This is a genomic window from Pseudoalteromonas ardens, assembly GCF_030125445.1.
In the GTDB taxonomy this organism is placed as follows: domain Bacteria; phylum Pseudomonadota; class Gammaproteobacteria; order Enterobacterales; family Alteromonadaceae; genus Pseudoalteromonas; species Pseudoalteromonas ardens.
Map to the genome: position 1 here is coordinate 115,344 of NZ_JASJUV010000005.1, position 115,343 is coordinate 230,686.

111 protein-coding genes, 1 tRNA gene and 1 other RNA gene (1 of these 113 only partly in view) are annotated in these 115,343 nt (G+C 47.2%); 70 read left to right on the forward strand and 43 right to left on the reverse strand.

The window, feature by feature from the left end; all coding sequences use genetic code 11:
- The first annotated feature begins 60 nt into the window (after window positions 1-60).
- The 3 genes from QNM19_RS16000 (at window position 61) to QNM19_RS16010 (ending at window position 1,981) form a co-directional block, all read left to right on the forward strand.
- A complete protein-coding gene (locus tag QNM19_RS16000) occupies window positions 61-489 on the forward strand; it encodes a hypothetical protein (RefSeq protein ID WP_284026920.1) in 429 nt (142 codons plus the stop codon).
- An 87-nt stretch (window positions 490-576) separates the two neighbouring features.
- Entirely contained in the window at window positions 577-1,143 is a 567-nt protein-coding gene (locus QNM19_RS16005) for a hypothetical protein (RefSeq protein ID WP_284026921.1), read from the forward strand.
- 100 nt (window positions 1,144-1,243) lie between these two features.
- Window positions 1,244-1,981 (forward strand): hypothetical protein, encoded by a 738-nt coding sequence (locus tag QNM19_RS16010; protein WP_284026922.1) that lies wholly within the window; start codon window positions 1,244-1,246, stop codon window positions 1,979-1,981.
- Between the two features lie 236 nt (window positions 1,982-2,217).
- On the opposite strand, the gene QNM19_RS16015 is transcribed toward QNM19_RS16010, so the two are convergent.
- The 5 genes from QNM19_RS16015 to QNM19_RS16035 form a co-directional block, all read right to left on the reverse strand.
- Window positions 2,218-3,540, reverse strand: coding sequence for a sensor histidine kinase (locus QNM19_RS16015; protein WP_049864442.1), 1,323 nt, complete (start codon window positions 3,538-3,540; stop codon window positions 2,218-2,220).
- A 5-nt stretch (window positions 3,541-3,545) separates the two neighbouring features.
- Window positions 3,546-4,928 (reverse strand): sigma-54-dependent transcriptional regulator, encoded by a 1,383-nt coding sequence (locus QNM19_RS16020; protein ID WP_284026923.1) that lies wholly within the window; start codon window positions 4,926-4,928, stop codon window positions 3,546-3,548.
- Between the two features lie 88 nt (window positions 4,929-5,016).
- On the reverse strand, window positions 5,017-7,452 hold the full coding sequence (locus QNM19_RS16025; RefSeq protein WP_049864441.1) for an ADOP family duplicated permease: 2,436 nt from the start codon (window positions 7,450-7,452) through the stop codon (window positions 5,017-5,019).
- A 10-nt stretch (window positions 7,453-7,462) separates the two neighbouring features.
- Window positions 7,463-8,191 (reverse strand): ABC transporter ATP-binding protein, encoded by a 729-nt coding sequence (locus QNM19_RS16030; RefSeq protein ID WP_284026924.1) that lies wholly within the window; start codon window positions 8,189-8,191, stop codon window positions 7,463-7,465.
- 9 nt (window positions 8,192-8,200) lie between these two features.
- Window positions 8,201-9,451: an efflux RND transporter periplasmic adaptor subunit gene (locus tag QNM19_RS16035; protein ID WP_049865574.1), complete on the reverse strand. Its 1,251-nt coding sequence runs from the start codon at window positions 9,449-9,451 to the stop codon at window positions 8,201-8,203.
- Between the two features lie 1,323 nt (window positions 9,452-10,774).
- On the opposite strand from QNM19_RS16035, the gene QNM19_RS16040 reads away from it, so the two are divergent.
- From QNM19_RS16040 to QNM19_RS16100, 12 genes are all read left to right on the forward strand, one after another.
- Window positions 10,775-11,578: a toll/interleukin-1 receptor domain-containing protein gene (locus QNM19_RS16040; protein WP_049865572.1), complete on the forward strand. Its 804-nt coding sequence runs from the start codon at window positions 10,775-10,777 to the stop codon at window positions 11,576-11,578.
- A gap of 1,484 nt (window positions 11,579-13,062) precedes the next feature.
- Window positions 13,063-13,275 (forward strand): hypothetical protein, encoded by a 213-nt coding sequence (locus QNM19_RS16050; RefSeq protein ID WP_049865571.1) that lies wholly within the window; start codon window positions 13,063-13,065, stop codon window positions 13,273-13,275.
- A 483-nt stretch (window positions 13,276-13,758) separates the two neighbouring features.
- Window positions 13,759-14,457, forward strand: coding sequence for a hypothetical protein (locus QNM19_RS16055; protein ID WP_049865570.1), 699 nt, complete (start codon window positions 13,759-13,761; stop codon window positions 14,455-14,457).
- 74 nt (window positions 14,458-14,531) lie between these two features.
- Entirely contained in the window at window positions 14,532-14,900 is a 369-nt protein-coding gene (locus QNM19_RS16060) for a DUF2489 domain-containing protein (protein WP_284026925.1), read from the forward strand.
- Between the two features lie 28 nt (window positions 14,901-14,928).
- Window positions 14,929-15,120: a hypothetical protein gene (locus QNM19_RS16065; protein ID WP_049865568.1), complete on the forward strand. Its 192-nt coding sequence runs from the start codon at window positions 14,929-14,931 to the stop codon at window positions 15,118-15,120.
- Window positions 15,121-15,514: 394 nt separating this feature from the next.
- Window positions 15,515-15,850: a hypothetical protein gene (locus QNM19_RS16070; protein ID WP_156202382.1), complete on the forward strand. Its 336-nt coding sequence runs from the start codon at window positions 15,515-15,517 to the stop codon at window positions 15,848-15,850.
- 95 nt (window positions 15,851-15,945) lie between these two features.
- The gene (locus QNM19_RS16075) at window positions 15,946-16,893 is read left to right on the forward strand and encodes a hypothetical protein (protein ID WP_049865567.1); all 948 of its coding nucleotides are present in this window, start codon (window positions 15,946-15,948) and stop codon (window positions 16,891-16,893) included.
- 138 nt (window positions 16,894-17,031) lie between these two features.
- Complete coding sequence (locus QNM19_RS16080) at window positions 17,032-17,667, forward strand: HAD family hydrolase (RefSeq protein WP_049865566.1); 636 nt, start codon at window positions 17,032-17,034, stop codon at window positions 17,665-17,667.
- Between the two features lie 251 nt (window positions 17,668-17,918).
- Complete coding sequence (locus QNM19_RS16085) at window positions 17,919-18,857, forward strand: hypothetical protein (protein ID WP_049865565.1); 939 nt, start codon at window positions 17,919-17,921, stop codon at window positions 18,855-18,857.
- Window positions 18,858-19,612: 755 nt separating this feature from the next.
- Window positions 19,613-20,302, forward strand: coding sequence for a hypothetical protein (locus QNM19_RS16090; RefSeq protein ID WP_049865563.1), 690 nt, complete (start codon window positions 19,613-19,615; stop codon window positions 20,300-20,302).
- A 118-nt stretch (window positions 20,303-20,420) separates the two neighbouring features.
- Window positions 20,421-20,768 (forward strand): hypothetical protein, encoded by a 348-nt coding sequence (locus QNM19_RS16095; protein WP_049865562.1) that lies wholly within the window; start codon window positions 20,421-20,423, stop codon window positions 20,766-20,768.
- A 154-nt stretch (window positions 20,769-20,922) separates the two neighbouring features.
- Window positions 20,923-21,558 carry an HAD family hydrolase gene (locus QNM19_RS16100; RefSeq protein ID WP_049865561.1) on the forward strand — a complete coding sequence of 212 codons (636 nt, stop codon included), beginning with the start codon at window positions 20,923-20,925 and terminating at the stop codon, window positions 21,556-21,558.
- Window positions 21,559-21,725: 167 nt separating this feature from the next.
- Here the strand turns inward: QNM19_RS16100 and QNM19_RS16105 are convergent, their stop codons facing one another.
- From QNM19_RS16105 to QNM19_RS16135, 7 genes are all read right to left on the reverse strand, one after another.
- Window positions 21,726-22,814, reverse strand: coding sequence for an alkene reductase (locus QNM19_RS16105; RefSeq protein ID WP_049865560.1), 1,089 nt, complete (start codon window positions 22,812-22,814; stop codon window positions 21,726-21,728).
- Window positions 22,815-22,845: 31 nt separating this feature from the next.
- Entirely contained in the window at window positions 22,846-23,754 is a 909-nt protein-coding gene (locus QNM19_RS16110; protein WP_049865559.1) for an EamA family transporter, read from the reverse strand.
- Window positions 23,751-24,449, reverse strand: coding sequence for a uracil phosphoribosyltransferase (gene upp, locus QNM19_RS16115; protein ID WP_125562046.1), 699 nt, complete (start codon window positions 24,447-24,449; stop codon window positions 23,751-23,753). The genes QNM19_RS16110 and upp overlap by 4 nt, the downstream gene beginning before the upstream one ends.
- 63 nt (window positions 24,450-24,512) lie before the next feature.
- Complete coding sequence (locus tag QNM19_RS16120; protein ID WP_010385288.1) at window positions 24,513-25,199, reverse strand: phosphoribosylanthranilate isomerase; 687 nt, start codon at window positions 25,197-25,199, stop codon at window positions 24,513-24,515.
- Between the two features lie 472 nt (window positions 25,200-25,671).
- Window positions 25,672-26,421, reverse strand: coding sequence for a substrate-binding periplasmic protein (locus QNM19_RS16125; protein WP_284026926.1), 750 nt, complete (start codon window positions 26,419-26,421; stop codon window positions 25,672-25,674).
- A gap of 174 nt (window positions 26,422-26,595) precedes the next feature.
- Window positions 26,596-27,741, reverse strand: a complete 1,146-nt coding sequence (locus QNM19_RS16130) for an acyltransferase family protein (protein WP_049865961.1) — start codon at window positions 27,739-27,741, stop codon at window positions 26,596-26,598.
- 249 nt (window positions 27,742-27,990) lie between these two features.
- Window positions 27,991-28,569: a nucleotidyltransferase family protein gene (locus QNM19_RS16135; protein ID WP_049865962.1), complete on the reverse strand. Its 579-nt coding sequence runs from the start codon at window positions 28,567-28,569 to the stop codon at window positions 27,991-27,993.
- A gap of 221 nt (window positions 28,570-28,790) precedes the next feature.
- Between QNM19_RS16135 and QNM19_RS16140 the strand changes: the two genes are divergently transcribed.
- On the forward strand, window positions 28,791-29,093 hold the full coding sequence (locus tag QNM19_RS16140; protein WP_010385282.1) for a hypothetical protein: 303 nt from the start codon (window positions 28,791-28,793) through the stop codon (window positions 29,091-29,093).
- Between the two features lie 115 nt (window positions 29,094-29,208).
- Here the strand turns inward: QNM19_RS16140 and QNM19_RS16145 are convergent, their stop codons facing one another.
- From QNM19_RS16145 to QNM19_RS16165, 5 genes are all read right to left on the reverse strand, one after another.
- Window positions 29,209-30,504 (reverse strand): sensor histidine kinase, encoded by a 1,296-nt coding sequence (locus QNM19_RS16145; protein WP_082225566.1) that lies wholly within the window; start codon window positions 30,502-30,504, stop codon window positions 29,209-29,211.
- A complete protein-coding gene (locus QNM19_RS16150) occupies window positions 30,504-31,184 on the reverse strand; it encodes a response regulator transcription factor (RefSeq protein WP_284026927.1) in 681 nt (226 codons plus the stop codon). Before QNM19_RS16150 ends, QNM19_RS16145 begins: the two co-directional genes overlap by 1 nt.
- Window positions 31,162-34,305 (reverse strand): efflux RND transporter permease subunit, encoded by a 3,144-nt coding sequence (locus tag QNM19_RS16155; RefSeq protein ID WP_284026928.1) that lies wholly within the window; start codon window positions 34,303-34,305, stop codon window positions 31,162-31,164. Before QNM19_RS16155 ends, QNM19_RS16150 begins: the two co-directional genes overlap by 23 nt.
- Window positions 34,298-35,491: an efflux RND transporter periplasmic adaptor subunit gene (locus tag QNM19_RS16160; RefSeq protein ID WP_284026929.1), complete on the reverse strand. Its 1,194-nt coding sequence runs from the start codon at window positions 35,489-35,491 to the stop codon at window positions 34,298-34,300. Before QNM19_RS16160 ends, QNM19_RS16155 begins: the two co-directional genes overlap by 8 nt.
- Window positions 35,492-35,704: 213 nt before the next feature.
- Complete coding sequence (locus tag QNM19_RS16165; RefSeq protein ID WP_049865800.1) at window positions 35,705-38,002, reverse strand: cytochrome c peroxidase; 2,298 nt, start codon at window positions 38,000-38,002, stop codon at window positions 35,705-35,707.
- 307 nt (window positions 38,003-38,309) lie between these two features.
- Here QNM19_RS16165 and QNM19_RS16170 point away from each other — a divergent pair, with 307 nt between their 5' ends.
- A complete protein-coding gene (locus tag QNM19_RS16170; RefSeq protein WP_155946265.1) occupies window positions 38,310-38,468 on the forward strand; it encodes a hypothetical protein in 159 nt (52 codons plus the stop codon).
- Between the two features lie 623 nt (window positions 38,469-39,091).
- Here QNM19_RS16170 and rapA read toward each other — a convergent pair.
- A complete protein-coding gene (gene rapA, locus QNM19_RS16175) occupies window positions 39,092-41,986 on the reverse strand; it encodes an RNA polymerase-associated protein RapA (protein ID WP_049865801.1) in 2,895 nt (964 codons plus the stop codon).
- A gap of 386 nt (window positions 41,987-42,372) precedes the next feature.
- On the opposite strand from rapA, the gene QNM19_RS16180 reads away from it, so the two are divergent.
- From QNM19_RS16180 to QNM19_RS16190, 3 genes are all read left to right on the forward strand, one after another.
- Window positions 42,373-43,773 (forward strand): PhoH family protein, encoded by a 1,401-nt coding sequence (locus tag QNM19_RS16180; RefSeq protein WP_058797530.1) that lies wholly within the window; start codon window positions 42,373-42,375, stop codon window positions 43,771-43,773.
- A gap of 116 nt (window positions 43,774-43,889) precedes the next feature.
- Window positions 43,890-47,594, forward strand: a complete 3,705-nt coding sequence (locus tag QNM19_RS16185; RefSeq protein ID WP_284026930.1) for a PAS domain-containing hybrid sensor histidine kinase/response regulator — start codon at window positions 43,890-43,892, stop codon at window positions 47,592-47,594.
- Between the two features lie 4 nt (window positions 47,595-47,598).
- The gene (locus QNM19_RS16190; RefSeq protein WP_049866344.1) at window positions 47,599-48,501 is read left to right on the forward strand and encodes a GGDEF domain-containing response regulator; all 903 of its coding nucleotides are present in this window, start codon (window positions 47,599-47,601) and stop codon (window positions 48,499-48,501) included.
- 43 nt (window positions 48,502-48,544) lie between these two features.
- Here QNM19_RS16190 and QNM19_RS16195 read toward each other — a convergent pair whose 3' ends face one another.
- Both QNM19_RS16195 and QNM19_RS16200 read right to left on the reverse strand, forming a co-directional pair.
- Complete coding sequence (locus QNM19_RS16195; protein WP_049866343.1) at window positions 48,545-48,910, reverse strand: DUF3192 domain-containing protein; 366 nt, start codon at window positions 48,908-48,910, stop codon at window positions 48,545-48,547.
- Between the two features lie 443 nt (window positions 48,911-49,353).
- Window positions 49,354-50,301, reverse strand: a complete 948-nt coding sequence (locus QNM19_RS16200) for a D-2-hydroxyacid dehydrogenase (protein ID WP_284026931.1) — start codon at window positions 50,299-50,301, stop codon at window positions 49,354-49,356.
- A gap of 134 nt (window positions 50,302-50,435) precedes the next feature.
- Here QNM19_RS16200 and zntR point away from each other — a divergent pair, with 134 nt between their 5' ends.
- The 3 genes from zntR (at window position 50,436) to QNM19_RS16215 (ending at window position 53,288) form a co-directional block, all read left to right on the forward strand.
- Complete coding sequence (gene zntR / locus QNM19_RS16205; protein WP_284026932.1) at window positions 50,436-50,849, forward strand: Zn(2+)-responsive transcriptional regulator; 414 nt, start codon at window positions 50,436-50,438, stop codon at window positions 50,847-50,849.
- The gene (locus QNM19_RS16210; protein ID WP_049866342.1) at window positions 50,836-52,056 is read left to right on the forward strand and encodes an SO_0444 family Cu/Zn efflux transporter; all 1,221 of its coding nucleotides are present in this window, start codon (window positions 50,836-50,838) and stop codon (window positions 52,054-52,056) included. Before zntR ends, QNM19_RS16210 begins: the two co-directional genes overlap by 14 nt.
- A 134-nt stretch (window positions 52,057-52,190) precedes the next feature.
- Entirely contained in the window at window positions 52,191-53,288 is a 1,098-nt protein-coding gene (locus QNM19_RS16215; protein WP_049866341.1) for a lysophospholipid acyltransferase family protein, read from the forward strand.
- 196 nt (window positions 53,289-53,484) lie between these two features.
- On the opposite strand, the gene ssrS is transcribed toward QNM19_RS16215, so the two are convergent.
- A non-coding RNA gene (gene ssrS / locus QNM19_RS16220) (6S RNA) lies at window positions 53,485-53,667 on the reverse strand.
- 220 nt (window positions 53,668-53,887) lie between these two features.
- Here ssrS and QNM19_RS16225 point away from each other — a divergent pair.
- Genes QNM19_RS16225 through QNM19_RS16240 form a run of 4 tightly spaced genes read left to right on the forward strand, consistent with a single transcriptional unit; the run spans window position 53,888 to window position 58,135 of the window.
- Window positions 53,888-54,445, forward strand: coding sequence for a UPF0149 family protein (locus QNM19_RS16225; RefSeq protein WP_010385254.1), 558 nt, complete (start codon window positions 53,888-53,890; stop codon window positions 54,443-54,445).
- Between the two features lie 5 nt (window positions 54,446-54,450).
- On the forward strand, window positions 54,451-55,767 hold the full coding sequence (gene pepP, locus QNM19_RS16230; protein ID WP_284026993.1) for a Xaa-Pro aminopeptidase: 1,317 nt from the start codon (window positions 54,451-54,453) through the stop codon (window positions 55,765-55,767).
- A 19-nt stretch (window positions 55,768-55,786) separates the two neighbouring features.
- Window positions 55,787-56,959 carry a 2-octaprenyl-6-methoxyphenyl hydroxylase gene (gene ubiH / locus QNM19_RS16235; protein WP_284026933.1) on the forward strand — a complete coding sequence of 391 codons (1,173 nt, stop codon included), beginning with the start codon at window positions 55,787-55,789 and terminating at the stop codon, window positions 56,957-56,959.
- Window positions 56,960-56,968: 9 nt separating this feature from the next.
- On the forward strand, window positions 56,969-58,135 hold the full coding sequence (locus tag QNM19_RS16240) for an FAD-dependent oxidoreductase (protein ID WP_284026934.1): 1,167 nt from the start codon (window positions 56,969-56,971) through the stop codon (window positions 58,133-58,135).
- A 255-nt stretch (window positions 58,136-58,390) separates the two neighbouring features.
- On the opposite strand, the gene QNM19_RS16245 is transcribed toward QNM19_RS16240, so the two are convergent.
- Window positions 58,391-59,236, reverse strand: coding sequence for a LysR family transcriptional regulator (locus QNM19_RS16245; RefSeq protein ID WP_049864229.1), 846 nt, complete (start codon window positions 59,234-59,236; stop codon window positions 58,391-58,393).
- Window positions 59,237-59,365: 129 nt separating this feature from the next.
- On the opposite strand from QNM19_RS16245, the gene QNM19_RS16250 reads away from it, so the two are divergent.
- The 3 genes from QNM19_RS16250 (at window position 59,366) to gcvH (ending at window position 61,570) form a co-directional block, all read left to right on the forward strand.
- On the forward strand, window positions 59,366-59,956 hold the full coding sequence (locus QNM19_RS16250) for a hypothetical protein (RefSeq protein ID WP_049864228.1): 591 nt from the start codon (window positions 59,366-59,368) through the stop codon (window positions 59,954-59,956).
- 79 nt (window positions 59,957-60,035) lie between these two features.
- Entirely contained in the window at window positions 60,036-61,118 is a 1,083-nt protein-coding gene (gene gcvT, locus QNM19_RS16255; RefSeq protein WP_049864227.1) for a glycine cleavage system aminomethyltransferase GcvT, read from the forward strand.
- A 62-nt stretch (window positions 61,119-61,180) separates the two neighbouring features.
- The gene (gcvH, locus tag QNM19_RS16260) at window positions 61,181-61,570 is read left to right on the forward strand and encodes a glycine cleavage system protein GcvH (protein ID WP_049864226.1); all 390 of its coding nucleotides are present in this window, start codon (window positions 61,181-61,183) and stop codon (window positions 61,568-61,570) included.
- Between the two features lie 201 nt (window positions 61,571-61,771).
- On the opposite strand, the gene QNM19_RS16265 is transcribed toward gcvH, so the two are convergent.
- Window positions 61,772-61,906 carry a hypothetical protein gene (locus QNM19_RS16265; protein WP_275446734.1) on the reverse strand — a complete coding sequence of 45 codons (135 nt, stop codon included), beginning with the start codon at window positions 61,904-61,906 and terminating at the stop codon, window positions 61,772-61,774.
- Between the two features lie 14 nt (window positions 61,907-61,920).
- Between QNM19_RS16265 and gcvP the strand changes: the two genes are divergently transcribed.
- The 6 genes from gcvP to QNM19_RS16295 all read left to right on the forward strand — a co-directional run bounded on the left by gcvP (window position 61,921) and on the right by QNM19_RS16295 (window position 68,375).
- Window positions 61,921-64,818: an aminomethyl-transferring glycine dehydrogenase gene (gcvP, locus tag QNM19_RS16270; RefSeq protein WP_049864225.1), complete on the forward strand. Its 2,898-nt coding sequence runs from the start codon at window positions 61,921-61,923 to the stop codon at window positions 64,816-64,818.
- Between the two features lie 477 nt (window positions 64,819-65,295).
- Window positions 65,296-65,418, forward strand: coding sequence for a hypothetical protein (locus QNM19_RS16275; RefSeq protein WP_284026935.1), 123 nt, complete (start codon window positions 65,296-65,298; stop codon window positions 65,416-65,418).
- Between the two features lie 635 nt (window positions 65,419-66,053).
- Complete coding sequence (locus QNM19_RS16280) at window positions 66,054-66,854, forward strand: helix-turn-helix domain-containing protein (RefSeq protein ID WP_049864224.1); 801 nt, start codon at window positions 66,054-66,056, stop codon at window positions 66,852-66,854.
- 47 nt (window positions 66,855-66,901) lie between these two features.
- Window positions 66,902-67,402: a bifunctional 3-hydroxydecanoyl-ACP dehydratase/trans-2-decenoyl-ACP isomerase gene (gene fabA / locus QNM19_RS16285; RefSeq protein WP_049864223.1), complete on the forward strand. Its 501-nt coding sequence runs from the start codon at window positions 66,902-66,904 to the stop codon at window positions 67,400-67,402.
- Window positions 67,403-67,722: 320 nt separating this feature from the next.
- A complete protein-coding gene (locus tag QNM19_RS16290) occupies window positions 67,723-67,899 on the forward strand; it encodes a hypothetical protein (protein ID WP_156202248.1) in 177 nt (58 codons plus the stop codon).
- A 143-nt stretch (window positions 67,900-68,042) separates the two neighbouring features.
- Window positions 68,043-68,375 (forward strand): hypothetical protein, encoded by a 333-nt coding sequence (locus QNM19_RS16295; protein WP_156202247.1) that lies wholly within the window; start codon window positions 68,043-68,045, stop codon window positions 68,373-68,375.
- A 109-nt stretch (window positions 68,376-68,484) separates the two neighbouring features.
- Here QNM19_RS16295 and QNM19_RS16300 read toward each other — a convergent pair whose 3' ends face one another.
- Together QNM19_RS16300 and QNM19_RS16305 are read right to left on the reverse strand one after the other, a co-directional pair.
- Entirely contained in the window at window positions 68,485-69,027 is a 543-nt protein-coding gene (locus tag QNM19_RS16300) for a cytochrome b (RefSeq protein WP_049864221.1), read from the reverse strand.
- Between the two features lie 47 nt (window positions 69,028-69,074).
- A complete protein-coding gene (locus QNM19_RS16305; protein WP_082225413.1) occupies window positions 69,075-69,782 on the reverse strand; it encodes a helix-turn-helix domain-containing protein in 708 nt (235 codons plus the stop codon).
- A 605-nt stretch (window positions 69,783-70,387) separates the two neighbouring features.
- Here QNM19_RS16305 and QNM19_RS16310 point away from each other — a divergent pair.
- From QNM19_RS16310 to QNM19_RS16335, 6 genes are all read left to right on the forward strand, one after another.
- Window positions 70,388-72,028 carry a methyl-accepting chemotaxis protein gene (locus QNM19_RS16310; RefSeq protein ID WP_082225412.1) on the forward strand — a complete coding sequence of 547 codons (1,641 nt, stop codon included), beginning with the start codon at window positions 70,388-70,390 and terminating at the stop codon, window positions 72,026-72,028.
- 170 nt (window positions 72,029-72,198) lie between these two features.
- Window positions 72,199-72,522, forward strand: coding sequence for a hypothetical protein (locus QNM19_RS16315; RefSeq protein ID WP_156202246.1), 324 nt, complete (start codon window positions 72,199-72,201; stop codon window positions 72,520-72,522).
- Window positions 72,523-73,084: 562 nt separating this feature from the next.
- Window positions 73,085-73,444 (forward strand): hypothetical protein, encoded by a 360-nt coding sequence (locus QNM19_RS16320; protein WP_010385216.1) that lies wholly within the window; start codon window positions 73,085-73,087, stop codon window positions 73,442-73,444.
- 205 nt (window positions 73,445-73,649) lie between these two features.
- Window positions 73,650-74,084 (forward strand): acyl-CoA thioesterase, encoded by a 435-nt coding sequence (locus QNM19_RS16325; protein WP_284026936.1) that lies wholly within the window; start codon window positions 73,650-73,652, stop codon window positions 74,082-74,084.
- A gap of 370 nt (window positions 74,085-74,454) precedes the next feature.
- Complete coding sequence (locus QNM19_RS16330; protein ID WP_049864216.1) at window positions 74,455-75,780, forward strand: hypothetical protein; 1,326 nt, start codon at window positions 74,455-74,457, stop codon at window positions 75,778-75,780.
- 10 nt (window positions 75,781-75,790) lie between these two features.
- Window positions 75,791-75,866: transfer RNA gene (locus QNM19_RS16335), tRNA-OTHER, on the forward strand.
- A gap of 395 nt (window positions 75,867-76,261) precedes the next feature.
- Here QNM19_RS16335 and QNM19_RS16340 read toward each other — a convergent pair.
- From QNM19_RS16340 to QNM19_RS16350, 3 genes are all read right to left on the reverse strand, one after another.
- Window positions 76,262-76,576 carry a hypothetical protein gene (locus QNM19_RS16340; protein WP_049864232.1) on the reverse strand — a complete coding sequence of 105 codons (315 nt, stop codon included), beginning with the start codon at window positions 76,574-76,576 and terminating at the stop codon, window positions 76,262-76,264.
- Between the two features lie 346 nt (window positions 76,577-76,922).
- The gene (locus tag QNM19_RS16345) at window positions 76,923-77,666 is read right to left on the reverse strand and encodes a helix-turn-helix domain-containing protein (protein ID WP_284026937.1); all 744 of its coding nucleotides are present in this window, start codon (window positions 77,664-77,666) and stop codon (window positions 76,923-76,925) included.
- 225 nt (window positions 77,667-77,891) lie between these two features.
- Window positions 77,892-78,227 carry a DUF3703 domain-containing protein gene (locus QNM19_RS16350; protein WP_049864214.1) on the reverse strand — a complete coding sequence of 112 codons (336 nt, stop codon included), beginning with the start codon at window positions 78,225-78,227 and terminating at the stop codon, window positions 77,892-77,894.
- A 210-nt stretch (window positions 78,228-78,437) separates the two neighbouring features.
- On the opposite strand from QNM19_RS16350, the gene QNM19_RS16355 reads away from it, so the two are divergent.
- Together QNM19_RS16355 and QNM19_RS16360 are read left to right on the forward strand one after the other, a co-directional pair.
- Window positions 78,438-78,644 (forward strand): hypothetical protein, encoded by a 207-nt coding sequence (locus QNM19_RS16355; protein ID WP_049864213.1) that lies wholly within the window; start codon window positions 78,438-78,440, stop codon window positions 78,642-78,644.
- Between the two features lie 724 nt (window positions 78,645-79,368).
- Window positions 79,369-79,683 (forward strand): hypothetical protein, encoded by a 315-nt coding sequence (locus tag QNM19_RS16360; protein WP_049864212.1) that lies wholly within the window; start codon window positions 79,369-79,371, stop codon window positions 79,681-79,683.
- Window positions 79,684-79,880: 197 nt separating this feature from the next.
- On the opposite strand, the gene QNM19_RS16365 is transcribed toward QNM19_RS16360, so the two are convergent.
- From QNM19_RS16365 to QNM19_RS16375, 3 genes are all read right to left on the reverse strand, one after another.
- Complete coding sequence (locus tag QNM19_RS16365) at window positions 79,881-80,195, reverse strand: DUF6172 family protein (RefSeq protein WP_049864211.1); 315 nt, start codon at window positions 80,193-80,195, stop codon at window positions 79,881-79,883.
- Between the two features lie 275 nt (window positions 80,196-80,470).
- Window positions 80,471-80,974 (reverse strand): RNA methyltransferase, encoded by a 504-nt coding sequence (locus QNM19_RS16370; protein ID WP_049864210.1) that lies wholly within the window; start codon window positions 80,972-80,974, stop codon window positions 80,471-80,473.
- A gap of 209 nt (window positions 80,975-81,183) precedes the next feature.
- Window positions 81,184-81,945 (reverse strand): substrate-binding periplasmic protein, encoded by a 762-nt coding sequence (locus QNM19_RS16375; protein WP_049864209.1) that lies wholly within the window; start codon window positions 81,943-81,945, stop codon window positions 81,184-81,186.
- 124 nt (window positions 81,946-82,069) lie between these two features.
- Here QNM19_RS16375 and QNM19_RS16380 point away from each other — a divergent pair, with 124 nt between their 5' ends.
- Window positions 82,070-82,276, forward strand: a complete 207-nt coding sequence (locus QNM19_RS16380) for a hypothetical protein (protein WP_010385202.1) — start codon at window positions 82,070-82,072, stop codon at window positions 82,274-82,276.
- 157 nt (window positions 82,277-82,433) lie between these two features.
- On the opposite strand, the gene QNM19_RS16385 is transcribed toward QNM19_RS16380, so the two are convergent.
- Together QNM19_RS16385 and QNM19_RS16390 are read right to left on the reverse strand one after the other, a co-directional pair.
- Window positions 82,434-82,742: a hypothetical protein gene (locus tag QNM19_RS16385; RefSeq protein ID WP_010385201.1), complete on the reverse strand. Its 309-nt coding sequence runs from the start codon at window positions 82,740-82,742 to the stop codon at window positions 82,434-82,436.
- 219 nt (window positions 82,743-82,961) lie between these two features.
- Entirely contained in the window at window positions 82,962-84,329 is a 1,368-nt protein-coding gene (locus QNM19_RS16390; RefSeq protein ID WP_156202245.1) for an alginate export family protein, read from the reverse strand.
- Between the two features lie 246 nt (window positions 84,330-84,575).
- Between QNM19_RS16390 and QNM19_RS16395 the strand changes: the two genes are divergently transcribed.
- Window positions 84,576-85,859 (forward strand): serine hydrolase domain-containing protein, encoded by a 1,284-nt coding sequence (locus QNM19_RS16395; RefSeq protein WP_284026938.1) that lies wholly within the window; start codon window positions 84,576-84,578, stop codon window positions 85,857-85,859.
- 55 nt (window positions 85,860-85,914) lie between these two features.
- Here the strand turns inward: QNM19_RS16395 and QNM19_RS16400 are convergent, their stop codons facing one another.
- Complete coding sequence (locus tag QNM19_RS16400) at window positions 85,915-86,838, reverse strand: hypothetical protein (RefSeq protein WP_284026939.1); 924 nt, start codon at window positions 86,836-86,838, stop codon at window positions 85,915-85,917.
- A 225-nt stretch (window positions 86,839-87,063) separates the two neighbouring features.
- Complete coding sequence (locus QNM19_RS16405; protein WP_049865732.1) at window positions 87,064-87,864, reverse strand: ion transporter; 801 nt, start codon at window positions 87,862-87,864, stop codon at window positions 87,064-87,066.
- A gap of 365 nt (window positions 87,865-88,229) precedes the next feature.
- Between QNM19_RS16405 and QNM19_RS16410 the strand changes: the two genes are divergently transcribed.
- Together QNM19_RS16410 and QNM19_RS16415 are read left to right on the forward strand one after the other, a co-directional pair.
- Complete coding sequence (locus QNM19_RS16410) at window positions 88,230-89,894, forward strand: hypothetical protein (protein WP_049865731.1); 1,665 nt, start codon at window positions 88,230-88,232, stop codon at window positions 89,892-89,894.
- A 246-nt stretch (window positions 89,895-90,140) separates the two neighbouring features.
- On the forward strand, window positions 90,141-90,980 hold the full coding sequence (locus tag QNM19_RS16415) for an alpha/beta hydrolase (protein WP_284026940.1): 840 nt from the start codon (window positions 90,141-90,143) through the stop codon (window positions 90,978-90,980).
- A 312-nt stretch (window positions 90,981-91,292) separates the two neighbouring features.
- On the opposite strand, the gene QNM19_RS16420 is transcribed toward QNM19_RS16415, so the two are convergent.
- Window positions 91,293-92,906: a hypothetical protein gene (locus QNM19_RS16420; protein WP_049865729.1), complete on the reverse strand. Its 1,614-nt coding sequence runs from the start codon at window positions 92,904-92,906 to the stop codon at window positions 91,293-91,295.
- Between the two features lie 549 nt (window positions 92,907-93,455).
- On the opposite strand from QNM19_RS16420, the gene QNM19_RS16425 reads away from it, so the two are divergent.
- Window positions 93,456-93,977, forward strand: coding sequence for a hypothetical protein (locus tag QNM19_RS16425; protein WP_049865728.1), 522 nt, complete (start codon window positions 93,456-93,458; stop codon window positions 93,975-93,977).
- 158 nt (window positions 93,978-94,135) lie between these two features.
- On the opposite strand, the gene QNM19_RS16430 is transcribed toward QNM19_RS16425, so the two are convergent.
- From QNM19_RS16430 to QNM19_RS16450, 5 genes are all read right to left on the reverse strand, one after another.
- Window positions 94,136-95,602 (reverse strand): sensor histidine kinase, encoded by a 1,467-nt coding sequence (locus QNM19_RS16430; RefSeq protein WP_049865727.1) that lies wholly within the window; start codon window positions 95,600-95,602, stop codon window positions 94,136-94,138.
- Entirely contained in the window at window positions 95,599-96,327 is a 729-nt protein-coding gene (locus QNM19_RS16435; protein ID WP_049865726.1) for a response regulator transcription factor, read from the reverse strand. Before QNM19_RS16435 ends, QNM19_RS16430 begins: the two co-directional genes overlap by 4 nt.
- Window positions 96,328-96,403: 76 nt before the next feature.
- Window positions 96,404-97,210 carry a spondin domain-containing protein gene (locus QNM19_RS16440; RefSeq protein WP_049865725.1) on the reverse strand — a complete coding sequence of 269 codons (807 nt, stop codon included), beginning with the start codon at window positions 97,208-97,210 and terminating at the stop codon, window positions 96,404-96,406.
- A 10-nt stretch (window positions 97,211-97,220) separates the two neighbouring features.
- Window positions 97,221-97,922 (reverse strand): spondin domain-containing protein, encoded by a 702-nt coding sequence (locus QNM19_RS16445; RefSeq protein ID WP_049865724.1) that lies wholly within the window; start codon window positions 97,920-97,922, stop codon window positions 97,221-97,223.
- Window positions 97,923-98,268: 346 nt separating this feature from the next.
- Entirely contained in the window at window positions 98,269-98,430 is a 162-nt protein-coding gene (locus tag QNM19_RS16450; RefSeq protein WP_155946259.1) for a hypothetical protein, read from the reverse strand.
- Window positions 98,431-98,562: 132 nt separating this feature from the next.
- On the opposite strand from QNM19_RS16450, the gene QNM19_RS16455 reads away from it, so the two are divergent.
- Window positions 98,563-98,754, forward strand: a complete 192-nt coding sequence (locus tag QNM19_RS16455; protein ID WP_049865723.1) for a hypothetical protein — start codon at window positions 98,563-98,565, stop codon at window positions 98,752-98,754.
- A 412-nt stretch (window positions 98,755-99,166) separates the two neighbouring features.
- Here the strand turns inward: QNM19_RS16455 and QNM19_RS16460 are convergent, their stop codons facing one another.
- Both QNM19_RS16460 and ettA read right to left on the reverse strand, forming a co-directional pair.
- Window positions 99,167-99,529, reverse strand: coding sequence for a PilZ domain-containing protein (locus tag QNM19_RS16460; protein ID WP_125562254.1), 363 nt, complete (start codon window positions 99,527-99,529; stop codon window positions 99,167-99,169).
- Window positions 99,530-99,817: 288 nt separating this feature from the next.
- Complete coding sequence (gene ettA / locus QNM19_RS16465; protein WP_010385184.1) at window positions 99,818-101,482, reverse strand: energy-dependent translational throttle protein EttA; 1,665 nt, start codon at window positions 101,480-101,482, stop codon at window positions 99,818-99,820.
- 546 nt (window positions 101,483-102,028) lie between these two features.
- Here ettA and QNM19_RS16470 point away from each other — a divergent pair.
- From QNM19_RS16470 to QNM19_RS16565, 20 genes are all read left to right on the forward strand, one after another.
- A complete protein-coding gene (locus QNM19_RS16470; protein WP_010385183.1) occupies window positions 102,029-102,304 on the forward strand; it encodes a helix-turn-helix domain-containing protein in 276 nt (91 codons plus the stop codon).
- On the forward strand, window positions 102,279-102,641 hold the full coding sequence (locus QNM19_RS16475; protein ID WP_049866414.1) for a hypothetical protein: 363 nt from the start codon (window positions 102,279-102,281) through the stop codon (window positions 102,639-102,641). The genes QNM19_RS16470 and QNM19_RS16475 overlap by 26 nt, the downstream gene beginning before the upstream one ends.
- A gap of 11 nt (window positions 102,642-102,652) precedes the next feature.
- The gene (locus QNM19_RS16480) at window positions 102,653-103,072 is read left to right on the forward strand and encodes a glycoside hydrolase family protein (protein WP_049866413.1); all 420 of its coding nucleotides are present in this window, start codon (window positions 102,653-102,655) and stop codon (window positions 103,070-103,072) included.
- A gap of 36 nt (window positions 103,073-103,108) precedes the next feature.
- Complete coding sequence (locus QNM19_RS16485) at window positions 103,109-103,354, forward strand: hypothetical protein (protein ID WP_049866412.1); 246 nt, start codon at window positions 103,109-103,111, stop codon at window positions 103,352-103,354.
- Window positions 103,355-103,484: 130 nt separating this feature from the next.
- Window positions 103,485-104,306, forward strand: coding sequence for a baseplate assembly protein (locus tag QNM19_RS16490; RefSeq protein ID WP_049866411.1), 822 nt, complete (start codon window positions 103,485-103,487; stop codon window positions 104,304-104,306).
- A 9-nt stretch (window positions 104,307-104,315) separates the two neighbouring features.
- Complete coding sequence (locus tag QNM19_RS16495) at window positions 104,316-105,230, forward strand: phage tail protein I (RefSeq protein WP_049866410.1); 915 nt, start codon at window positions 104,316-104,318, stop codon at window positions 105,228-105,230.
- A 14-nt stretch (window positions 105,231-105,244) separates the two neighbouring features.
- The gene (locus tag QNM19_RS16500; protein ID WP_284026941.1) at window positions 105,245-105,802 is read left to right on the forward strand and encodes a phage tail-collar fiber domain-containing protein; all 558 of its coding nucleotides are present in this window, start codon (window positions 105,245-105,247) and stop codon (window positions 105,800-105,802) included.
- 33 nt (window positions 105,803-105,835) lie between these two features.
- The gene (locus tag QNM19_RS16505; protein ID WP_284026942.1) at window positions 105,836-106,108 is read left to right on the forward strand and encodes a hypothetical protein; all 273 of its coding nucleotides are present in this window, start codon (window positions 105,836-105,838) and stop codon (window positions 106,106-106,108) included.
- 34 nt (window positions 106,109-106,142) lie between these two features.
- Window positions 106,143-106,751 (forward strand): hypothetical protein, encoded by a 609-nt coding sequence (locus tag QNM19_RS16510; RefSeq protein WP_284026943.1) that lies wholly within the window; start codon window positions 106,143-106,145, stop codon window positions 106,749-106,751.
- A 9-nt stretch (window positions 106,752-106,760) separates the two neighbouring features.
- Window positions 106,761-107,126, forward strand: a complete 366-nt coding sequence (locus QNM19_RS16515; RefSeq protein ID WP_284026944.1) for a hypothetical protein — start codon at window positions 106,761-106,763, stop codon at window positions 107,124-107,126.
- A 72-nt stretch (window positions 107,127-107,198) separates the two neighbouring features.
- Window positions 107,199-108,188 (forward strand): baseplate assembly protein, encoded by a 990-nt coding sequence (locus QNM19_RS16520; RefSeq protein ID WP_284026945.1) that lies wholly within the window; start codon window positions 107,199-107,201, stop codon window positions 108,186-108,188.
- A complete protein-coding gene (locus QNM19_RS16525; protein WP_284026946.1) occupies window positions 108,181-108,903 on the forward strand; it encodes a phage tail protein I in 723 nt (240 codons plus the stop codon). Before QNM19_RS16520 ends, QNM19_RS16525 begins: the two co-directional genes overlap by 8 nt.
- A gap of 7 nt (window positions 108,904-108,910) precedes the next feature.
- The gene (locus QNM19_RS16530; protein ID WP_284026947.1) at window positions 108,911-109,468 is read left to right on the forward strand and encodes a phage tail-collar fiber domain-containing protein; all 558 of its coding nucleotides are present in this window, start codon (window positions 108,911-108,913) and stop codon (window positions 109,466-109,468) included.
- The gene (locus tag QNM19_RS16535) at window positions 109,465-110,262 is read left to right on the forward strand and encodes a hypothetical protein (RefSeq protein ID WP_284026948.1); all 798 of its coding nucleotides are present in this window, start codon (window positions 109,465-109,467) and stop codon (window positions 110,260-110,262) included. Before QNM19_RS16530 ends, QNM19_RS16535 begins: the two co-directional genes overlap by 4 nt.
- Window positions 110,263-110,264: 2 nt before the next feature.
- Window positions 110,265-110,708 carry a hypothetical protein gene (locus tag QNM19_RS16540; RefSeq protein WP_284026949.1) on the forward strand — a complete coding sequence of 148 codons (444 nt, stop codon included), beginning with the start codon at window positions 110,265-110,267 and terminating at the stop codon, window positions 110,706-110,708.
- An 80-nt stretch (window positions 110,709-110,788) separates the two neighbouring features.
- A complete protein-coding gene (locus QNM19_RS16545; protein WP_049864664.1) occupies window positions 110,789-111,625 on the forward strand; it encodes a baseplate assembly protein in 837 nt (278 codons plus the stop codon).
- A complete protein-coding gene (locus QNM19_RS16550) occupies window positions 111,610-112,461 on the forward strand; it encodes a phage tail protein (protein WP_049864663.1) in 852 nt (283 codons plus the stop codon). The genes QNM19_RS16545 and QNM19_RS16550 overlap by 16 nt, the downstream gene beginning before the upstream one ends.
- 20 nt (window positions 112,462-112,481) lie before the next feature.
- On the forward strand, window positions 112,482-112,961 hold the full coding sequence (locus tag QNM19_RS16555; RefSeq protein WP_049864662.1) for a hypothetical protein: 480 nt from the start codon (window positions 112,482-112,484) through the stop codon (window positions 112,959-112,961).
- A gap of 8 nt (window positions 112,962-112,969) precedes the next feature.
- Window positions 112,970-114,946, forward strand: coding sequence for a DUF4815 domain-containing protein (locus QNM19_RS16560; RefSeq protein ID WP_049864661.1), 1,977 nt, complete (start codon window positions 112,970-112,972; stop codon window positions 114,944-114,946).
- A protein-coding gene (locus QNM19_RS16565) for a hypothetical protein (RefSeq protein ID WP_049864660.1) crosses the window boundary here: on the forward strand, window positions 114,946-115,343 show its 5' portion. 790 nt of this gene lie beyond the right edge of the window; only the first 398 of its 1,188 coding nucleotides appear in the window; its start codon is at window positions 114,946-114,948; its stop codon lies beyond the right edge, outside the window. The genes QNM19_RS16560 and QNM19_RS16565 overlap by 1 nt, the downstream gene beginning before the upstream one ends.

Consider the following 115,343-nt stretch of genomic DNA (forward strand, 5'->3'; position numbering starts at 1 on the left):
CTTGGAAACAGGCTTAAACCGGCATTCTCACTAATACATTGTTAGCAGTCTTGGGGAAGTATGAACATAGTCGAAATATTGGAGGATAAGCTGCTAGGGAATTTCTATTCTCGTGTAAGCCTTGGTGATACATTTGATTTGTATTTTGATCAGTTTTGGCTTATTTCCCAACGCATTGTTGCGCCCCAAGAAGAATATTTAAATGAACAGCTTTCTAGCTTTAAACCAGCGGTCGAAGCAATAGACAAAGAAGATGTGGCAAAGAGCATAATGCTCACATCCACGCTTCGCAAAAAAGTAACTTCTGTATCATTAAAAACTGATTCAAGCCTAGAGCTAAGCTTCGAGAATGGCGTGAATTTGCTCTTCACAACTGACAATGAAATCGTAGACTGGCAATGGGCTATAAACGAAGATGGTCAAGATCCATATAACAGTTTTATTGTCGGTGTGCTTGAATCTGGTGAGGTTCAGCTTGGCAACTGCTAACAAGGCGCTGTTGTCGGACTGTTTTTCTCGCTTCGGTCAAAAATCAGCCGCAAAGCGCGGCGTTTTGCGTCAGGAGTTTTAGATACCGTGAAGTTCTTAAAACTTATTTTCATTTTCTTAGTTGTGATCATTTTAGGTTGTGATTCTGGAACGAAAAAAATACTTCCTCTGACAGACGCAAAACTTAATCTTATTGCTTTGGGTTATGAGCATAATAGCTGGTCAATTAAGTTAACAAAAAGCTCTAAAAGCACCCCTGTTCACAATCTGTTACTTTCAGTTGTGTTTTTAGAGCAATATTTTGGTTTTAATAAATCTGAACTGATCGAAAAACCACTGAATGAACTCAATAAAACTTCTTTAGACTTAGAGTTTTTTGAGGATGATAAAGGCTTAATATTTGTTCATTTAACTTATTATGAATTTGGTAATGAAAATAAGAAAATAGTTCGCATAACAGAGGTAGGTACAGAAGCGCTTTTTCAGCTTGATGTTTTTTATATAGAGAATGCGCAAGGTTACAGTTTTAAAATTTTTATAAATCAAGACAGCTTTGCTGAAATAGATACAAATATTCGAGATGTTGAAGGAATATATAAAAGGTCTTATGCAGGACTTGACACAACAACGTACTCTTTAAAAGACGCACAATAATTTAATTAAACAATGGGCGTAATTAGTAGGCTTGCGCTCATTTTTCGCGTAGTTTAGCCTGCTATTTTGCGCCGGTTAAGCGAGGCGATAAGTGCTACATATGAATCATAAATTTTGGTTGTTATCAATCTTTGTCATTTTATTTTCTAATGACGTTGTGGCTCTTTCTTGTACCTCCACACAAGATAGGGTTTTTGCTGAGTGCAACAAAGGAGATTGTAAAAATTTTTTATATGTAGTTGAAGTCAGTGCACATTCTCATTGCTCAAGGCGACCGACCATTGAGCAACCTCCAGTTTTGGTTAAAGAGATTTTTGAATTCGAAATTCGCAATAGCGAGTTTAGAGGTGAAAATGGGGTTTACGAAATGGTATTACGTAGTAGGCTGTTGTCAAATTCGTATATGTTCTCAAATATAGAGGAGTATCGCCTCTATTCTGAAAAAACTAAGCAGAATGAATATCCTCGCGGAGTATTAAATCGCATCGCAGACCAATCTATTGAAAAGCTAGAGACCGAATGGAAGTTAAAAGAAAAGAAGGGATATCAAAAAATGTTATTTTTTAAAGTCTTGGATTGGATTTTATTGATAGTAGCTTCGATACTTCTTGTTTATTCGATTATTTGGTTCTTTAAATGGCAAAGGTTGTTGATTAGTGTGAAATGGGTCATTTTTGCTATAACTATTCAGGTGGCAATATTTACAATTGCATTCGAGAGCATGTCTAGTTGGTCAATGTCACTAATCACGTTATTAGGCATATTTATTCCTGGTATTTGGTTGTATCAAATTACTTCGTTTATTAACTTGTGGTGGTCAAATAGGGCCCGTACTTAACAAGCGCTTCCAGTCTGACGCCGAAGTTTCGGCGTTATTGTATTACTCGCTATGCTCAAATATTAACACAAAAATACTCCGCCTCCGGCGCAGCTGAAGCTGGTATTACCAATAAAGAGCATCGATTTTAGTAAAACACCCATTCAAAATTGATATGCAGAGGATGACAGTGTCAAGTTGGTTGCCCTCGCAATGTAGCACGCAACTTCACTCCTCACCTAAATAACACTAATCCACTATGAATATTCCAGCGCCAGTACTGCGCAGCACCCGGGTTGCGTCTGGCGATTGTGCAAAGACAAACGTCCCTGATGGGCCTCAATGATCTGCTGGCAAAGTACCAGGCCAATACCTGAGCCTTGTTGCTTGGTGCTGTAAAAGGGCACGAATAAGTTGTCGGTGTTTTTAATGCCAATGCCATTGTCGCAAATGGTAATGCGTACTTGCTGATTGATAAGCTGCCAGTCAATCTCTATCTGGCAGTTGACATTGGCCTGCTCTGCGGCATCGCAGGCGTTCTTAAACAGGTTGATAAACAGTTGCTCGAACTGCACCGGATCGACACCGAGCGACAGGTCATGTGCATTGAGCAGATTGAATTCACACTGTGGAAAGAGCTTCTGGCAATTAGCGATAAGCGCATGTAGTGAGCAGGTTTTGCGCTCTGGCTCTGGCAGTCGGGCCAGTTGATTATAGCTTTCGATGAATTTACTGAGCTCGCCGGCGCGATGCTGAATAAAGTTTAAGTTCTCGGTGAGCGGCGCCTGAATGGCTGGCTCGCAGCGTTTGTTGACGATTTTCGCTAAGGTTTGCGAAATAGACGTGATCGGAGAGAGTGAGTTGTTTATCTCATGGCTCATCACTCTGATCAGCCTTTGCCAGGCGTGTCGCTCTTCGCTGCGTAGTAATGAGTGCACATCGGTAATAAACAGCAGTTTATAAGCTTTACCTTCACTTAGGTATTGTTCTGCATGCACATTGTAGCGCTTGGTTTGTAGTGCCACGGGCAGCTCAATTACCTGGCTTTGCCCCGACGCCAGTTGGCTGACTGCGGCCAGTGCCTTAGGCAGGGCCTGTTTTGTGCGAGTGTCATCCAGTGCGAACAGGGTTTGTGCAGCAGGGTTAGACAGCGCAATGGTCTGCTGGTCGTCTATGGCTAAAATCGCCACATCGATATGTTCAAGTACGGTTTGCACCAGCTGCTGAGATTCCGCTGATTGCCAGCGCTGTGCACTCAAACGCTCGGCAAGTCGATTGATGGCATTAAACAGAGGCGTTAATTCATTTTCATGGGCGCCTGTGTGTGCTCTGAGTGTGTAGTCACCTTGTGCGAGGGCCTCTACCAAATTGGTTTGGGTTCGCAGCTGGTACACTACTTTTTGTTTGATATACAAGGTACTCCAGGTCAGCACTATCACGCCCAGCAATGCGCACAGCGCCACCAGCCACACCGATATGTCGGTGAGCAACATAGTGATAATGAGCAAAAAGAGCAATGGCACTGCACTGGCAAGGTACAAATAGCAAAGTTGAGATTCGTATGACGCTGACTTAGGCATAAGTATTATTTACCTGTTTTATTTAAACGCCGGTAAAAGGTACTGCGGCTCAGCCCTAAGGAGTGCGCAGCGGCAACGGCATCCCCCTGAAAGTGCGACATACGGCGTTCCAGGGCTTTTTGCTCCAGCTCAGCCAGGGTCATCAGTGGTTCCTGCTCTGTGCCTTCAGTGAATGCGGCGCTCTGGCGCGGCTGCTGTGAAGGTAAATTGAGGTGCGTGACATCAATTTGCTCGGTGGGTGCCAGAATGTGTGCCCGCTCCATCAGGTGAGCCAGCTCTCTGACATTACCAGGCCAGTGGTATGCTTGCAGGGCATTTTGTGCTTGCGGCGTTAAAACACGCCCCTGTGCCGCGTATTTGTCAATTGAGCGCCGCAAAAAGTGCTGCGCCAGCGGCAGAATATCGGCCTGGCGTTCTCGCAAGGGTGGAATATGTACCTGTACGGTATTAATGCGATAGAGCAGATCTTTTCGAAAACTACCTTCGTGCACGGCATCATCCAGGTTGGCATTGGTGGCGGTAATTAAACGAATATTGACTGACTGTGTTTTACTGGCACCGACTTTTTCAAATTGCCTTTCTTCGAGTACGCGCAGAAGCTTGGCTTGTTGAGAGTAAGGGGTATTGGCAATTTCATCCAAAAACAGCGAGCCTTCATCGGCCAGCTCAAAGCGGCCAATGCGGTGCGACTTGGCATCGGTGAAAGCACCTTTCACATGGCCAAACATCTCGCTTTCGAATAAGTTTTCGCTGACTGCGCCCATATTTACGCTGATCAGCTGCTCGTCTTTTCGGGGCGATAAATCATGTAAATACCGCGCAAACAGGCTTTTTCCTGTGCCATTTTCTCCCGTTAGCAGCACACTGACATCGCTTTTGGCCACCTGAGACAAAGTCGACAGAACCTGTTTAATGGGCTCGGAATGGGCAATCAGGCCTGATAAAACACCCAGCTCATTTTGTAGCAGCTGATTGTGAACGGCTAACTTTTGGGTGCGTTTATGGGCTTTTGCAAGCTGTAGCTGGGTGCGAATGATCGTCAGTAACCGCTCGTTTTCCCATGGCTTTTGAACAAAGTCATTGGCACCCAGTTGCATCGCTTTAACTGCAATCTCAATACTCCCCCAACCGGTAATGGCAATGATTGGCAAATGTTCATCGTCAGCTCTAATTTGCTCTATCAATGCCAGCCCTTCCTGGGCGGAGGTGGTATCCTGAGTAAAGTTTAAATCCGAGATCAGTAGGCTAACGGTATGCTGTTTGAGCAGTTGTGTAGCCTGATCTGGCGAACTGGCCTGTAAACTGGCGTAGCCTTCTTCCAGCAACAGCAGGCTCAATGCATGTCTGATGCCTTCATCGTCATCAAGAATTAAAATTGGGTCGTTCATAAATGTTTGTTATCAACCGCTTAAGTGAACTCAGTGTACAACAAAAGCGCAGCGAATATATAAAAAGCTGCGCTTAGTTGCGGGTGTATTAGTGGTTATGAAGCGCGTGCGCTGGCTCATTGCTGAGTGCGCGTTGCGTAGGCAGGTAGGTTGCCAGCAATACCACCAGGCTAAGTACGCCAGTGAGCACGACCGCAGTTACTGCTACATCGAAGAACTCAACGCCAATGGGCACCGACATGGCGTATCCCAGTGCTAAGCCGATTGCCAGTCCGGGCACGGCGCCGAGCAGCAACTGTGTGGTACCAGAGAGCAAAAACTCAACGGTGATACGATTTTCGCTGGCACCGAGCGCGCGTTTTACGCCTATTTCCTGTGTGCGCTGCGAAATGGTGTTGGCCATTACCCCGTAAATGCCGCTGGCAGCCAGTAACAGCGAAGCTAAACCAAACAGCACAAATACGCCCCCGACAAATCTCAGTGGTGCAACACGTTGCGTGAGGCGATCATCCAAAGTGGCGATATTGAACACAGGCAGCTGCGGATCAATCTGATTTACCACCCGGGTTAGTGCGGTTTTAGCACTCTGTGTGTCGCTTTGCAGTTGCACACTGATGAAAACAGAGGCGCGCGGCGATTGCGCAAAAGGCAGATAGACGGACGGAGTCCTCACTGCTTTGTCTCTGTTAGGCATGGTTTGTACGACATGTTTAACAACACCAACAATCGTAAACCACGGGCCTTTGCTGCCATCTTCATTAATAAACTGCACGCGTTGCCCAACCGGTTGCTCCGAATTCATGTACTGCTGTACAAAACTGTCTGTGACAATCACGGTACGTTTATCCTCGGCGTTGTCTGAGTCGCTAAAAAGACGGCCTTCGAGTAACTTTGCCTCTAAGTGTTGCAATGCACCCGGGACTACGGCTATCTGGTTGGCTCTTGGGTAGCTGGATAAACCTTGCTGACCATATTCCTGACCGGCTACGGCAACAGCGGGGCGTTTATCCCCAAAACCCGGTAACGCCGATGTAAGCATGTTGCTGCTAAACCCACTTTGGGCATCTAACTGGGCTTGAAGCGTTTGTACAAACTGGCGTCTTTGCTCATCCGTCTGATATTGTTCAGCAGGCAGGGTAATTTGCCCAACCAGTTTATTTTGGGTATTAACACCATAATCTGCATAAGTGGCCTTATAGCTTGCTGAGATCATCACAGCAGCAACAATCAAAATGGTGATGGATAAAAATACCTCGCCAATCACCAGCGCTTTGTTGAGTTTACCAGCGCCTTTGCCCAGCGCACCGCGCGTGCCATCGCGCAGAACCGCATTAAAGTCGCCGTTAATGTTGCGCCATGCGGGCAAAAAGCCGGTGACAAAAATGGTACCCACCAGGAAACCAAAAAAGACTTTCAGGGTGTATGCGTCTATGCCAAAGTCCCACCAAAACGGCGGTCTGTCGGTAAAGAACTGATTGGTGACCGTTTGCGTTATTTCTAATCCCCAGCCAACGAGCAATAGTCCAATCAAACCACCCAAACCACAGATCAACAAGCTTTCCCATAACAGCTGACTCAGTAACCTTCCAGTTGGTGCGCCCAGTGCAACGCGAATGGCTGTTTCCTGAGAGCGCTCTACGGCGCGTGACAATAACAAGTTACCCACATTGACAGACGCCAGCACTAAGATAAGGATCGCTGCGGTATGCATAACATAAACCACCGACATGCCGCCATCCGCGGTTGACTGGTGCATGGTGAGTGCATACGCGCTCAGGCCTGAGTTGGTTTTTGGGTAACGTTGCTCCAGGCGCTGCATGATCAGCGTTAGCTCGTTGTCGAGTTGTTCAATTGATACGCCTGGTTTTCTCAGTGCTAATCCTGTTACCTGCGCGTTTTGATCCCGCGAGACTTGCTGCGGATTATCGCGCAGAGGCCGCCAAAGCTGAGCCCGGCGTGGATAGTAATAGCCCTCTGGCATCACGCCAATGATACGATAAGGCTGGCCGTTAATATCCACACTGCGTGACAGGATCTCCTGATCTGCACCAAAATGGTTTTGCCAGATATCGTAACCCAGTACCACCACATTCTGCGCGCCAACCTTGTCTTCTTCGGCTGTAAATGTTCTGCCTAACAACGGGGCGGTGCGGGTGAGTTCAAACAAATTGGCACGCGCATCTGCACTTTGGTATCTGCGTGCACCGTCACGCCCGGCAATATTAACAATAGCGCTACGATAGGCGCTAAACTCACTGGCTCCGGACAACTGCGCTTCGACCTCGGCAAAATCATGAATATTAAAGTCACCAAAATTACGCTGGCCATTGGTTGAGGTGGTGAGCTCAATTAAGTGCTCACCGTCTTCAAAGGGCAATGGCTTAAATAGCATCGTATTCATAAATGAGAACAGGTAAACACTCAAGCCAAGACCTGTTGCCATGACAAACACGGTGAGTGCGCTAAAGCTGGGCTTTTTTGCCAGCAGGCGCAAGGCATATTTGATATCGCTGCGAATACTCATCATCTTCCCCTTAACTGTGCACGACGTCTGCAAGCTCAGGCTGTGCAGCTTGCGTCTTGTGATCGGCAATGATCCGGCCATCAAGCACTTCAATTTTGCGTTGTGCCCGCTCGGCGGAGCGCGGGTCGTGCGTTACCATACAAATGGTGGCCCCTTCCTGATGAAGTGTATCAAGCAGCGCCAGCACATCGTGGGCATTTTTAGAGTCCAGGTTTCCGGTAGGTTCATCCGCCAGAATTAAGCTGGGCGATCCGGCGATGGCGCGGGCTATGGCAACACGTTGCTGCTGACCACCTGATAGCTGCGACGGGTAATGATTAGTACGGTGGCTCATATTGACCTTGGCTAACGCGTCAGCAGCCATTTGCTTAACCTGTGACTTACTCAAATCTTTACGGTAGGTCAGGGGGAGCTCGACGTTTTCCATCACATCTAAATCACTGATCAAGTTAAAAGACTGAAAGATAAATCCAATTTGATTGTTGCGTATCTGTGCGCGCTCTGTTTTGCTGATATTGCCCACTTCATGCCCTGCAAGCTGATAACTCCCCGAGGTTGGCGTATCCAGCAGACCTAACAGGGATAACAGGGTCGACTTGCCGGAACCAGATGGCCCGGAAATGGCAATATACTCTTGCTGGTGTACTTGCAGTGAGACATCGTTCAGTGCATGGGTTTCCAGGTCGTCAGAGAAAAAGACTTTACTGAGATTTTTTAATGCTAATACAGGCTGAGTCATGGCGGTTTCCTAGTTGATTCTAAATTGGTTATAACTTTCGAAGCGGCTTGGATCAGAAGTGACTATCTGATCACCCTCTTCAAGTCCTTGAATAATTTGTACATAGTTGACAGAGCCCAACCCGAGTTGCACGGCTGTACGCGTGGCCATTAAACCATCTGAGCTGAGTTTGTAAATACTGGATTGGGTCTGACTTTGGGTAAATAAGGGTCGTGATACGTACAGTGTGTTATCAAGCTCTGCGATGGTGATTTCACCATCGACGCTAAGCGCAGGGCGCGCATCGCTCGGTAATGGCTCGCTAAAGGCAACATCGACCTGCACATTGCCTTGCACAACTTCAGGGTCGATACGCGTGATCTGGCCCAAGACCTGATTATTTTGGGTATCAATGGTGACCTTCTGGCCCACCTTAATTTGCTGAATTTGTAGCTCAGGGACTTGCAGCTCAGCGATGAGCGCTCCCTGGTCGGCCAGTTTGGCAATATTGCTGCCCATGCTGACATGCTGACCAACTTCAACGGGAAGCGCTAAAATAATGCTATCAATGGAGGCGCGGACACTCAGCTCATCCACTTGCGTTTGAATGCGCGACACCCGGTTTTTTAGCTGGTTGAGTCTGGCAAAGCGAGCGTGTTGCTGCGCTTTTAAGCTTTTCGCCGATTCAGCCATTTGCTCTGTTCTGGATGCCAGTGTCTGGCGTGCCTGTTCAAGGGCAATTTTGGCGCGCTGAAAGTCCAGTTTTGAGACCGCGCCGGTTTCAATTAACTCAAGGTGCGCCTGGTATTCGTGTTCAGCACCATCAACTGCCATCCGGGCATTGAGCATATCGGCGCGTTGTTGTGCAATCGCGGCTTGCTCAGCCAAATCACTGGCCTGGTGCTCGGCTTCCAGCGCAGAGAACTCCCACTTGGCCTCAGCCAACTGTTGTTCTAAACGCGGATTCGTTAAGCGCACAATCTCGTCGCCCTGGCGTACCTCTTGTCCTGGCTTGTACCGCAGCGCCTCTACTTTAGCATCGCCACTGGCCGACAGCCATTGCACATTTTCAGGAACCAGCACGCCATTACCACGCACGGTTACCGTGAAACTGCCTCTTTTAACCTGATTAATGATTAAAGAGTTGGCTTTGAGCGTAAGCTCCGCACGAGAGTACTGCCACACTTGGTATGCGCCCAAGGCCAGCGCCACTAGCGCGATAAGCACTATGACTGTAGTACGTAAAGACCTGGTCTTTTTTGTTGTTACTGCAATGTCCATTTTCACTCCTGGTCGAATAAGAACAATTTGAGAGTAACATAGCAGGCATTGTGCCAGTTTTTAACTTGTTGATATTTAATGATTTTGAGTTTTTTGAAATTTCTCAGTCCCATATTTGGGATTTAATTTGGGACTAGGCTCAAAGATGAGACTGGCGGGGGAGGGGGAGTGCAAAGCACTAGTTTAGAATTGATATGCGCACAAAGCCTGCCATGTACCACGCCGTTGTGGCTCATTACGGGCAAAACTAACAATCAGCCCCGTCATCCCGGAAGTTTGCGAGCCGGGAGCTGCCTACACACCATACGGAAGCAGACCTAAGAGAGGATGAGATAGCGCTATGGTTGGTGTCCGTACAAAGTCCTTCGCATACCGAGCCGCATAGTCTCGCTAAGAGCAAAGCTGACAAACAACTCCGTCATCCCGGACATTTGCGAGCCGGGATCTGCTTACACTCCACACGAAAGCAAACCCAAGAGAAGATGTCACAACAAGTGGTGTGTCTGCCAAATAAATGAGTACAGCAGTGATGACCACACAGCCAATACAACAAGCAGGTAGAGAAAACCAGGAAGTGCCACCACCTTGCCAAATAGGAAAAAAGTGGGTCTAATGTTACTCATAAATACGTTGTTCAGGCAGGGATTGAGTCACGAAGTAACGGTTTAAACCAGATATGGTTTAGAACAAAAGTCACTCATCAAAAGCAAATCCCCATAGCATCAACCAAGACATTTTTCGAGTACACCCACCCAAAATTCGTGTGCATATGAAACGTCGTTTATCTTCAGCCTACACTCAATGGGTTTGAGCATGGCTGATTATGCCTACCGCAGGAAAAGGTTGGGCTATTTTATAAGAGCAGCCTAGAGGCCGGCCACTGGTTTTGGTGCGCGTACATAAAGCCCTTTTGAGAATTCATATGTTCTGTTTATTTATACTGGTATAAGTAATGGAGCTCATTTTATCAGTCGTATTTCTCGCTTTCTCCGAATTCTCAAGCCTCGTTTATGCCACACCTATTTTTAAGTACATGAAATTCATAGAACTAGTAGCTTTACATAACGAGACCGTAAGTCTCGTTAATACCAAGTCTCGTTTTCTACAGACGGCCATAGACTTGAAGACAAGGGGTCATGGTGGTAGGTTATTGTTATTAAAATGAATAAATTAATTTGGCAGTGAGTTGGTTGAGCTTTGGGGGACGGGGTTTAACCGGCATTCACGCTAATACACTGTTATGCGCTAGAGCACTTCGCTTGTTCAGGTTTTCAGGTAAAATGTTGACCGTAAAAGATAAATCACGTTTAGAAGGATACCGTAGTGGGACATAAAATTTTCCTTAGTCACAATCATAATGACAAGCCCTTGGTAGAAGCAGTTGCTCTAAAACTTGCTAGTATCTTTGGTCAAAATGAAGTGTTCTATGATTCTTGGTCAATTCAGCCTGGTGAAGGGATCATTGATAAAATGAATCAAGGGCTTGAAGCACCAGAGTTTGTTTTTTTCTTTGTATCTAAAAACAGCCTTGCTAGTGGCATGGTGAAATTAGAATGGCAAAATGCCTTGTACTCAGCATCTAAAGGAAAAACTAGAGTTATACCGGTAAGAATTGATGGTTCTGATATGCCATCACTACTTAAGCAAACCCTCTTTATTGATATGCACACTGTGGGTCTTGAAGCCGCTATTGCACAGATTGTAAGTGTTACGCAGGGTAATGCTTCTTTTACTCCACAACACCAAGGCTTCTCAAACCTATCATTTACACAAACTAAAGTAGATGACACACAAATTGAAGTTGCTGTTAAGGCATCGCACCTTATGGAACCTAATGCTAGCTTTGTATTTGTTACATCCAACGCAGAACAGGACATTAAATGGGAAATGGCGAATGGGCAACCATTCGTTGGAGGCTTCAACAAAGACGCATTCACTTCCCCAAATGGTAGTGCTCATGGCATTTTGATTCGTCCTATGACATCCACTTTAACTCCGACTCATCCGCTAAGGGTTAAGTTTTCGAAAAAAGGAACCGTTGATATCAATATTGTCACTGTTTTCCATGAAAAAAGTGAGAATGAGTGGGTAGAGATTCCAAGGGCTGCACCTACCTATGCGTACTAAGTAAGCGCATAACAAACTGTTTAAGAGTGATTCGCAACGAGTGGCATTTTCACTATGCGTTGCGTTTAGTGTTTAAAGTGGTAAGCGGCAGCTTCGGTATTGCGTTGCTCACACCTTAACAGGGCGTTAAAGGTCCCTATGTTTAAGTGCCCGCACTGTCAGAATAAAGGAATAAGTATCTGGGCCAAGTTTTGGTGCGGCTCTGATATGCCGGCAAATTGTAGTAGTTGCGGCAAGCTGAGTTACGTTCACTCAAAGTATCGATTTGGTTTTCAATCAGCCTGGCCGTTTTTAGTTTCCTGGCTGGCAATAGCGCTGACAATTTATGTATGCTTTCTCAGCAATAATATTTATGTTTTAGTGGTTATACCTTTCATTTGGCTGGCAGGTCGCTTCTGTGAGTTAGCGTTACTTCCAATGCAGCCTATCAGCGCCGAAGCATCTAATGCCAGTCGTAAGTTCGGAAACTGGTTCATGCTAGGTTTGGCACTATTAATCATGGTGGGCATCTTAGCAGGCAACTTTTAGCAAGTTGCTCAAGTGCTCGTCGGGACTTCGGCCCTCCACTGGGTGTTTAAACCATTCAATTGGTCGCCCCAAAGCAAGGTGTTAGAGGCAATACGAGGTCGTGTGTTCGAAATTACTCTACAAATTTTTTTACGAATAATTGTAGGCTTTCTAATCAATACAGTTTGCTATTGCGCAGGTTGGTTTATTTGTAAGATCGTAACATTAGGAAGGTATCCATATAATTACCCGCATGAAGATGGGTTAGTGATGGATTATATATGCATGAGTATTGAGACCCTAATTTGTTCTCTCGTAGTTTTTGGGATTTTCCTATTTGTCTTAATAAATTACTTATAAAAAGTGCTTTAACCAAAGAACGCCGGGTGGAGAAAATGATTCTATGCAAGTATTATTTTGAGCACCCCAAAAAATTTTGTGCTACGCATTTTAGCCAAACATTACCAGCCCCTTAACAGGGGAGCTTACACTTCATCGAACTATTGTAATGCTAAAACCTGGATCTCGATTTAACCGAAACAGATAAAGAAAGTAAAATTGATGAGACAATTATTCATACAAACGCATTAAGTTCAGGTACTGCCTAACAGCTTACTCGGTTTCGCTTCACTATACCGTTTAGTACTTTTCACAGATTCCCTCCTCAAAACTTGTATGCGGTTAAGCTCACTGGACGTAAGGGCGAGTAAAGGCGGATTAGCATATCGGGTATTTTTAGGTGGTGTACTCGCCGCACTTGCCACAATAATCTGTGATTCGGTAGAGCGTGATTTTTTCATTGTCGTCTTCTGTATCAATTATTGCAGAAAACTATAATATTTTCTTTCTAATTTTATGAGGAGTAGGCAATAGAATAAAATGCATTTTTATTAAAGGTTTGACTAGTCTATTTTGTTTTGCTAGGTTGATTTTGCGGTCGGTTTGGTCGTAAAAATAGATTGAAAAAGGAAAATAAAGTGAATTTTAATTTAAATAAAAAGAAACTTAAGCATTTATCAAAAGACCTTGGTGTATTGCCATCAGCTATGACAATTAATGTTGCCGGTGGCAGATATAGAGATGATGATGACGATAACGATGACTTGTATACTATTGAAGTATCAGGCTGTGGCCCATGCATTACAGATGGTACATGTAACACAGGTGCTTGTGATAGATATACAAACTAGTATTTTATCGTTATAAAATTGGTGTGCTTAATTAGTATTATTCACGCCAATTTGTAGCCAAAGTTGGCCTTGTTGATCAAATCCTGGTAGCTTGGCTAACACTGTGGTTCAGCTTTTCCTCTGATAATCAGACATACCTGGCATAGCCATTCTATTAAACACTTTCACTTTGAACATCGCTTCAGTATGCTACTGCTTGAATCGACCATCGTTTTCGAGGGCTTTCACTCAAAACTCGTGTATTTGAAGATATACGCCTTTTCGACTTTTTTGTATATTTATACAGTTCTAAGTGCTGGAGCTTATTTTACAAGCCGTAAGCCTCGTTAATACCAAGTCTCTTTTTCTATGGACAGCTATAGACTTGAAGGAAGCTGTTATTGTTATTAACATGAATAAATGAATTGAGCGGTGGGTTATGCGAGCCTTAGGGGCAGGGCTTAACCGGCATTCACTTCAATAAGCTGTTAAGCACAGGTGAGTATGAATATTGTTCCTCCTAAAGAAATTGAGAAAGAATGGGCTAATTACGAAAAGCTCAAAGATAGCGGCCTTAGGAAGCAAGCCAATAAGGCGCTATTGACTGTAATTGAAGAAATTCAAAATGGTAACAAACACCGAATGAAAGAATTTCTTTTATCTCTTTTTGATGATGCTCTAACTAAATTCAGTGAAACAAGAATTCAGCAACCACTTTTTGTGAAGTGTATTTTGCCAATTTTAGTTCAAGGTTTAAAAGCAGGCTTAGCTCGAGAGATTACATATATTGTTCGAGCTAATGAATGTGGCTTTGGCGATGAAATATTTAAAGAGTTAGGAGAACTAAGCAATGAAGAATTGCTTAAATCGGCGTTAGCTTCTGAACCTGGGAATATTGAGGCTATAAACCTTCTAGCAAATGAATATGTTTCAATCCTTGATTTTGGTGCGCATCACTTACCCAGTGGACTTGTCATCGAGCTAGATTATGCCAAACGAGTTATATCAGAAAGTGCGGCGTTTATTCTCAAGCATAGGGATAATATTCATGAAAATATCATCAAAGAACATCAATACTATTCATCTTTGTATACCGATTATCAAAAGTGGAAAGCAGAAGAAAAGAACTTAGACTTTGCAGGTTGGTGCTCAAAAAACAAACTAGAATACAGTTGGGTTACAGCTGTGTACTATGAAAAATAGAGAAGCGCTTAACAAGCAGCAACAACAGGCTGCTAAACCTGTCACTCAAATTGCTGCGCAATTATGTGCCAGCTTTGCCATCCGCTGTGCTGGACGTTAAGCACCCTATGAAAATGCGTCATAAAGAATACATTGAGAAACAGCGCAAGCGTGCCGCCAATGTGGCGATCGGAATGCTTGATGGCTCTATTCACTATTTAGAGGGAGCAATTGAGCTATCCTCGCTTAGGTTTGAGGTTGGTCTACCAGAAGATGACAAAGACTTTCTGGCGTTCACAGGGGTCGCTTCGGAAGTCGACCATTTGCCAATCGGCGCTCCAAGACAATATTGGTCGCAAGAAGCGCTTTATCGGCATGAGCCAGAAATTCAGCAGTCCATTAGGTGGGCAAAGAAGATCTCTTTGTCCGAGTGTAAATCTATCGTAGCTAGGTTCAATGCCTAATAAACGCTTCAGAAAAGGAGGCACAATCATGGAAGAAAAGTACATAACCCTATCTTATTGGGTTCTATTTATCATCATTCCAGCACTTATTGTCGGAGTAGCCGTTTATATATACTCTCTGTCCATGTGGGTTTTAGCTGGGGTAACTTTCTGCCTTTTCATTGCTGGAGAGCATGGGCTCAGGGCTTGGGCAAAATACTGGACTGAGAGCAAGAAATAACATTCACGGCCACTTAAAATTGCCCTTCGAAGGCATCTAAATCAAAATTCTTGCACAGATGATACGCCGTTGAGCCTAAGTTCACACTCAATGCACCTGATGGGGCAAATTAAGTCTACACAACGAGGGTTCTGCTTTGCTTACAGGAAGTCTGCTGGAGCATGTGCCCGCAACAACCTCATGATGGATGTTTTATCCATATTTCCAGTAAGGCCCGTTTTCTATTGTGAGCAGGAGGCTTGAAGGCGAGGTCTCCTAGTGGTATTTTGTCGCTCCCATTTTGGGTAAGCACCTTCTGTGGACGGTGCAAAGGCTTAGCAACAGATCTAAACCGGCACTCTTACAAATACATCATCATAAATCAAACATTAAACATGAAATAGAGGGGTTAATTTTGAAAAAATTGGTCATCGGATGTTTTCTTTTCTTATTATGTAGCGTATCCCATGCTCAGGTTTATCAATCAGGACCAATTAAAGTTCAGAGCTTACGTGTAGCTAACAATGTCACTTATGTTCGTTTCTCTCCGGCGTTAAATGCATGTGAGGGTGGTTATCATTATCGTATGCATGCCAAAGTCAATAATGATAACACAGCGCTAATTTCATCTTTGCTTACGGCATATACAGCGCAAAAAACGCTAGGTTATGTTTTTGTAAGTGGAGAGGGAAAGGCGTGTTCACCAAGCCATATCTTAACTCTTGATATGATAGAGTTTAGTCAGCAGTAGTGTGACGTTATATAACAAGATTCTGTAGCATTAATAGCTAAGCTTCTGTTTTTTCTCCGTCGACAGGGACATAGTTTACCGAAAAGGACTGGGTTTTGGGTTTAATAGAAAAGCACTGGATAAAGATACCTGCCATACTATATGTTGTTGGGTTTATTGTTCATAACGCATATTTATCAAATTTTGGAAGTTATGAATTTCAATTGGTTCAAGCTAAATACATACTCTCTGGGTTTGGAGCAGTAGGTTTTTCAGTTATCTGTATTGTATACACCGGAATTAAGGTTAACGTATCCAATGTAAGTGAAAGTCTCACCCTTGATAAGGTTTTGCCCTGGTCTCTGAGAGTTATTTCTCTACCTTATGTTATTTATGAAATCTTGTACGGAAAAGAGCTGTTTGAGATTGGTGGAAATGCAAAGGACTCACTTATTCTAATGGGAGGTGTAGCCTCACTAATAGCTCATTCTGTCGTTGCTTGTACGATATTAGATATTACGTTAATGGCAGGCGAAAATGAATATCGCCTCAAAAAGGCGCTTTCTTTTCTCTCAAGATTATTATCAATCCCTATGCTTATCTTTACGCTTGTGATTGCTTGGAATATTCCGGAGTTTTCGGGGGTTATGAAAGCAACTACATACTTCTTTTTTGGTTATGTGGCGATTGCCTTGAGCCAGAATGATAAGGGGGAAATTGAATTACGCTATACTAACCCTGACATAAAAGAAAGATATGATAAATTATATCAAGCGGCATTCAGTATAGTTGGCGTGTTCTTTATTTTATGGACTATTGCAAGCTATTACACAAAGTATATTTACCCTAAAATACCCGTTGCTTTAGGGGGCGCAAAGCTTGAATTTGTATCTATCAATACCAAAGAAAAAGTGTATGACTCCTACTTAATACAAGAAACTAAAGATTGGGTAATGTACATAGATAAATCAAGCGGCCAAGTCGAAAAAATCAAAACAAGCCTTATAGAAAAAATTGTTTTTAAAGAGGAAGTGCCAAACCAGCCATTGAGGCAGAAGGAATGACTGTTGTCCTTTGCTTATTTTAGCTAACAAGCCCGTGATGTGCAGAACCAAAATGCCTGGTTTGATTCGCTGCCTCCCCCATTTTATCCAAGCATTTTGCTCCACGTATATGGGCATTACACAGAAGGAACTGACACAATGAATCACGTCATGTTTGATATTGATGGCACGCTTATCGAATCCTATGATTTTGATTCTGAGTGTTTTGCTGAAGCCGTTAAGGCAGTGACAGGATATGAGATTGATACAAACTGGTCTCGCTACACACATGTAACGGACACTGGGATCCTCAATCAGTTTTTTCAAGAAAATAACATTGAAAATACTCAAAGTGCGCATGAGCAAATCAAGCATGTTTTCTTATCAAAAATACGCACTCGAATTGCAAAAACGCCAGTCAGTGAAATAGTGGGGGCTGCTGCATTTATTGCCCGTTTAAAGGAGCTCGACAATGTTTCAATTTCGCTTGCAACGGGTGGATGGTATGAAAGCGCTCTCTTAAAGCTGGCGTCTGCTGGCATGGATATTTCAAACATTCCCATTGCTTCTGCAAATGATCATTACTCAAGAATCGAGATAATGAAAATTGCTGAAAAAAGAGTCGTTAAGGAGACGCGTTTATCATTTACCTATTTCGGTGATGGAAGCTGGGATTTGAACGCGTGCAAAAAACTTGGTGTTAATTTTGTTTTAGTTGGTGATAAAGTTATACATAATCAGTCGATTATGAATTTTGAAAAACAAGACGAAGTATTGGCCTATATTGGCTTGTAGCAAGGGCTCCGGGAGAGCAAAAGCGTATTTTTCGATGACTCCCAACTCCAAAATCGCGTGCGGATGATATGCCATATACCTTCTAAACACGCTTGGTAATTACTGCCGACGACAAGCATGAGATAGACTAGCTTATCGAAAATTTATAGCTCGTCCTGACAGCACCCATCAGGTAGGTCGTGCTGGCGGCGGCTCAGTTCAACAAGTGGTTATGCGTACTGCGTATGCATGAATATTAAAACGATAGCATCATGAATATTGAACTAGATATTTCTACGCTCCTAACCTCAATAGGCATATCTTTGGCTACTGCGGCATGGCTGGGGCGAGTATTAGTGAATCAGCTTTTTAATAAAGAGCTGGAAAAGACCAAGAGTGAATTTGCACAAAAACTTGTCGCTTTCAAAGCCTGTCATGAGGCCGAAATTCGTAAAGAAGTTGAGGTATTTCTCAAACAGAATGAGGCTTCTATTCACTATGAATCAGAGGCAAAAGCGAGACTATATAGTGCTATCGGTCCGTTGAAATTTCAGCTTCTTCTGGCGGCAAGAGATTTCACGGTAAGAGTTCGCGGCTTATCAAGACAGCCACACGAAATGAATGTTAAAGGGCACTATGGAAAGAGTACCATATATCGCATAGCACGCCTTTTTTGTTTAACAGAGTTAATTGAGAGGCAAGTGACTTATGCGGATTTCTCTGTTGATTCATCTGCAGTACGCCTTTTACAGTTCAAAAAAGCGCTTTTTCTCTTATTTTCCGGATCAAAAATTACCTATCATCATCCGAAGTCAGTCTGGGAGAGTCAGGAAGAACATCTTTTCTTTGATGTGATTTCTAGCATTGGAAATGCATTAGTTGTTGAGTCAGGCATGCCATCTGCCCGGTGCATGTCGTTCTCTGAGTTTTCCGATGAATTATCCAACCCGGCCTTTGCAACAAATATAGAGCCATTGGTACATATTTTAGAAGGGTTTGAAATCAACAAGTCGCCGATCTTATGGCTAAGAATGGTGTGCGTCGCGGTTCTTTGCAGCAACATAATTGAGGAACTCGGCGCTCCCATAGGCTTCGACAAAAAGCCTTTAGATTTTATGTCACTTCTAAGAAAAACAGATGATGAGTACATAAACAATAAGATTCAAAAGTACGCGGTTCATTTACAAGAGACGCTTGATGAAGGCCTATGAAGGTGCAGAGTTGACCTGTGGACTTTTAACGGATTTTTAAAAGACACCCTACATCAAATTTGATGTGCGAAGGGCAGTTTCCAATTGGATGTCCTCGCAACTTCGTCCTCGCAACTTCAAATCAGCCTGGCCGTTTTTAGTTTCCTGGCTGGCAATAGCGCTGACAATTTATGTATGCTTTCTCAGCAACAATATTTATGTTTTAGTGGTATACCTTTCATTTGGCTGGCAGGTCGCTTCTGTGAGGTAGCGATACTTCCAATGCAGCCGATCAGCGCCGAAGCATCTAATGCCAGTCGCAAGTTCGGAAACTGGTTCATGCTAGGTTTGGCACTATTAATCATGGCGGGCATCTTAGCAGGCTAACTTTTAGCAAGTTGCTCAAGTGCTCGTCGGGATTTCGGCACTCCGTTGGGCGTTTAAACCACTCAATTGGTCGCTCCATAGCAAGTCGTTATAGGTAAGAGGAAGTCGTGTGTTCGAAATCACTCTACAAATTTTTTTACGAATAATTGTAGGCTTTCTAATCAATACAGTTTGCTATTACGCAGGTTGGTTTATTTGTAAGATCGTAACATTAGGAAGGTATCCATATAACTACCCGCATGAAGATGGGTTAGTGATGGGTTATATATGCATGAGTATTGAAACTCTAATTGGTTATCTCGTAGTTTTTGGGACTTTCCTATTTGTCTTGATAAATTATTTATAAAAAGCGCTGTAACCAAAGAGCGCCAGGTGGAGATTAAGATCGTATGCATATTCTAAAAATTGCGCTTATATCAATTGTACTTTTCTCACAGTTGGGCTTTGCTTCTGGTTTTGGAGAACTTGAGCCATATGTTCCAAAGAGCAGAATGGTCATTGCTGATGTAATGATCTTGTCTACATCTAAAGAGGTAGAAGAAATCGGATTTCGTTTGCAAAACTCATTTAAAGAACATCCTGATTGGTTTCGGGTATACGTATCAACAGCTGAAAAAGGTAAGCCATTAGCGTTTCATAAGAACTTTGGCATTACAAAAAAAGAATACGAGTATTTCCTCACCGAATCACAAAAGATGCAATTAGTTAAAACAGCAGAGACAAGGTTGAAATTTGCTTTATCATCGAGTGGCAATGTCGAGATCATGGGGCTACCAGCATCGCCTCCCCACAATAGGCTCGAATTTAACGTAAAATCAAATCAAATTGAGATAGCTAAGACGACCCTTAATACCTACAAAGAAATTAATCAAAATAAGGCCAGTTCGGCAACAGGTCGGTGGAAAGGAAAACAATGGTCATATAAGCAAATGCAATCTGAGTCTGACTTTAAATCAATTAAATTTGCTATAGGTACCAAGCTTGATGAACAAAAGCACATAATTTATTACGATGTAAACATTGTTGTTGATGGGCAGCCACAAATGCTTACCTATATTCTTCTTTATAGTTCGGTGTAGGTCGTTATTTAGAAAGTTACTCAAAAGGACACAAAGTGCTTGGCTTGTGCTCCTTGGTCATAATTTTAGCCAAGCATTTATGTGCGCATTAGTGAGGCGTTAGCATGCAGAGAATTGTATGAGAGCATTTCTAGTTTTGTTGTCTTTATTTCTAGTTGGCTGCTCGCCAGTTTGGGAAGAGCCACCGTATGAAATTTACTACATTGATGGTGCTAAAACGCTAGGATACAGGCTTGGTGAAGGCGGGTATATTGGGCGCGTTGATGAGCCTAAACTTGTTAAAACTAATGAAAAATACATTTCAGTTTATGCTTGTCCACATAAAACTTGCGCTTTTTACTACATTGATAAGGCTAAAGATCACAAGTTTGCTGAGGCCGATGAGTTTGTTTTTGGGCCATATACAAAAGTGCAGTTTACAGCACTGGTTAAAAAGTTAGGATTACCGAATGTCAGAACGGAGTAAGCAGCAATGCTAACAACCGCTCCAATCAAGGAAACAAAACGGCAGGCTTGCGCTCGTTCTTTGCTTATCTGCAGTTCTCAGTTTGATGTCCTCGCTAAAACCTCCAAGCATTTTGCTCCACGTATATGGGCATTACACAGAAGGAACTGACACAATGAATCACGTCATGTTTGATATTGATGGCACGCTTATCGAATCCTATGATTTTGATTCTGAGTGTTTTGCTGAAGCCGTTAAGGCAGTGACAGGATATGAGATTGATACAAACTGGTCTCGCTACACACATGTAACGGACACTGGGATCCTCAATCAGTTTTTTCAAGAAAAGAACATTGAAAATACTCAAAGTGCGCATGAGCATATTAAGCGTGTTTTCTTATCGAAAATACATACCCGAATTGCAAAAACGCCAGTTAGTGAAATAGTGGGGGCTGCTGCATTTATTGCCCGTTTAAAGGAGCTCGACAATGTTTCAATTTCCCTTGCAACGGGTGGATGGTATGAAAGTGCTCTCTTAAAGTTGGTGTCTGCTGGCATGGATATTTCAGACATTCCCATTGCTTCTGCAAATGATCATTACTCAAGAATCGAGATAATGAAAATTGCTGAAAAAAGAGCCGTTAAGGAGGCGCGTTTATCATTTACCTATTTCGGTGATGGAAGCTGGGATTTGAACGCGTGTAATGCACTTGGTGTTAACTTTGTTTTAGTCGGTGATAGAGTCAAGCATAGTCAGTCGATTATGAATTTTGAAAAACAAGACGAAGTATTGGCCTATATTGGCTTGTAATTAAGACCCCTGAAGGCCAAAAACACTGACTTAATTCTTAGTGTTTTCAAACTTTGCTTGTTCAGATAAGTACTTCGCAGAGGTTGCGTATTATAAAGTGGCAAAACAAAAAAGGGTGATAAATCACCCTTGCGGTCAGTAAAGGAGAGTCAGACCATAAAATAGACTCAGGCGGTCAATTCTGCCTCCTCAAGTGTGGGGTAGTCGGTATAGCCTTCGGCTCCGCCACCATAAAACTTACTGTCATCTACTTCGTTATATTCAGCACCCACTTTGGCTCTTTCTACCAGGTCCGGGTTAGCCACAAACAGGGCTCCAATGCCTACGCCATCACACAGATCTTGTTCCAGTACCTGAGTGGCAATGGCAGGCGTTGCCGGGCCGTCATCCCATGATTGATGTGGGTTAAGGATCAAGGGACCTTGCCACAATGCACGGATCTTTTGACTGGTCTCACGACACGCCGCTTCCATGATATGCAGGTATGCCAGATCCGTCGGTAATGCTTTAATCAGTGCCTGATATAAAGGCAGGGTATCGGTTTCATTGATGTCATTGAACTGGTTATGTGGTGAGATACGAAGGCCCACTTTATCCGCACCGATGGCATTGGCAACGGCGGCAATCACTTCAAGGGTAAAGCGGATGCGATTCTCAATGCTGCCGCCGTATTCATCGTCGCGCAGATTGGTGTTGTTGGCTAAAAACTGATGCGGTAAAAAGCCATTGCCTGCGTGGATCTCAACGCCGTCAAATCCGCCGAGTATGGCGTACTTAGCAGCCTGTGCATAGTCAGCAATAGTCGCCTGGATCTCTTCATAGTTCAGCGCTCTTGGTGGTGCAAAATCTTGCATGCCATCTGGCGTAAATGTCTGGCCATTTGCCGTGACCGCGGAGGGCGCAACAGACTGGTGTGCACTGGGATACAGGCTGGGGTGGCCAATGCGACCGCAGTGCATAAACTGGGCAACGATTTTACCTCCTTTTTCGTGCACGGCGTCGGTGACTTGTAACCAGCTTTGTGCCTGTTCATAGGTGTGCAGACCCGGTGAATTCATGTAGCCCTGACCAACCTGGTTGGGTTGTATCCCTTCAGTGACAATGAGTCCGGCGGTTGCCCGCTGGCTGTAGTAGGTCGCCATCAAAGGGGTTGCCAGGCCAAGCTCTGTGGCACGGTTACGGCTCATTGGTGCCATAACGAAACGGTTGTTTGCTTTGATGCTGCCGTATTGAGTTGCGTCAAATAAAGTGTTCATTGCAATATCCTTAATTATTTAAAAGTCTGAGTTACGCCTTAGAAAGCGACTTATCCGTTGATGGACTCGCAAGTGTTCGGTTAAACAGCTGTTGCTGCGACACGGCTATCGCCACTACGATGACACCGGCCCCCAGTATCTGACTGAATGTCAGTACTTCGCCGAGTATGAAGTAACCCAGTAAAGTTGCTGATAGTGGGCTGGCGAATGAGATGAAAGACACAGTGACCACAGGTAGCTTTTCAATCGCCTTGAACCACAATACATAAGCAACCAATGCGCCTATCAGGCTCAGATAGGTGTAGCCGATTACATTATTAACTGTTAACTCGGTCGGGAAGCCTTCCTGGACTAGCCCTATTGGTAGCAAAAACAGGCCGCCGACAACCAGCTGCCAGCCGGTGAATGTGTATAAAGACACACCTTCGGGTTTACCCCATTTTTTGGTCAGTACAATGCCTGTTGCCATGGACATGGCCCCTGCAAGTCCTGCTAATACGCCAGCGGTTGGCAATTCCATATTGGGCTCAAGTACCAGTAAAGACACACCCAGTGCGCCTATCAGACAGGCGACGAATTGACGTGCTTTTAACTTGTTCTTTAGCAGCAATGCGCCAAGTAACATTACAATGATTGGCTGACATGACATGACTAACGCTGCGACACCACCTGGTAGTAAGTAAGCGGCGACAAATAAGCAGTAAAAGAAGCCACCGATGTTGAGCAAACCGAGAATGATGGAGCGCATCCACCACACACCTTGTGGTAGCTTACGGCCCAGCAACACCAGTAGGATGCCTGCTGGTAGCGCCCGTAAAACAGACGCAATCAATGGCTTATCTGCTGGTAAAAGTTCAGTGGTAACAATGTAGGTGCTACCCCAGATGGTGGGTGCGATCATCGCAACCACCATCCAAAAAATTAGCTGTTTGTTGCTCATACAGCCCCCAGGTCTGTAGTGCCAAAGTAGCGGTCGCCGAAGTCTCCGATACCGGGGATCATGAAGGCGTGTTCGTTCAGTCGCTGCTCGATAGACGAAGTCACTATGGTGACGTCCGGGAATTGAGCGGTGACTTTTTGCAATCCTTCTGGTGAGCACAGTAGGTTTACGAAGGTGATGTTTTCTGGTTTAACACCGGCCTTGGTCATCACGTCCAGAGCACAAATGGCCGAGCCACCCGTTGCCAGCATAGGTTCGAAAAGAAGCACATGGAACTTTTCGACGTTGTCCGGCAGTTTGGAATAATAGAGTTTTGGTAATTTGGTTGTTGGGTCACGTTGGATGAGAATTTTCCCAATTGGAATATTGAGATCCAAGCGACGTAATTCGTTTTCCATACTTTCGCCTGCACGTACCACAGATACACCGCACAGAGGCTTCGCAAATTGTTTGCCCTCATAAGTTTCGCCAACCGGCGTAGTGACATTCAGCCCTTCAAAGTTCAGTCTTTCCAGGCTTTTTTCCAATAGCAGACGAATGATCTGATCGGCGTAAAAGGTAAACTGACGTTTGTTGGCTGTTTTATCGCGCACCTTAGTATGCAAATAGTGCAGTCGATCCGTTTGCTCCAGTTCAATAACGTTTGCAGTGTTATAGTCGGGTCTGGATAGTGACCTTAGGTTAGTTGCAAGCATGGTATCTCTCCTTAGTGATGAGAGTCAGGTGCGCTTGTAGGGCACCTGACTCAGATATGATGATTAAGCATTGATTTCTGCGAAGGCTTTTTGTGCTTCACTGATAAACTTCTGGACTTTAGCGCGGTCTTTACGACCGTTTGCGCCTTCCAGGCCTGTGTGCGCGTCAATGGCAGCTGGTTTAACTTTGCGGATTGCATCTGCCACGTTGTCTGGGTTCAGGCCACCAGCCATCATCAGAGGCTTAGGCGAACGGCGAACCAGCTCAGCACTCACGTCCCAGTTATGCGTCAGGCCCGTTGCACCTTTGGCACCAGTTTTAGGGTCAAACGTATCTGTGATGAACATGTCTACGTATTCGGCCACTTCATCAACCAGCGTCAGTAGCTCATCAGCATTGTCTTCCTTAACAACCAGGCTTTTCAGGATGTAGAGATCAGGGCGAAGTGCGCGTAGCTTTTTCATTTCAGCAACGCTGATGTCGCCATGTAGCTGTACAGCTTTTACACCCAGCTCTGAACAAAAACCGCTTACTTCGTCTGCGTCTATCATGTAGCTGATTAGAACGCCTGCCTGAGGTTCGCTGAGATCTTTGATGATACTGATTGCGTCACCTTCAGTGATGTCGTCTTTACCAGATGGCAGACGTAGTGGAAAACCCAACCATTCAATGCCTTCTGCCAGACACAGTTCTGCTTCTTCACGGTCAATGATGCCAGCTACTTGGATGATGTTAGTGATGTTATTCATGGTATATCTCCTAATTGTTTAAAGTTAAGTTTGTTTAAAGAATCTTGAGTTAAAGATATAGGTTATTTCTGATACCGTCAAGTATCTTTGTATAAAGATATCTGTTTTTTTCTCGCTTTTTTGCGTGAAAATTACTTTTTAATTTAAATTCATATGGTTATGTGATTAAAAAATTTTGGATTGATGAAGCTTCTCGTTGCAAGTGCTGGTTCCGGCCCCTCAGGGCAAAGAAATAACCTGTTTTTTTGGGGTGGCGTATGGAGTCCGGGAGAGGGATGCCAGGATTGTAATCGCGTTAGTGTGGCACTTTTGAGGTGCCTTTTCTGTGTAGCAATCTGAGCTAAGGACTTTGGGCGGAGAATGTGATTTGCAATTCAGTTGTTGGCATGACTGGTAGTTGAGAACGAGGGGAGTTGTCGGTGCCCGGGCATTTTATCGGGCTCGTGCTCACCCAGTTTGGTTAATATCCATGCTAGCGGTATTTCTCTAAAACACTTTGCTCACCCCCTTGCTGACGAAACTGGGTGATCTTTTTTGAAAACGCCTCCAGTACGTCAAGATGGGGTGATTGATTAGAAATACACAGTGAGAAAGAGACGATGTCCAGGGTGGTGGGTATTTCAATGATTGCATCCTGTAACTGGTGCTTTGCGACAAAATACTGCGCAACCACTTTGTCGGTTACCACTACATCGCCTCTTCTCTTTGCCAGCATCTGAAGTGCATTCGAGATATTGGGTGTGAGACTGCGTGTGTATTGATTTTGCGGCAGATTGGCTTCTCCCCAGCCATTACCTATATAGTCGAGGATCTGAAAATCGCGCAGGCCTTCAGTGTCCGATACTCGCATCAGAACGTCCAGTTCAGGGTGATGACGATAGGTGAACAGGTTTATGGGCCCGATAAATACCGGCGTATCAGAGATACTGACGTGTTGAAGTCGTGCATCGGTGGGCACAGAGATAAAAGCATCGGCCTGTCCGTTAAACACCATTCTTTGGGCTCTGCCCCAGGGGTAGCCTTCATGCACTACAGTCAGGCCCATTTGTCTTTCAATGACTTCAGTGACAATGTCGACCAGAATCCCTGTCATCTGACCGGCCTCGTTTTTGTAAGAATAAGGTGGGAAGCTGTCATAATAAACCACTCTAAAACTGGTTTTTCCCATCACCAAAGGGGTAAAGAGCACAAGCAAGAGCGTGATTAAGAGACGATAAATCATGTTATTCCGGGCAGAGTTCGACGAAGGTGAACACTTCTAGTGTAGTTGGCCCTTCATAAATAGGCGAGCAAGGGGCTATCAGAATAAAAGAGGTGATAGCCCAGAGTAGGTTCGTTAGGAGTGCCGTAATGTAAGTTCAGGTATGCATCTGTCACACACCTGTGCACGTTAAAGTTACTTTTCCTCAGACAATCTCGCGCCTTCAGGGACCTTTGATTGCGTAGTTTTCAGGCCAAACAGGTAACGCGTGAGGTTAAAAGGCCTGATGAAAAAACAACAAATCGCACCGCAAATGATGAGCGACGAGAACAACAGGCTCAATGATTTGACGGCAATACCTGCGTCCCACTGCACAATGTAAAATGCGAGCGCCACAATTACGGTTTGATGCACAATATAAAAGGGATAAATCATTTCATTGGTCAGGCGCAGCCAGTTGGGTGTTTTTTTGCACCAAGCACTGGCATAACCGATGAGGGTTAATAAGCCTGACCAGGAAACGAGTGCACTGATCAGCCACCAGAGTTGCCAGCGCATTTCTACCGACGCATATTCGCTAATGTCAGGTCTGTAGTACCAGGCATAGAATGTGACCGAGCTAAAGAGCAACCACTTAAAATTAGTGGCGCGGTTATATTCCAGAGCGAACCAAATTTTAGGGCTTTTTATAAAGCACATACCAGCCATAAAAAACAGCAAGAAGAACAGTGAGACTGACAGGTTGAATAAGCTTGGGTCTTGTGAGGGCATAACGGTTTTAAGGCACAGCCGCACCCCAATGACACCTAATCCCAGCAAGAACAGGCCATGTTTATGTTCCGCGATGCGTTCCAGTGCGCTTAGTAGCGCGCGGCCAGATGATGCTCCGAGCGCCAAATTAACCGGCACAGCAAGCAACATAAAGATAAACAGAAACTCGATAAACCACAGGTGGTTGGCATTAAAAGCAAACATCAGGCTACGATAAGCGTCTGCTAAATTGTGATATTCAGTGATGTTTTCGAAGTAAGCCTGGGGTGGTACGACAACCATCATTGCGAAGATCAGCGGGATAAGTAAGCGATGCAGTTTGGTGGTCAGGAAGGCGCCTGTTGATACTTTATTAAGCAGCAATACCGAACCTGCCCCCGCGATGAAGAATAAGGTGTGCAGTCTGACTTGCTCAAAATACACCATGATATCATCGAGAACCTTACTTGATTCATGGTTCATAACGTGCCAGCCATCTCCGTTAAATGGCATAAACACATGATGCAAAAAAACCGCAAAAATTAATAAGACTCTCAGCCAGTCTAATTCCGAGTAACGAGATTTGTCCATGTTGATTAATCCTTTATGACGTGAATTTCCCAGCTATCGACTGCCCATTTTAGTACTTATTATCATGCTCTGAAGCTGCGTCGGGCTGGTGCGGATTTTAGCATATTATGAATACCTAAAAGGGTCAAAGCAGAGAGTGTAATAGGGCTGGCATTGCTCGCGGGCAGTGTGGGGGAAGTCATGTAACTCTAATAACTTGGCGTTTTATCGTGTGGCGTTATCTCGATTCTGCAGTGAAATGCAACTGTGCTAGTTTGATGCCGTTAGTTTTAGCGCTGGCCATTTGTTTAGCCATTGTTTTGAATGTACGCGACTGTCAAAAATTGCCCTCGACCTTTTTGGATTGTGCGTAATAAAGAGGCTGTACAAAGAGTCAAATCCAAAAGCTGAGATACATTCGTATGTGTTCGGTGCGACCTGTCTGACTGCCACAGCTGTTTCTTTTTCTGGCCAGTGATGCATCGCATCCAGGGTGCTGTGATAAGCGGGATCCCCATTATACTCATGCATTTTCGCCTGATTACGTACCTGCCAGTTAAGCTGGGGCATGCACTTGGTGAGTTGTGCTTCGTACTTCTTATACGCATTGGGGTCAGACTCAGCAGGGTCGAAGTAGATTACGTCTACATCATGCAATGGCGTGGAATGCTTAAACTTGTGCAATGCGTCCCAGACTAAGTTGCGAACAAAACCGGCTGCGATATAGCATTGCGGTAATTCTAATTGCGCCACCAAATTGAGCGCTTCGACTCTGAGTTTATCTTGTCGAATAAGCAAGGTGATCTTACTCTCTGGTGTCTCATGTGAGCGCTGTTTGTAGCGGTCCATCAGCTCTCCATTTGTTCTATAAAAATATAAATTACATGCACATAGCTCAATGGCGTCAGGCATCTGTCTTATGGGTTTAGACAGTCTAGCGGGTTTGCTTGGGTGATGTATACCTGCAAGCGAAAAGACGCTATGAAGCGTGAGGTGCTATCAGCCTTAAGATCCAAAGTGCTGTGCCTCTCGTAGTAAAGAGTGAACTAATATCAGACTGTGAGGTAGATATGAAACAGTTCGCACTCAAAGTATATGACGCCTACACCTATATCTTTGACTCCACCAGAAACCCGCTTCGGCATATCCCGGACCCTGTGAGCCGCTTTCACATTATGACTGTTTTAGCCTGTATGTGGAGCTTCACCTTTGCAACCTACATCGGCAGTATGATTGTCTTTGGCATCAGCCTGGCTGCCCACATTATTCTGTTTTTGATGTTCTTTTTTACCATCTCTGTGTTCTATGATGCAGAGAAGAATAAATCCTCCTGGCTGCTAAAATTACGCAGGGACAAACTGAAACAAAGTTAAAGCACGCGGCTTGGCAGGTAAAGCGCGCCGGAACGCCCGGGCAATCTTGTGCAATTGTGTGCCGTTCCTTGTGATGTGCGGCACACTTCTTTGCTGATAACTTTTCTCAGGCAGATTAGTAGCGCGGCGACAGAACTAAAGTCACACAAAAGCGCCTGGCGTCATGGTTAATGTTGAGTTGCCATTGCAGCTCGTCGCACAGTCTGCGTGCTAAGTCCAGGCCCAGTCCATAGCCCGACCCATTGTTGAGTTCATCATCCTGATCCGGGCCTTGTCCGGTTTTAGTGTGCTCATCGTTGTGTTCACGGTTTTCAATCTCGATAATATGCTGTGTTTGTGTGATTGAAATGGTGCCATGATGGGTGTGTTGTAAGGCATTTCTGAGCAGATTACCAATGACGATGGTTGCGCCGGATTGCGACAATTCACACTGGTAGTCATCACTGTGTATAGCCACATCAATGTGTTTTCCCTGCCTAAGGTAAGCCAGATCTTCCAGTTGAGTGTTTATCAGGTCAGCCAACCTGATTGCTTTTAAATCTCTCAGAGGTTGTCCTTTTCGGCTTAGCCACAGCAGAGTCTCTGTGAGTGCCACCATCGCCTGGCTGGCGTGATCGATGCGCATCAGTGCTTTTTTACCTTTGTCATCAGGCGTGTCGCCAAGGCGATGCAGCAGTTCCACACTGCTGCGGATCACCGCAATAGGGGTACGTAGCTCGTGACTGGCATAGCTGACAAACTCCTGCTCCCGATCAAGGCTGTGTTTGACCTGTTGCAGGCTTTGCTGGATCAGTTCGGCCAGCGTGGTCAGCTCGTGGTAGCGAAATACCGGAGGGGGCTCGTCCAGCGTATGATGATCCAGCCCGGCAGCCCAGTCATGTAGCTTTGCCACAGGTCGGGTGACGGTACGCATTAATATCACCAGCACGGCGGCAAACAACGCGAGGGTACCCAGCGCAAATAACACCCCTAATATTTCCGGTCCCTGAAACCTGGTTTTAGGTGGCATCTTGGGCGCGGTAAAATGGTGGGCAACAAAGCCGGACTGACCATCCGGCTTTTTAAAATACAGTACGAAGCGGGCTTCACTGGGTCGGGTGAGCATATTATCCCGGGTTACCTGTTTATATAACGCATTGGTTTTAAGCTCCTGGCGCGAAAAGGTGGCACGAATGGTCTGGGGTAAATCCTGCCACTGACTGGCCACCACAAAGTTGTGCGCCTTTACTGGTTGACCGGGTTGCGGGTGGTGCGCCTGGGCGACATTCAGCATAGTGCCTTTCATCATGTCATCGAGCCCGGTAAAAAAGCTGTTGGTCCACAGTACGGACAATAAACTGATCACCAAGGTGGCCAGCACCAGCAGGGCAGCAACAATATAGCGGCGCAGGCTCATATGTATAGGGGCCATTAAACGCGCTCCTTATGGCAATGGAGTTTAAACCCTTGTCTCGGGATGACGTCGAGGGTGAGCATCGGGTCGCATACTGAGAGTGCTTTGCGAAGGTGATGAATATGTACCTTAAGCGCATTACTGTCGGGTTGTTCATCACCCCAAACGGCCTGCAATAGCATCTGTCTCGTCACCATATTTGGATATGCACGCAGCAGGGTTTCGAGGATGATCATGCCTGTCGGGCTGAGTTTGAGCGGAGTGCCCTGATAAGTGGCTTCCCGGTTATCCAGATCCAGGTGTAATTCAGCCAGTTCCAGCCGTTTAACCTCACCACTTTTACGCTTGGCTAAGGTTCTGACCCGCACCACCAGCTCGGCCATGGCAAAGGGCTTGACCAGGTAGTCATCACAGCCAGTGGCAAAACCTGCCAGTTTGTCTTCGAGTTGATCCCGCGCTGTAAGCATAATCACTGAGGTATCATTGCCCTCGTTGCGCAGTGCCTGGCAGATCTGTAAGCCATCCATGCGCGGCAGGTTCAAGTCCAGAATGATAACCTGATACGGATTGTTGCGGATCAGATTGAGCGCGGCAATGCCGTTGGCTGCGTGGTCGCAGATGATGTTTTCCAGCTCAAAGTAATCAATGATGTTCCCGGCCAGCGCCAGGTCATCCTCAACTAAAATGACGTTGATCATGAGGTACATACTCCTTACGGGTGGGTCGGAACCGGCTCAGCAGGGTTGAGATATCGTGGCTGATCAGCAGTAATATCGGGATTAAAAACAACGTAATGGCCGTGGCAAACAAAATTCCGTAACCGAGGGATGCCGCTGCGGGTATCAAAAATTGCGCCTGCTGAGAGGATTCTCCCAAAATCGGGTATAGCCCGGCAAAGGTAGTCAGTGATGTCAGTAATATTGCACGCAGTCGGCCGGTGCAGGCTTCAAGTAATGCATTGTGCATGGTTTTCCCCTCACGGCGATGGCGATTAAACTGGCTGACCAGCAGTAGGCTGTCGTTGATCACCACGCCGCTGAGCGCCAGTATGCCATTTAAGGATAGAATACTAAGCGTTAAACCTAAGCCCCAGTGACCTAAAATCGCGCCTACAAAGCCAAACGGAATAACCGACATGATGATCAGTGGCTGCCAATATGATTTCAGTGGGATAGCCAGCAGTGCATAGATAGCCAGCAGCGCCAGCAGATAGGCGGAGCTCATGGAGTCGGTGGCTTCTTTTTGGTGCTCGGCTTCCCCGGCAAAATGTATGTTCAGATCCGGGTATTGAGCACGCAATCTAGGTACCATGCTGTGTTCTAGCCTGGCCACCAGCTCGGTGGGCGTCAGCAGGGCTTTATTCACCGCAGCGGAGACAGTTACTGCTCTGACGCCGTTGATCCGGGTAATGGACTGCACTTCGCTGGTATAGGTAACGTTTGCGACGTTGCCAAGCGGCACGGTCCGTCCGTCCGGGGCACGCACTCTGGCTGTAAGCACATCAGCCTGCTCGCTGCGCTCAGCCAGTGGATAACGTACCCGCACTTTCACTTCGTCTTTGTCCCGCATATAACGTTGTACGACCTCACCACCAAATGCTTGCAGTAGCTGGCGTGCCAGCAATTGCGTGGTAAATCCGCGCATTTCGCCTTCTTCGGTGACTTCAAAGTGCATGGTGGCTTCGCCGGGTGCCAGAGAGCTGTCGATACTGTGTACACCACTGATCTCACGTAGTGCCTGCTGTAAGTTAGCTTCTGCAGCCTCTAACGTGTCGTCGCTGCCACTTTTTAACTCCACCTTAAAGTTGGAGACGCGTGCAAGTTGCGCCTGAATATGCAAGGTTTTGCTGGCTTCCGGGGTGCCCGCCAGAGTCCTCCAGCGTTTCGCCAGTTCGCTCAGGGTATAGGGCTGGGTGCCAGCCAGCTCCACATTGAGTGTGCCGCTTTGATCGCCAGTAGCGCTGACCGACACGCTGGCGATGTGGCTGAGGTTTTGCTCGTCCAGCAATTGCTGCTCGGCCTGATATAGCCGTGCCTCAAGCTGATCCAGGTTGCGGGCGGTCTGGCCAAAGCTGGCGTCGTTGTAAAGAGTCATGGTGGCAGTGATGGTATCGGCGGGCAGTCCTGGGAAAAAGCCGACCCTGACAACCCCCTGAGTGATCAGGCTGGCGGTCAGAAAAAACAGTGCAAGAAACCCCATCAATGCGGCGTAACGAAAGTGCATTATGCGTTCCAAAGCAGGTCGGTACAGGTGCTGATTAAAGTCAGTAAGCAGCGCATCTGCACCTTGTTGAACACGATGCCAGAGTACCGTGACGCGGTTTGGTCGATGATTTTGTTGGGTGTTAATGTGGGCCAGGTGTGCTGGTAAGATCAATTTAGACTCCACCACCGACAGCAACAGACATAGGGTGACCACAGTACCAAACTGGGCATACAGCACACCTAGTCCGCCGGAGATATTGGCCAGTGCGGCAAAGGCTGCCACAGTGGTTAATACGCCAAACAAGGTGGGGACGGCGACTAGTTGCGTGCCTTTGATGGTGTTGCTGAGTGTGTCGCCAAAGCGTTGTCGGGTTGAATAGATGCTCTCACCCACCACTACGGCATCATCCACGACGATGCCCAGCGCCATAATAAAGCCAAAGGTAGTCATTTCATTGAGCGTCATGCCGGTGTAAGGTTCGGTCATAAAATAGAGGCTGCCGAAGAATACAAAGGGCAGGCCTGCGGCGACCCAGAAGGCGACTTTCAGATTTAGAAACAGTGCCAGTACCATAAACACCAGGGCAATGCCGCTCAGCGCGTTCAGGCTCAGCAAACTCAGGCGCTCCGTGATCAGTGTCGAATTGTCATGCCAGGTGATCAGTGAGGCCCCTTCGGGTAATTTGCTTTGCCATCTGGCTACGACGGCTTTGGCTTGCGCCACACTGTTGCTCATGTCGCCGTATTCGTCCATGACGATAGTGATGCCGTAGGTGGGATGGCCATTAAACCGGGCCAGGTGAAAACTGTCATCCGCAAAAGTATCTTGCAGTGTGGCCACATCGCTGAGTCGAATGCTTTTACCTGTTTGTGAGGTTGCTACAACTATCGACGCAAAGTCGGCGGCATAAAGCGCCTGCTCGGCGGCTTTCAGGCGCAGCACTTTATCGGGGTTACGCAGGCTGGTGGTCAGTGCCGTGCCGGAATACTGATTGATGGCTTCGGCCACTTCACTGAAACTAAGCTGATAGGCTTGCAGGCGGGCCTCGTCTATTTCAATGGCCACCAATGGGTCGCGGTGATCGGGCTGACTGAGTGTGGCGATATTGGGCTGAGCCAGTAAGTCATCCGCAAGCTGGCTCCCTATGGTTTGTAGTGTCTGGGCAGACAGGGCGCCAAATAACTGCACCCGGATCACCTCTTGCTCCCGCTGTGCGGTGGTGATCACGGGCTGCTCAGCATCCTGCGGCAGATTGTAGATGGCATCCACCTGGTTTTTTACGTCTCTTTGTAAGGTATCCAGATCATGTTGCGCGGTTTTTTCTACCAGTACCTGCACGCTGCTGGCACTGGCCGTGGTGGTGATGCGTTTTATCCCTTTCACAGACTCCAGCACATTTTCAATTGCAACGGCAATACCTTGCTCGGCCTGGGCAGCACTGCCACTGGGGTAAGCGACACTGATCTGTATGGTATCCGGCTCCTGTTGCGGGAAGCCCTCCTTGCGCAAACTACCGGCACTGCTCAGTCCGAGTAAGATCACCGCCAGCATGAGCAGGTTGGCTGCCACCGGGTTTTTAGCAAACCAGGCTATCAGGGAAGAACGCTCAGTCATGGCTGTGCTCCGGTTGAATAGGGGTAACTTTCATGCCGTCGAGATAGGCACTTAAAGGACGTACGACGATATTGGCCTGGTGTAAGTCTGTGGGGGCATTAATATACAGGTCACCGTGCTGACGAAATTGGATCTGCGGGGTAAAGTGCGCCAGGCGATTTTCCTTGTCGACATACCAGATGAGGTTTTGTTGTGACAAGGCTGAGGCGGGAATGCGCCACAAATCATCTTGCTTAATCCCCTGTATCTGAGCCTGCACATAACTGCCAAAATACAATGGTTGTGTTTGATCCAGTGGCTTATCGACGGTGACAATTGCCAGACGCTGGCGCGATTGCGGATCAATATACTGGCTCAGGCGTGATACCCGGCCGTGCCATTGAGTTTGCCCACCGACATGGGTTGTATCACTGAGGGTGACATGCCAGCCACCTTCTGGCATCGACTCTGTGGGCAAGTGCTGCCATTGCTCGGCGCTGAGTTCAATCGTGATTTCGGCCTGTGAGGTACTGTAGAGTGTGGCAATGGCGCTGCCTGGTTGCACATAACTGCCAGGCTGAACTGAACGCTTTACTACGGTGGCATCAAAGGGCAGGGTGAACTGACTGGCTGTCAGGTTATATCGTGCGCTATTCAACTGTGCTTCGGCCAGGTTCAGCTGAGCCGCGACAACTTGCTGTTGTGGTGCTCGTAGCGGCTGCAATACATCTTGACTGTCTGTGCTGGCCAGCTGTCGCCACTGCATCTTATTTGGGTCGCCCTGAAGTTTTTCTGCTTCCGCATCCAGTATGGCCTGTGCCAGCGAGACTTCGGCGTTCGCCAGCGTTTGCTGAAGCTGTGTGTCATCCAGCCGTGCCAGTATGGTGCCTGCCGACAGCCGTTCTCCCTGTTTAAAGTCAGGGTGGAGCCGGGTCACCCGGCCGCCAACTTCGCTACTGAGTGTCAGCGTATGCGTGGCGCTTACGGTACCGTGACCAGTAATGATGTGGGTGTAGCTGGCCGCTTTTACTGACGTAATTGTGACCTGAGGCAGTGTAACGAGTGCACTTGCTCCCTGAGTGGGCTCTGCGGCCGGCGAGTCTTTCGTGTCAGCGCCCCCCAGAGACGGGATCGCAAAGACAATGGCAGCACACAGGCCACAAAAGGCCAGCTGTGTGATGAGTAAACGATTATTGAGTAACGTCATGGTGAACTCTCTGAATAATATACCCACTGATGTTCAGTGCGGGCGAAAAGTAACCGCCAGTGTAGCGAGTGAATGGTTAAAGGCGGGTTAAGTACACCGGGTGATGTGGGTAATAACCAGGCTTCACAAAAAAGCCGCAGGTAGGACTGCGGCTTGGGAGGCGATATCACAGCGAATACCAGCTCACCGATGTAAGCCGACTGGTATTGGATATCAGTTGGGCAAAGTTGCGTTGTTTGCCCGGTTTGGCTTGCGGTTTCTTTTTGTGCGCGATGCGCCATCAGCCTCGATGACATCGACCTGAATGCTGACGCCCTCATTCTGGCCATCCCCTGAGACCAGTATGTAGTACCAGCCAGGCGCAGGGCTATCTATTTTGAGAAATTCACTGTTGTCTGCGCGACGTGACGCAAAGGTATACATGTCCCGGCTGGGCCAGAATGAGCCTGCAAACAGATCGCTGTTACCGACGCCGTGTCGGGTGCGGACTTCCAGTGTACTGCCCGGCTCTTTCACTTTAATAAAAAAGTAACTGTCACCGGGTGCGGCGCACTGGGCTTTGCCTGATAAAAGCTCGGTATAACCACTTGGCAGCCCCTCAATGCAGGCATTGACTATGTCCCGTGGCAGCTCACCGGGTTCTCGTAAGGCACTGTCGACGCCTGCTGCAACAGACAGCCCCTGGTAGCCATTTGGATCTAACACTGAAACGAAATGACGACCCCGGTTCACCGTGACTTTGAGTACCTGCTCAGTGCCGGTGCCGTGGGACGTAGCTTGTGCATTTTGCGGATCTGCCCATTGGTAGGCATTGTAAAATAAACGTGGTTGCCCTTTGCCACTGCGGCTGCTGAAATACAAAGTGGTATTGTCTTGTGCCACATCGACATAAAAGTAATGGGCTTTACCTGAGATACATTCTCCCTGGTCCAGCATCAAGCGGCTGCCTGTGACCGCAGTATCACCCTGAGCGCAATCCGCGGGTAAGTACAATGGCACGCCCTGATAATTTTTGGCGTACAGTTGCAAGCCGTCAGGGTCACCTTCATGGGGTTGTGGCAACCAGGCGGCGAGGCAATCTGCCTGTTTGACACAGGGATCGGTCAGCGCTTTCATAAAGTTGACTAAATCGGCTTTTTCCTGGGTACTGAGTTCTAATTTACGCAGTACCGGTGCACCATCGGCGATTTCATCATCGATGATTTTAGCGGCGGCATCGGTATGCTGGCGGGTATCAGGGAATAAATCGACACAGTTTTTGATGTCTTTAAACTGAGGTTGTTTGCACCAGCCCTGGTTGTCTATGTAGTCGTCTAATATGGCATGGTAGTCATCGTAATGCTCAATCACTTCTTCTAGCGTATCGTAATTGCCTGCATGACCGTAAGGGCCGGTGACTTCGACGTTCAGCAAAGTGGTAGAGCGAAAGCTGTAGATGTCAGCCAGGTTTTGATTGCGCAGGGTGCGGCCACGATCATTGCTTTCATCACCGGCTTCACCAATGCCGGGACCTATTTGTGGAAAGGCTAACCTGTGATAATTAGTGCCTTTGGTCTGGCTAAAGCTGTCGGTGTTGTGGCAGCCAATGCACTGGGTTGGCAAAAAATCGGGCTCACTACCGCCATCAGATGGGGGCGGCGGCATGTAAAGATATAAAAAGGCACCGCGCTTTTGTGACGTTGTCAGTGCGGTTTTATCTCCCTGCACGTATCTGTTCCAGGGATTATCCGTCATATTCATTGATTGCTGGTAGGCTGCCAGCGCACGGGTGATATTATCAAAAGTGACAATCTCTTCAGCGCTTTTATCACCATATACTGCTGCGAAATAATCCCGCCACTGATTGCGAAATAACTCGCCCTGGGCATTGCCATAGTTGCCTATTCGCGCAGCCAGATGGGCTCTGACGGCATCATTAGGCGCACCTTTCATAAACTCAAAGCCTTGCATTTCTGAGGGGGTGATCACCGGAAAGCGTGCTTGCGCTGCTAACAGCGAGTCGCCTGCGTTTGGATCGGCTTCACCATAAGGGACATCCGGTGTACTGATCCCCTGCTCAGGGTTTAGCCAGTCCAGAAACTCCACCCGGGCATCACGAAACAGGCTGCGTTTATGCACCCAGGCATTGAAGATACTGGGCGAGTTGCGTGGTACGTAGAATTGTCCTGTGGTGGTTTTACGGCCCGGCCCGAGTATATCCGGATCTTGTGCCAGGGTACCTACGGGCAGGGAGAGGCCATCGCCGCCGCCCAGGTAGGGGTGATGACAGCTGGCGCAGGCCACTTGCTTGTCACCACTGAGTGCTTTGGTGAAAAACAGCAGTTTGCCCAGTTTAACCTCAGGGTCATCGACACCGGGTAAGTCAAACCCGTTAGCCGGCTTGCCAGTCAGGCCATGCTGAATAATTAACTCTGTGAGTGCCTGGTCTAAATCATCGGGTATGGGCAGCGCGCAGGTGCTAAACGCACTGCCCATCAGCAGTGCAAATGCACTCGTTTTAACCTTTATCATGTTGATCTTCCTTTCGCTACAGTTGCTTTTGGGGCGGACGAAGCCGATTCAAAGGTCAAATTAACGTGTACAGGGTTAAGTAAAGGTTAAAGTGTGAATGGGAATAAAAATTCCCAAATTGGTAATAATGCGTATGAAAAAATGGTCTGATCAAAACATGAGCTATTTTTATAAATGTTTTTTAACGAAAGATTATTTATTAATCTCCATTTGATTTAAATAAATATTTCTTTAATTAAGGCTTTTTAGGGATATTAAAACCTGATACTGTTACCGCGACTTATGTAACTAACCAAAGGAAATTAAGATGTTACTTAAACTAAGCAAAAAGACCGTTAAAAACCTTAACACCTCTTCTGCTAAGCTCAATCCACAGCAAACCCCACAGGTTGCAGGTGGTACTAACCTGGACACGCTGATGTGTCTGAAAACCATGCAGTGCCCACAAACCTGGCAGTGCGCTTAATCGCTAATTTATGATCGACTCGGGGTGACCTGAGCGGTTATATCTTTAGTTTCTTGCTAGACAATGTTGTTGATCGTAGGCCAGTTTACTGGCCTGCTTTGTGTCTCTGCGGGCATCGTAGCGATTTATCTAATTGTGAAGTGATTTTCCCTCTCTCATCTACTGGTGTAAATTTGATAACACTCGCGTTTGTCATGATCCGGGTGATTGTTATTACAGTGCACAGAAGTACCTATCAATGAGTGTTGTACTCATGAATTTCAGATAACGCTTATATTGAGTAAATTTCTGCACATCGGTTTCTCTGTTGGCCGATTAATGTGGAAGAGGTGACCTGCCAGCTGTTTGTTTAAGCCAATGGCATGTGGGTCTGACGCAGGAAGTTTACGTAAAACTGATGAGCATCTCTCGCAAAATACGCTCAGATATAGAAAACTCTGTGGCAGCTATAAAACGTAAGTGTTGAACAAAATCTTTAAGCCATCTGGCTTGAAGATAAGACGTGATTTCCACGCTCCGAACCATACTAATGGCTTTGTTAGAGGGGACAGAAGCCTCTTACTTAGTAAATCAAAATGTATGGGACACACCAAATAGTGTGCCCCTGTTTCTTGCTATGGTGTTTAATGCGCCACTACAATCAGGCGAATGGCGTCCAGTTTGACCTGAGCCTTGCCGATGTGCTCGTTGAGCGCGCTGCGTTGTTTATCGAATACCTGAATTTCTTCGTCACGGATATTCGGGTTAACCGCTTTCAGTGCCTGCAAGCGGGCCTGCTCGTCGCTCAGGCGGGTTTCCATCTGTGCTTGTGCAGTCTGTTGCAGGTCAGCCATCTGTGCTTTAGCCTGCTCTTCGGCTTTGCTGATCAGCGGGTGGATACCCGATTGCAGTGCATTGGCCAGTTTACTGGCGGTCTGACGACCAACGGCTGAGAGCTGGTTGTTAAAGGCATCAAATGCCACGTTTTGTGCCAGATCGTTACCGCTTTTATCCATCAGCACCCGGATCGGTGTGGGTGGCAGGAAACGGCCAATTTGCAGTGATTTCGGAGCCGACGTTTCGGCCACAAAGATCAGCTCAACAAAGAAAGTACCTACCGGCAGTTTGTTGTTCTTCAACAGAGCAACGGAAGCACAACCAAAGTCGTCGTCACAGATCATGTCCATCACACCCTCAACCATAGGGTGATCCCAGCTGATAAACTGGGCATCTTCTTGTGACAGCGACGTAGCACGGTCAAACGTCACGGTGATGCCGTCGTCTTTCAGGCTTGGGAAAGACGGGTTGAGCATGTGCTCAGTTGGCTTCAGGATAATGGTGTTTTCACCTTTGTCTTCCTGGTTTACTCCAAAGATGTCGAACACATTGATCATGTAAGTGGGTAAGACAACGTCGTCGTCCAGTGCCTCAATTTCTTCAACAATGCCATCGGCTTTGCCCATACCGCTTGAATGCAGTTCCAGCAGACGGTCGCGACCTTGCTCCATTTTGGCGCGTAGCACAGTGTTCTGTTTGGCAACCTGCTCAAGTAACGGGTCTAGTTCTTCTTCGTCACAGTTGTGTGCGGCAACCAGCTCGAGTAAATCTTCAGAGAATTCTTTGTAAAGCAACTGGCCGGTGGTGCTGGTGGTTTCGAACGCATCCAGTGCTTCGTCATACCAGCGCAGCAGTACTTCCTGGGCAGTATTAGCAAAGTAAGGCACATGAATATTCACATCCTGCTGCTGACCAATACGATCCAGACGACCAATACGTTGTTCCAGCAGATCCGGGTTCAGCGGCAAATCGAACAGTACCAGGTGGTGGGCAAACTGGAAGTTACGACCTTCTGAGCCAATTTCTGAACACAGCAGCACCTGGGCAGAATCATATTCATCGGCAAAGTACGCCGCAGCGCGGTCACGCTCTAAGATAGACATCCCTTCATGGAATACGGCTGACTTAATGCCTTCGCGTTCACGCAGGGTTTGCTCCAGGCTGATGGCGGTTTGTGCTTCAGCACAGATCAGTAGCACCTTTTGCTGTTTAAGCTCTTTGAGCTTATCGATCAGCCAGGCAACACGCGGGTCGAACTGGGTCCAGCTGGCGCTTTCGCCTTCAAACTCCTGGAAGATTTTTTCCGGGAACAGGGCACGCAGAGCACTTTTATCTGCACTTTGAATGCCGCCCAGATTACCCATGACAGAGATAGCGGTTTTGTATTGCTTTGGCATCTCAACAGGACAGGCGTGCAGTATACGGCTTGGGTAGCCGTCAATACCACTGCGGCTGTTGCGGAATAAAATACGGCCGGTGCCATGGCGATCCAGCAGGTTGTTTAGCAGCGTTTGCTTGGCCGACTCCTCGCCCTGTTCAACCTGGCTCAGCAGATCGGTGATGTCGGTTTCTTTTAACAGCTCAGTCAGGGTTGCTTTGGCTTTGTCGTCCAGCGCGGCGTCTTGTAGCAGTTTGTTGGCGGCATCGGCGACTTCTTTATAATGGCTTTCTTCTTCCACAAAGGCGTCGTAATCGTAGAACCTGTCTGGGTCAAGCAGTTGCAGACGAGCGAAGTGGCTGCGGTGGCCAAGTTGATCTGGCGTGGCGGTCAGCAGGATCAAACCAGCGATGTCCTGGCTCAGTTCCGCAATGCGCTGGTACTCGGTGCTTGGTTTGTCTTTTTCTACCGTCAGGTGGTGCGCTTCATCAACAACCAACAGATCCCAGTCTGCTAATGTTGCCTGCTCAAACCAGCGGCGTTTCTTGGTGATAAATTCCAGGCTCACCAACACCAATTGCTCGGTTTCAAATACGTTTGGAGAGTCCGCAAAGGCTTCGTCACAGCGGTCTTCATCAAAAATAGAGAAGTGCAAGTTGAAGCGGCGCAGCATTTCAACCAGCCACTGATGTTGCAGGCTTTCAGGTACGACGATAAGTACACGACTGGCACGACCCGTCAGGATTTGTTGATGCAGGATCATACCCGCTTCAATGGTTTTACCTAAGCCTACCTCGTCCGACAGCAAAACTCTGGGTGCGAAACGTTTGCCTACTTCATCGGCTATATAAAGCTGGTGGGGGATCAGGCTGGCACGCTGACCAATGAGGCCTTTTAAATGAGACTGCTGGCGATTGAACTGATGTTGCCAGGTTTGATAGCGCAGCGTGTAACGGTCAAATCGATCAACCTGGCCTGCAAATAAACGGTCCTGAGGCTTATTAAACTTAATGAAGTGATCCAAAAAGGTTTCTTTCAGTGTGACCGGTTCTTCGTTATCGATACGTTCGCCGTGATAACACAGCAAGTCGCCTTGTTCTTCCACTTTTTCAACACGCATTTCCCATTCGTCAACACAGCGGATCACATCGCCGGGATTAAAAATCACGCGGGTAACCGGGGCTTCCTGCACGGAATACACGCGGTTTTCACCACTGGCAGGGAACAATATGGTCACCTGACGACCTTCCAATGCCACTATGGTGCCCAATCCTAAATCTGACTCAGTATCACTGATCCAGCGCTGACCTAAGGAAAAATTCATGCTTGTCTCGTCTCGCGGAAAAAAGGCGGCCATGGTACCGAGAAGCACCGCCTTGTTCAAGGTTGTGAGACAACGATAAACGTACATAAACTGTGATTTTTTTCACATTATGCTATTGACCTCAGCGAACACAGGAGCCTGGGCTACTTGTTGTCCTGTTTGGCGTTATTTCCGGCCACAGTGTTTACGTCCTCACGACGAAAAATAAGCATAGCTCAAGTGTTCAAAATTGACGTAGCGATGACGCATTGTCTTGCCGGGTGGTTAACGCGGCTGTCATAAAAACGACTTTTGTGACAAATAGACTAAACTTAGGGTAAGAGCATTGGCTTGCTTGGCGACCAAGTCTTTGTTCAGTAGTAGTTTTCACTAAATAGGAACGCACTATGGGAAATGATGACCTCGACCGTAAAATGTATGTGTTAGATACCAACGTACTCCTTCACGAACCCCTCGCTTTCTTTTCATTTCAGGAACACGACGTAGTAATCCCCATGACAGTTCTGGAAGAGCTGGACCACATAAAAGACAGAAAACGCGACGTCAGCAGCGATGCCAGGGTGGCCATTCGCAGCCTTGATGACGTGTTGCGTAACGCCTCACCAGAGCAAATGCTGGAGGGGGTGTCCTTGCCCAAAGTGCAGCGCGATACGCATAAACCCGCGAGCAGCGGCAAGCTCATCGTGATCAATGATCACTTGTATCCGGATAGCATCTCTGGTTTACCGGGTAACGAAAATGACCACCGAATTATTAACTGCGCCATTCAATTACAGAAACAATACTCAGATAAAAAAGTGGTGCTGGTCACCAAAGACATTAACATGCGCCTTAAGGCCAAAGGGGCCGGCCTCAAATTTGTAGAGGATTACCGTACTGACCAGCTCATTGATGACATTAACCTGCTGACCTCGGGGTATAATAAGTTTACCGGGGACTTCTGGGCCAATGTGGGTGAGTGCCAGACGGAGCAGCAGGGCCGTTACACCTTGCATCAGGTGCCCGCGAAACTGATGCCGGAAGTCTTTGTCAATGAATACCTGATAGATGATGGGGAGCACTTTGCTGCCCGGGTGGTGGGCTATGATACAGAGCACGTGACATTAAAAGACATTAGCGTTGAGCGCCTGATGCACCAACAGGCCTGGGGCGTTGCGCCTAAAAATGTCTATCAGGGCATGGCGCTGGATGCCTTGCTGGATCCAAATATCGAGTTGGTGATCCTGACAGGCCCGGCCGGTTGCGGGAAAACCTTACTGGCGCTGGCCAGTGCGCTGGAAATGATCATAGAGAAAGGCGTCTACGATAAGGTGATTGTAACTCGTAACACCCCGGAAATTGCAGAAAGCATAGGCTTTTTACCTGGCACGGAAGAAGAAAAAATGGCCCCTTGGCTGGCGGCAATCACGGATACGCTGGAGGTATTACACAAACACGACGAGAGCCCCATTTCGAGCCGTAACTATATTATGGAAAAGGCCAACATTCAGTTTAAGTCGGTCAACTTTATGCGTGGACGCAGTATCCAAAATGCGGTGGTGATTCTGGATGAGAGCCAGAACCTGACGGCCTCCCAGTTAAAAACCATTATCACACGCTGTGGCGAGGGCACTAAACTTATCTGCACCGGTAACCTGGCGCAGATAGACAGCAATTATCTGACCCCTGTGACTTCAGGGCTTACTTATATTGTTGAGCGCTTCAAAGATTTTGAAGGCTCTGCCACCATTAATCTTAATGGCGTGGTGAGAAGCCGCCTCGCTTCATTTGCTGAGCAAAACTTGTAACACCAGGCGGACCCTTGCGGTCCGCTTATTTCTCATCCTGGCTTTCTAACTCACTTGAAAGATTGGCATGTGCTCGTTACTCTTGCTAAAACAAGGAACTAACGTCGAGCCATTGCGTGCCGGAATTTCTCCCTCTTAAGAACTATCGTAAGGCGATCAGTATTGCCGTGCTGGTACCTATGTTGTTGGCTGTGGTGCTGTGCTTTCATTTGTATCAGATTAAGCTAGAGCGCCAGTATCAAGTGTATCAGGCCCAATTTTTCGTGCTTGCCGGACAAGTTGAGCAAGAGACACTGGCTGCGCAAACGGCCATTACCAGTGTTCGCAATAGCCTGGCTGAACCTATCCGCTATCAGCTCGATGCACAGTGGCAGCAGAATATTCGTCAGCAGGCAGGTTATTTTTATCGCCAGCTGCCAGACAATGGGGGAGAGGTTGTGGGGCTGGGTCGCTTTGTGCCAACGCCGCAACTGATAGCTCAATGGCAGCAAATTATGGCTTTGGGCCCCAGTTTCAATACCGCGCTTGCCCTAATTGATGAGCTCGAAGCGGTGGTTTTTATTCAGGAAAACGGCTTTGCCTTTGTCAAACGGCGTGATACCAGTCAGAGCAACCTGCTAACGGCCATTGTTGAATCGCGTTTTACACCACAATTTAGTCAGGGGATCACGGCCACCAGCATGCCTACCCGGGTATTTGGTAAGCACTACTTTGCCCTGGGGCAGCGCCTGACCAGTGGATCACAATCGCAGATCCTGCTGATTTATGATGTTGATAAACTTGCCAGCAGACTGCAGCAGATGACTTTTGGTGGAGGAACGTTGGCACTGAAAGGCACGCAGCCGGGTGTCATATTGGCTTCCAGCAAAGGCTATCAGGATCTGGACGACAGCTTGGTACGCAATGCTAAGCTGCCCTGGGAGGGCGGCATTCGCTTTAACTATCGTCCGAGCGGGCAGCCTTTTACCTTAAGGTTTGTCCAGGATGAAGCCCGTTTTTCGGCACCGGCGCGATATGAGGTGTTACTGGAGCTGGGGTTTTTGATCATATTTATTGTCTTTACTTTTGCCGCTTACGTTTGGCTTAACGCGCAAGTATTTATCCGGCCTCTCAAGCATTTTGTCAGATACCTGACTTATCAGGAGCACACCCCAGAAGCGACGATGAATTATGCTGTTCCGAGAGACTGGCAGCCATGGTTCAGAGAAATAAAACAGGTCGTCACACAGAAGCGGCATGCACTGCAACAGTTGCAGGAAAACAATACCAAACTGGATGAGCAAGTTCAGCGACAGAAGAAAGCCCTGTCGCGTAGTTTAGAGGCCAAGGAACGCCAGGCGGCATTGCTTAAAACGGTCCTGAACTCGGTGCCTGATCTGGTTTACTACAAAAATATTGATGGTTCATTTATTGGCTGTAATGAGGCGTTTGAGCGATTTATAGGAGTCGCTCAGGTCGATCTGGTAGCGCGTGAGCATCAGGAAGTAACAGAGCGTCACCTGGCTTTGCTGGATCTTGAGCAAACTATGAACTTTCAGGGACAAAGCCTTACCGATACTCTGATGCTGGAGGGAAGTAGTTATCTGATCACCGTTTCGCCTTTGTACAACGATCTGCGTAAACGTATCGGGACTTTGGGGGTAGCACGGGATATCAGTGAGCAGCAGCAGGCTTTGACTGCGTTACGGGCGTCCGAGCAGAACTTTAAAGCAGCCATTGAGTATGCGCCCAATGGGGTGATTTTACTGTCTATTGACCGACTTGTGCTGGAACTTAACCGGACGGCGCGTAAGTTATTTGTGCGTGTTGATATTGGCAGTAGTTTGTACAGCGTGTTTGAAGATGCCGATGTTGAGGCACTGAATGATGTGCTGGACCATTGCTTACAGGAACGACAGGGGGCCAGTGAACTGAGTCTGGCTCAGCAAGATCCCAAACGCTGGCTGCACCTGAGTGTCTCTCTGGTCTGGGACAAACAAAAGAATCCCAAGTATTTTGTTATCCACGTACAAAATGTGACCGCACTGGTGCGCGCCCGATTGGATGCTGAGCGGGCTAATCATGCCAAAAGCCGCTTTATTGCCAATATCAGTCATGAGATCCGCACGCCTATTAATGCCATTTTGGGGATGGTGAGCATTCTCAAGCCCGAATTGGATAGCCAGAAAGAACAACAAAAGCTTGAGCAAATCGAAAGTGCTGCGCAGCAGTTGCTGACCATGCTGAATGACATTCTCAATTTTGCCCGGTTGGAGAGCGGGCAGGGTAAACCCAACAACCAGCCATTTTGTCTGGTTGATCTGATCTCCAGTCTGAGTGGCCTGATCACACCACTGAGCAGTGCCAGGCAACTTGAGTTCGAGATAGAGGTAGACCCTTTTATCTGGCCGAGATTGATCGGTGATGAAGCACGTATCAAGCTGGTATTAATGAATCTATTGGGCAATGCGGTCAAGTTCACAGAGCATGGCAGAGTAGGCCTGAGCCTGTCTTTGCAACCAGGCATACAGGCACCTGAGCAGACTATCCAGTTCTGTGTCTGGGATACCGGCCCTGGGATCAGTGAACAGGATCAGGCACGTTTATTCGATGCTTTTACTCAGGGAAATGAAAGCAGCTCTCGCCCTCATGAAGGTATTGGGCTTGGTCTGGCCATCGTGAAGCAGGTGATTGAGTTACTGGGCGGCGAAGTGACGTTAACAAGTAAGCCCGACGTCGGCAGTCGATTTGAGTTTACCCTGCGATTAGAGCGTGCGGCGTTATCTGATGAGCAAAGCCGCAAATCGCTATTTTTGATTTTGGGTGGACAGGCACCTTTGCCTTATCTGGCCCACCAGGGGATTCACCAGGGCAGCCTGGCTGATTTGAGTGCGCTCAGTCAGTCGACTCCGGTTCATTACCTGGCGTCTAATGACCCTGCCCACGTCCGCGCATTGAGTCAATCGGAGCCAGGGCTGGACGCACAGTGGTTGGTGCCTGACACAGGCGCATTTTCACAGTTGTTGCCCGCTGACTCTGAGGCGATCAGGCTCGCTCAGCCGGTGTTTTACCAGAGCCTGAGTACCTGCACATTGGAAGTGCCAAAAGCCGCGTTACCGAATACCTGCATCTTATCGCCTTTGTTGTGTATTGTGGTGGATGATAATCCAGTTAATCTGGATATCAGCAGGACGGTACTGGAACAGCGCGGCGCCACCGTGGTCGCACTGAGTAGTGCTGAAAATATCGTTGCGATTTGTCAGAAGCTGCGCCCGGAAGTGGTGTTGATGGATTTGTACATGCCTAACATTGATGGCTATGAAGCCAGCCGACAATTGCGCAGTCAGTTTGATCAACAAAGTTTGCCTATTGTTGCCTTAACCGCCAATGCCCATGAGCAGGAAAAGCAGCAGGCTATGGCAACAGGATTAAACGGCTTTTTAGTTAAGCCTGTGGCACCGGTCGATCTGTGTGCGGCGCTTCAGGACTATGTGCCAGATAACGATACGGTATTTGATTATCCGTTTGCTTTGTCACAAATGATGGGCAATGAAGCGCTGGTACGTACCATGCTGGAAAAGTTTGCTAAGCTTGGTGAGGAGTACATCGCATCTTTACACAAAGCGCTGAGCGCAGCTGAGCTATTTAGTCTGGCTCACACCATCAAAGGGTCAGCAGCAGGGTTAGGATTACACCGATTAGCGGCTCAGGCGCGCATATGTGAAGCCGCTGCGAAGCAAGCGAATGAAGATGCACCTGATCAATTACCATGTGATCAAAAGCAGTTGCTGGCGGCAGCAGAACAAACTTTGTGTTTTATTTCGTTTTGGCTAAAAGGATAAGAAAATGCACAAATCGGCCCATATTCTGGTTCTGGATCCGGATCCACTTAACCGAGTGGTGCTACAAAATACCCTCGAAGAAACCTATCTGGTGACACTGAGTTCGTCACCTGAGCAGGCGCAGGAAGAGCTGAACAGCACCTGCGTAGACCTGATCATTATGGACAATCAGCAGCTCGGTGATGCGGCAGAGGTGTTTTTGCAAACGTTAAAGGCGAACCCCGAAACAGCGCAATTGCCTGTGATAGTGATCTCCGCAAGCGCCAGTTTTTTGGATGAAGCACAAAGCCTGCAACAGGGCGCGGTCGACTATATTACCAAGCCGTTTAACCCCAATATTGTTAAAGCGCGGGTAAAAATTCATCTGGCTATAAAGCAGCGTAATGATCAGCTTTGTGAGCAGGCTTTAGTAGATGGCATGACATCATTACCCAACCGGCGGGCACTGGATAAAACTTTGGCAATGTTCTGGCGGCAATGTGCTTCGGGGGTTCGGCCACTGGCAGTGTTTGTATTGGGTGTTGATCATTTTGAGCGTTACAACAAGTTATTCGGTCATGCCCGAGGCGATGAATGCCTATATAAAATTGCCCAGGTAGTGGCGGGTATCATCAATAATATGGATGGATTTACGGCGCGCTATGATGGCGGACGTTTTGTGGCGTTGCTGCGTGATATCAGTGAAGTTGAAGCTCAGGAAGTGGCCGAGGCCATTCATATGGCGGTTGCAGCCTTAGCGATTCGGCATCCTGAATCGCCGACTTGTGCCCATGTGACAGTGAGTGCAGGCATTTGCTATACCAAAGCTGATTTTGCCCGAGCACATCGGGATCCGCTGGACTTGGCTGCCTCGGCGCTGAACGATGCACGTGAACGGCAACAAAAGGCGGTGTTGAGTGTGGTGTGAAGGTTCAGTGCTAAGTCGCACTGAACCGTGTCAGTAGCGCTGGTTACAGCAGTTGTGCCAGGGCCGTATCGCCAAATCCAACCAGCTTGCTGTTTTTAAACAGTAAAGGGGTGCATTCATCTTTTGTGACAACGCCATCTGAATGTTTACTGTTGGTTGCGAAATACAGAACCTGATAGACAGTATCTCCTTTAGACACCATATCTGTGAAGTCAGGTGTACCAAGCTTGTTCAGTACACTTTGATATTCAGTGCCCATTTTAAGTTGGCTGATTTTCTCGCGATTCTGTTTTTGCTCTTTTTTCCAGCCATAGTGGCTGCCGTTAATTTCACCATCCGTGACCGCGACCACACAGCCTGTCAGTACGGTTGAACTTAATAGCGCAGTGGCAAGTAGTAGTTTTTTCATCTTTTATATCCCAGGCTTAGCCGTCTTTGTTTTCTTTGAAGTGTATTTTGCAAAGAGTTTGCCAGTTTTTAAACTATTAAAAATCAAAGGGTTATGAGGGTTGATGAAATCACTGGTTTTTTATAACGCTAAGTTTTGTATGAATTCACTAATAGTTAGTCAAAATAACAATTTGCAATGTCACGTTAGGCGCCATTTCTATTCGATGCCGGATATAGCTCAATGACTAGTTGCAGGACAGGTACTCATGCGTTGTATGAGAATAGTTCCCGGCCCGAAAGCCGGGATCACGTTACTGAACGGGAGCGTCAAGCGGTCAATGGTGTTCAGGCAACTTTTTGTTGAGCGTAAACACCCGTGGTACAACTTCACTTCGTGTCATTTCGCACAGTTGGAGACAGCCAATTCATAAAGCATGTTACTGAGCACCAGAAACGACACGCTTATACCAGACGATTACGCTCACTTCCTTGTAAAAAACTGGTGATATTCTCGGCAATACCGTCAATCAGACGGGTGATAGATTCCTGGCTGGCCCAGGCGTTGTGTGGCGTCAGTAACAAGTTGTCGCCTTTGTATTGCACCAGCGGGTTTGTCGCTGTCGCTGGCTCAACACTAAGTACATCAACGCCTGCACCGCCAAGCTGTCTCTGGGCTAATGCATCTGCCAGTGCCTGTTCATTAACAATACCGCCTCGCGCGGTATTCAATAAAATGGCGTGAGTCGGGAGCAAGGCCAGCGTACTGGCGTCAAATAGGTCTCGGGTGGTGTCTGTTAAAGGGCAATGGACCGAGACAATATCCGCGTCTCGCAGTGCTTCTTTAAAGGCAACGCGTGACTCACGTATTACCTCTTGCCCCGGGCGCTCTGCGATAATAACCTCGGCACCAAAGGCGGCGGCAACCTTCGCAACAGCCTGACCAAGATTACCATATCCGACTATCACAAAACGTTTGCCTGACAAATCGTGTATAGGGTAGTCCAGACGACAAAATATGTTGCTCTGTTGCCAGGCATCATTTGCACAGTCTTGTGCATAGCGGTGAATATTGCTCATTAAGTTGCCGAGCAGCGTAAAGGTGTGAAGGACCACTGAGGGGGTGGAATAACCCGCGACATTGGTCACGGCGATATTGTGGCTGCGTGCGGCTTCCAGGTCGATGTTATTGGTGCCGGTTGCGGCGACACAGATCAATTTGAGATCAGACAACTGACTCAGCGTGTCGGCATTGAGCACGACTTTGTTCGTCACAACCACATCTGCACCGTGAAGGCGCGATAGCAGCTGGTCGGGTGATGTGGTTTGATATTCGGTAACGGCGCCATGCTTGCGCAGAGGGTCGAGGCTGACACCCGCCAATGTGGCGGCATCTAAAACAACAATATTCATGTGGGCAAATCTTCCTTACTAACAGATGGCGGGAGTGTATCATTTTTATGGTTAGTTTATCTTTGCACTTGACCTTGAACTCAACTCCAAGGTTTATACTCTAAGTAGATTCATAAAGGACGGCAAAACTGACGATGTATAAGATTGGCCATATTGCAAAACAATTGAATGTGTCTACCGACACACTGCGTTATTATGAACGCCAGGGTCTGCTGCAAGCGCGAGCACGCAGCTCGGCGGGCTATCGGTTGTATGATGACAGCGCGCTTGAACAGATGCGCTTTATCGTAAGAGCCAAAACCGTGGGTTTCAGTCTCAAAGATATTCAGGAGTTGCTGGCCATTAAAATTGATAAACATAATCACAGCTGTGAAGAGGTTAAGTCACTCACAGTGCAAAAACTGGCACAAACCCGGCAAAGGATTGAAGAACTGCTGAAGTTTGAGCGCTCTTTGAGTGTGCTGGCCGAGCGGTGTTGTGGCGGTGAGGAAAGCGCTGATGATTGCTCTATTTTGACTGCGTTGGAGGATATAGATGGCTCTGCTTAGTAATTTTTGGCAACTCTTTTTGGTTTCAGCACCCTGGCTGATGTTGGGCCTGTTACTCGCCGGGTTGCTTAATGTATTTATTCCCAAAGACTTTTTACAAAAACACTTAGGCAAAGAAGGGCTCTGGACCACCATAAAAGCCGCTTTGATTGGGGCACCCATGCCGCTGTGTTCTTGCGGTGTTATTCCTGCTGCGATCGGGCTCAGGCGTGCAGGCGGGTCAAAGAGTGCCACCACGGCCTTTTTAGTGTCGACACCTGAGACCGGGGTGGATTCTATCTCTGTGTCCTATGCACTACTTGGTCCATTTATGGCTGTGATACGGCCCATTGCGGCCGTCGCCAGTGCCATTACGGCCGGTGTATTGGTTGGTAAAGATGAGGGAAAAAAACCGCAAAACACGGCAAGTGGCTCAGGGGGGGGCTGTTGTGGTAGCTCGGTAAAAAAAGCCCAGCCTGAAAAAAGCAGTTGCTGTGCCAGCGAGCACACACCGGCAGCAACACAGTCTGCAAGTTGTTGCGCTAGTAAAACTAAGACAGAGCCAGAGTCTGAAAAAGGCTGTTGCGACAGTAAGTCTTCACACAAAACGGCTGAACCAGCAGCTTCCTGTTGTGCGCCAGCTGCGCCTAAGCCAGGGCTGTGGCAAAAATTGGCTTCTGCTGTGCAATTTAGTTGTAACAAATTACTTGCAGATACTATGCAATGGCTACTGATTGGTCTATTCTTTGCGGCTTTAGTGCAAACCTATGTTCCCGAAGCCTTTTTGGCTCAGTGGGGCAATGGGATCCTGGCCATGATGGTGGTTATTCTGGTCAGTATTCCGATGTACATTTGTGCCACAGCATCTACGCCGATTGCTGCCGGGTTGCTCCTGGCGGGCGTATCTCCGGGTGCGGTACTGGTATTTATGCTGGCCGGGCCGGCCACCAATGTTGCCACCATAGGGGTGGTCGCTAAAGAGCTGGGGCGTCGTGCTGTATTTGCTTATCTGGGGGCAGTCATTGGGGTCGCGATTGTATTCGGATTCTTAACTGACTGGCTGGTTGCCCAGTTTGGCTTTACCGTTGCACCTATGATGGGACATGATCATGAAGTTTTACCAGGTTGGCTGACGTTGGTCAGTGGTGTGGTATTGGCTTTATTAATGGTCAGGTTGATGCTGATGGGAATTAAGCAACGCTTTGCGCCAACACAGGTTTCGGCATAGCAAGCTTGCGCTTGAGTCAGGCTATGCATCGTGTGGGTGCTTCTGGTCAGACTTGATATTCTTAGCTTCCGATCCGGGCACACGATAGAATAAGACGTTTTGATGACAACCACCAATAATAAAAGAGTAGTTTAGTGGATAAATACGCAGATATCAGACCTTACAATGACGATGAAGTCCCCGCAGCTTTGCAGCGCTTGCTGGACGATGATCAGTTTATTGATGTGATTGCGGAGCATAACTTGCCCAATTGGTTGGCAGGTTGGGCGCTGATATCCCGGCCACTGGTACGTAGCCGGCTGAAGAAAAAGTGGCAGTCTGTCAACAATGTCGAGGCCGTTCAGGATGAGGTAGCCGGGTACCTGGCGATGCTGATTGAGCGCACCACCAGCAAAGTGACCTATTCAGGGCTAGAGCAGCTTGATGGCCAGGGGGCCTATCTGTTCATCTCTAATCACAGAGACATTGTCCTGGATCCGGCACTGGTTAACTGGGGCTTGCATCAGCAAAAAATGAAAACGATGCGTATCGCCATAGGCGATAACCTACTCCAGGTTCCTTACATCACTGAGTTAATGCGCTTAAACAAGAGCTTTATCGTTAAGCGCTCTGCCAAAGCCCCAAAAGAAATGCTGCGCGCGTTGTCTCAGCTGTCGGCTTATATTTATGACTCACTGAGTGAGGGCAATTCAATTTGGATTGCACAAAAAGAAGGTCGCGCCAAAGATGGGGTCGACTTTACCGATCCGGCATTGCTGAAGATGTTGCAGCTTCAAGGTCGCAAGCTAAAACTGCCGTTTGCGGATTATGTGCGTCAGCTCAAGATTGTACCAGTATCGATTTCTTATCAGTATGAACCGTGTGCGGTTTCAAAAGCGCGTGAGCTTTATCATAAACAGCAATTTGGGGAATATGTGAAAGCGGAAGGTGAAGACATCAACAGCATCATTGAAGGATTTAGCAGTGACAAAGGCCATGTGCATGTGGCATTTGGCACGCCCATAGATGATGAGTTTGAAACGCCGGAGCAGCTGGCTGAAATCATCGATCAGCAGATTGTCAGCAATTACTATCTGCATTCCAGTAACTATCTGGCTGCGGGTGACGAAAGTCAAAGTAGTGAGCAGGACAAAAACCGTTTTATGGATGCGCTGGAGCAGGTACCGGAAGAGTTGCGCCAACTGGTGCTGTCTATTTACGCACAGCCTGCCAAACGCAAATTGTCACAGTAACTCGACGATTTAACGATTCAGTTAAAAGCGCCTCTCGGGGCGTTTTTTTGTACCTGATTGAAAAGCATTTCCCAAAATTAATACCTCAGCTGATTATGGAAACCAGGTCGTCATCATACTGGGTGGCTAGTACTGAGTAAGCGAGAGAAGAATTATTCGGAGTTTTTGGAGCTGATTAGGCGATAAAGATGGGAAAGGTGTCCCCGGCAACGCGGATGCAGATGTCAGTCCTTGAACCCTAAGGTTCAAGGCGGAAAGCAACAGCCTACCGTAGGCTTCTCGGTACCTGCCGAGCTTGCGCAATAGTAAGCAAACTGCGTTCCTAAGAAAAAGTTATCGGCTCAGGGACATCATCCACTGTCCGACGTGCTAGGGAACGATTTCAGTATATAAGACCCAGCCGCATCTAGAAACCTTTATCCGTAAATATCTGCAAAAAGTCGTTCGAGTGGCTGCGATTTATGCACTTTTTGTTTGCCATCTGAGCAGGGCAAAAAAGTGCGCAGATTATTTGTACACAAACAGACAAGTCGTTGCTGTTGCTATACTTCGGGTGGTAGCATTAACTAAGCAGACGAAAGCAAACGAGAACAATATCCATGAGTGAATTTAGAGATTATCAGCAAGCGCAGCTACTGTTGGAACAACACGATATCTACATTGCCCCGGCTGAAGTGCACGGAACCATCAGCGGATTACTTGCATGTGGTCTGAATATCGAAGAGCAGGAATACCTTGGGCTGCTGAGCGATGTCTTTAACGATGGTCAGAAGTTTGCCGCGCCATTGAAAGAATTTTTTGCCGAGCTGTATAAGCTGGTGGTTGCGCATTTTAATGATCCTGAGCACCACTTTGAGCTGTATTTACCACTGGAAGAAAGCTTGAGCGATCAGGCCAATGCACTCGTGGCCTGGGTGTCCGGGTTCTTGCTCGGCTTTGGCCTTAAGCAAAAAGACTACGGTAAGTTTTCGGCTGACGTAAAGGAAGTGATTGGTGATTTTAGCGAGATCACTAAATTAGATACTCATTTCGATGAAAGTGAGGAAGACAAACAAGCGCTGCATGAAGTGATTGAATACATTCGTGTATCGGCACTGCTATGTTTTGCTGAGCTTGGTAAAGACGCCGCTTCATCGACCTCTAAAACAGTGCATTAATTATGATGATAGCCAACCTGGAATTTGTAAAGCGCCGCACTCAGTTGCTGGCGCAGATGGATAATAACGCCGTGGCGGTGATCCCCGCCGCCGTTGAGTTGACTCGCAGCCGCGATACTGAATATCCGTTTCGTCAGGACAGCGACTTTTTCTACCTGACCGGGTTTAAAGAACCAGACGCGGTCCTGGTACTGAGTAAAGACAAAGACGGCACAGCACAACAAACCCTGTTTTGCCGCAACAAAGACAAGCTGGCTGAGATTTGGCATGGTCGCCGTATGGGCCACGAAAAAGCCAAAACAGCGCTTGAGCTGGACCAGACTTTTCCATTGAGCGAATTGGACGATGAACTGCTGAGGTTGGTTAATGGTCGTAAGGCACTTTATTACGGTCAGGGCACATACACAGCGTTTGACGATAAAATCTGGACCCTGCTTGGCACATTGCGCAGTGCACCGAAAAAAGGCTATCGGGCACCTGAGATCATCAAAGATGTGCGCCCATTGCTGCATGAAATGCGACTGTTTAAATCAGACGCTGAAATTGCCGTGATGCGCAAAGCGGGTGAGATCAGTGCACAAGCACACAAGCGTGCCATGCGATTTGCTAAACCCGGTGCCACTGAGTTCCAGCTGGAAGCAGAAATCCACCATCATTATGCCATGAATGGGGCACGGCACCCGGCCTATGGCACCATTGTGGGATCGGGTAATAATGCCAATATTTTGCACTATACCGACAACTGCGATGAATTAACCGATGGAGATTTGATCCTGATCGACTCCGGCTGTGAGCTTGAAGGATATGCTGCTGACATTACCCGTACCTTCCCGGTGAATGGCTGCTTTAGTGCACCACAAAAAGCGGTGTACGAATTGGTATTGGCCTCACAACAGGCCGCGTTTGAGCAGGTTAAACCGGGTGGCACTTTGGTTAAAGCCAATGAAGCGGCCATGCGAGTGATGACTCAAGGGCTGATAGAATTAGGCATTCTGGCCGGTGAAGTGGACGAGTTACTGGAAAAGCAGGCTTGTAAGGCGTTCTACATGCATGGTCTTGGCCACTGGCTGGGACTGGACGTGCACGATGTTGGCGAATACAAATTGGATGAAGCCGACCGGCCATTTGAACCTGGCATGGTGCTGACCATAGAGCCGGGCCTGTATTTTGACGAAGATGCCGAAGTACCGGAGCAGTTCAAAGGAATTGGGGTGCGAATTGAAGATGATTTACTGGTCACCCCGGATGGTTTTGAAAATCTCACTGCAGGGGTGCCTAAAACCATTGCTGAGATAGAAGCTTTAATGCGTTCAGGCGAATAACGATAAGCAGGAGCAAGACTTGCAACACTTTGATGTGTTAATCGTGGGGGGCGGCATGGCAGGTGCCACGGCTGCCGTCACGATAAAAAAACAGCAACCCGATAGCCGGATAGCGGTTATTGAAGCCTTTGAACCTAAAACTGCACATCACCCCAGCTTTGACGACCGCAGCCTGGCATTGGCCGAGCAGTCAGTGTCGTATTTGCGTGCTTTAGGCTTGTTTGATCCAAACTGGGATTTTGCTGAGTCTATCACTCAGGTACATGTGTCAGATCGGGGTCATTTTGGCAAAGCCACAATTACCCATGATGAGTTTGCCGTTGATGCACTGGGCTATGTGGTCGAGGTCAACCCTTATGGCGCTTATCTGCATCAACAGCTCAGTAAGCTGGATATTGCACTGTATTGTCCTGCTAAGATAGCCAAACTGACGCAGCAACAGGCGCAGGTCGAGGTGTTGTTAGATAGTGGCGAAAGCCTGTCGGGTAAGTTATTGGTTGTGGCCGATGGTGCGCAATCGCCGACTCGCAGCAAGCTGAATATTGGCTTTGACAGTGTCGCATACACACAAGGTGCCCTGATTGCTAACGTGCAGATCAGCGACAAGCATCAGGGTCAGGCGTTTGAGCGTTTCACAGAGCATGGCCCGATGGCACTGTTGCCCATGAGCAACAACCGTTACTCTCTGGTGTGGTGTATGCCTGAGCAGGCACTGGCGTCTTTACGTGAGTGCGAAGAATCTGAGTTTCTGGCCCGTTTGCAAGCGGCCTTTGGCTATCGTGCCGGGATGTTTGAACGGGTTGGCAGACGAACCAGCTACCCGCTGGTACTGGGCCGGGTAGAGCAGCTGGTGCATCATCGCTGCGTACTGATTGGGAACGCCGCACATGCCATTCACCCGATTGCCGGACAAGGCTTTAATCTGGGGCTGCGTGACATTCAGGCGCTGGCTGAGCAACTGCAACAGACTGACCGACAGCAGTGGGGCAGTCATGGCTTTACGCAAGGCTATAAAATCGCACGCGAGTCAGATATTCAACGTGTTATGACGCTGACCGATGCACTGGTCAGGCTGTTCTCTAATGATTCTCGTATGCTGGCATTGGGACGCAGTTGCGGCCTGTTGTCGATGAGCCTGTTCTCACAATTGAAAGCGCCACTGGCGCGACAACTCATGGGACGAACCCTGTAAGGAATAATCATGCAACAAGTACAAGTGTGCATAGTCGGTGGTGGGTGTGTTGGTCTGGCGCTGGCGCTGGGCCTGGCAAAGCACAATGTCTCGGTGATGGTGCTGGATGCTGGTCCAGAGCCGCAGCCACTCAATGAGGCGTATGCCGCGCGGGTCAGTGCCATCAGTTTAGCCAGTCAGAGTTTGTTTGAATCGTTGGGTGTGTGGGACGCAATTAAAGCGCAGCGTGCTACGGCTTATCGTAAAATGTCGGTGTGCGATGCCGATAGCTTTGGCCGTATTCAGTTTAATGCACAGCAGCTGGCTTTACCGGAACTGGGCCATATCATTGAGAATGATGCCATTCGCTATGCTTTATACCAGGCGTTGCAGCAGCACAGTCAGGCAAGTCTGATGTTTGGCAGCCGTTACCAGTCTATTCACCAGACCGACAGCGACGTGCTGATCACGCTGGAACAGGGGATGCCGGTAATGGCTAAACTGCTGGTTGCGGCAGACGGCGCAAACTCCGGTGTGCGTAGTCAGTTTAAGTTGCCGATCAGCTTCTGGGACTACGATCATCATGCCATTGTTGCAACCATCAAAACCGAGCAACCTCACGATGCCACAGCACGACAAGTGTTCCTGCCGGACGGTCCGCTGGCACTGCTGCCTTTATCTGATCCGCATACACAGTCAATCGTCTGGTCTACCGCTCCTGAACATGCCCGTGAGTTAATGGCGATGGACGAGCATAGCTTTAATAAAGCACTGAGCGCGGCCAGCGACCTCCAGTGTGGTTTGTGTCGTGTTCAGGGCGAGCGCGCAGTATTTCCACTAACAATGCGTTACGCACAGCAATGGTTGACGGGTAAAGTGGTGTTAATGGGTGATGCTGCACATACCATCCACCCGCTTGCCGGATTGGGCATGAATCTGGGCCTTAAAGATGCCGCACATCTGATCAAAGCACTCAGCGAAGACAGTGAGGAGTTTGCCTCTCACCGCACACTACGGGAGTATGAGCGCAGCCGCAAACTCGATGCACAAAAGCACATTGCGATGATGCAGGGATTAAAGGAGCTGTTTAGCGGCAGTCACCCACTGAAAAAGTTAGTTCGTGGTGTGGGTCTGAATGTGGTAGATAACCTCGGCCCCATTAAAGACTTATTTGTACAACAGGCCATCGGCGAATAGCAGGTGCTTAAGGGCTACTGTTTGCAAAACAGTGGCCCTTTCAAATCTGACAGATTCATCACCCGGTTATCAAGCTCAACACGCGTTATCTCGTTTTCATTCTCAGTTATCCAGCACCCGCCCAGTCATTCCACACCCACTCTCAGTCATCCAGCACTTGATGCGGGATCTACCAACTGGCGACTCAGGAGTGACACTAACTACACCTATTCCCTCATACGCCACCCGTCATCCCGTAGGTCTCAAAAGCAACGTCTACCCCAAGCGCAGTGCAATAAACTCGGCCAGCTTATTCACCGCGTGCGCAGACTCTTGGGTGTTTTTAACCAGGCTGATACCAATCTGACCCAGCTCGGGCAAAAAGGGCGTTTGCGCCTGGTAACTGAGCGTAGCCGGCACGGTGCTTTTGGCCAGCACGGTGATGCCCAGGCCTTCTTTAAGTGCAGCCGTCAGGCCGGTTAAATCCGCATTACTATATACAATGCGGTATTGCAGCCCGGCCTGTTGCAATGCCTCGATGGCGCGGCGACGATAAATACAGCCTTCCGGCGCCGTCACCAAAGTGACAATTTGTTGTTGCGCTAAAGACAGGTCGCCCACCCAAACCAGCTGGTCCTGCATAAACACCGGATAGTTAGATGAAGCAAGGTCCTCGTTCAGCGCCAGGACTAAATCGAACTGATCCTGTCGTGACACAGAAAGTAAGTGTTTACTGAGTCGGGATTTCACTTCCAGCGCCACATCCGGATATAAAGACACGAAATCGCCGATAATGGCAGGCAGTATACGCGCGGCAAATTCACTGGGGATCCCCAGGCGCACCCGGCCCGTGACGCTCTCTGAGGTAAATTGCTGAATGATCCCATCGTTGAATTGCAGCATTTGCTTGGCCTGAGGCAGCAGTAGTTCACCATACTGATTGAGTACCTGACGTTGGCCCTGTTTTTTAAATAGTTTACAGCCCAGTTGCTCTTCAAGGCGTTTGATCTGCAAACTTACAGCAGGCTGAGAGAGGCCCAGCAGCTCACCGGCTTTGGCAAAACCGCCCACTTCTACCACAGTCACCAGGGTGCGCAGGCCATCAATCGATAAGTTTTTCATATTAATAAAATCAATTTATAAAACCTAAATACATTAATATTATTTATCAAACGATAAATAAATACAATTTGTTGTTGCGCAGGCGGATCCCTATACTTTTCTCCATCTTAATTTCATCAGGATAGTCGCATGATGAGCACGCCAATCATCTTCGCTAAACACCGTCAGGGCACGGTGGCGGCGGAAAATCGTCTTTTCTCGCCACAGGATCTGGTTGTACTGGATTTCAGCGGATTTGAAACCACGCCTTTTCTGAATCAGGAGCTGGGGCTGAACCTCAATAAACTGATGGCGCCCGGACTTGGCGTACAAGGTCTGTTGGTTGGCGGTCATTCTTTTGCTGTGTATTACTTCAGCGAAACAGCCTACCGTTTTGTGCTGAGTGAAAGCGCCGCTCGGGCCCTTTCTGCGCTGGTAAGCAAACATGACAGTGACTACGATATTGAACTGGTCCGTCGCAGCGATCTGGCGATTGCTCAACTGAGCGGTCAGGCGGCGCTTGAGACGGTGCTGAACAGTTTTTCACTGACGCCGGGTTTGCAAATTTCAGATGAACTGGCCTGCTATGGTAAACAAAGTGGCGATGTGTTTGTGACCACTTTAGTACAACAGGGCCAGCAGCACTATCAGCTGATTGCAAATCAGGAATCTTTGAGCCTGTGGCAGGCTCGACTGGCTGAGCAGGGTTTTGCTCATTCAGGCGAACACGCCCCAAATTAACCCCAATCGCCAGTGTTGCGCTGGTGAACACAATCCGGATGTTGCCGGATTGTGTGATGACAATAAGTGAAGAAAGAGTATGACTTCTAAAACAGTACTGCATGCCAAGCACCTAGAAGCTGGCGCGAAAATGGTCGATTTCCACGGCTGGGAAATGCCAATCAACTATGGCTCGCAAATCGAAGAGCACAACGCTGTGCGTGAAGACGCAGGCATGTTTGACGTATCTCACATGACTATCGTTGATGTGAAAGGCACAGATGCACAGGCGTTCCTGCGTAAGCTGGTTGCTAACGATGTGGCAAAGCTCAAAGTAGCGGGTAAAGCACTTTACACCGGCATGCTGAACGAACAAGGCGGCGTGATCGATGACCTGATCATCTACTTCTTCACTGAAACTGAATACCGCTTGGTTGTAAACTCTGCAACACGCGAAAAAGACTTAGCGCACATGAACGGCGTTGCAGCTGACTTTGATGTGGCGATCACTGAGCGTCCAGAGTACGCGATGATTGCGGTACAGGGCCCAAATGCCAAAGCAAAAACAGCGACCATTCTGAGCGATGCGCAAAATGCAGCAGTAGAAGGCATGAAGCCTTTCTTTGGCGTGCAAGCCGAAGAGCTGTTCATTGCCACCACTGGCTACACAGGTGAAGACGGCTACGAAATCGTTGTACACAACGATGATGCAGCGCAACTGTGGCAAAAATTATTAGACGCGGGCGTCCGTCCGGCTGGCCTAGGTGCACGTGATACGCTACGTTTAGAAGCAGGCATGAACCTTTACGGCTCAGATATGGATGAAAGCGTTTCTCCACTGGCTGCTAACATGGCGTGGACCATTGCCTGGGAGCCGGCAGAGCGTGACTTTATCGGTCGTAAGGTGATCGAGCAGCAACGTGCAGACAAGAGCACAGATAAGCTGGTTGGCCTGGTACTTGAGAGCAAAGGCGTTCTGCGCGGCGGCTCTAAAGTTATCGTAGAAGGTGGCGAAGGTGTTATCACTTCTGGTACATTCTCGCCGACGTTAGGCTTTAGCGTAGCTTTGGCCCGTGTACCTCGCTCTACGGGTGACACAGCTCAGGTTGAAATGCGCAAAAAGCTGGTAGACGTTAAAGTGGTTAAACCTTGCTTTGTACGCAATGGTAAGTCGGTTCTGTAACGAACAGAGCATTAAAGAATAACGGGCGATGGCCCACATAAATCGACCAAAGGAACAAAAAAATGAGCAACATTCCTAGCGAGTTAAAGTACGCAACGTCACACGAGTGGGTTCGCGCTGAAGGCGACGGCACTTACACTGTAGGTATCACTGAGCATGCACAGGAACTTTTGGGTGACATGGTATTCGTAGACCTGCCTGATGTAGGTGACGAAGTTGATGCTGGTGAAGACTGCGCGGTTGCTGAGTCTGTTAAAGCTGCATCTGACATCTACGCGCCAATCGGCGGTGAGATTGTTGCTGTTAACGAAGAGCTGGAAGACTCTCCTGAATCAGTAAACAACGACCCTTACGGTGACGGCTGGTTGTTCCGTGTTAAAGCGTCTGACGAAAGCGAGATTGAAAACCTGCTTGACGCAGAAGGCTACGAAGCCAACATCGACGAAGACTAATTCGTTGTAGATACCATAAAAGCCCCCTGTGTGGGGCTTTTATAGTTGCGCCCAGTATAATACCAATTTCACTTAATACCTGTTCAATTTGACGGAGCAAATATGACGCTAACTGTGTTAAAAATTTCTCATTTAGAACAACTAAATAGCAAAATTTTTGCCTGGTTATCGAACATATTTTCTCGCCTCAAAATAGAACACTTAATTAAGCAAATTGGTATAAGGCGTGGCAACACCGTTAAACTCTGTGACTGTTACCAAGGTATTTTCGTCGCACTGTGCATCAAGGTGCAGGTCGTCGAACAACAGTGACACCCCCATTTTTACTTGGATCATAGGAATCTGGACACATGTCAAACGCCAAATCTCTTGAACAACTAGAGCAAAAGCAAGACTTTATTCGTCGCCACATTGGCCCGAGCCCGGCTCAGGTGAGTGACATGCTTGCTGCGCTTGGAGTATCGAGTGTTGAAGAGCTGATCGGTCAGACAGTACCTAGCTCAATTTTGTTAGAGCAAGGCCTGCAAATTGGTGAAAGCCGTACCGAAGTAGAAACGCTGAGCTACTTGAAATCTGTAGCAAGCAAAAACAAGGTCTTCAAATCTTACATCGGTCAGGGTTACCACCCGACACACGTGCCAAACGTTATCTTGCGTAACGTACTGGAAAACCCAGGTTGGTATACTGCGTATACGCCATATCAGCCAGAGATTGCACAAGGCCGTCTTGAGTCTTTGCTTAACTTCCAGACTATGACCATGGACATCACCGGCCTTGACCTGGCCAGTGCGTCATTGCTTGACGAATCAACCGCAGCAGCCGAAGCCATGGCGCTGGCTAAGCGTGTTTCTAAAGCGAAAAAAGCGAACCTGTTCTTCATTGCAGAAGACGTACACACACAAACCATCGACGTCGTCACAACCCGTGCCGAGCAGTTTGGTTTTGAAGTGATCGTTGGCCCTGCAAGCGAGGCGGCAAATCACGAGATCTTCGGTGCCCTGTTCCAGTATCCAACTACGTCAGGTGAAGTGGTTGACATCACGGACATCATCGCACAAGTACAAAGCAAAAAAGCGATTGCCTGTGTGGCCGCTGACATCATGAGCTTAATGCTGCTGAAAGCACCAGGTAAACTGGGCGCAGACGTGGTACTGGGTTCTGCACAGCGTTTTGGTGTACCTATGGGTTACGGTGGTCCACACGCTGCGTTCTTCGCAACACGCGATGCATACAAGCGTTCACTGCCAGGCCGTATCATTGGTGTTTCAAAAGACCGTTTAGGTAACGATGCACTGCGTATGGCAATGCAAACACGCGAGCAGCACATCCGCCGCGAAAAAGCCAACTCAAATATTTGTACAGCGCAGGTACTGCTGGCCAACATGGCTGCATTCTATGCGGTGTACCACGGTCCACAGGGCCTGAAAACCATTGCCGAGCGCATTAACCGTTTTGCCAGCATTCTGGCAATTGGCTTGAAAGCCAAAGGCGTGGCACTGAAGCACGACACCTGGTTTGACACCATCACAGTGGTTGCTAACGACGCAGACAAAGACGCAGTAGTCGCGCGCGCCGTTGCAAACGAAGTGAACTTTGCCATCAACCACGCTGGCGAGTATTCAATTGCACTGAACGAAACCACCACCCGCGGTGACATCGCTGAACTGTTCGACATCATCCTGGGCGAAGGCCATGGCTTAGACGTGGCAGCACTGGACAGTGAAGTGTCAGCAAATGGCATCACGGGTATTCCGGCGAGCCTGGTGCGTGATGACGAAGTACTGACACACGACAACTTCAACAGCTACCACAGCGAAACTGAGATGCTGCGTTACATCAAGCGTCTTGAGAACAAAGATTTGGCACTGAACCACTCTATGATCTCTCTGGGTTCTTGTACCATGAAGCTGAACGCGACCGCTGAGATGATCCCGGTCACCTGGCCTGAGTTCGCTGAACTACACCCATTCTGCCCGCTAGAGCAGGCACAGGGTTATCAGGTAATGATGACTGAGCTGCACGACTGGCTGGTTAACATCACAGGCTACGACGCAGTATCACTGCAACCTAACTCAGGTGCGCAGGGTGAATACGCGGGTCTTATCGCGATTCGTAAATACCACGAGTCACGTGGCGAAGGTCACCGTAACGTCTGTCTGATCCCAAGCTCTGCACACGGTACTAACCCGGCGTCGGCGCAAATGGCCAGCATGAAAGTGGTTGTGGTTGGCTGTGACAGCGACGGTAACATTGATCTGGATGACTTGCGTGCGAAAGCCCAAGACGTATCAGAGAACCTGTCTTGTATCATGGTTACTTACCCGTCTACCCACGGTGTATACGAAGAGGCTATCCGCGAAGTATGTGAGATCGTTCACCAGCACGGTGGCCAGGTTTATATGGACGGCGCGAACATGAACGCACAGGTTGGCGTAACCAGCCCGGGCTCAATCGGATCTGACGTATCGCACCTGAACCTGCACAAAACATTCTGTATCCCGCACGGTGGTGGTGGTCCGGGTGTTGGTCCTATCGGTGTTAAATCACACCTGGCACCATTCATGCCTAACCACAGCGTGATTAAAGTAGCGGGCACCAACGAAGGTAACGGCGCAGTATCTGCGGCACCTTACGGCTCAGCAGCCATCCTGCCAATCTCATGGGCGTACATTGCCATGATGGGCAGCGAAGGCCTGAAGCAAGCCACTGAAATGGCCATCGTGAACGCCAACTACCTGACAGAGAAGCTAAGCAAGCACTATCCGGTACTTTACCGTGGCCGCAACGACCGCGTTGCCCACGAGTGTATTATCGACCTGCGTCCGCTTAAAGAAAGCTCAGGCATCACAGAAATGGATGTAGCTAAGCGTCTGATGGACTACGGTTTCCACGCACCGACTATGTCATTCCCGGTTGCTGGTACCTTAATGATCGAGCCAACAGAATCTGAGTCTAAGGTAGAAATCGACCGCTTCATCGAAGCCATGATCTCTATCCGCGCTGAAATCGCCAAAGTAGAAAACGGCGAATGGTCTATAGAAAACAACCCACTGGTGTTTGCACCGCACACCCAGGCAGACGTACTGGGCAACGAGTGGGATCGCGCCTACGACCGCTTCTACGCAGCGTTCCCGGTTGCATCAGTTGCAAAAGACAAGTTCTGGCCAACGGTAACCCGTATCGACGACGTATACGGCGACCGTAACCTGATCTGCTCTTGCCCGGCTGTAGAGACTTATGCTGAGTAACATTGGTTTGTAAGCCTTGTAATTGCAGGGCTGGCAAATGATGAAAACCGCTCGTTTTAGGACGAGCGGTTTTTTTGTGTTTGTTATCAGGCGATAAGTTAAAGAGCAGGCAGAACTTCGTGTTGTGGCATATCCAATACCCTTGTGGGGTAAATATAATATTATTGCCAATTCATAAATAAATAAGTCTGTGTTTTGAACAGGGGAATGTGAGAATACTTACAGCTATGTACCGTGTATTCAGCAAGTCATTAGGTTTGTATTTTTTAATTTTTCAATTGGTTAGCTTGTTCTGTAAGCTGTGTGGCTGAACCGTTTTTGACCTCTTTACATTATACGGTTGCAATGTAATCTCGCATTGTTAATATGAAATCTACCCTATAAGAAATAACTTATATAGCTCGATGCGATCGCTCGTGCATATTGCGGAGGGGATATTAGTTCTGATAATCGCAAATCGACTTAGAAAGGAAAGATATGAAACATCTGACGGAGCAGCAGCAAAGAGCTGTTAGTGGACATGGTGGTGGCACAGGTTCTCCTATTCCTGATCGCCGCAGTTATCAGAAACCATTAAAGTCTGAGGAAAACGGTGGATAAGCATTAACAATCAGTCTTGTACTTGAGTGTTAACCAGGTTTATTGATTGGCATTTATGCTTAACGTCTGGTGGAATTGGCGAGTTTTACCCTTAGGTTTGTTCACTAGGTGTCGCGGATTGTTAAAGCGGGTAAATACTGCCTTCCACTTTAAGTACGCTTCAATGGTGTGTTTGCTATAACGTCGTAGATACATTTGCTCTTGAAGCATGGGTAGAAAAGGTGGTTTCATGAGCATTCTATTTAACAGAAGAGATACTGGACTATAGACAGTGCCTGGGCTGTTATCCAATAACATTATTACACCCAAATTTGTCCAAATTTCACATAGCTGTGACTTTAAAAGTTGCAATATTTTGTTTACTTTGTGCTTGTTCTACAGGACCAAGAAGTTATGTAATGCAGGCCATAATGTCGGTTTATGTTCCGACATGTTGGGATAGAATGAATTGTTAGGCGTAAAGGAGAAATATGCCAGAATTAGAGTATCTTATTGCGCCTAAGCAGGTTCCAATTCTTTTCGATAATGTAATCAGTTGCTCCTGATACCGGCTCTAGGCTTGTGGAGTCTGGTTAGTTTATTGTGGCGCACTTTATGTCAGGCGTTAGGCTTAACGAGATCTCGGGTTCTTACATATGAATAATATATACAGCCCATTTCAACCAACACTTACTAAGGAAGGTCTTAGGAAATTTGGACTGAAACTGGAATATCTTGAGCCATGTAATGCCTTAAAAGGAATTGTGCATGCGTACTTACAGATAAAATGCAAATGCCCGACCCCGTATTCGGTTATACCCGATGGAACGCAAGCCATATATATGTCATCGCGAGGGTCATTGATAAGTGGCACACAAACAGAATCCAAAGATATTCAGTTGTTCCTGCCGGGAGAATACTTCGGTATTTGGTTTTACCCTGCGGGGTTGAGGCATTTTTTTAAAGTAAATTTGTCTGAGATTTCGGAGCAAATCGTAGATATTAAATATCTTGAGTCAAGGTACTTCGCCTACCTCCATGAACAAATCTATAGTCGTAAGTATTTTTCAGAGAGGGCTAAGATGTGCGACACTTGGTTGTTGAAAAATCACTCTAAGCATCTAAACCTTAGATTTGATAATGCCCTGTCTTTAATATACCAATCTTCGGGTAACGATAGAGTAGAAAGCATTGCTGAGCGTGTCGGTTGGAGTAGCAGAAGCTTAAATCGTCACTTCTTACAGCATACAGGTCTTAATACCAAGACTTTCTCTAGCATTGTCCGGGCACAAAATGTATGTAAACAGTTGTATCGGCAAGCAATAGATGAACAAAAAGGTTCATTAGAGTTTGGGTATTACGATCAAGCGCATTTTATTAAATCATTCAAAAAGCACTTTAAATATCCACCTTCAAAATTTATGGGCCGATTTATGTCCGATTTTTACAATAACTAGGTTGGGAACTCAGTGAAACTGTATCTTTTAACCGTTAGGAGAGATGAATGCAGTTTTCAAATCAACAAGTTGTAGAAATGTCGAAGGGAAAGTTTTTTGGTAAAGGAAATGCCCAACTCCCAAGTTCTTTGATGCTCATGATTGATCAGATCAGTCATATTTCAAACGAAGGGGGAAAATACAATCGAGGGGAGCTAGAGGCGGACCTGAACATACTTCCAGAACATTGGTTTTTTGCGTGCCACTTCGAGGGAGACCCCGTAATGCCTGGGTGTTTGGGGTTGGATGCCTTGTGGCAGCTATTGGGTGTATTTCTAGGATGGTCTGGCCTAGAGGGAAGAGGTAGGGCACTTGGGGTAGGCAAGGTAAAGTTTACTGGACAAATATATCCTGATGCAGGTTCAATTCAATATAAGCTAAACATAAAGCGGATATTTACTCGGCCAATGCCATTGGGTGTCGCTGACGGTTTTGTCATACACGACGGTCGAGTAATATATGAAGCAAATGATCTTAGAGTTGGGCTAATAGGCAAGAATGAAACCTAAAATGACCTAATAAGTGTAAACAGGGCAAGCCAACTACGCGCCTTAGATCGTGGCGCGTATTTAGGGCGACACCCACCCTAAACTGGTACACTGAACCTGTTGCCCAGAATTCAATACATAAAAGACATCGCATTCCTGGAAGTAAATTCGAACAGCTTCGCATTGGCAGTTCAGATTCACTGCCTGCCAAGACAAAGATATTTTTTAGCAGGGGAATAAAGCATTTGAAAATTGTTCTCTCATTAGCAACTGAAGAACGGTGTAATGTGGGGTGGAATAATAAAAATCATTAAATATTAAGGCTTTAAGTGGTTTTTTCAATGTTAGCTATGTTTGTTATTGTTGTACTTGCAATGTTATTTACTTCGCATACGCTTGAATCTCAACTTGTTGAGCTCAAAGGTAAAAATATACATGCGGCCAATCAAGGGCGCTTGGCGTTGTCGCTGTTTAAAAATCAGGTTCAGGAGTGGAAAAATGTGCTGATACGTTCTTAATCAGTTGCAGAGCGAAACTGAGTGCGTAGATGGTGTTTTGGTTAATTTATGATAGCATTATTACGCCCTGTTTTGTCGGTTTACATTCCAACATTTTGGGCGAGACTAAATTATTAACTTTACATTTGTCAGGCGAGGTTTCAGTGAAAAAATTAATTCTTATTATTTTAGCATGGTATCCCTTTAGCACTCTTGCATTAGAGGAAAGCTCGCTTTCTTACATTAATCTAATGCAAGTATATCCAGACTATGGAGGTGGAGATTTTATTTTTACAATTGATACGCCAGCTCCGAAGTGCAAAGGCTATTGGATTAGCAAAAACAGTCCTGCGTACGATGTTGCATCAAGTATGGCTTTGGCAGCATATCATGCAAACACAAAGGTAATCGTATTTGGGCATGAAGAACCTTCTGCAAAATGGGTTGGTTCAACGACTCATTTTTGTAAAATCTACACAATTGTTTATAAAAAATAAGCTAATATAAATTGTAACAAGTTTTGGGAGACACCCACCGATATCTGTCCCCTTTTGTGGAGGAAAGTGGCAACTTTGGATGGGTGTCTTTGACTTTCTATTTGATTTTCTAGGTCATTCTTCGAAGGATGCGGTCTTTCAACCAGAATTGGTGATATAAAACCGCCGTAAAATGCAATGCGAAGAGAAAAATCAGTGCATAGCTTGAGTAGATGTGGACGGATGTCATCACGGCGGCAAGGTCTTGGTGCGTACCAAAAACAGGTGGAATAGTTACGATAGAAAAATAGCTGAATGCCACCCCATCTAAAGCTGAACCAAGCCACCCGCTGATAGGTGTGATAAGCGCCAGTGCATACAAAGAGAAATGCGCTGCAAAAGCAACTTTTTTGAGGTGCGCTGTATTTTCAGAGCTTGCTGTGGCACTATTTAATGCTCGCCAAACAAGTCGTGGAAGCATTAATATTATGACTGTTAGGCCAAAGTTGGCGTGCCACCCAATGAGTTGCTCGAACTGTTCCCATCCAGAGTCGGTATCAAGATCAACCCATATCCACCAGATGCCAATAGCCATTGCTGGAATAATAAAAAAAGCACTTGCCCAGTGAAACACTTTCGCTAGTTGCCCATACCCCTGGTTATCAATTTTCAATGTTGTTCTCCTTGTTAATTAGGTTGATAACCAGTCGGCGGCCACATTTAATCTTGTCGACTAAGTAACCACGTTATTCTGTTTATCAACGGTCGTATTAAAAATTCTGCGAGCATCACCGCATACAGCAAGCTTTGCATCGAGAACAATATGTCATTCAGCGACATTGAATTGTTGGAAGTTTGGCTTCCGTAAAAGCCAGCCTCGACTACTTCGGTCAATGTCCAAATCACACCGGCGGTATAGCAATAAACCAGTACACGTCGTAGTACTGGCAAATGCGCCTGAGCCAGCAGTTGATCTTGTGGCTGTTTGAATATCCAAACAACCGTGCCAAGTGCATTCACTGTTGCTTGAAAGCCACTGCTCATCATAGATAAACCAAAAACCGTCAAACCGATGAATAATGCATTCATCGGATTGATGAAAATCTCAGGGTTCTTCCATTCCCATGCGACAAGTAAACTGAACAACCCCAAAATACTTAACAACCCAACTATCCCACCGTAGTTAAGTGTGCCATCACCCACTTTCTCAGGATAATCATGTAATAATTCGGATGGCGTCATGTTTAGGGCGGCCGCGATAGCTAGCTTTGACTCAACTGAACATTTACCTTCTTTTTCAATGCGTTGAATGGTCCTCAGACTCAAACCTGTTATGGACGCTAGTTTTTCCTGAGACCAACCATTTTCAACACGCATTGATTTGAGCTTGGTTGGAGACACCATCGATTTAACCGCTTCTTGCATCATAAATACCTCACAGACCTAATTTTTATAGCTAACAAGAGTATGACAGCGCTACGACAAACGTGTGTCATTAGCCGCCAAATAGAATGAAGTATTGAAAATTTGTCCCCTTTTGTGGAGAGTGGGTTCAACTTTGGATGGGGGCCTTTGATTTTATTGGTTATATTTTGGGAGACACCCACCGATATCTCCCACCGATATTTGTCCCCTTTTGTAGAGGAAAGTCGCAACTTTGGATGGGTGATTTAGATGGACGCTCCTAAATCGGCGTCAATGCGCCAAACTGAAAGTGATATTTACAGTTAAAAGGAGCATCCATCAGTAAAGTTAGCGCACTATCCATTAATCTTGTTTGCTTTAGTGCTGCTTTAGTGCTGCTTTAGGGCTGCTTTAGGGCGACACCCATCCTAAACTGGCGCACGGAATCTGCTGCCCAGAATTCAATACATGAAAGACATCGCAATCCTGGAAGTAATTTCGAAGAGTTTCGCATTGGCATTTCAGATTCACAGCCCGCCAAGACAAGGCTATTTTTTGGCAGCGAAATAAAGAGTTTGAAAATTGTTCTATCCTTAGTAACTGAAGATCGGTGTAGTGTGGGGTAGGCTATGAAAAGCTCCTTAAAGGTGAAGCTGTTAGGTCCAATGTCCGCAATGTTAGCTATGTTTGCTATTGTGGTGCTTGCAATGTTATTTACTTTGCATACGCTTGAATCTCAATTTGTTGAGCTCAAAGATAAAAATATACATGCGGCCAATCAAGGGCGCTTGGCGTTGTCGCTGTTTAAAACTCAGGTTCAGGAGTGGAAAAATGTGCTGATACGTTCTAAATCAGTTGCAGAGCGAAATAAATATTGGCAGCGTTTTTTAAACTCAGAAAATGAAGTAAAAGGTGTGCTCGAAAGCATCGCACAATCAGAACAGCATTCGACAACGCTTAAAACACTGATCGCCAAAATATTAAAAGACTATGGTGATGCCACACAAAAATACAAAGCAGGCTATGATATTTTTCTGTCTTCCGGCTTAAACATAGAAACGGCTGATCAACATGTTAAAGGTATAGACAGATCCCTCAGTGAATCACTGGTGGATCTTGTTCAAAAGATAGATGAGGGTGTGGATGCAGACTTTGCAAATTTGCAGACGTTTTCATCTCGTACTAGCTATACAGTGAGTTTGATCAGTATGTTGACTGCGGTTGTTGGGGTTGCTTTTGTTTTATTATACATTCAAAAAGTAATTGTCAGGCCAATTGGCGATCTCAACGAAGTATTAAAAGCGATTGCGGAAGGGGATTACACAAAAAATATTTCGCATAAATCAAATGATGAGATAGGAGAGCTGGTCAAGAGTGCGCGATACATGCAGGAAAAGCTATCTGACAGTGTCGGGCTTATTAATTTAGTTAACCATGAAGTGAGTACCGCATTTGCTCAACTATCGGAAATCTCCGACGAAATTGGTAACAGCTCAGTTTCGCAAAGCAAAATCGTCGATAGTTTAAATCAAGCCACAGCACGTTTATCTACTATTGCCGAGCAAAATAAAATGGACTCAAAACAGGCGTTTGATTCCTTCAAATCAACCAGCGAAGCGACAGCGCAATGCGCCGCTTCTCTGGACTTAGCAGACAAAGGGATGGGTGAGCTGGTTGGAGAGATGCAAGCAATTGCGGGTAATATTGAGCAGTTAGAGAGCCGCTCTTCTGAAATTGTTAACGTGTTGCAAGTTATTCAAAATATAGCAGAGCAGACCAACTTACTGGCACTGAATGCGGCAATAGAAGCCGCCAGAGCGGGTGAACAAGGGCGAGGTTTCGCGGTGGTAGCCGACGAGGTCAGAAGCCTTGCTACACGCACTCAAAATTCAACACTCGAAATAAAAGATATTATCGACGGCACTTTGCAAAGCTCTCAACAAGCGGTGAGCGCGATACAATCCGGCCTGTCCAAAACAACGCAAACCGCACAATCGGTTGCTCAAGTGAGCAGTGTACTGAGCCAAACCTCAACGTCATTTGATAGCCTGATCACGGTGACCCATTCTGTGGATGACAATGCCGTGCGCCAACAAGACATTTCACAAAGTATTGTTGAAGACGTCGCGCAAATGCTGGTGATTTCTGAAACGCTGGAGAAAATGGCACAAAGCGATGAGGTCTCTGTTGCAGTAAACAAAGCATCGGTTGATTTGCAATCTTTGGTTGAGCGACTGTCAACCAATAAAGGTGAGGTGAGCTTGTTTTGACTATGCACCCTGAGGGGCGCTCAAAGGTTTGAGGGCCCTTACTGGCGTTGGGTAGTTCTTACTTCAAATAATGATGTCGCAGAGAAGTGTCTGCCAGAAGCAGAGACGTTTAGGGCAACTCACTCATTTAACGCTAGTGTAAAGCACAGCTAGTTGAGTTGGGAGGAAATATGATGTTTAAAGTGTTAGTTGTGCTGTTACTTTTAACTTCGAGTAATGCAATGGCTTTCAAGTGGGGAGCAAAGACAAAAATAACGGGTTATTACGTATACGCTGATGGAGAAGCTTTCATTAATGTAGAAACAAAAGAAAACCCCGACAACTGTGCTGATGGTAGCTATTTAGTTTTGGATAATAAATCGCCTAACTTCAATGTGTTGTATTCCACTGTATTAACTGCATATGCTGGCCAACAAACTGTGACGCTCAATTATAGTGGGTGCCTGGGAAGGCACCCTAAGATCATTAGTATCGCCGTACCAGGAGTATGGTGATTCCTGCAATGCAGTGTGGGGCTGTGTCCGTTCAAATAGTATGGTCTCCACATAGCTAAAACTAAAATAGCTTCCGACCCTGTCAGGTTTTGAGTTGTGTTTGAAGTAAATCAGCGATAACCAATCGAACTGTTGTGAAGCGACCCGGCGTAATTAGTTTCATTGTAATGGATTTAGTTGCGGGGCTAATGTGAACTGGTGCGACAGCGCCAGTGCATTTATGTATGCCAATAATTCGTGAGATTGGTCAGCTGACTGTGTTCACTTCCTTTTCCAAATCAGGCGTCCCTACAAATCTTCTGGGTTTCAAAAATGTTGAATGCCTGGTGTCGTCATAAGTAACTTAGCAAGAGCTACAGCAGCCCAGTGTAATAGGATTAAATGTACCTGCCTACTCATGTCGTGATACAGTTCCGTTTTATTTAATAAAAATAACAAGATGCATAATACCGAGCGATGTTTGCTGCCAGTAAGTTTACACTTGCAAATATAGCCTTCGGGCTTCGGCAGCGGCGTTCAGTCTTATGCGTCGGAATACATTGTTCAGCTGGATTAAGGAAATATGAAAAAGAAAATACTCGTACTTTTTACCTGTATGCTGGTCAGTACCAGTGCATTTGGTAAATATATCACTCATTTAAACTCTAATGGTGTTGAAATTACCAGGTTTTTTACTCATGAAAATGGTGCTGTCAGCCTGTATATATCGGGTGCTGTAGACAATCTGGACAAGTGTACGTCGACATTCAGAGTGTATATTCCTCACGATCTTCCTGGGAAAGATATAATGGTTTCCAGCGCATTAGCAGCGTTTGCATCCGGCAAAAAAGTTGGTTTCCATGGTTCAGGCTGCCGTACTACCTCTTTTTGGGGAGGAACACAAGATGTACCGGTCGTAGATAATATGTGGATCATAAAGTGAGCATAAAACAGTTATGCATGATGAGTTTTACAGGCCCCTGGTAGTATGAGCTTTCAACTCTGTTGCAGTCAGAGCTTAAATCCAGTGGAGAAGCTCTGACACTGTCACTCTGATCTGTTAGTCGTTAGATGTATCCCATAGTGCTTGTTGCTGGTACGATGAGTTGATACTCTCAGAGTCAATTATCATAATGACAGGCAACATCATGCAGGAATTTTTCGAGAAGTTTGAAATTAAGACCAAAATTAACGTTGTATGGGGTGAAATGGATGCGCTAGGGCATGTGAACAACGTATCGTACTTTCGTTATTTTGAAACCGCACGGATCGATTTTTTAAAGCAAACTGGACTGCTTTCTATCTTATCAGAACCTACCCACAGTCCTGTACTGCGCGATACGTATGCCCAATACAAACGACCAGTTACTTTTCCGGATACCCTCTATATTGGTTCGTATATTACCGACATCAAAGAAGATCGTTTCACCATGCGTTATGAAGCGTTTAGTGAGTCACAGCAGGCAGTATGTACAACGGGGTATGCGAATGTGGTGATGTTTAATATGAAAACAGGGCAAAAATCGCCAATACCAGAGAATATGTTGTCGATACTTAAGCAATATGAGATGGACGGTGAGTAACAGGAACGGGCTGTTTGCTGAGCCTGTTTCTGTGCAATTCTGCTAACTGGATGCGGTTAGCTTTTTCTCTTGGGGCTCATCTATGGGCCGCTCTTTTAGCTACGAGTTATTTGGTGCTCTTGCAATGGTGAGCGTGTAGCGCCCGCTGTCATTTGAAGCCGCCTTGCCCAAACATTGCCAATGATACTGACTGTTCTTGTATTCCCTCGTCACCGCTTTTTGATGGCATATGATGTATGATCAATTTACTATTCTTAGGATAAAAGTGTTGCCTGGTTCGTTTAATGGATGAGTGAAATGGCCCTTAAAAAGAAGCTTAATAATTAAATAATTCCTGAAGTCGTATGTCGTGAACAATGTAGGTAAGATTATGTATAGCAAGCAATTTAGAACGCTCTTTACATCGCTCAATAGCCGGAAGAGGCCTGAAGATATAGCGCAGGTGATACTAGAATTGCCCGAGCTGCAATTAACGCAAGAAACGATGAGTAAGCTTAAATTGGCCGCTGAGGGCGCATTGTCAAATAATCAATTTGGTTACTCGTCAATGTCCGATGAGTTTTTCAATCCCATAGGATGTGAAAAGCAATTGAGCAAAGGCAAAGAGCTATTTCCGTCCGTGGTGTTTGACACTGATAATGGAGCGCTTCCGCAGCATGCAGATACACTGATTGAACAAGCTTGCCCTATATTAGGGGGAGCGCCATCCAAGTTAGACTTTAAACATGACAGGCTAAACAAGCTTGAAAGAAAAGCGGCAAATCTGGATATATCTAAACGACAGTACAATAAAAAATTCAGATATTTGCGCAGGCTTCAAGCGAAAAGAGCCCGCCTTGCCAGGGAGCATAAAAAAAGAGAGTTTACGCTGATAAGCAAATCTGGGCTGGCCTTTACAATTGATGAACACCACTTTTTCGATGACGCTTTGACGGCTGCGTTTATTGCTTACTACGTGGCCAGATGCAATTTAAGAAGTGAATATACAACCGATAAACAACAAAGGCCTTACGATGAAATAGCAGATCAGCTATTTCAGGATTGTATGCGATCCAACTCTACAAATTGGTGGGCAATAAGCCATGTTTATCCCGCGCCATTTGTGCTTGGTAAGTTAACCGATGAACAGAAAGGAAAGATGCTGGGTACCTGGTATTCAGTGCTGTGTGAATTAGCGGAATTTTTGAAGGAGCTTTGGGGCAATTCTGACATTTCCAGAAAGACAATGATCGTAAAACGCGGAAATGACTCAACGACATGGAACAACACCGCAGGTGCATGGAATAAAGTGCGCGATGCCTGGTTCAGGTTTCTTTTTGATTTGGGTATGCAAGATATTGTTGATGTTTTATGCCCTGGAAAAGTACTGAGATTAATGGCCGCGGATGTTGTTGCATGGCACCATCATGAAGAAGGGACACTTGAAGTGGATACCAAAATCTGGAATGAAGTGCCGTTGCCCTGGGAGGTCCTGTCTGGAGAGGCTGAGTGTAGCAGGCACTTCGTGGAGCGTGTGTGTCGTCGCTATGGCGTTGATCCGGTGCATAAAGGCTGGACGGCACCACCACCTGAGATGAAAGTCGCCAAGTATAGATTAACGCCGGAGCTTGTTCATGGTGTTACAGTCTCAAACCCAAGTCTGGCAAAAGTATTAAAGAAGGCTGGTGTTTTTTCAGGAAAACCTGTAAAAGACTAATCTGATTGTCTCCGAGGTAGCTCAGTGGTAGAGCGCCCGGCTCGTTTTCCGGGTGGACGTAGGTTCGAGCCCTGCCCTCGGAGCCACATTTCAGACAATGTCTGTGAATCTCCTGCTATACAACCGAAGTGTCTGTATATGTTTTAATACAGCACCCGTTTCATTGAGTCACAACAGAAGGTTTCATAGTTTCAAAGGCATCAACGGATATGAATTTTCGTGAAACGATGAAACGGGCCGAGCTCGAGGCTGTTGCCGCCGCACTGGGAAATGTCGCCAGTGAAGTTACTTCATTTTTAAATGGTGTGCCAAGAATATTGCGTTCACAATGCGTCAGGCGTAAAACCACCAGGACGGTATGCAGACATTTATCTCAGTACTTAGCATCACAGGAGTTTGTTTTGGCAAACTCCTGAGCAAGGCGACTCTTTGAGACGCTGCGTGCTAGTCTCTTTCTAACTCGCAACCAGCAGTGTTTACCTCAATGTACGGTAATAGGGAGATCATTAACCACTAACGATTGACCGTTTTTCTGGGCACGCTGAAAACTGGATATCAAAACGTCGTTCGATAAGCTGTTAATGTCTTCAACTTCTTCCACCATACAAAACATAATGGATTCCCACCCTAAGTCCTTAATAAAGGTCTTAAGCTGATGCATATTGTCCTGATAGTTTTCATCGGTTGTTAAGAGGCCAATGGAGTGTTTATTGCCGAGTTTGTACTTCCCTGTATGAGAGGTTGAACATTTCGCATATCCGCTTAACACATAAACCGTATTGGTGCTTTTATTCATGTTGGTGACATTCTCTGGTTTGACTTTGATCCATTTATGCATTTTTTGAACCAGGCTTTGCAGTATGCTGATGTCGCTTTTCTACGCCTTGAAAATAGAGGATAAAAAACCACTGTCAGATGGCATCTGTGGAGGAGGACACGATAAGTGTCAATTTTCTGTGGTTCTGCTGGGAATAAATACAATGCACTGACGGTATCAGCATCTGGCTTTAGTTGATGCGAAGTGGTTGGCTGAAAACGTATTCTCCAAATAATGGCGTAAAGTTGAAGGAAGCATACCCCCTCAAGCAAGAGAGTACTTCATAATCTGAACTGCCGACGTAAAGGGGCATAAACGTGCCGGGTTACTTAACCAGGTTTTTAGCTTGCGTGATACTCATGCCAAATGTAGATCGAAAAGTACGACTAAGATGCGCGCTGTCAGAAAACCCTGCCATGTAGGCTGCGTCTGTTGCGGACTTACCTGTTACGAGTGCTTGTAGTGCACAAATCAATCTTCGCCACAACAGAAAAGGGCGCCACGCAATACCAACCTGATCTTTGAAGATGTGCAGAAATCGACTTTCTGACAGGTTAAGAGTTTGTGCAACGCTAGCTGCACGCCAGCGTTCTGGCTTAATACAGTCGGCCACAAAACAGGCATCCAGGTTTTCAAGTAACCTCTGGATACGTTCATCAGCGACAGAGCTCTGATTACAGTTCAGTAAAGTTTGTTCAATTGACATCACTCGGAGTATTGGCGCAACAAGCTGAAAAGCGCTTTCTTTGTCAATAGGGGGATGCGCCTTGTCGTCAGCGTTAAGTTCAAAGGAAACCATAGACTGACCTTGTAACTTTGCTTCTAACTGTTCTCCTAACAGGCTGTGTGGCTCCACTAATAAGATCCATCCTTTGGACATTTTAAGGCAATGACTGTGTTTAGACGCGATCACGACCAGGCCCTGGATCGTCTCTCCATTTAATTCAGAGGATGAGTCACAACATGGCCATACTAGCTGTATAGCAACATGCTGGTGATAGTTGGCATCTAACTGTGAGCCGTAAATGAGCACAAGGCCTGTGTCTATCCATACATTGGAGGTTATCACACCAATCGTCTCCGGGTTTTTTTTGCGCTTCTTGCGTGCTGGAGGGGCTGGCAATGTCCCTGCATTACACATCAATTGTATCGTAGTTTTTAGGCAAATGGCTGGCCTCTTGCCTGACACAGCATCATATTCGCTTGGCCAGTCCTTCGCCTTCCCAAACTAAATCGTATGGTGCTTTTATCGACGCTGCATTTTGCACTGAGCGCGTTAGGTGCCCACGTGGAACTATTTTAAGTATTCAGCCAGATCGGCTGGAATTGGCATGGGTTTGATGGGGCTCACATTGGTTCCGCCAGTATTTCCTTTTGGCACCCAAATTCTGGAGAAGATAACAGAAGCAAAGATCCGGGCTATTTGCCCAAGTACTTCCCTGACGCTGTATCTTTTGAAGCCTAATTTGAGCATCCACCAGTGCGACTGCGTGTGAGGAATAATAAAGGATTGTCCTAATATGTGTGCTCTTTCTAAGTGATAAAAGCTCTTACTGTATTGAGCATTGTCATACAGCTCTTTAGCCGCAGCCATTTCCTGTTGAAACGCCAGTGTTAGTTTATGGTTCATAGTACAGTACCTCATCGTTTGGGTTGAGTATCGACCTTTTTACATGGCCATTTTAAGCGCTGAGGAGCTGGAAGAATTGAATAAACTGGCTGCAAAGGTGTTCTGGAACCGGGGCAAGGTTGTATCGGTAATCCGTGTGTAATAGCCCGCACTTTTGATTCTGATTAGGCTGGGCTGTGAAAAAATAAAGCGTAATTAACGGATAATCAGATGAATACAAGTGAACTATATAAACACATGTTAGAAACAACATGTAAAGTAGTTGGTGAGGAAGCAAAGTCACTTATGACGCCATTGGAAAAGGCATTAGAAGCTCGAAGGGAATCAATTTACGCTCTTGCACAAGCGCATTTGAACAATGAGATCAGTGATGAAGAAATGGAAAGTGCGCTGCTAAAAGAGCAGAAAATTTTGTAAGTTACTCTGGTAATTACCCTTATTCCTGGGTGACGAGCTTTTCAAGATTGCTGCATCGCAATCAAGCCGTGATGGTATTTAGTAATTATAATAAAACGGGATATGAGACAGGTTGCATTGCCCAGGGGATCCGTAATGTCATTTTTTATAATAAGGCGTATCGCTCAAAGCATTGTCATGACGTTTTGAATGGCGGTAATCACAAGCAACTCTTTGAATGGTACTAAGTCACGGTAATGCATTGACGACAAATTTAGAAAGCATTACCAAGGAATACAGATAAGAGGCGGAATGCCTTTCAAAGGGTGAGGTACACAAGTCAATTTGTGTGCTTCTCAGTGCTCTATGGCTGAGCCCACCTCTTTTTTGTAACAGCCCGTTCATTTTTATCGCTTTTGTACTGGTTTCATGGGAAGTACCTGTTTTGCTAACGTCTCTCATGCATGATTTACTTAATTTTAAGTACAGAGCGTCAGGGTTGATTAAATATACCTGCTGTACTGAGCATTAGTTAGAAACACTGCGGCTGTAATTCTTGTGTAATGGTTCATTTCTTTGGCTTTGAATAGGCTAGGGAAGCAAGACAAATATACCAAGCTTGGATCAACCCCTGCTTTTCTAATCGCTTTTTCTTTCGCTTGACTGAGGCTTTTATTAGTAGCTATCGCTGAGTGAAGGGGTTACAGGCGACGAACAAGTTAAATAAGAATTAAAGGATAACCTTATGAATAAAAATGAGTTATACCAGCACATGTTAGACGCGACATTAACTGCAGTTAGTGATGAAGCCCCGCAATTGTTGGAACCATTGAAAAAGGCTTTGGATGATCTAAAGGCATCAATTCAACATGTCGAACAAGCCTATATGAATAGCGAGATAACTGCACTTGATGCACATAAGGAATTTAAAAGAGCACGTAAAGTCCTGGAGGCTGAGCTTGTTCCATTGGAAATTTGTGCCGAGGCGACGATTCAAAAAGTGATTCAAAAAGTCATTGACGCGGCAATGTCGAGCTTAACATCAGCTAACGGGAGTTAGTTTAGGTAATTCAGGTGATGAAAGGGAAGCAGGGAGCGTGCTGTGCAAAGCTAATACTAGCTACGGATATAGAAACTCTATCCGTAGCACAAACCTAGTTTGGAACTGTCGCAGCTAAATTTATGCCTGAACAGCTACGCCAAACCAAGTTCAGTATGGCAGATAGTTAATCAGCTTAAGCGAACCAAAAGCTTTGCTTAATACTCTTCTGACTCATCGCCAGACACATTACGCGCTTGTCTGACGGCTGGCTTTGCCAGGATTTCCACATAGAAAGAGGTGAGGTTTTCTTCCTGAGTTTTGTCGATCAGCTTATTAAGCTGTGATACGTGTACTGGCTCGGCTTCTGCTTCTGTGTTACCAAATTGACAGTCAAAGTCCCAGTAGTCGGCACCTGCTGGTAACGTTTTGTTGCGTTCACGCTTAAGGTATTTTTTAAGCTCATGTTTGACGGCGTCAACGCGTCGTGCAAGTTTGATTTTCGGGTGAGTTAGTTCAAATGTTTTTTTCATAATTGCCTTCAAGCAAGAGATACTCAATCAGCAAAAAGCTTGCCTGAGTAGATAAAGTGTATTCATTTGGCGTCAATGACGAGTGGATAAATACAGACATGTAATAGTCCATTTTACGCTATATTCAGCGAACTGGCGAGGGGTGAGGGCTTGTCTTGGGTAATGCGTGTTCAAAGCTAAACGCTGTCAGCAGAACGCGCGGCCTGATTATCCATTTTAGTGGCTAAAGCCGGGGTAACCAGTCTGGTATTTGCCAGTATTTTCCACCCGTACGCTTATCCAACCACCAAACGATTATTGGTATCCCGGCTGGTCAGGATTTGGCCAGCATCAAACCCGGTGGCGCGTTTCGCCATGCGGTCATACAGCAGCACGTTGACCGTCGCAGCCAGGTTCATGCAACCGGTTGTTGGTACATACACCACGGCATCGGCAGCATCCACAATGTCTTGCGGCAGGCTGCCATCTTCAGGACCAAAAACGTAAATAGCATTATCGGGATGCGTAAATTGTGGTAACGGTGTCGCACCTTCCACCAGCTCAATACACACGAGCGAGCGGCCTGGTACTTTTAAGCTGGTGAGATCATCAACCTGTTGAATGGGGATATTATCGGCGATGTTTTTTGTGTCAGTATGGTACTTGGCAGCCTTTGCATAGCGATTACCATTAAAATAAACGGCTTGTGCTTGATAGCAACCCGCAGCTCTTAATACGCCACCGACGTTAGTCGGCGATTTCGGATTAACTAATCCAATCGCGGCAAACGACTCACTCATACTCTTTCACTCTCAACATAACTGGCAGCCGGGCTACCAAAACTTCTAACAGACGGCAGCGGGGCTGCCAAAAAAATTGACGGCCGATTGTACCATGCAGGTATTTTTGTGTCAGTCAGCATGTGGTAACCAGCTAGATGGAGCCGCCGCTTGATGCACCGTGTGGCGTGCAGTTGGTTCGGGCTCAGCTAAAGGCAAAGGTGCTCGGTTCAGGGGGTTACATCGTCCAGCATAAGCTGATACTCAGCGGATAGCTGGTCAATCACACCTGTTTGTCTGGCTTTGTTGAGTGAGCTCTGCATTTTGCTGAAAAAGACACTGGGGTCGGTGATGGTTTCTGAACGTTTGGAAACAGTAATATAATACGCTTTTTCCTGAACCACATACGCACCTATTGTGAGTGTTTTCGGATAGCCCAGCGCTTTGAGTTCTGAGATCAGCGTGTGGGTTGAGGCTACGGTAATATCACTTCTATTAGCCATGATTTTTTTCAGGGCATGTTCCAGTGTTACTGAGGTGTACACATCTCTTTCAAGTACATTGGCTTTTTCTCTGATCTCCTGGGTGTATGACACGCCCCGCACAAACTCAAATCTGAGCGGCGAAATGTCGTCTACATGCCGGATTTTGGCGTGTTCAGGCCTGGAGATAAATCTCAACGAGACAGTAAACAGAGGAAAGTCAGCATAGCTGACAAACTGGGCCCGTTCAGGCCGGTAAGAGAGTACCGAGACATCCAACTTACCCGTTTTAATATATTGGTTGCCGCGTTTGATGGGTAAGGGGACAAAACGGTAGCTGTAGCCATTGTCTTCAAGCAGATACTTGAGGAGCTCTTTGGCATAGCCTGTGGCAGTGTCATCATAGGTGAAGTAGGGGCGCCAGTCAGGGCTGTTAATCAGCAGTGGTTTGGTATGCGCAATATTCAAAAATGCGCTTAGTGCGCAAAACAAGATGATTGGAACACGCATCAACAGAATCCAAAATCCACTGTCTAGCAAGTTTAGGTCATTTTTTAATGTATTGCATTGTGTATTGAAACTGCAATAATTTGTTTGTATTCTGGGTTTTTATTTAACAAAAGGAAATTAAAAAATGAAGATGAAGCTAAGTTTAAGTAAGAAAAACATTAAAATGCTAAGTGCAGACAGCCAAAAATTGCCAACTCAGGCAACACCAGCTGTTGCTGGTGGTGGTTTTAAAACTTATCGCTGTACGTTTGACTGCCTGACAGAAACGCCGTTTTGCAGAACTTACAACCCAACCAATCAAACTGGTTGTTGTAATTCAACAATTTGTTAAGTGATATTTAAAGGCAAGCCTGGCTTGCCTTTTTGACGCATCCCGTGACGCTTGGCGGTTATACTTAAGCCATTGCTGAGCTGCTGAATGTCTCGTTCACCTTTCAAAAGAGCACCCCGGGTGGTCAGCTATAAAAAGTGAACTGCGCCTTTCATATCTAATCTTCAGGGCCTTCCAGTGTAAAAGTGAGATGTTTACGCATGTCTTTCAGTATCACCCCTTTTTTCAGCATCGCGGCGCTCAGGCGTTTTTGCCATTTGAGTAAGTCAGGCTTGGCTGCATCCAGAGTGGCTTGATCTTCAAATTGAAAACACAGAAGCAGGGAGCCAGGAAAGAGATGGTATTCCACATCAAACCAGCATTGCACCATGCCTGGGATTTCTGCACGCGCTTGTTCTTCGATTGCGTCGGCCACCGTGAGCACCAGTGCCTGTTGTTTTTGCTGAACTTTAGAGAGCTTTTTCATGAGGTTTCCAAATTTAAAGCCTGTATGGCGATAACCCCGAATTATACCTAACACTCTATTGGTAAAGAAAGTGAGAAGTAAGCCCGGCTGATATTGCAATGCAGCTACTGCATAGTTAAGGAGTCATAGGAGCAGAAGCATAGAGCGGGTGACATCGCTTTATCAAACAGAGGTCTACATAATTTGTGTACCTTGCTGATTAGTCACATAGTCCTTTAGTCACCAGAACATCACAATATTTGCAAAGCCACCAATCCAGTGAGGCAGATAGCTATCTGTGGTGGACGTTATGGCATCACCTGCGATGGACTTTGAGATACCGAGCGTAACATAAGTCGAATGCGAGGCTATATAGGTGTACTCAATAAACATATCATCGGCCAGGTGACGCTGGGTCACGCCAGATATCACGGTGGAAATCCCATCTGAAAAATCCAGCCTGGACGCCTGGCCAAACTGAATCGGGCTTTTCAGCTCATTGACGTTTATCCTGGCGAGTCTGAATTTAACCTGATGCTGCTGATGGGGTAACAGAGACAAGCTCAGCTGATGAGAGTATACGTTGGTGTTGATAAAAACCATGGATGACTTTGACCCGGTAGACCAAGCTGAAGGCGAGCCTTCAAAGTACAGTGGATCAAACCGTTCGAGTCTCTTGGTGTTTGGGTTGTCACCTGAAAAAGTTTGCCATGAATAGAGTAAAGTAGGTTGCCAGGCAAATTGATGGTAAGTACTGCCTAGTCTAATTCTGCCTCCCCACGCTCTGAGGTCAATGTTGTTATTCCATTGATATGCCCCATCCCACTGTGAAAAGTAAACCGCTCCCTTATGTGCGTATAAAGTGGCATGTCCGTAGTGATTTACAAAGTTGAGTCCGTCACGGCCATTTTCAATAATGGTCGGTGCATCTGTGCCCCCGAGCGCGGCTTTTGGGTAAGGTGAGCGGGAACGAATAACGTGACCAAAGGTCATTCCCCACCTTCCTTTGTTTGAAAAGAGCGGTGCATTTATATCAAAGCCGTAGAGGCGCGTGTCTGTGTTATTGGAATCCAGCTCATTGGGGTCGATGTAATATCCTGTGACGTTAAACTCCGCTCTGGACAGGCGTGCAATAATCGAACGTTCCCAGGCTTTTCTTGGCCCCAGTTTTAGTGCGCCTCTTTCAAATCCGCTTGTACCGCCGTTTGAAATCAACATACCTGAGCCAAACTTGAGTGTACGGGCCCCAACAGATAGGTCATAGTTCCAGGCATTGTTCTGATTGGTTTTAATGCCAACATAGCCTTCTTCAAGCGTGGCTCTGCCCGTATTGCCTTCATTATAGGGATCGGTACCGGTGGAATGGGATAGCACGACGGACCCTCGTCCATAGATAGTATACAGAGGGCGCTTAAATTGGAGGTTTACCCCTGGCTTGATATATTCCTCTAAGTACGTTGTGTTTGTAGAGTAGGCTATGTCGGGGGCAAATGTGCTCGGTAATTTCCAGAACAGGTTATCTTCAGCAACCAGGTTTAGCCCTGCCTCAAATGTCGTTTTTACAGTGGTTTGCCCATCCAGAGGTGTGGCAAGTACTGGGTTGTGCATTGATATACAAAATGAAAGTGTAATCGCAGGTAAACGCCGCATCATGCAATCCTTTTGAGTGAAAAATGAACTATATACACTTCCCCTACGTAGCAAAGGCTATACTGGTTCAACTGTACATCATATAGTCAAGGAGCTCTGTAAATGACGAGTTTAAGCGAAACAAAACGTACCAGGGCGCTTTTGGCCCGTGAATTTTGTCCCCTAAGTAATAGTCTTCTGTTCTTTTCTTTTCTCGTAGTTTGTATGGCCAGCTCGCTAACGGTAAGAGCAAGTAGCGCACAGCAGTCAGTTATGACGGATGCTCAATCTGACCCTAAGCGGCTTGGATTAATGCAGGGGTTCCCGCCGCCACCAGATAAAAGGGTCACCTTGCCAGATGCCGTTTTTTTCAGCTTTCCAAATTTACGCTGGTCTGTGTGCAATATGCGCGAACTGCTGCCAACGGCCAGTGTAAATCGCAACCCCTATTATGCACGCCCTTTACCCTATGATTTGCGAGAAGGCATTGACGAGATTGTTTTTAACCCGACCAATTCAGAGACACCTATGAGTTGGCAGCAAAGCCTTGCAGAGAACTATACCGATGGTGTTTTGATCATTCATAAGGGGCGGGTGGTGTATGAAAAATATCGGGGGTGTTTAAGTGAAAGCGCCAACCATGCCGCAATGTCTATGACAAAGTCACTGACTGGTCTGCTGGCCGAAATTCTGATTGCGCAGGGTAAGCTGGATGAAACGGCACTTGTGGGTAGTTTGATCCCTGAACTGAAACAGTCAGCATTTGCAGATGCGACAGTCAGACAAGTCATGGATATGACCACATCTTTGCAATACAGCGAGCAGTATGCTGACCCCAATGCGGATATCTGGAAATACAGCTATGCGGCGAACCCGTTGCCAAAGCCGGACAGTTACACCGGCCCAGTCGGTTATTTTGAATACTTACAGACGGTTAAAAAAGCCGGGCGTCACGGTCTGCAATTTGGCTATAAAACGGTGAACAGTGATGTCTTAGGCTGGTTAATATCACGAGCATCGGGCAAAAAGTTCAATGTACTGGCGAGTGAGTTGATCTGGTCGAAACTGGGTATGGAATACAGTGCTGATATCACGGTAGATGGTTTGGGTACTCCTTTTGCCGGCGGTGGACTCAGCGCAACACTGCGTGACCTGGGCCGACTTGGTCTGGTGATGCTTAAAGACGGCAAGGTCGACGGTGTTCAGGTTATCCCCAGCGCTGCGGTAGCCAGTATCAGAGCTGGGGGCAGTCAACAAGCATTTGCTAAAGCAGGGTTCGGTACACTTCCCGCTGGCAGCTACAAAAGTATGTGGTGGCACTTCCATAATAAGCATGGCGCGTTTGCTGCAAGAGGGGTGCACGGCCAGACAATCTATATTGACCCGACAGCAGATATGGTATTGGTTCGACTGTCTTCTCACCCGGTTGCCGCTAACGCGGCAATAGATCCTACATCATTACCTGCTTATGAAGCTGTTGCTCAATTTCTGCTGTCAAAGCCCAGGTAAGTTACTTGTTTGGTTCTACTGTTGATTGACTTGTGTGGCAGCTTTGCTGCCTGTTTCACACAGCCTGATATGCTGAGGCATTTGCTTGTGCCATTTCTCTTACTTCCTCTCGTTTTGGCGCGTCTGCGGTGCTGTAACTTGTCAACTCAACACCGTCACCAAACACCTGACTTAATAGCGCTTTATAGTCTTCAGGTGAACGCTCAGGAGAATACCTGAACAGCTCTTTAAGCGCTTCTCTTTCTATGCCTCGCGCATCTGCTGCGTCTAGCAGGGGCAGGCCAACGTCGACAAAGCCTTTGTCATCTCTGCTTGCTACAACCTGACCATCAACGCTGAACACACTGGTTTGCGGCGTTTGTTCAAACATCAGTTTTCTGCGGTAGTTTTCTTCGGCAGCAATCTGGTTGGTCAGATACTGATCGCTGTAATTTTGTACCTGTTCGTCTACATAGTCCTGATAGGACTCGCCGTAGCGTAATTCAAACACTTCGGCATTGGTTGGGCCTTCACCTTTGGGGTAGACCTCAATGTGGGCATCAGGAAATTGTTCTGCAATGCGTTGCTGTCGTTTTTGTGGGTCGTTGCGCATTTCTTTGAATATCTCAGCCACCGGACCATGGCCGTACACTGTGCCGTCATAGCCTTCGGACACAACGGCTTTGCCATCAATAAATACGATGCGCTCAATGTCTTGTTGCTGACCTTTTTGGTGATATTGCTGCGCCAGATCGTCCTGATTCTTAAAGCCGCTGAAAAAATTGTTGAGGTCAGGCATCTCACCCTTAAACTCGCTAATGTCTTCGGGTTTTAAGAGGTATATCAGGTTAACCTTACCCGTTAAGTCAAAGCCAGTTTGGGGCACGTCTATTTGATTTGTTTGTGACTCAGACGCTTCTGTAAAGCCCGTTTCTTGCGTGTTTTTTGAGGTTTTCTGATAGGTGTTGTGCGTGTGATAAGGGGTCGATGTCACTTGCATGTTCAGCTCCTTTGGTCAATGGATTAATCGGCAACGAATATTCCTGTATTCGTGGGCCTATCTACTGAGCTTATATAAGCAAGCTACGTACCAGACTCAAAAACATACCGAGAGGGTACATGTTGCGGGTTATGAGTTGGGGAGAGTAACAGCACAGCCGCTGTGTAAAGGGCTGTGGGGGCAAGGACTTGCCGCTTAGGGGTAAGCGGCAAGCTTCTGGCAAGGCTAGTCTTTTTGTTGTTTTAGCAGCGCATCTAGTTTGGCTTCAACGCGCGCGATATCTTCACGTGTGGCCATGACCTGATCGGGTTTGCCTTCTTCTTCATGCATCACCTGCATGGCATCGACTATGATACCAATAAAGAGGTTCAGTACTGCGAAGCTGGTAATAATGATAAAAGGTACGAAGAACAGCCAGGATTGCGGGAACAGCTCCATGGTTGGGCGCACAATACCCATAGACCAGCTTTCTAATGTCATCACCTGGAACAGGGTATAGGCAGAAGCACCGATACTACCAAACCACTCTTGCATATTGGGATCCGGATGCTGACCAAATAGTTTAGTTGTCAGAACCGCGGAGACGTAGAACACAATACCCAGTACGCCAATGACCGAAGCCATACCCGGCAGAGAGTGGCCCAGTGCCCCAATAACCCGGCGCATCTGCGGCACAATGGAGAACAGTCGCAACACCCGCAGGATCCGAAACGCACGTAGTACGGAGAGCGGCCCACTGGAAGGAACCCAGGAAACAGCCACAATAATTAGGTCAAACCAATTCCAGCCCGACTTGAAGAATTTAAGGCGATAAACCACCAGCTTGAGTATCAGTTCAATGGTAAATATCAGCAGGATCACAAAATCAATTTTATGCAAAATGGCTGCATTGTCTTTACCGAACTGTGTGGTTTCCAGCCCCAGAGTGATCGCATTAAATAGAATGACGGCGACCAGGAAGTTCTGAAACCACTGCGCTTCGACGAGCGACGTCAGTTTCGACATAAAGGAAGTAGAGGTTGTCATGGCTCTTTTTTAGGTAATTATCCAGGCCAGTTATCATGTCGGGAAACTGTGACTTTTTCAAGGTTTGCGACGTTTGCCAGTATATAAAAAGTCGAGAGACCCCTATTTTGTGACAATCTGTTCCCAATCTGGCGAGTATCTGGAATAACTTTCCTCTTTTTTGGCACTGACTAAAATGATACTTATACCAAGGGCTTACTATTGGTTTTGCAAAGATGTTGTTTATAAAAAATAATTGACCCATTTTCAGGGGGCGCAATTTGCAGAGTTTGCCAGCTTCCCCTCAGGGTTAACTTTCTGAGTGGCTTGGAAATGATCCACTTACTTTTAACAAAAGCCTACTTTAACGGACTGGAACAATAAAAATGAATGAACTGGATAACGAAATCAATCAATGTAATAACCAAAAAAGCAGACGCGGCTTTTTGACGGGGAGCTTTTTGGCATGTGTTGGGACTGGGTTGTTGGCAAGTTCTGCGTTGGGGGCAGAATCGCTTCCTGCAACGGAAAGTAACTCAGGGGTGTGGTACTTTGAAGACTTTGGTGCCGTTGGGGATTTCTATCTGGAAAATGGTGAAGTCAATGCTAATCCAACAGATGATACATTAGCTATTATTGCGGCTTTAGAGGCCCTGCCAGAGGGCGCAAGGATATATGGTAAGCCAAATGCTTGTTACTGGTTTGGTGAACTTGGCTTAAATGTAAGCCATATTTTTATCAAAAAGAACGTACATATTGACTGGCAGGGAGCGGGTTTAAAGTGTCGGATGCAATATAACTCCGAATCGAATTCGACGGCTTTATTTGAGTTTTTAGATTGCTCAGGTAGCTTCATGAACTATGTATTTGAGGATATATCCTATGAAGCTGATGGCTCATCCAGGGGAGTTATTCCGCTTTTTATCAGAAATGTAAATAAGCATACCGAGAATTATAATATTGGTCCATTCCATGTCATTTCGGGTCAGTCATTACTTACCTGTTATTCGTCAAACCCGGAAGGTGCCAGAGCCAGTGACATTTCTTTCATTGGCAGTTGTACCGGAGGTAATGTGTATTATGGCGTAAATCTGGGTTATAGCGGAGATAGATTTTCAGGTGCTTACTCTGTCAATAAAGTGAGAAGGCTGGCGTTTTTGTATGGCGTAGACACCATTAATATTGTGGCCCATGCGCAAATGGGCCTGCCATCTAGTGGTAACATTATGTTGTCTGGAGGTCATAATGCAGGTGTAGCGGCAAAGCTGAATAACGTTGTTATCAAAGCAAATATTAATCAACTTAACGGGCCTGTCCGGATTTATAGAGCGGCAGATGCGAGTGGGACGTTTGAAAATATTGATCTGGATATCAATATAGAGCAGGTGGGGTCGAATTTAGGCGCTAGCGAAGCACTGATTGTAATCGATGATAGCAGTGGTAGCACTCCCTCCGAGGGAATGTCGATTGATCGACTTCATGTGGCCATTTCAAACAAAGGGGAGGGTCGAATTCCAATCAAACAGCTCGCACGCTCCGATAACATGGGGGTGATCAATATTCAGCATGTGCCTTACTTTAACGCCGAGCAGTTCTTGCCTGATTTCACCATCCAAAATGGACGCAACTCTTTTACAAAAGGTTTTGTGGGGGATGTGAGTACAACACTGACAACATTGCGGTTATCCCACATCTTATTGAAAAATAACCCAGCTATTATTCGGGCACATGTGACAGTCTCTGCTTCTGAAGGGGCAGACTTTTTTGGTCAAAATACGGTGATTGCTAAGTATGCATTACATGGGTTTATGACAAGCAATCACTTTTTCAATATTCAATCACTGAAGCTAATTGACCAGTCCGCAACCGGCGCAAAAACACCAGAAATCACGATTGTCGCCCAAAATGAAGACGTTTCCGCCAATACCAAGGGAAGCGGGGAGTCAGAAGACAAGAAAGATCCGGATTATATCGGCACTCTGGTATGTGGCGTTGTTGGTTATGAGTCGAATATCTTGGGTAGTATGCAGGTCACTGTAGAGCTGTTTTAACACCTAATATCAATCAGTAAGCGTCTGAACTCAAGCGTTTACTGATTTTTTCTGAGCATAAAGTGGTGACCACAATCGACCGTTATTTCGGAACATTTTATACTTAACACAGAAAAGCCTCACTTAGCATAGGCTTGTCAACACTTCGCATTTAGTGTCTGAACGTCACTTTGCAGAAGCAATGAGCGCTTGGTTGAGATAGTATCAATGATGACTGGAAAAATAATAACAGGGCCTTTTTGTTTGATGTACACACAATTTAAAGTGCTTACCCGTATTGTAATCTGCACGCTGGTAATGAGCCTGAGTGCCTGTGGGGGCAGTGGCGGCTCGGACACAGGGGCGATGCAGCAGAATACGTCTAATCAGGCTACTCAGCCTTTTATGCCTGGTGAGCGGTTTCAGTTGGATGCAATTGCTTCTGGCTACACGGGTGTGTCGTATCCCTTGAAGATTTATCTGCCACAAAATCGGGTTGCCAATAAAACGTACCCGGTGATCTATGCGCTGGACGCTGAATGGCGTTTTGACACCATTGCAGATAGCCTGGACGATAACAAGATGGAAGTGATTTTAGTCGGAGTGGAAAATTACGCCGATGATAATTACAAACATCGGGAAGATTATTCACAGTGGCCATTGGCCAGAGATTACTTTGATTTCATTAATAAAGAGCTGGCACCGAGTATTGAAGCCCGGTATCCGGTCAATCAATCCGACCGGACAATCATGGGGCACTCCAATACAGGTTTGTTTGTCGGTCTTGTCTTATTGATGGATGATCCGCATCAGCCTTTTTTCCACCGTCATGTGTCGTTTGATGGGAGTTTCTGGGCACATCCGGAAACTACCTTGCAGCTCATTGATGATCGCAGGGCGCAGAGCCAGGCCTTAAAAAGCCGAACTATTCTGGTTGGTGCCAATGGCAGTATCGGCAATGTACTTTATGTACGGGAGTTTGATGCGTTACTGGAAGGGGCTAACTTTGCACAGCTGGACCTGATTTATCTTGAATATAAACAAGATCATATTCCTGTGGTAGCGCACTCGGTTGATGAGGTACTGAGGGCGTTGTACAGGGATTAGCATACGTAAGAATTGAGTGTGTTGAGATGACACTAAAGCAAGTCAGTGCGTTATGGTCCTACGGTAAACAAAAAAGCGGAATTGCTGCGCTTGTCCTTAAGCCACAGCGTTCCGCTTGCTCTCGCTCTACTGCAATGAACTGGTACTGGAAGAATGATGGAAAAACACGGTACATATTGTTAAGGATGTACCAACTTACACTCCGTACTTGCCACGCCAGGAGAAAAACCGGAAATGCTGCGCTTGTCCTTAAGTCACACTATTCCGATCGCACTCTCAGAGTTTCTTAAACACGGTCAACCTGTCCTGAACTTACTCTTTTTCAATGTTGAATTGCGTAATGGGTGGCACAGGCTGATCATTTTCATGGTCGCCTGTGATATAGAACTGGTCGTCGCGGACAACGATATCACTGGGCTCAAATACGTCTTCACTGTCTAGCTCAATGACTTCGACAATTTCGCCAGAGAGATTGAGTTTAAGTACTTTGGTGAATTTTTCTGACACAACATAAACAAACCCATCGCTGTAGCTTACTCCTTGTGCATCATATTCATTGATGCTGCCGTCGGCTTCACCCGTATAGCCAATAGAGTGCTTTTCTTTCAGAGTAAAGTCAGAATTGAGTATGAGCAGCACATCCTGCTCATCTTCTCCAAGTTGGTCGGGTACGGTAAAGAAGTCACCAGTTGTGCCATCGTATCCCAAGCCGGAGTAGCTATAGGGGTGATCATTTTCATCGGTTATGTTCAGGCGGAACTCTTTGCTAAGCTGATAGCCGTCATCCGTTTTGTTAAAGTGTCCAACCAGACCGGTATCTGCCAGCACGTAAAATCCATCTGCTACGCCAACAACGGCTTCTGTGCAACCCTGACTACAGTTAAGGCTGTTGAACTCAATTTTATGACGTTCCACCAGTTTGAAGTCGCTATCCAAAAAGAAGACCTCCGCCTGGTCGGTGAGTAATAGCCAGGACCCGTCCTGTTGCGACCATAAGCCAGAGGGCTGTGCTATGGTGTCATCCAGGTCAAATTGTTTTACTGGCTCCAGCTCGGTATCGTCTTCGAGTGGCCCATCTCCGAGCATTGCGTTTTTATCGGCAACCAGGGTGATGTTGTTCTCGGTGTCGGGGGTGCTCAACACGATGCGGCCTTCTTCAGGCTCAAGCTCAAGGTCGTTGAACTGTTGACCTGCAAAGCCTGACAGGTACCAGGACTGGGTGTGTTCAACCTCTGTGCCTTGTGCATCGTAGACCATTACCATGTAATCTTCGTTGCTGTTTGCGAGTATAAGTAGCTGTTCTTCTGCAAGGGCCACTCCTGTAATGGCGTGTTCTCCGACCAATTTAAATTCGGTGCTGGTTTCATCAGTGGCATTGAAATAAACCAGTTCGTGATTGGCCTGATCATATAACCACACATGGTTTGGGTTTTCTTCGTCCAGCGCGAGTTCAGTCAGGATTTTGTCGTCTGCCAGTGCCCAGCTCTGGCTGCTGTTGTCGTCAAGGTTAAACTGATGCAGTGTATTGTCTGCGCTGATAAACCAGATCAGATTATCCAGGCGTTCCAGATCGGTGGCCGCGTTGGCATCATTGTTGTTGAGTGGACTGGCGTGATAACTCTGGCCTTCAGGCGCGATTTTTATATATCCATATTCTTTACCGGCCTGAAGAATATGCAGCTCAGAGCCGTTCAAATCAATGCTGGTCACGGCATCAATTGTCTGTTCACCTTCGGGGTAATCTACATACAAAGAGATGGGGAGATCTTCCACCAGCGTTGCGTCACTTTCTGGTGTTACCAGGGTGAGCACTTTTTTACCTGGTACTATGGGAACATCTATACTTGGTTCGGTTTTGTTGCTGCTACCACATGCACTAAGCACTAAAGATATCGACAAAGCAATCAGTGTTTTTGAATATCTCATTGTAATTAACTCCTTATTGAAATTGCCCCCACTTTAGGGAAGTGAATGTCAACAGAGTGTCGAGAAGTGCCAAATAAATTTTCTTAAATCATCATTGTGCTGATGTCACTTGAAAAAGCACACTGTGGTTTAACAGGGCAAGTTCATCGCTGACAGCTCAGTCAATCCTGAACAGAGGATTAGCTGCTCAACCAGGATGCAAGTTAAAGGTTTTATGGCTTTCCAGAAGATCTATTAACACATTGCAGCCATGGCTTAACTGAGCCTGGCGCACTGGTCTCTATGATGTCGCGACGAGTAAAACGGGGTACTTATACCTGCAGTGGCAGCCTTCCGTCGCTCGCTGAGCATGTGGCCATTCAGGTTAGGCGTTTTTTATTGCATTTTATTAATTTATTAATTCTTTTTGATGGTTAATTTCCCCGATATAGGTATAATTTCCTGGCTTCCTCCCTGTGTGGTTTGTTTTTATAAATTAACTGAGGGAGCGGGCAGTTTTATCACTATCACTATCAATATCGAAATGGACGATATTAAATAAGGAGAATTATGAAAACTTCAATGTTGGCTTTATGTAGTTTATTGGCGTCGGGCGCGGTAAACGCAACGACAACAGAAAGCTTTGGCACGACTCAGGATCTGCTCGTCAATGAAGACGTAAAGACACTGCATGTTGTTGATATCAATGCGGATAGTAGAAAGGACCTGGTCTGGGTGACCAATACCGGTGCCGTTAAATTCAAATTGCAAAATAACGATGCTCTAGCGTCCCTCGAGTCCTTACCCGGCACACGCTGGCGGTTGGAGTACAATGGGCGTAGCGATGTCAAATATATCGACTTTACCTCTGAGGGGGGTGTGCTTCAAACCCATGATAACAAACTCTTCAATGTTATAAATGTCACGATGAGTCAGACCGGAACATTGGATTTCTGTACGCCGTTTTATAATGGCTTAGACAAAACCGAATGTCAGTGGCACTACAGTGTTACTGAGATCTTGCCTAATGTCATGAAAGGTGTGGATAAACGTTTAAATACTACCTGGGTTGCTTACAAACTCGTTAACTAACTCAGATTCTGCGCTGGCTTGCAACAGCGATGGTTGCGAGCCATTTTGCCAGGCTATCTGTTGTCATCCACCACTTGATATGTAATGACTACAGCTTAGGTTTTGCTTTAGTTTAATACGTATCGGGCACCGTATATATTGACAAGATTGCGGCGCAATCACTCAGTGCCACGCACCTGAAACACAAACTCACTGCCTTCACCCAGTTGGCTGTTGACCTTAATCTCCGATTTCAAAAGCCGTAATAATCTGGCTGTGATGGCCAGCCCCAGGCCTGCATGGGTCTTTTTACAGCCTTTACTGTTGCTGGCCTGGTAGCGTGCCTCAAAGATATAAGGCAGCTCTTTGGGGCTGATCCCCACGCCGGTATCCTGAATAGCGATATCATAGCCACCCTCTTTGGTGGTCACTGCAATGGAGATGGTACCGCCAGCCGGTGTATGGCGCAGCGCGTTTTCAATCAGGTTACTCATTATCCTTTCCAGTTTAGCGATGTCTGAGTAGACCACAAAGTCACATTCAGTGGGGGTGACGCGCAGTGTGATGTCGGCTTGTTGTGCCTTAAGGGCAAATTTGGCCAGCACATCGTATATCAGTTCACCCATATTGAAGACCTCAAAGTGTACCTGGGTGTGGCCGGATTCAAGGTGCGCCAGTTCAAAGATTTGATCAATCAGATTTTTAAGTTGCGTACAGTTCTTCAATGCAATACTCATATAGCGTTGCATTTCACCTGATGTGGCGGCTCCTCGCTCCACCAGCTCCAGATAACCCTGCAAAGAGGCCAGTGGTGTGCGCAGGTCGTGTGACAAGTGGGCAAGTAGCTGGCGGCGTTGTTCATCTACCGCCGTGAGTTGTGACATTTGCTGATTGATGGTTTGCAGCATAGTGTTAATGCCATTGCCGAGTTGGTGGATCTCGTTATCTTGTTGCTCCCAGCTGAGCAGGGGGACCTGTTTAATATCAAATTTATGGTGTTCAACGGTATGAATATAGTGATTAAGCCGTTTTAGCGGTTTGGTCATAAAACGGAACAATAACAGCAGAGTGAGAAACAAGAGCAGCAGAAAAACCCCTAACCACACAGCCTGTTTCACCAGCTGATCTGAACTATTGAGTTGCGCCACAATCGAGTCATAAATTGACGAGCCTATAATTACATACAGATACCCCTGCAATTTTTGCTCATTATACACAGGTGCCACCGAGAAGATCTTGTTGCCATCAAGAGAGCGGGGGTCATCCCCATAAACCGGGAGCTTAGCAGGTGATTTAATCAGCTGCACTAGCGGGCTCAGGTCAATTGACTCACGTTTTACTTCGCCGGGTTTTGCCGAGTAGGTCAGTAACTTTCCGCTGGGGTCGACAAAATAAAATTCAAACGCCGGACCCAATACCATTAAGGTATGAAACAGGTTTTCTAGTGCTTTATAGTCGTAGACACCCTGTTGTAGCAAGGGGTTATCCTGCGCAAGATGCTCTGCCAGTCCAATGTGCAGCTGTTGCTCCGCCTGAGCACGAGAAACGGATGACAGGTTCTGTGTCCACCATACAAAGACAGACACGATCAGCATGAAGACGGCCGAAATCGTCAGCGCCAGACGATGATAAAGTGAAAGGGTCATTGCATTTCCTGCTGTAGCGGTTTGGCATTGAGTTTATAGCCTACACCCCACACCGTTTCTATGATGGCGTGTTCAGTTATTTGCTCAAATTTATTGCGAATACGATTGATATGAGAATTGACGGTGTGCTCATATCCCAGATGGTCATAGCCCCAGACTGATTCCAGTAACTGGGCCCGGGAAAACACCTGATTGGGGTGCCGGGCAAAAAACAGCACTAAATCAAATTCAGTCGCGGTGAGGTCGACGGGGGTTTGCTTAAGTGTCAGCTCGTGATAATGGGGATCAATATGCAGTTGGCCAATGACTACCGGGTTAGTTGTGCTTGATGTAGGTTGCTGTTGCGGTTCCTGTAGCAGCTTGATGTGCCTGAGCTGGGCCTTAACTCGGGCCTGAAACTCCCGGTAGCTAAATGGCTTGCAAATGTAGTCATCTGCGCCCATTTCAAGGCCAATGATCCGGTCCATTTCACTGCTTTTGGAGGTCATCATTATCACGCTAATTTTTGGGTAGCGAGTTTTGATTTCCCGGCACAGCGTCAGACCGTCCACTTCAGGCAGCATGATATCGAGTATCACGATGGCATAATGTTGATTGGTCAGTTGTGGCATAACCAGATCTCCACTGGCAAGGTGATCAACGCCGAGATCCAACTCGTTCAGATGAACGCGTAACAGGTCGGCAATATCAGCATCGTCTTCAACGATAAGCACTTTTTGCTGCATAGCACGTCTCCACACCGGTGTTTACGACCGGCTGTCAGTGCTCCGTGACCGCAACGGTCACGGAGCGGCTGGGAGACTACTTGGTTCTGGTAATGGTAACCGTCATTAGCGGGTTGTCGAATTTATGGCTGCTTGTTAATACCGACGTCGTCAGCCCGTCATCCACTCCAACCACGCCAGGGTGCATGGCTACCTTGTTTAACGCTTCTCTCTCGGCACTAAACCCTGTGCCACCATCGGCCGGACCAGGTATGGTGCCCTGGGCTTCCGTATTGGCCTCTGTGCCCGCGTCATAGGCATGTGTCGTATAGGTCATCACTTGACCGACTGTCATTGCAGACACATCCAAAGCATTAAGACCGGTAAAGCCATCATTTGTATTCACCATCATGGAAATCAAAGACAACTTTTGTCCATCCAGGGAATCATGGGTCAGAGTCAGCTCGGTTTTTTGTCCCGGTGGTAGGGGCGCTGTTGCAGAAGCCTGACTTTGCACTACTTCGAGTGCAAGCAGGCCGCTGCTATCTCCGCCCTCTGCTAGCACTTCCAGTGCATCGATTGCCGGCTCGCCCAGTTGCCAGAATTGTCCTTCCTGATGCAGCGCGACAGCAATGGGAGACAGCGGCTGAGCGTAAGTCAGGTTAGTTGCTGTGATCATTAACTCCACTGTGGTTGGCGTGGGGTCTGTTGGATCTGTTGGGTCAGTCGGATCTGTTGGGTCAGTTGGAGCCGGGTCTGCAGGATCTGGATCGGCAGGAGCCGGGTCATCGACCATGTTCATATCATCATCGGGCATGGTGACGGGCATGTTATCGTCGTTATCGCTGCCACAGGCGGCCAGTACTAAGCAGGCCGCAGGCAGGGTGAGTCTGAATAATTTCATGGCAGGCCCCTTACTTAACGGTTACGGTTACTTTGGCAACGGGGTTCAACCAGCGGTGGACCGTATTGTGCAGGTCGCTTTTTCCACCAACTTGTTCATCATCGCCCAGGTTACCGCGGTGAATATGTATAAGTTTATTCTCTTCAACTTCCGTTACGCCTTCACCCATGGTGCCGGGTGCAACACCTGGAGAAGCGGGTATACCCGGCGTACCCGGTGCCCCAGAGTCTGCGACAACGAGTTCATTATTCGCTTCAGTACCTGCATCATAGGCATTGAGATAGATATGATAAGTGCCTGGTGTAGTGGGAATAGGCCAGCTGTTGAGGCCAACAAATCCATCATTGGTGGGCAGCATCATTGCCACAATTGACAAGCGATCGTTGCCTTCATCGGTTTCCAGGCTGGTCATAGTTGACGTGACCGGTGCAAGTAGTCCTTCAGCTGGGTTTTCCATCGTATTGGCATTGATACCGGTCAATATCTCGCTTAAACCAGCCAGTGACCCACCTTCCGCCATAGCTGTGAGTGCATCGGAGGCGGCTTCGCCAGTGTTGAACAACATGGCATCGCTGGTGTGTGCGCTCACCAATAACGGGGTAAAATAGATCCCCTGTGTCAGATTGGTGATCTTCACGTCGAGTGATGCAGCGCTGGCTGTACCGGATGCTAATAAAATACCTGTGATGAGGGGGATGATGCGTGTTTTCATAATTTACTCTTGTTGTTTGGATTTGACCCTACCAAGCATGCAGGTAAATTATTGAGAATCGCTCCCGCAATTATCACAAAACCATCACAATACGGTGACGTTTTTGTCTGAAAGCATGATCTTCCTTGTCAAAGCGCAACACGCATGAATCCGCTATTTGTAGTTTACGTTCTACTTGTTATTAATAATCATGAAGTTAAGTATGGTTGGAGCAGAGTGAAGGCAATTGGGTAGCGCTGCTGTATAAAAATGTCAGCTAATGCGGGTATGAATGTATAAAGCGGTTTTGTTCTGATAAGCCCGCCTAAAGCGTGCAATTGAGCGGGCCTGGTGTATTACTGTGTGATTAGCACAGCCATGAAGTTTGCGTGCCCGGACAACGATGATCTGACCAGCAGTAGTAGGTTTTTTCTACACCGCCCGCAACTTGTGGCGTCATATTTGCCGGTACGCCAGCTTTGTCATTTGATAGAGCTTTCATTGGTTTCTTTTTTAGTTTTAGTAACATAGTTATCTCCTTTGGTTTGTTACAAAAATAAAACTAGCATAGTTTAAGGGTGAAATAAAAGTAAAACATTTCCGTAGTGAACTTGTGTTAACCTGAATGGCTATTACCTAAACCAACTACAAGGAAACTGTTATGAAACTTAACCTCAACAAAAAAAAGTTGAAGCGCTTAACTTTTGAACAAAAAACAGTCGAAGGTCAGACACCTCAGGTCGCTGGTGGTGCTGGGTCTTACTATGCCTGCTGGTCAGATCAACCATACTACTGTATGACCTGGGATGCAGACTGTATAACCGAGCGTCGTTGTAACACCTGGCCAAACTAATACCAATTTCACTTAATACCTGGTCTATTTGAAGGAGCAAATATGACGCTAACGGCGTTAAAAATTTCTTATTTAGAACAACTAAACAGCAAAATTTTTGCCTCGCCTACATGGATGTAGGTGCCTCAGCAGTAGCAGGACGCGGGAGCGGTGTTATCGACCATATTTTCTCGCCTCAAAATAGAACACTTAATTAAGCAAATTGGTATAAGACGGGCAAAGGTTTAAACGAAACATCACAGAAAAGGGCGGTTAGTCACCCTTTTCTGTCTTCAGCCTGATAAGGGGCTGTGGAAATAGCAGGTAATCGGCACACCTTAATGCGTGTCTGAGTGGTAAAGTGTTATCAGTAGGGAGCGCATTACTTCTGGATACGACACGCGACATAGATAAAATTCAGCTGAGGTGTTACTCAGTCGTGCAGCAGCAGTTGCTCTAGATCACGGTGAAGTACGTCATCATCCCCCAGATTAAGTTCAATCAGGCGCTTGAGATGCGTCACACTATCGAGATCGATTTGATTACAGTGTACACCGAGGTGACACTCCTCAATATGACGAACCTGTACTTCCATTGCTATCTGTATATCACTTTGCGGCAGAGCAAAGCGCAGGCTGGCCGGTTCATCTCTGAGGGGCACATACCCCACAGGTAAAGTCACCAAAGCGCCATTGAGCGACAGGTCGATGACTTCGCACTTGTAATCGCCACTGGCCGTCATCAGTACCGCCGGATTAGAAAACAGTACGCGTGAAAATCGTCTACGTTCTTTCATCAGTATTCTCTTAGCTTGTTTATCTATAGCTTAGCTAGTTTTTGCCTCAGTCTCCACTAATACCAATGTCACTGACTACTTGTTCAATTTACAAAAGCAAATTTGGCACTAACGGCGTTAAAAATTTCTTATTTAGGTACCTAAACCGCAACACTTTTATCAGGTTAATGACACGCTTTTCTCGCCTTAAAATAACACACTTAGTTGAGCAGATTGGTACCCATTCCAGTTTTGACTAGGCATAAAAAAGCCCTGAAAATCAGGGCTCATATCTGGCATGATTGGCGATTAACCAATTTTCTTATACTTGATGCGCTTAGGTTCTGCGGCCTCGGCACCATAGGTCTTTTTCAGCCACTCTTCATATTCTGTGTAGTTGCCATCGAAGAAGTTCACCTGACCTTCGTCACGGTAATCCAGAATATGGGTTGCGATACGGTCGAGGAACCAACGGTCGTGCGAGATACACATAACGCAGCCCGGGAATTCCAGAATCGCGTTTTCCAGTGCTCGCAGGGTTTCTACGTCCAGGTCGTTGGTGGGCTCATCCAGCAGGATCACGTTACCACCGGCCTTAAGCAGCTTGGCCAGATGCAAACGGTTGCGTTCACCCCCTGAGAGTTCTTTGACAAATTTCTGCTGGTCGTTGCCTTTGAAGTTAAAGCGGCCAACATAAGCACGGCTGGGCACTTCAAAGTTGCCAATTTTAAGGATGTCCTGGCCATCAGAGACTTCCTGGAATACAGTGTTGTTGCCGTCCATGTCATCGCGGAACTGCTCAACGGTTGCCAGCTCTACGGTTTCACCCAGTACAATGTCGCCGCTGTCCGGTTGGTGTTGACCACTGAGCATTCTGAACAGGGTTGATTTACCTGCGCCGTTGGCGCCGATAATACCGACGATAGCGCCTTTAGGTACTGAGAAGCTTAAGTTGTCAATCAGGACGCGATCACCAAAGCTTTTGGTCAGGTTATTGACTTCAATTACCTGGTCGCCCAGGCGAGGCCCAGGTGGGATGAACAGTTCATTGGTCTCGTTACGTTTTTGGTAATCGGACTGCTGAAGTTCGCTGAACTGTGCCATACGTGCTTTTGATTTTGCCTGACGACCTTTCGGGTTCGAACGTACCCACTCAAGTTCTTTCTCGATAGACTTCTGACGTGCTTTTTCAGATTTCTCTTCCTGTTTCAGACGGGCATCTTTTTGCTCCAGCCATGAAGAGTAGTTACCTTCCCACGGAATACCGTGGCCACGGTCTAGTTCCAGGATCCAGCCCGCCACATTATCAAGGAAGTAACGGTCGTGGGTAATGGCAACGACAGTGCCTTCGTAATCATGTAAGAAACGTTCTAACCAGGCCACTGACTCAGCATCCAGGTGGTTGGTTGGCTCGTCCAGTAACAACATGTCTGGTTTTTCAAGTAACAAGCGACAGATTGCAACCCGGCGACGTTCACCCCCTGACAGGTGCTCAATTTTAGCATCCCATTCTGGTAGGCGCAGTGCATCAGCGGCACGCTCCAGTGCGTTATCCAGGTTATGACCATCGTGTGCCTGAATGATGGCTTCGAGTTCGCCTTGCTCTTTAGCAAGGGCGTCGAAGTCGGCGTCTTCCATTGCATACTCAGCGTATACTTCATCCAGGCGGCTCAGTGCACGTTTTACTTCGCCCACTGCTTCTTCAATGGTTTCGCGCACCGTTTTGCTTTCATCCAGCACTGGCTCCTGAGGCAGGTAACCAATTTTTGTGCCTGGCTGCGGACGTGCTTCCCCTTCAAACTCGGTATCTACCCCGGCCATGATACGTAGCAGGGTTGATTTACCTGCACCATTTAGACCAAGCACACCAATTTTGGCACCCGGAAAAAAGCACAGAGAAATATCTTTTAAGATTGTGCGTTTGGGTGGTACGACTTTGCTCACCCGCGACATTGTATAGATATATTGAGCCATGAATTTTGCTTCTCTTTATTTAGATGTGGTTATTTTAGTGAATGCCGTGCACGGGGGCAATGTTTGTCTGACACACGGGCAATTTTGTGTAGGAGAACCTTTCATATTTTACAATTGTTAATCGGGTTTACTTTTGTCATGAATCGCAAGTTAGCTTCTGTAAGACTTAGGTAAGAATTTTAACTTTATAATTGTTAGGGCATTTTTGACCTGTTTCAGGCCAATGAAAAAGGTATTATAGCCCTAAGCTTGATAAAGCTACGACATGGAGTTGTAAACATGTGATGCAGTTTTAGCATCAGCGCACTTTTCCTTCATTCCCTGCGCCAGCACATTCAGAACAGCGGATGTTACATGGGGCCAGTGGCCAGTAAACCTGGGTCACGTACGCACCAGTTTAATTCAATGACCAGAGAAATAAACAGTGACCACCGTTGTCTGTAACCGCTTACCATGGCGGCCCGGCACATACGAGTGCTGCATAATGTTAGCCATTTTAGGGACGCTGTTTTGTTTGACGAATGACTTCACAGTATAAGGAAAACGATGAAGCAATATATGTATGCAAAGCCGCGGTTAACGCAGCAAAAACGAACCCCTATGGGGGCTGATATCCTGAGGTTTGCCCGTCTCTTAAGAGGTTATACGCAGGCTGAGTCAGCAGCACATTATGGCGTTGAAGAGCGCACGCTGAGACGCTGGGAAAATAAAGAATACAGCCCTAGATGGAACGACGTTGTCGGTCTGGTCGAGGATGTTTATTCACTCGATATTTTAGAAGTAATAGGAAAGATCAATGATGATGACACAACCAACCATTAAGCAGCTACGCACCGCTTTAAAACGCTGGGGTCGTTTTTGGCGTGCAAAAGAGTTGGGCAAAGGGTTCAGCCGCCAGGCGGTGACCGAGCGAATAGGTGACTCCAGTGCCCGCTATGTGAGCAGTGATATGATGAGTGTGCCTGAAGAAATAGAGGCACTGACACAACAGATTGCACAGTTAAGGCCTGAATGTATCCGTGCACTGCGCGGCAAATATCTGGTTGAGGGAGACATAGCACAAGTCGCAAAAACACTGGGTTTCGACTCAAAACGCTCGTTAGAGTTTTGGCTGGTTAAAGCTGAGCGCAGTCTGCTTCAGAACCTGTGTCAGCCATAAGGAGAAGCACAATGACAATTATGAATACGGTTGAGCAGATAAAAAAACATGAGGGATTCCGGCGTTTTCCTTATTACTGCACGGCTGGCAAACTCACCATAGGATATGGCAGAAATTTGGAACAAAATGGCATAGCTGAAGAAGAAGCTGAGCAGTTGTTGGCACAGGATGTAGCCAATGCTCAGGCTGGTGTACGGCGTCGTGTTGATATCTCTCACTGCAATGAAGCCCGTCAGGCGGTGCTGACAAATATGGCCTTCAACCTTGGTGTGCGAGGGTTACTGGGTTTCAGTAACATGCTTGATGCAGTGCAGCATGGCGATTTTGAGCGCGCAGCATTGGAAATGCTGGATAGTCGCTGGGCCAAACAAGTTCCTGAGCGCGCAGAGGAGCTGGCGCAACAAATGCTCAGTGGACAGTGGCAATCTTAAATTGGGGGAAACTATGAATGAGGAGGTGGCCAAACCATGCAAGCCGACCAATGGCAAATGAAAAAGGAGCTGAATCTGGCTCATATCCTGACCACCATTGCACTGTTGGTGTCAGGCATTTTATATCTCAATGATCTGGACAAGCGGATCACCACGAATTCGCAGGAGCTTGCACATCTTAAGCAGATCCGCAAAGAGGACCAGAAGCGCATTGAAAAGCGCCTTGACTCAATAGATAAAAAGCTCGACGCATTGTTGAGTGCTAAGCGCAACAGCGGTTAGCCAACAGGACGGTCGATACAGACACGCGTATCGTGAAGTGCCGTCACCGCATCTCTAAACACTTACTGAAACTGAATCTTCCTGAACTGCGCTGTTCGGGCCGGACAGTTTTTGCCTGAGGAATTGACCTATGAATACCGCGATAGATCTGTCACGTCTTGCACCACCAGCGGTGATAGAAACACTGAACTACGAAGAGATCCGCGCTGAGCTAGTCGAGGCGATGTCGGAACGTTTACCTGGACATAGCTTTTTGGCGTCTGATCCTGCCATCAAAGTGCTGGAGGTTGCTGCCTATCGAGAATTGCTCCTGAGACAAAGGGTGAACGACGCTGCACAAGCGGTGATGCTGGCCTTCGCCTCAGGCAGTAATCTTGATCATCTCGGTGGATTGTTTGGTGTTACACGGGCTGACGCAGAAGATGATGAGCGTTATCGGGCACGTATTCCGCTTTCTTTAGAAAGCCACAGTATGGCAGGTACCACAGGCGCTTATCAGTTTCAGTCTCTGCTCGCGGACGCTCGGGTACGAGATGTTCATGTTGCATCAAGCACACCCGGCGTGGTTGAAGTAACAGTACTTACCGACTTAGGTGCTGATCTGGTAGCGGTACAAAGTGCAGTGGCAGACCATCTGAATCATGAGGATGTTCGGCCATTGACGGATCAGGTTCAGGTATCGGCCACAAGGCCAACCAGTGTGCCCGTTGAAGCCCACGTTTACCTTAACCCGGGTGTGAATGAGTTGCAGGTCAGACTGGCAATAGATACTGCGCTGGATGCTTTTAACCAGGCGCATACCCGGTTGGGTAAAGAGATCCCGCACTCCGCAATTATCGATCTGTTACATCAGGGCGGGGTGCGCAAAATCAAATTATTGTCACCTTCGGATGACATTACGCCCGAAGAAACGCAGGCCGTGAGTTTGTCGTTGCAATTGACTTTTTTCTAGGAGGTCTTCGTGACAGTCAGTACTGATTTACTGCCGCCGGGGGCCTCGGAGTTAGAACGCAGCCTGAGTGCGGTAACACACTATGCTGAGCGGGGCGTCGCACCTGAGCACGTGGCCAAACTCTGGGATCCGCAAACGTGTCCGGAGTCTCTGCTGCCCTGGCTGGCCTGGGCCCTGTCGGTGGATGAATGGGATGAAAACTGGCCAAGCGAGGCCAAACGGGCGTTGATCGCTCGCTCAGTTCCGATCCACAAACACAAGGGAACCGTCGGCTCAGTGAAACGCGCATTGTCTTCACTGGGTCTGGAACTGGAGTTTTTTGAGTGGTTTGAAGATACCGATGATGTTTATCTGGCACCTTACTTAAGCAAAGAACCACATACCTTCGTTTTTATTGCTTGGGCTAATGCGCTGCCCTACACCAGTCGGGCCGTCAAGCTGGATCAAAACCTTTACGATGCTATCCACCGGGTGACAAACCAGACTAAGCCACAAAAGGCGCACTTTGATTTCCTGGTGGGGATGAAAATGGCGAGCGCTGCGGCGGTGGGGGCGATCGTCCATCCGATCACACACAAGCGCTTATATGGTGCGGTTGAGCCCTGTATTGGCGACAAAGCCAAGCAGCGTGACAGCCAGGTGAGTTTGTCTGTGGCTGCCTCTCTATCCGATAAGCGTTATCAGGTGCTCAGACACCGTGCTGGAGTAGATAAACTGCGTCACCGGATCTCGCAGTGCGGCTTACGTCAGGCGTTTTGCATGACACATCGACCTGTGCAGGTTGTTCGTTTCAGAGGTCTGTCGAACCAGCGTATTCCCGATGAATTTATTAACAGTGTCAGTTGCGCCGCGCCGGTGATGCATATCAGTCGCCGTCGGGTGAGTGCCGTGCGTTGCTACGGCACACTTGGCGCACTTGCATAAAGGAGTTTCTAACTATGAGTATTTTACTACAGCCCGTGATCACTTCTGCGGGCTTGTCGGCGCTGTTCAGAGCGCAACAGGGCGGCTTCAAAGCCAAAATCAGTAAAGTGGGCCTGGGCAGCGGCAGTTATCAGCCCCATGAGGGGATCACTCGCCTGCAGGATGAGAAGTACAAACTGGAACTGGCCAGTGCCAAAACACTCGCCGATGGCAAACAGCTACACCTGACGGTGCGTGATGCTGAGCCGATAGCGGGAGAAGGCTTTTTCGTCAATGAAATTGGTTTTTACACCGAAGAAGAAGTCGATGGACAAATACAGCATGTGTTGTTCGCCGTGTATTCTTCCCCAACCGAGTCAATCGCTTATAAATCCAATGACGTTGAGTTGCTACTGGCGTTTGACCTGACCCTGACAGGCGTGCCATCAGACTCAATCACCGTGATCGATCAGGGGGTTGAGCTCAATATTTTGGTGGCCCCTGAGCTGGCCAAAATGGGCTCGGCACAAATCGGCAATATGCAGCGACATTTGAAACTCAAGTTTGCACTGATGGACAACGGGGGGCTTTAGGCACCAGGACAGAATAAACAAGGAGGCACTAAGATGACGCAATACAGCACGGCTCCTGAGCGGGCACAACAACTGGCCGAAGAGGCCATAAAATTACTCAAACAAGCCAAAGCACTGCAACATCAGGCGCACGTTGATGCCGCCCGTGTGCAGGCTTATCAACAGCACAGTGACGGCTTCGCATTTCAGTTTCTGGCGGCGTGTGCTGAGTATGGTGAACACAGCCCGCAGGCTGGCAAGGCCCGTGAACACTGGCTGGGCGCACGTAACGCCATTAAAGCACAGTTTCCAAGAACTTCAATTTAGATACTTTTTAACTCAAATTTAAACGGAGAAATATATGGCATTAGAACACGATATTGCCAGCCTGGTTGAAGCCTCAGAAGCCCTGACCAGCACGGTAGACAACAAAATTCAGAGTATTGATAGCACCGTCAGCAGCAAAATGACGGAAGTGAATAGCTTTGTTGCACATCAAAAGGCTATAGTTGATAGTGCGTTAGATGATTTATCAGTCATTGGTGATGGAAACCCGGGGACTCGATCCCTGAACATTGCGAAGCTGTATGCAGGAGGGAACGGCGGGGTTAGCAATGTACATTTTAAGCTGCCATTTAATGTCAATGAGCATAGTGAAATGTTCCATCTCACAGTTACGGGATATGCCTATGGTGAAAGTAAAGTGGTTGACGCCACTTTCGTTGGCTACTGTTATGCAACGGATAAAAACGTGCGAAATATAGAGTGTATAGGTTCACATGCTCCTACTCTTTACAGAGGTAGTGATGGTTATGCCTATTGTCGGTTGTCATTTGAGAATATTTACCACCTGACGTTGACAGTCGATACGATGAGAGTTGGCAATGGCCGCTTACTGAAGAAAGGCGATGTGGAAGTGATCGTTTCAGCACAAGACGACGCTTCTTTACCAGAAGCAGAACAAGCTTAAGAGGGACGTATGGATAATTCTATTGCAAATCTTGGTTCTCCAGAACAACAGCAGCAAATACTGGAAGCTCAAAAGCGTAACCAGTTACGTAACCAAATTAACTACCATATTGCTGACACTGGCACATTGGTCGGTACTGCTACCGATATTTCGCATATTTTATTGAATGAATTGAGTGGTTTTGTCAATAAACTTGCTGTCGCGGAAAACCTGGACGAGGTTAAAGCGTCAGTGGCCTCAATGAAAGCTGCAATTGGCGACATTGAAGGCCAGGTGGCAACGGGAGAGCTGACTTTTCCATATCAAAGCAAAGGGTTGGACACTGTAAAACTGGAGATCATTGAACGCGCCAATGGCGTTAACAACCTGCTGTAATTCTCGCCAGCCCGCTGCATTCTTGCGCTGCCCTCTACTTTAATTTCCAAACTTGTAATATCAGGAGCTGCTATGTCTCTGACCAATTTTAGTGCCATAGATATGGCACGCCTACCTACGCCAAAGCTGATAGAGCCGCTGAGCTTTGATGAGATAAAAGCTGCTATTGTGGCGAATTTTTCTCAGCGCTATGACGGGGAAGGGCTGGATTATGCCAGTGACCCCGCCATTAAGCTCATAGAGGCCTTTGCCTATCGGGAAATGCTGTTGCGGCAGCGCATTAATGAGGCGGCCGAAGTTGTCTTACTGGCCAAAGCCAGCAGCAGTGAGCTGGATTATCTGGGGGCACGGTTTGGTGTTGAACGTGCCGTGATTTCACCGGGTAGTGACACTGTGATCCCCCCGTTGCCAGCGCAGTATGAAAGTGATGAGCGCTATCGTGAACGCATTCGCCTGGCACTGGAAGGGTTCAGTACCGCAGGGCCCGCAGGCGCTTATGTGTTTCATGCTATGAAAGCCTCATCGAAGGTACGGGATGTGTATGTATCCGCACCCGAATTCGAGCGCGCAACTGTGACTGGTGGCAGCGCGACAAGCGCATTTTTACTGAACTGTACATCAAATGCGGGATTGAGCGAGCCGATGCCGGGTGATGTGGCAGTGACCATCCTCAGTGAAGAGGGCTCGGGCCTGGCATCAGACACTTTACTGAATACAGTCCAGACGTATCTCAACCAGGATGAGATACGTCCACTGACGGACAGAGTCAGGGTGATACCCGCATCTATCCGCAGTTTTACCATCAATGCTCGCTTGTACTTATATCCAGGGATGGACAGCGATGCCATTAAGCAGCTGGCCATAAAAACCACCTCAGATTGGCTTAATGAGCACCGCAAACTCGGCCATGATATTTCTTTATCAGCTCTGTATGCGGTATTACATCGTGAGGGGGTGCAGCGGGTTGAGCTACTCGAACCACAGTGGGACATTACGGTGGGCCAGGATGAAGCCGCATACTGTACTTCGATAGCAGTCGACATTGGAGGCGAGCATGTCTGAGTCACTGTTGCCCTGTCAGGCGAGTCAGTTTGAGCGTGCGCTGGATAATGCAGCAAGCCGCATTGCACAGCTGCCTGTATCACTTTCGCAACTGTGGGATCCGTGGCGCTGTCCGGCACATTTTCTCCCCTGGCTGGCTGATGGCTTAAGCGTGGACAGCTGGGACAGTCTCTGGCCCGAGCAGGTTCAGCGTCAGGTGATTGCCGACAGTGTGTCGAATCACAGAATTAAAGGCACCGTCGGGGCAATCAGGCAGTCTCTGCACAGCCTGAATGCCAGCGTGGAACTGACCGAGTGGTGGCAAACCGGTGGTGCACCTCATAGCGCGGAGTTACTGGCACTGGCCCATGAAAACCTGGATCCGCAAGGCAGCACATTACTGACCCCTAAACTTCAGGCACAGCTGTGGCAAAGCGTGGCTGCGACTAAGCCATGCCGCAGCCAGATCCAATTTAGTGTCGGGGTGATGTTGCAGAACAATCTGGCTATGGCCGCGGGCTCGGATGCTGTCAGTGCTCAGACTGGTCGATGGCATCAACACTACGATTTTACTTTTTCACCTTCATCAACATACCTGTCAGGGGCTGCACAGTCTTTGTCGGTGTCTACGCCCTGTCTGCGTCAGTCCGCACACATGCAACTGAATAGTGGGGTGTGGGCGGCTGGCGGCATGGTAATTACGCAGCTGCAACAGGTCGCGATGACAACCGTTTAGGCAAGCTATGAGTATCTATACACCAATTATTACCCAGGCGGGGATCAACGCCGCCGTGAATGCACAGACCCATGGCATTCAATTAGAGATCGGGCGCATCGGCGTCGGTGACAAAGGCTATGTGCCCAATCGCACCCAGACGCGCCTGAAAAATGAACGCAACAATGTCCCGGTCAGTGATGGCCGGGTGGTGGGCGATGGCCAGTTTCATTTGTCCGGTATATTTACCGACGACACACAATATGCCGTCCGTGAAGTGGGCTTTTATCTGAATGATCATTCCGATGATGCACAGAAAACCCTGTTTGCCATCTGGTCGCACCCGGAGCATGTACTGTTTTATCAGACTCCGGTTGCCCGCGTGGTACAGGGCTTTGACCTGACATTAACGGCGGTGCCGTATGAGCATCTGACTGTGAATACCAGCGGGGATCTGAACCTTTTTTACACCCCTGAGTTCGTTGCTATGACTGAGGCACAAACCAATATGGCGATTGCTCATATCAAAGCGAACAAAAGAGAAATAAAACTGAACCGAAGATTTTTGAAATTAGGAGAAAAATGATGGCTTCACTAGAGCAGTCGATTCTTGAATTACAACAAACAAACGCCGCGCTCGTTAATGCCAGTGGTGCGTTAACCAGCGAAGTGACTGATGTGATTGAGGTAATAGATCAGCACGTAGAAACCGCGATTTCGCAAATTGAAACCCAACAGGCAGCTGCCAATGCGAAATTTGATGAATGGCTGAATACCCGGCATGTGGGATTTGGATTGGTTGATACCTTAATGGACCACAGCCAACCCTATATCACTTTGCCGCCCAGGTTTGCAACGCTCGAAGAGGCGGAAGCATTTCAGTTTTCTTCTGCGTTTGATTATGCACCAACGACTCAAATCGATGCAGATAACAGCGTATCACATTATGTTGATCTGAATGCGAAATTGCCAGGCGGCACAAATTATTACTCTGAGCCGTACCCAACTCAATTCACTAAAAAAGTGTCGGTTTATGCCAGTATTTCTGTTGGTGATAATCCTCACCCCGCTGTTAAGCCTGTTGCGCGTTTGGCGGTGTTGATGAATCGCCATGGTGCGGTGTCAAGTTGGATAAACAGCTCTGATAGTGATTTTAGCAAGCCAAGAACGCTGCTTTACGATGAATCTAAAGCCAATATGGAAATTAAGGGGCATAGCTGGGGGGTCACCAATTACGATGACTTGATTGCCTTGGCTGAGAATGAACCAAACTCCATGGGACATGGTTTTTCTGCCATTCGGATCATTAACTTAGGCCCTGAGCCAATTTACATCAAAGGTTTGTGGATTATCCACCATGGCCACAATAAGGAAGCATAAAAATGAAATTAGTTAATTTATCTACAGGTATGGTTGAGTATGACGGTCCGGTTGAATCTTTCCTGGGTATCGACGCTTATCGCGCGGCTGGGTCAGACGCAGAGTTTCAACTGGTATTTACTGAGGCAGAAAAAAGAAACTCTCTGCGTTCAGAGATAAGCCGGCATGTTGGGGACTTTCAGACACTATTGGGAACGACTGCTGATGCATCACAAGTTTTGTTATATGAAGTGGCGAAACTATGTACATTGCTTAGTGAAGCGGAGAGTCTGGAGGATGTTCGCCGGGCAGCGATACCAATTAACCAGTTACTAGGTTCTTTAGTAACCGATATCGACAACGGCTCTGTCAGGTTTCCTTATCAGCATAAGGGCACTGAGCTGGTTATCAATGAAATAAAATCGCGCGCTACAGCGGTAACAGATGTGTTGATTGCATCTCAGTAATCAATAAAAAGTGGCCATTACCGGCGCGTTGCTATCTTTGACTGGTTTCCCCATACACCAGTACTCTTTTGAGGCCTTCCATGACCGACCTTTTCGATTTTACGGCGCTCCCTGCGCCCGATATTTTAGAATCTATTGAATTTGAAGACATTTATCAGGCGCGGGTGGCGCGGTTTAAAGCCCTTGCGCCGCAGTATGCAGACGCATTGGCCCTGCAAAGCGATCCGTTATCGGTGTGCTTACAGGTCGAAAGTTACCGCGAACTGTTATTACGACAGCGTATTAATGAAGCTGTACAGTCCAACTTGCTGGCAACAGCGCAGGATGCTGATCTGGACCAGCTTGGGCTGTTTTACGGTGTCCTGCGGGCAGCCAGTGAAGCAGACAGCGGGTTCCGTCAACGGATCCGGCAAAAGACCTTGGCATCCAGTACGGCGGGCAGTAAAGATCATTACCGCAATGCGGCACTGACCGCCGCGCCCAGTGCGATCCGTGATGTGGAAGTAGACAGTCCCGAGTCCGGTAAGGTACGTGTGGCGGTGCTATTTCATGCGGATCAGGATCCGACAGCGGCATTACAGCAAGTACGCAGCTATGTACTCAGTGATGAAGTCAAAGTATTGACCGATACAGTGGACGTAGAGCTGGCAGAGGCCATTGAGGTGGATGTCCACGCTGATATTTACCTCAATTCAAATACGCCTTTACGGGTGTTTGAACAGCTGGAAGCCAAGTTGCGTGCTGCATGGCAGACAGAGCTGTCGCTGGGCACGGTGATGACACCCAGTTGGCTCAGTGCTCAGTTACATGTTGCAGGCGTCAAGCATGTTGAAATCCATACCCCTACTTCTTTGGTCGAAGTGGCGGCAAATCAATATGTTCAGCTGAAGCAGGTAAGTTTATGTCTGAAAACTTAACCCCGAATACACCTTTAGTACCACCCAATCACACTCCACTACAACGGGCGTTAGATCAGCACGGGCAGCTTACTCAAACACTGGAAGCAAGTATTTCGTTGCTGAGGGGCTTTAAGTCTCACCCCAACCCTAACTTGTTGCCCTGGCTGGTTTGGGAATATGGTTTGGATCCTTTGGAGCCGTATCTGGACAACCTGGATCAGGTGTTGCTGCAGGGGCTGAGCTGGCAGCGGATCCGAGGTACGCGGGCGAGTCTGGCGATGGCTGTCGGCTGGCTCGGGGAACCCTTATTGCACATTGAGGAGTCGGGATCACCTCGGCACTTTTATCGTTATCAGTTGCATCTTGATAGTGTACCAGGTGAGTGGCAACTCAATCGGCTGGCACAGCTGAGTGAGCTAAGTGCACCGGCCCGCAGCGAGCTGGTCCGGATCACTTATCAGCTTGATATTCGCGAACTAGCGCTTTCGTCGGGACAGTTCGGCGACTTGCTCAGTGATCAGTCTGGTTTTCGTTATACCTTGCAAGATGGCAAGCAAGTGAGGCTGTCTCGCCAGCGTACGCACCGCGGACGAACGGAACTGTCTGCGCAGAGCGGGAGCGAGGTGTTGCGCAAGCGAGGCCAACTGTGGGGTCAGGTCCACAATCACCGTCTGGGTACGCTGGTGCTCAGTGAACCGTCTGCAAGCCACCTTCAGTCTGGTATTTCGCATCAACGTGCCATTGCCAGTCATATCCCAACCCAACCCGGACTCTGGCAAGCAAGCTGGTCAATAGTGAGTTGGTCTGACAGTCAGACACCTCAGCTTGTGCAGTGCCATTACTCACTTACTTAACCACTAAACAAGGAGTTACATTGTCTATTTTCACCTTTAACGGGCGGACCCTGCTTGCGCGCAGTGTGGCCCAAACCTCTCTTTATCTGGCCTGGGGCCGCGGTGATGGCAACTGGCAAACGCCCCCATCTGAACCCATCAGTGCCACGCAACTGGCCGATCCCTTAGGGTATCGCAAAGTGAAATTCCAGGGCTTTTGTGAGCCGGATGAGCAAGGCGATATCGATGTGCAGGGGGCGCGTTATCGCCACAGCGCTGAGCCTACGCGTCATGTTTATTGTCAGTTTGTTTTTGATTTTGAAGATGCGCAGGGCGAAACCATTCGTGAACTGGGGATTTTTTCAGGCACAACCTTCACAGCCGATGTGGCAGCGGGACAGGTCTATGTACCGCCAGAGCAAGTCGTATCAACGGGGACTTTGTTGTTATTGGATCACCGGGCGCCTTTGGTCAGAGAGCCAGGCGTTCGGGAAAGTTTTGAATTTGTGATGAGTTTTTAGGAGAGCCCATGCTACAGGATTATTATCACAATTATGATAAAGCCAATGGCTATGAGCGGCTGCTGTTTCGTTCCGGGCGTGGTTTGCAAAGCCGGGAACTGAACGATTTACAATCGCAGGTTCGGCACCAGGTTAAAGGGATTGCCGACGTCTTGCTCAAAGATGGTGATTTGGTGTCCGGCGATGATGTCGTGATAGACGCTGTGTCGGGAGAGGTTCAGCTGAGCACAGCCCAGGTATATCTGGACGGTCATATCAGGGACATACCTGCAGCCACATTTACTATTGCGCTGCAAGGTGGTGTGGACATTGGAGTCTGGCTCACCCACAGCGTTGTAACTGAAACTGAAGATCCTTCGCTTAGAGATCCGGCCGTCAATGCCCTCAATTATGATGAGCCCGGCGCTGCCAGATTGCAGCAGCATTGTCAGTGGGGACTGAGAGAGGACGCGCTGGCCGAGGACAATGCGTTTTATCCTGTACACCGCATTGAAGATGGTGTGCTGATCATCAAGCAAGCACCGCCTCAGCTGGATGCGGTGACTCAGGCATTGGCCCGTTATGACCGCGAAGCCAACGGCGGCAGCTATGTCGTTGAAGGGATGGCGCTGAGTTATCGTGACCGCGAAGCCGATCAGCAGGTCTTTAGCCTGCAAGAGGGGAAGGCGCATATTCAGGGATATGAAGTGGCCTTTGATACTGCGCGCAGCACTGCCTTTGACTGGGACCCGGATATTGGCACGGTCAGAGAAGAGCCCAAGGCGTTTATCAGTGTTCCGGCATCAGACGATGGCGCACGTAGTATGCGGGTTGACCTGGACTTCTTTCCGGTTAAAGCCGTAGAAGAAGTGAATGTCAGCATTGAAAAAAGCGCGATATTGACTCGGGCTCAACTGGCAGGTGGAGAGGATCTGCTTCCGGATGAGTCAGTACTGGAGATCCTGAGTGTCACGCAGGGAGAGACGACCTTTGTTGCCGGCGTTGATTTCCTCTTCTTACGGAATCACATCAGCTGGCAGCTCAGTGGTGAAGAACCAGCCCCAGGCAGCCAGTTTGAGGTGCGATACCGCTTTCGTACCCAGGTGGCGATTGAGCATGATGAATTCGGTTTTACCCTGCAAAAGCAGCAGCCACAGGGAGAGCTCGTTGAGAATGCTCTGATCACTGTGGATTATCAGTGGTATCGGCCACGCATTGATCTTGTGGTGCTGGACCGCTTTGGTCAGCTTAAGCGCATTAAAGGACAACCTGCACATCAGCTGCCCGTTGCGCCAAAAGTGCCGGCCAATCATTTGCCACTGGCGCAGGTGAGTCAGAGCTGGTTTACCGATCAGGCACCGGAGATTGAAAACCTTGCGGTCAGGGCCGTGTCTATGTCTGAGCTGGAACAAATGCAGTCTCAGATCAGTGATTTATATCAGTTGCTGGCGATTGAGCGGTTGCGTAATGATGCCAACAGTGAGGAATCCGCCAGCAAGTTCGGCGTATTTGTTGACCCTTTCATTGATGATGATATGCGTGATGCCGGCATTGAACAAACGGCAGCGATTGTCGATGGTGAGCTTATTTTACCCCTGAGTGCCGATATCGTTGAACTGCCTTTGCCAAGCGGTAATGTGCTGACCTTGCCTTATGAACTTGAAGACGTGCTGGCGCAAACTAAACAAACTGGCAGCATGAAGGTCAATCCCTATCAGGCGGTTGAACCTATTCCTGCCACGGTGCGTTTGACACCCAGTGTCGACCACTGGACCCAGACAAGCCGCAGCTGGACCAGCCCCATCACCCGACGTTTTGATATCGGCCGGGGGCTACGCAGGTTAACGCGCACACGCACCAGCACTCAGGTGCTGAGTCGCACCACGCGTCAGGCTCAATTCATGCGTTCACGTTGGGTGAACTTTACTATATCCGGATTTGGTCCGCAGGAAACCCTGGAGCGGGTGACCTTTGATGGGATCAGTGTCCAGGCTCAGGAGGTTTAATGATCCAGGCAGACAGCAACGGCCAGATACGTGGCCGATTTTTGATCCCAGGCAATGTGCCGGTAGGCAGTAAAGATGTGCGCTTCATCGGTGCGAAAGACTCGATGGGACAGGCGCGTTATACCGGCAATGCCACTATTCGTAGCGAAACGGTACGCCGTATCAATTCAATTGTGACGGTGCGTTATGACCCATTAGCGCAAACCTTCACCTTGCCAGAGCGCCGCTTTATAGCCGCCGTTGAGTTGTGGTTTAAAAAGACAGGAAAGGAAGCGGTCCGCGTGCAGATCCGCGAAACCGAACTGGGGATCCCCAACCAGACGGTGTTGGCTGAGGCCACATTAGAGCAAGGCGACATTAAACTTGGGGGTGAACCAACTTTGTTTGAATTTACCCC

Excerpts from the sequence above, each read along its gene's own strand:
- QNM19_RS16000 (WP_284026920.1), top strand. The coding sequence starts at position 61 with ATGAACATAGTCGAAATATTGGAGGATAAGCTGCTAGGGAATTTCTAT.
- QNM19_RS16010 (WP_284026922.1), top strand. The coding sequence starts at position 1,244 with ATGAATCATAAATTTTGGTTGTTATCAATCTTTGTCATTTTATTTTCT.
- QNM19_RS16015 (WP_049864442.1), bottom strand. The coding sequence starts at position 3,540 with ATGCCTAAGTCAGCGTCATACGAATCTCAACTTTGCTATTTGTACCTT.
- QNM19_RS16020 (WP_284026923.1), bottom strand. The coding sequence starts at position 4,928 with ATGAACGACCCAATTTTAATTCTTGATGACGATGAAGGCATCAGACAT.
- QNM19_RS16025 (WP_049864441.1), bottom strand. The coding sequence starts at position 7,452 with ATGAGTATTCGCAGCGATATCAAATATGCCTTGCGCCTGCTGGCAAAA.
- QNM19_RS16030 (WP_284026924.1), bottom strand. The coding sequence starts at position 8,191 with ATGACTCAGCCTGTATTAGCATTAAAAAATCTCAGTAAAGTCTTTTTC.
- QNM19_RS16035 (WP_049865574.1), bottom strand. The coding sequence starts at position 9,451 with ATGGACATTGCAGTAACAACAAAAAAGACCAGGTCTTTACGTACTACA.
- QNM19_RS16055 (WP_049865570.1), top strand. The coding sequence starts at position 13,759 with ATGAATATTGTTCCTCCTAAAGAAATTGAGAAAGAATGGGCTAATTAC.
- QNM19_RS16065 (WP_049865568.1), top strand. The coding sequence starts at position 14,929 with ATGGAAGAAAAGTACATAACCCTATCTTATTGGGTTCTATTTATCATC.
- QNM19_RS16080 (WP_049865566.1), top strand. The coding sequence starts at position 17,032 with ATGAATCACGTCATGTTTGATATTGATGGCACGCTTATCGAATCCTAT.
- QNM19_RS16085 (WP_049865565.1), top strand. The coding sequence starts at position 17,919 with ATGAATATTGAACTAGATATTTCTACGCTCCTAACCTCAATAGGCATA.
- QNM19_RS16090 (WP_049865563.1), top strand. The coding sequence starts at position 19,613 with ATGCATATTCTAAAAATTGCGCTTATATCAATTGTACTTTTCTCACAG.
- QNM19_RS16095 (WP_049865562.1), top strand. The coding sequence starts at position 20,421 with ATGAGAGCATTTCTAGTTTTGTTGTCTTTATTTCTAGTTGGCTGCTCG.
- QNM19_RS16100 (WP_049865561.1), top strand. The coding sequence starts at position 20,923 with ATGAATCACGTCATGTTTGATATTGATGGCACGCTTATCGAATCCTAT.
- QNM19_RS16105 (WP_049865560.1), bottom strand. The coding sequence starts at position 22,814 with ATGAACACTTTATTTGACGCAACTCAATACGGCAGCATCAAAGCAAAC.
- QNM19_RS16110 (WP_049865559.1), bottom strand. The coding sequence starts at position 23,754 with ATGAGCAACAAACAGCTAATTTTTTGGATGGTGGTTGCGATGATCGCA.
- upp (WP_125562046.1), bottom strand. The coding sequence starts at position 24,449 with ATGCTTGCAACTAACCTAAGGTCACTATCCAGACCCGACTATAACACT.
- QNM19_RS16120 (WP_010385288.1), bottom strand. The coding sequence starts at position 25,199 with ATGAATAACATCACTAACATCATCCAAGTAGCTGGCATCATTGACCGT.
- QNM19_RS16125 (WP_284026926.1), bottom strand. The coding sequence starts at position 26,421 with ATGATTTATCGTCTCTTAATCACGCTCTTGCTTGTGCTCTTTACCCCT.
- QNM19_RS16130 (WP_049865961.1), bottom strand. The coding sequence starts at position 27,741 with ATGGACAAATCTCGTTACTCGGAATTAGACTGGCTGAGAGTCTTATTA.
- QNM19_RS16135 (WP_049865962.1), bottom strand. The coding sequence starts at position 28,569 with ATGGACCGCTACAAACAGCGCTCACATGAGACACCAGAGAGTAAGATC.
- QNM19_RS16140 (WP_010385282.1), top strand. The coding sequence starts at position 28,791 with ATGAAACAGTTCGCACTCAAAGTATATGACGCCTACACCTATATCTTT.
- QNM19_RS16145 (WP_082225566.1), bottom strand. The coding sequence starts at position 30,504 with ATGGCCCCTATACATATGAGCCTGCGCCGCTATATTGTTGCTGCCCTG.
- QNM19_RS16150 (WP_284026927.1), bottom strand. The coding sequence starts at position 31,184 with ATGATCAACGTCATTTTAGTTGAGGATGACCTGGCGCTGGCCGGGAAC.
- QNM19_RS16155 (WP_284026928.1), bottom strand. The coding sequence starts at position 34,305 with ATGACTGAGCGTTCTTCCCTGATAGCCTGGTTTGCTAAAAACCCGGTG.
- QNM19_RS16160 (WP_284026929.1), bottom strand. The coding sequence starts at position 35,491 with ATGACGTTACTCAATAATCGTTTACTCATCACACAGCTGGCCTTTTGT.
- QNM19_RS16165 (WP_049865800.1), bottom strand. The coding sequence starts at position 38,002 with ATGATAAAGGTTAAAACGAGTGCATTTGCACTGCTGATGGGCAGTGCG.
- QNM19_RS16170 (WP_155946265.1), top strand. The coding sequence starts at position 38,310 with ATGTTACTTAAACTAAGCAAAAAGACCGTTAAAAACCTTAACACCTCT.
- rapA (WP_049865801.1), bottom strand. The coding sequence starts at position 41,986 with ATGAATTTTTCCTTAGGTCAGCGCTGGATCAGTGATACTGAGTCAGAT.
- QNM19_RS16180 (WP_058797530.1), top strand. The coding sequence starts at position 42,373 with ATGGGAAATGATGACCTCGACCGTAAAATGTATGTGTTAGATACCAAC.
- QNM19_RS16190 (WP_049866344.1), top strand. The coding sequence starts at position 47,599 with ATGCACAAATCGGCCCATATTCTGGTTCTGGATCCGGATCCACTTAAC.
- QNM19_RS16195 (WP_049866343.1), bottom strand. The coding sequence starts at position 48,910 with ATGAAAAAACTACTACTTGCCACTGCGCTATTAAGTTCAACCGTACTG.
- QNM19_RS16200 (WP_284026931.1), bottom strand. The coding sequence starts at position 50,301 with ATGAATATTGTTGTTTTAGATGCCGCCACATTGGCGGGTGTCAGCCTC.
- zntR (WP_284026932.1), top strand. The coding sequence starts at position 50,436 with ATGTATAAGATTGGCCATATTGCAAAACAATTGAATGTGTCTACCGAC.
- QNM19_RS16210 (WP_049866342.1), top strand. The coding sequence starts at position 50,836 with ATGGCTCTGCTTAGTAATTTTTGGCAACTCTTTTTGGTTTCAGCACCC.
- QNM19_RS16225 (WP_010385254.1), top strand. The coding sequence starts at position 53,888 with ATGAGTGAATTTAGAGATTATCAGCAAGCGCAGCTACTGTTGGAACAA.
- pepP (WP_284026993.1), top strand. The coding sequence starts at position 54,451 with ATGATAGCCAACCTGGAATTTGTAAAGCGCCGCACTCAGTTGCTGGCG.
- QNM19_RS16240 (WP_284026934.1), top strand. The coding sequence starts at position 56,969 with ATGCAACAAGTACAAGTGTGCATAGTCGGTGGTGGGTGTGTTGGTCTG.
- QNM19_RS16245 (WP_049864229.1), bottom strand. The coding sequence starts at position 59,236 with ATGAAAAACTTATCGATTGATGGCCTGCGCACCCTGGTGACTGTGGTA.
- QNM19_RS16250 (WP_049864228.1), top strand. The coding sequence starts at position 59,366 with ATGATGAGCACGCCAATCATCTTCGCTAAACACCGTCAGGGCACGGTG.
- gcvT (WP_049864227.1), top strand. The coding sequence starts at position 60,036 with ATGACTTCTAAAACAGTACTGCATGCCAAGCACCTAGAAGCTGGCGCG.
- gcvH (WP_049864226.1), top strand. The coding sequence starts at position 61,181 with ATGAGCAACATTCCTAGCGAGTTAAAGTACGCAACGTCACACGAGTGG.
- QNM19_RS16265 (WP_275446734.1), bottom strand. The coding sequence starts at position 61,906 with ATGATCCAAGTAAAAATGGGGGTGTCACTGTTGTTCGACGACCTGCAC.
- gcvP (WP_049864225.1), top strand. The coding sequence starts at position 61,921 with ATGTCAAACGCCAAATCTCTTGAACAACTAGAGCAAAAGCAAGACTTT.
- QNM19_RS16275 (WP_284026935.1), top strand. The coding sequence starts at position 65,296 with ATGAAACATCTGACGGAGCAGCAGCAAAGAGCTGTTAGTGGACATGGT.
- QNM19_RS16280 (WP_049864224.1), top strand. The coding sequence starts at position 66,054 with ATGAATAATATATACAGCCCATTTCAACCAACACTTACTAAGGAAGGT.
- fabA (WP_049864223.1), top strand. The coding sequence starts at position 66,902 with ATGCAGTTTTCAAATCAACAAGTTGTAGAAATGTCGAAGGGAAAGTTT.
- QNM19_RS16290 (WP_156202248.1), top strand. The coding sequence starts at position 67,723 with ATGTTAGCTATGTTTGTTATTGTTGTACTTGCAATGTTATTTACTTCG.
- QNM19_RS16305 (WP_082225413.1), bottom strand. The coding sequence starts at position 69,782 with ATGATGCAAGAAGCGGTTAAATCGATGGTGTCTCCAACCAAGCTCAAA.
- QNM19_RS16310 (WP_082225412.1), top strand. The coding sequence starts at position 70,388 with ATGAAAAGCTCCTTAAAGGTGAAGCTGTTAGGTCCAATGTCCGCAATG.
- QNM19_RS16315 (WP_156202246.1), top strand. The coding sequence starts at position 72,199 with ATGATGTTTAAAGTGTTAGTTGTGCTGTTACTTTTAACTTCGAGTAAT.
- QNM19_RS16320 (WP_010385216.1), top strand. The coding sequence starts at position 73,085 with ATGAAAAAGAAAATACTCGTACTTTTTACCTGTATGCTGGTCAGTACC.
- QNM19_RS16325 (WP_284026936.1), top strand. The coding sequence starts at position 73,650 with ATGCAGGAATTTTTCGAGAAGTTTGAAATTAAGACCAAAATTAACGTT.
- QNM19_RS16330 (WP_049864216.1), top strand. The coding sequence starts at position 74,455 with ATGTATAGCAAGCAATTTAGAACGCTCTTTACATCGCTCAATAGCCGG.
- QNM19_RS16340 (WP_049864232.1), bottom strand. The coding sequence starts at position 76,576 with ATGAATAAAAGCACCAATACGGTTTATGTGTTAAGCGGATATGCGAAA.
- QNM19_RS16350 (WP_049864214.1), bottom strand. The coding sequence starts at position 78,227 with ATGAACCATAAACTAACACTGGCGTTTCAACAGGAAATGGCTGCGGCT.
- QNM19_RS16355 (WP_049864213.1), top strand. The coding sequence starts at position 78,438 with ATGAATACAAGTGAACTATATAAACACATGTTAGAAACAACATGTAAA.
- QNM19_RS16360 (WP_049864212.1), top strand. The coding sequence starts at position 79,369 with ATGAATAAAAATGAGTTATACCAGCACATGTTAGACGCGACATTAACT.
- QNM19_RS16365 (WP_049864211.1), bottom strand. The coding sequence starts at position 80,195 with ATGAAAAAAACATTTGAACTAACTCACCCGAAAATCAAACTTGCACGA.
- QNM19_RS16370 (WP_049864210.1), bottom strand. The coding sequence starts at position 80,974 with ATGAGTGAGTCGTTTGCCGCGATTGGATTAGTTAATCCGAAATCGCCG.
- QNM19_RS16375 (WP_049864209.1), bottom strand. The coding sequence starts at position 81,945 with ATGCGTGTTCCAATCATCTTGTTTTGCGCACTAAGCGCATTTTTGAAT.
- QNM19_RS16380 (WP_010385202.1), top strand. The coding sequence starts at position 82,070 with ATGAAGATGAAGCTAAGTTTAAGTAAGAAAAACATTAAAATGCTAAGT.
- QNM19_RS16385 (WP_010385201.1), bottom strand. The coding sequence starts at position 82,742 with ATGAAAAAGCTCTCTAAAGTTCAGCAAAAACAACAGGCACTGGTGCTC.
- QNM19_RS16390 (WP_156202245.1), bottom strand. The coding sequence starts at position 84,329 with ATGCACAACCCAGTACTTGCCACACCTCTGGATGGGCAAACCACTGTA.
- QNM19_RS16395 (WP_284026938.1), top strand. The coding sequence starts at position 84,576 with ATGGCCAGCTCGCTAACGGTAAGAGCAAGTAGCGCACAGCAGTCAGTT.
- QNM19_RS16400 (WP_284026939.1), bottom strand. The coding sequence starts at position 86,838 with ATGCAAGTGACATCGACCCCTTATCACACGCACAACACCTATCAGAAA.
- QNM19_RS16405 (WP_049865732.1), bottom strand. The coding sequence starts at position 87,864 with ATGACAACCTCTACTTCCTTTATGTCGAAACTGACGTCGCTCGTCGAA.
- QNM19_RS16410 (WP_049865731.1), top strand. The coding sequence starts at position 88,230 with ATGAATGAACTGGATAACGAAATCAATCAATGTAATAACCAAAAAAGC.
- QNM19_RS16415 (WP_284026940.1), top strand. The coding sequence starts at position 90,141 with ATGTACACACAATTTAAAGTGCTTACCCGTATTGTAATCTGCACGCTG.
- QNM19_RS16420 (WP_049865729.1), bottom strand. The coding sequence starts at position 92,906 with ATGAGATATTCAAAAACACTGATTGCTTTGTCGATATCTTTAGTGCTT.
- QNM19_RS16425 (WP_049865728.1), top strand. The coding sequence starts at position 93,456 with ATGAAAACTTCAATGTTGGCTTTATGTAGTTTATTGGCGTCGGGCGCG.
- QNM19_RS16430 (WP_049865727.1), bottom strand. The coding sequence starts at position 95,602 with ATGACCCTTTCACTTTATCATCGTCTGGCGCTGACGATTTCGGCCGTC.
- QNM19_RS16435 (WP_049865726.1), bottom strand. The coding sequence starts at position 96,327 with ATGCAGCAAAAAGTGCTTATCGTTGAAGACGATGCTGATATTGCCGAC.
- QNM19_RS16440 (WP_049865725.1), bottom strand. The coding sequence starts at position 97,210 with ATGAAATTATTCAGACTCACCCTGCCTGCGGCCTGCTTAGTACTGGCC.
- QNM19_RS16445 (WP_049865724.1), bottom strand. The coding sequence starts at position 97,922 with ATGAAAACACGCATCATCCCCCTCATCACAGGTATTTTATTAGCATCC.
- QNM19_RS16450 (WP_155946259.1), bottom strand. The coding sequence starts at position 98,430 with ATGTTACTAAAACTAAAAAAGAAACCAATGAAAGCTCTATCAAATGAC.
- QNM19_RS16455 (WP_049865723.1), top strand. The coding sequence starts at position 98,563 with ATGAAACTTAACCTCAACAAAAAAAAGTTGAAGCGCTTAACTTTTGAA.
- QNM19_RS16460 (WP_125562254.1), bottom strand. The coding sequence starts at position 99,529 with ATGAAAGAACGTAGACGATTTTCACGCGTACTGTTTTCTAATCCGGCG.
- ettA (WP_010385184.1), bottom strand. The coding sequence starts at position 101,482 with ATGGCTCAATATATCTATACAATGTCGCGGGTGAGCAAAGTCGTACCA.
- QNM19_RS16470 (WP_010385183.1), top strand. The coding sequence starts at position 102,029 with ATGAAGCAATATATGTATGCAAAGCCGCGGTTAACGCAGCAAAAACGA.
- QNM19_RS16475 (WP_049866414.1), top strand. The coding sequence starts at position 102,279 with ATGATGATGACACAACCAACCATTAAGCAGCTACGCACCGCTTTAAAA.
- QNM19_RS16480 (WP_049866413.1), top strand. The coding sequence starts at position 102,653 with ATGACAATTATGAATACGGTTGAGCAGATAAAAAAACATGAGGGATTC.
- QNM19_RS16485 (WP_049866412.1), top strand. The coding sequence starts at position 103,109 with ATGCAAGCCGACCAATGGCAAATGAAAAAGGAGCTGAATCTGGCTCAT.
- QNM19_RS16490 (WP_049866411.1), top strand. The coding sequence starts at position 103,485 with ATGAATACCGCGATAGATCTGTCACGTCTTGCACCACCAGCGGTGATA.
- QNM19_RS16500 (WP_284026941.1), top strand. The coding sequence starts at position 105,245 with ATGAGTATTTTACTACAGCCCGTGATCACTTCTGCGGGCTTGTCGGCG.
- QNM19_RS16505 (WP_284026942.1), top strand. The coding sequence starts at position 105,836 with ATGACGCAATACAGCACGGCTCCTGAGCGGGCACAACAACTGGCCGAA.
- QNM19_RS16510 (WP_284026943.1), top strand. The coding sequence starts at position 106,143 with ATGGCATTAGAACACGATATTGCCAGCCTGGTTGAAGCCTCAGAAGCC.
- QNM19_RS16515 (WP_284026944.1), top strand. The coding sequence starts at position 106,761 with ATGGATAATTCTATTGCAAATCTTGGTTCTCCAGAACAACAGCAGCAA.
- QNM19_RS16520 (WP_284026945.1), top strand. The coding sequence starts at position 107,199 with ATGTCTCTGACCAATTTTAGTGCCATAGATATGGCACGCCTACCTACG.
- QNM19_RS16525 (WP_284026946.1), top strand. The coding sequence starts at position 108,181 with ATGTCTGAGTCACTGTTGCCCTGTCAGGCGAGTCAGTTTGAGCGTGCG.
- QNM19_RS16530 (WP_284026947.1), top strand. The coding sequence starts at position 108,911 with ATGAGTATCTATACACCAATTATTACCCAGGCGGGGATCAACGCCGCC.
- QNM19_RS16535 (WP_284026948.1), top strand. The coding sequence starts at position 109,465 with ATGATGGCTTCACTAGAGCAGTCGATTCTTGAATTACAACAAACAAAC.
- QNM19_RS16540 (WP_284026949.1), top strand. The coding sequence starts at position 110,265 with ATGAAATTAGTTAATTTATCTACAGGTATGGTTGAGTATGACGGTCCG.
- QNM19_RS16545 (WP_049864664.1), top strand. The coding sequence starts at position 110,789 with ATGACCGACCTTTTCGATTTTACGGCGCTCCCTGCGCCCGATATTTTA.
- QNM19_RS16550 (WP_049864663.1), top strand. The coding sequence starts at position 111,610 with ATGTCTGAAAACTTAACCCCGAATACACCTTTAGTACCACCCAATCAC.
- QNM19_RS16560 (WP_049864661.1), top strand. The coding sequence starts at position 112,970 with ATGCTACAGGATTATTATCACAATTATGATAAAGCCAATGGCTATGAG.